The 114,107-nt window shown below is 43.8% G+C and carries 122 protein-coding genes, 3 pseudogenes and 3 riboswitches (2 of these 128 only partly in view); of the genes and pseudogenes, 35 read left to right on the top strand and 90 right to left on the bottom strand.

The window, feature by feature from the left end:
- Positions 1-195 carry the 3' portion of a hypothetical protein gene (locus tag WCV65_RS05570; protein WP_035405608.1) on the top strand. The gene continues 159 nt to the left of window position 1, outside the view, so the window shows 195 of its 354 coding nt (coding positions 160-354); the start codon falls outside the window, past its left edge; its stop codon occupies positions 193-195.
- Positions 196-1,515: 1,320 nt separating this feature from the next.
- Here WCV65_RS05570 and tenA read toward each other — a convergent pair.
- From tenA to WCV65_RS05550, 4 genes are all read right to left on the bottom strand, one after another.
- Entirely contained in the window at positions 1,516-2,202 is a 687-nt protein-coding gene (gene tenA / locus WCV65_RS05565; RefSeq protein WP_338780702.1) for a thiaminase II, read from the bottom strand.
- Between the two features lie 66 nt (positions 2,203-2,268).
- Positions 2,269-2,377, bottom strand: a riboswitch (TPP riboswitch).
- Positions 2,378-2,427: 50 nt separating this feature from the next.
- On the bottom strand, positions 2,428-3,402 hold the full coding sequence (locus WCV65_RS05560; protein WP_338780700.1) for a DUF3231 family protein: 975 nt from the start codon (positions 3,400-3,402) through the stop codon (positions 2,428-2,430).
- A gap of 262 nt (positions 3,403-3,664) precedes the next feature.
- Complete coding sequence (gene chrA, locus WCV65_RS05555; RefSeq protein WP_338780698.1) at positions 3,665-4,852, bottom strand: chromate efflux transporter; 1,188 nt, start codon at positions 4,850-4,852, stop codon at positions 3,665-3,667.
- Positions 4,853-4,940: 88 nt separating this feature from the next.
- On the bottom strand, positions 4,941-5,363 hold the full coding sequence (locus WCV65_RS05550; RefSeq protein ID WP_338780696.1) for an Lrp/AsnC family transcriptional regulator: 423 nt from the start codon (positions 5,361-5,363) through the stop codon (positions 4,941-4,943).
- Positions 5,364-5,481: 118 nt separating this feature from the next.
- Here WCV65_RS05550 and WCV65_RS05545 point away from each other — a divergent pair, with 118 nt between their 5' ends.
- Both WCV65_RS05545 and WCV65_RS05540 read left to right on the top strand, forming a co-directional pair.
- Entirely contained in the window at positions 5,482-6,240 is a 759-nt protein-coding gene (locus tag WCV65_RS05545; protein WP_338780694.1) for an MBL fold metallo-hydrolase, read from the top strand.
- A 167-nt stretch (positions 6,241-6,407) separates the two neighbouring features.
- The gene (locus tag WCV65_RS05540; protein ID WP_338780692.1) at positions 6,408-6,821 is read left to right on the top strand and encodes an NUDIX hydrolase; all 414 of its coding nucleotides are present in this window, start codon (positions 6,408-6,410) and stop codon (positions 6,819-6,821) included.
- Positions 6,822-7,289: 468 nt separating this feature from the next.
- Here WCV65_RS05540 and WCV65_RS05535 read toward each other — a convergent pair whose 3' ends face one another.
- From WCV65_RS05535 to WCV65_RS05515, 5 genes are all read right to left on the bottom strand, one after another.
- Positions 7,290-7,640, bottom strand: a complete 351-nt coding sequence (locus WCV65_RS05535; protein ID WP_338780690.1) for a CrcB family protein — start codon at positions 7,638-7,640, stop codon at positions 7,290-7,292.
- A complete protein-coding gene (locus tag WCV65_RS05530) occupies positions 7,637-8,020 on the bottom strand; it encodes a CrcB family protein (RefSeq protein ID WP_035405593.1) in 384 nt (127 codons plus the stop codon). The genes WCV65_RS05535 and WCV65_RS05530 overlap by 4 nt, the downstream gene beginning before the upstream one ends.
- 39 nt (positions 8,021-8,059) lie before the next feature.
- On the bottom strand, positions 8,060-8,986 hold the full coding sequence (locus tag WCV65_RS05525; RefSeq protein ID WP_035405591.1) for a nucleoside hydrolase: 927 nt from the start codon (positions 8,984-8,986) through the stop codon (positions 8,060-8,062).
- Between the two features lie 176 nt (positions 8,987-9,162).
- On the bottom strand, positions 9,163-9,906 hold the full coding sequence (locus WCV65_RS05520) for an anti-sigma factor (protein ID WP_338780686.1): 744 nt from the start codon (positions 9,904-9,906) through the stop codon (positions 9,163-9,165).
- Positions 9,896-10,462, bottom strand: a complete 567-nt coding sequence (locus WCV65_RS05515; RefSeq protein WP_338780685.1) for an RNA polymerase sigma factor — start codon at positions 10,460-10,462, stop codon at positions 9,896-9,898. Before WCV65_RS05515 ends, WCV65_RS05520 begins: the two co-directional genes overlap by 11 nt.
- Before the next feature lie 338 nt (positions 10,463-10,800).
- Between WCV65_RS05515 and WCV65_RS05510 the strand changes: the two genes are divergently transcribed.
- Positions 10,801-12,255 (top strand): potassium/proton antiporter, encoded by a 1,455-nt coding sequence (locus WCV65_RS05510; RefSeq protein WP_338780684.1) that lies wholly within the window; start codon positions 10,801-10,803, stop codon positions 12,253-12,255.
- Positions 12,256-13,096: 841 nt separating this feature from the next.
- Here WCV65_RS05510 and WCV65_RS05505 read toward each other — a convergent pair.
- The 9 genes from WCV65_RS05505 to WCV65_RS05465 all read right to left on the bottom strand — a co-directional run bounded on the left by WCV65_RS05505 (position 13,097) and on the right by WCV65_RS05465 (position 18,114).
- The gene (locus WCV65_RS05505) at positions 13,097-13,657 is read right to left on the bottom strand and encodes a maltose acetyltransferase domain-containing protein (RefSeq protein ID WP_338780683.1); all 561 of its coding nucleotides are present in this window, start codon (positions 13,655-13,657) and stop codon (positions 13,097-13,099) included.
- 12 nt (positions 13,658-13,669) lie between these two features.
- The gene (locus WCV65_RS05500) at positions 13,670-14,575 is read right to left on the bottom strand and encodes a cation diffusion facilitator family transporter (protein ID WP_338780682.1); all 906 of its coding nucleotides are present in this window, start codon (positions 14,573-14,575) and stop codon (positions 13,670-13,672) included.
- Positions 14,576-14,717: 142 nt separating this feature from the next.
- On the bottom strand, positions 14,718-15,065 hold the full coding sequence (locus tag WCV65_RS05495; RefSeq protein ID WP_035405579.1) for a DUF4440 domain-containing protein: 348 nt from the start codon (positions 15,063-15,065) through the stop codon (positions 14,718-14,720).
- A gap of 101 nt (positions 15,066-15,166) precedes the next feature.
- Entirely contained in the window at positions 15,167-15,433 is a 267-nt protein-coding gene (locus WCV65_RS05490; protein ID WP_035405577.1) for a YueH family protein, read from the bottom strand.
- A 151-nt stretch (positions 15,434-15,584) separates the two neighbouring features.
- Positions 15,585-15,938: a DUF6054 family protein gene (locus WCV65_RS05485; RefSeq protein WP_035405575.1), complete on the bottom strand. Its 354-nt coding sequence runs from the start codon at positions 15,936-15,938 to the stop codon at positions 15,585-15,587.
- Between the two features lie 29 nt (positions 15,939-15,967).
- Entirely contained in the window at positions 15,968-16,540 is a 573-nt protein-coding gene (locus WCV65_RS05480) for a tripartite tricarboxylate transporter substrate-binding protein (RefSeq protein ID WP_338780676.1), read from the bottom strand.
- A 46-nt stretch (positions 16,541-16,586) separates the two neighbouring features.
- On the bottom strand, positions 16,587-16,766 hold the full coding sequence (locus WCV65_RS05475; protein WP_051860573.1) for a hypothetical protein: 180 nt from the start codon (positions 16,764-16,766) through the stop codon (positions 16,587-16,589).
- A gap of 60 nt (positions 16,767-16,826) precedes the next feature.
- On the bottom strand, positions 16,827-17,393 hold the full coding sequence (locus tag WCV65_RS05470) for a Spo0B domain-containing protein (protein WP_338780674.1): 567 nt from the start codon (positions 17,391-17,393) through the stop codon (positions 16,827-16,829).
- A 22-nt stretch (positions 17,394-17,415) separates the two neighbouring features.
- Positions 17,416-18,114: a hypothetical protein gene (locus tag WCV65_RS05465; RefSeq protein ID WP_338780673.1), complete on the bottom strand. Its 699-nt coding sequence runs from the start codon at positions 18,112-18,114 to the stop codon at positions 17,416-17,418.
- Between the two features lie 201 nt (positions 18,115-18,315).
- Between WCV65_RS05465 and WCV65_RS05460 the strand changes: the two genes are divergently transcribed.
- The 3 genes from WCV65_RS05460 (at position 18,316) to WCV65_RS05450 (ending at position 21,078) form a co-directional block, all read left to right on the top strand.
- Entirely contained in the window at positions 18,316-19,359 is a 1,044-nt protein-coding gene (locus tag WCV65_RS05460) for a hypothetical protein (protein WP_338780671.1), read from the top strand.
- Between the two features lie 621 nt (positions 19,360-19,980).
- The gene (locus WCV65_RS05455; RefSeq protein ID WP_338780669.1) at positions 19,981-20,397 is read left to right on the top strand and encodes a VOC family protein; all 417 of its coding nucleotides are present in this window, start codon (positions 19,981-19,983) and stop codon (positions 20,395-20,397) included.
- A gap of 129 nt (positions 20,398-20,526) precedes the next feature.
- Positions 20,527-21,078 carry a glutathione peroxidase gene (locus WCV65_RS05450; RefSeq protein WP_035405567.1) on the top strand — a complete coding sequence of 184 codons (552 nt, stop codon included), beginning with the start codon at positions 20,527-20,529 and terminating at the stop codon, positions 21,076-21,078.
- A 154-nt stretch (positions 21,079-21,232) separates the two neighbouring features.
- Here WCV65_RS05450 and WCV65_RS05445 read toward each other — a convergent pair whose 3' ends face one another.
- The 4 genes from WCV65_RS05445 to WCV65_RS05430 all read right to left on the bottom strand — a co-directional run bounded on the left by WCV65_RS05445 (position 21,233) and on the right by WCV65_RS05430 (position 23,739).
- Positions 21,233-21,619, bottom strand: a complete 387-nt coding sequence (locus tag WCV65_RS05445) for a nuclear transport factor 2 family protein (protein WP_035405564.1) — start codon at positions 21,617-21,619, stop codon at positions 21,233-21,235.
- 16 nt (positions 21,620-21,635) lie between these two features.
- A complete protein-coding gene (locus WCV65_RS05440) occupies positions 21,636-22,115 on the bottom strand; it encodes an Rrf2 family transcriptional regulator (protein ID WP_338782172.1) in 480 nt (159 codons plus the stop codon).
- A 244-nt stretch (positions 22,116-22,359) separates the two neighbouring features.
- A complete protein-coding gene (locus tag WCV65_RS05435; RefSeq protein WP_338780665.1) occupies positions 22,360-22,593 on the bottom strand; it encodes a hypothetical protein in 234 nt (77 codons plus the stop codon).
- Between the two features lie 174 nt (positions 22,594-22,767).
- Complete coding sequence (locus WCV65_RS05430) at positions 22,768-23,739, bottom strand: aromatic ring-hydroxylating dioxygenase subunit alpha (protein WP_338780663.1); 972 nt, start codon at positions 23,737-23,739, stop codon at positions 22,768-22,770.
- Between the two features lie 210 nt (positions 23,740-23,949).
- Between WCV65_RS05430 and WCV65_RS05425 the strand changes: the two genes are divergently transcribed.
- The 3 genes from WCV65_RS05425 (at position 23,950) to lepB (ending at position 25,819) form a co-directional block, all read left to right on the top strand.
- Positions 23,950-24,399, top strand: coding sequence for a DUF2243 domain-containing protein (locus tag WCV65_RS05425; protein ID WP_338780661.1), 450 nt, complete (start codon positions 23,950-23,952; stop codon positions 24,397-24,399).
- Complete coding sequence (locus WCV65_RS05420; RefSeq protein WP_338780659.1) at positions 24,392-25,177, top strand: cytochrome c oxidase assembly protein; 786 nt, start codon at positions 24,392-24,394, stop codon at positions 25,175-25,177. Before WCV65_RS05425 ends, WCV65_RS05420 begins: the two co-directional genes overlap by 8 nt.
- Before the next feature lie 114 nt (positions 25,178-25,291).
- A complete protein-coding gene (gene lepB / locus WCV65_RS05415; RefSeq protein WP_338780658.1) occupies positions 25,292-25,819 on the top strand; it encodes a signal peptidase I in 528 nt (175 codons plus the stop codon).
- A gap of 376 nt (positions 25,820-26,195) precedes the next feature.
- Here lepB and WCV65_RS05410 read toward each other — a convergent pair whose 3' ends face one another.
- Positions 26,196-27,146 (bottom strand): L-lactate dehydrogenase, encoded by a 951-nt coding sequence (locus tag WCV65_RS05410; protein WP_338780657.1) that lies wholly within the window; start codon positions 27,144-27,146, stop codon positions 26,196-26,198.
- A 216-nt stretch (positions 27,147-27,362) separates the two neighbouring features.
- On the opposite strand from WCV65_RS05410, the gene WCV65_RS05405 reads away from it, so the two are divergent.
- Positions 27,363-28,190: an endo alpha-1,4 polygalactosaminidase gene (locus WCV65_RS05405; protein ID WP_338780656.1), complete on the top strand. Its 828-nt coding sequence runs from the start codon at positions 27,363-27,365 to the stop codon at positions 28,188-28,190.
- Positions 28,191-28,299: 109 nt separating this feature from the next.
- Here WCV65_RS05405 and WCV65_RS05400 read toward each other — a convergent pair whose 3' ends face one another.
- The 4 genes from WCV65_RS05400 to WCV65_RS05385 all read right to left on the bottom strand — a co-directional run bounded on the left by WCV65_RS05400 (position 28,300) and on the right by WCV65_RS05385 (position 32,177).
- On the bottom strand, positions 28,300-29,028 hold the full coding sequence (locus WCV65_RS05400; RefSeq protein WP_338780653.1) for a lactate utilization protein C: 729 nt from the start codon (positions 29,026-29,028) through the stop codon (positions 28,300-28,302).
- Complete coding sequence (locus WCV65_RS05395) at positions 29,021-30,448, bottom strand: LutB/LldF family L-lactate oxidation iron-sulfur protein (protein ID WP_338780651.1); 1,428 nt, start codon at positions 30,446-30,448, stop codon at positions 29,021-29,023. The genes WCV65_RS05400 and WCV65_RS05395 overlap by 8 nt, the downstream gene beginning before the upstream one ends.
- A gap of 15 nt (positions 30,449-30,463) precedes the next feature.
- Positions 30,464-31,180, bottom strand: coding sequence for a (Fe-S)-binding protein (locus tag WCV65_RS05390; RefSeq protein WP_338780649.1), 717 nt, complete (start codon positions 31,178-31,180; stop codon positions 30,464-30,466).
- 283 nt (positions 31,181-31,463) lie between these two features.
- A complete protein-coding gene (locus tag WCV65_RS05385) occupies positions 31,464-32,177 on the bottom strand; it encodes a FadR/GntR family transcriptional regulator (protein WP_338780647.1) in 714 nt (237 codons plus the stop codon).
- A 339-nt stretch (positions 32,178-32,516) separates the two neighbouring features.
- Here WCV65_RS05385 and WCV65_RS05380 point away from each other — a divergent pair, with 339 nt between their 5' ends.
- The 6 genes from WCV65_RS05380 (at position 32,517) to WCV65_RS05355 (ending at position 41,599) form a co-directional block, all read left to right on the top strand.
- Positions 32,517-34,208, top strand: coding sequence for an L-lactate permease (locus tag WCV65_RS05380; RefSeq protein ID WP_338780645.1), 1,692 nt, complete (start codon positions 32,517-32,519; stop codon positions 34,206-34,208).
- A 51-nt stretch (positions 34,209-34,259) separates the two neighbouring features.
- The gene (locus WCV65_RS05375) at positions 34,260-35,363 is read left to right on the top strand and encodes a sugar diacid recognition domain-containing protein (RefSeq protein WP_338780643.1); all 1,104 of its coding nucleotides are present in this window, start codon (positions 34,260-34,262) and stop codon (positions 35,361-35,363) included.
- Positions 35,364-35,465: 102 nt separating this feature from the next.
- The gene (glcD, locus tag WCV65_RS05370; RefSeq protein WP_338780641.1) at positions 35,466-36,878 is read left to right on the top strand and encodes a glycolate oxidase subunit GlcD; all 1,413 of its coding nucleotides are present in this window, start codon (positions 35,466-35,468) and stop codon (positions 36,876-36,878) included.
- A complete protein-coding gene (locus tag WCV65_RS05365) occupies positions 36,875-38,218 on the top strand; it encodes a (Fe-S)-binding protein (RefSeq protein WP_338780639.1) in 1,344 nt (447 codons plus the stop codon). Before glcD ends, WCV65_RS05365 begins: the two co-directional genes overlap by 4 nt.
- A 154-nt stretch (positions 38,219-38,372) precedes the next feature.
- Complete coding sequence (locus WCV65_RS05360; RefSeq protein WP_338780638.1) at positions 38,373-39,818, top strand: MDR family MFS transporter; 1,446 nt, start codon at positions 38,373-38,375, stop codon at positions 39,816-39,818.
- A gap of 317 nt (positions 39,819-40,135) precedes the next feature.
- Positions 40,136-41,599 carry a SulP family inorganic anion transporter gene (locus tag WCV65_RS05355; protein WP_338780637.1) on the top strand — a complete coding sequence of 488 codons (1,464 nt, stop codon included), beginning with the start codon at positions 40,136-40,138 and terminating at the stop codon, positions 41,597-41,599.
- A gap of 158 nt (positions 41,600-41,757) precedes the next feature.
- On the opposite strand, the gene WCV65_RS05350 is transcribed toward WCV65_RS05355, so the two are convergent.
- Positions 41,758-42,606 carry a dimethylarginine dimethylaminohydrolase family protein gene (locus WCV65_RS05350; protein ID WP_338780635.1) on the bottom strand — a complete coding sequence of 283 codons (849 nt, stop codon included), beginning with the start codon at positions 42,604-42,606 and terminating at the stop codon, positions 41,758-41,760.
- 142 nt (positions 42,607-42,748) lie between these two features.
- Here WCV65_RS05350 and WCV65_RS05345 point away from each other — a divergent pair, with 142 nt between their 5' ends.
- Entirely contained in the window at positions 42,749-43,045 is a 297-nt protein-coding gene (locus tag WCV65_RS05345) for a hypothetical protein (RefSeq protein ID WP_338780634.1), read from the top strand.
- A gap of 34 nt (positions 43,046-43,079) precedes the next feature.
- Here the strand turns inward: WCV65_RS05345 and WCV65_RS05340 are convergent, their stop codons facing one another.
- The 3 genes and pseudogenes from WCV65_RS05340 to WCV65_RS05330 form a co-directional block, all read right to left on the bottom strand.
- The gene (locus WCV65_RS05340; RefSeq protein WP_338780633.1) at positions 43,080-43,316 is read right to left on the bottom strand and encodes a hypothetical protein; all 237 of its coding nucleotides are present in this window, start codon (positions 43,314-43,316) and stop codon (positions 43,080-43,082) included.
- A 26-nt stretch (positions 43,317-43,342) separates the two neighbouring features.
- Positions 43,343-43,809 (bottom strand): annotated as a pseudogene (locus tag WCV65_RS05335) (MgtC/SapB family protein).
- A gap of 25 nt (positions 43,810-43,834) precedes the next feature.
- Entirely contained in the window at positions 43,835-44,251 is a 417-nt protein-coding gene (locus WCV65_RS05330) for a CBS domain-containing protein (RefSeq protein ID WP_338780632.1), read from the bottom strand.
- 154 nt (positions 44,252-44,405) lie between these two features.
- Positions 44,406-44,548: riboswitch (cyclic di-AMP (ydaO/yuaA leader) on the bottom strand.
- A gap of 415 nt (positions 44,549-44,963) precedes the next feature.
- Between WCV65_RS05330 and WCV65_RS05325 the strand changes: the two genes are divergently transcribed.
- On the top strand, positions 44,964-46,142 hold the full coding sequence (locus WCV65_RS05325; protein ID WP_035405521.1) for a nucleoside transporter C-terminal domain-containing protein: 1,179 nt from the start codon (positions 44,964-44,966) through the stop codon (positions 46,140-46,142).
- Between the two features lie 295 nt (positions 46,143-46,437).
- On the opposite strand, the gene WCV65_RS05320 is transcribed toward WCV65_RS05325, so the two are convergent.
- Positions 46,438-47,202: a MerR family transcriptional regulator gene (locus WCV65_RS05320; RefSeq protein ID WP_338780630.1), complete on the bottom strand. Its 765-nt coding sequence runs from the start codon at positions 47,200-47,202 to the stop codon at positions 46,438-46,440.
- Positions 47,203-47,341: 139 nt separating this feature from the next.
- Here WCV65_RS05320 and WCV65_RS05315 point away from each other — a divergent pair, with 139 nt between their 5' ends.
- The 3 genes from WCV65_RS05315 to WCV65_RS05305 all read left to right on the top strand — a co-directional run bounded on the left by WCV65_RS05315 (position 47,342) and on the right by WCV65_RS05305 (position 49,400).
- On the top strand, positions 47,342-48,277 hold the full coding sequence (locus WCV65_RS05315; protein ID WP_338780628.1) for an AraC family transcriptional regulator: 936 nt from the start codon (positions 47,342-47,344) through the stop codon (positions 48,275-48,277).
- Positions 48,278-48,292: 15 nt separating this feature from the next.
- Positions 48,293-48,682, top strand: coding sequence for a DUF1761 domain-containing protein (locus WCV65_RS05310; protein ID WP_338780626.1), 390 nt, complete (start codon positions 48,293-48,295; stop codon positions 48,680-48,682).
- A 373-nt stretch (positions 48,683-49,055) separates the two neighbouring features.
- A complete protein-coding gene (locus WCV65_RS05305; RefSeq protein ID WP_338780624.1) occupies positions 49,056-49,400 on the top strand; it encodes a hypothetical protein in 345 nt (114 codons plus the stop codon).
- 288 nt (positions 49,401-49,688) lie between these two features.
- On the opposite strand, the gene WCV65_RS05300 is transcribed toward WCV65_RS05305, so the two are convergent.
- Together WCV65_RS05300 and WCV65_RS05295 are read right to left on the bottom strand one after the other, a co-directional pair.
- Positions 49,689-50,330: a hypothetical protein gene (locus WCV65_RS05300; RefSeq protein ID WP_338780622.1), complete on the bottom strand. Its 642-nt coding sequence runs from the start codon at positions 50,328-50,330 to the stop codon at positions 49,689-49,691.
- Between the two features lie 27 nt (positions 50,331-50,357).
- Positions 50,358-50,564, bottom strand: coding sequence for a DUF5316 family protein (locus WCV65_RS05295; protein WP_338780620.1), 207 nt, complete (start codon positions 50,562-50,564; stop codon positions 50,358-50,360).
- A gap of 230 nt (positions 50,565-50,794) precedes the next feature.
- On the opposite strand from WCV65_RS05295, the gene WCV65_RS05290 reads away from it, so the two are divergent.
- Entirely contained in the window at positions 50,795-51,238 is a 444-nt protein-coding gene (locus tag WCV65_RS05290) for a hypothetical protein (RefSeq protein WP_338780618.1), read from the top strand.
- Position 51,239: 1 nt separating this feature from the next.
- On the opposite strand, the gene WCV65_RS05285 is transcribed toward WCV65_RS05290, so the two are convergent.
- Genes WCV65_RS05285 through WCV65_RS05275 form a run of 3 tightly spaced genes read right to left on the bottom strand, consistent with a single transcriptional unit; the run spans position 51,240 to position 52,318 of the window.
- Positions 51,240-51,722, bottom strand: coding sequence for a PH domain-containing protein (locus tag WCV65_RS05285; RefSeq protein WP_338780616.1), 483 nt, complete (start codon positions 51,720-51,722; stop codon positions 51,240-51,242).
- Between the two features lie 19 nt (positions 51,723-51,741).
- On the bottom strand, positions 51,742-51,987 hold the full coding sequence (locus tag WCV65_RS05280) for a hypothetical protein (RefSeq protein WP_338780614.1): 246 nt from the start codon (positions 51,985-51,987) through the stop codon (positions 51,742-51,744).
- A gap of 1 nt (position 51,988) precedes the next feature.
- Positions 51,989-52,318, bottom strand: a complete 330-nt coding sequence (locus tag WCV65_RS05275) for a helix-turn-helix domain-containing protein (protein ID WP_338780613.1) — start codon at positions 52,316-52,318, stop codon at positions 51,989-51,991.
- A 252-nt stretch (positions 52,319-52,570) separates the two neighbouring features.
- On the opposite strand from WCV65_RS05275, the gene WCV65_RS05270 reads away from it, so the two are divergent.
- Together WCV65_RS05270 and WCV65_RS05265 are read left to right on the top strand one after the other, a co-directional pair.
- Positions 52,571-53,527 carry a hypothetical protein gene (locus WCV65_RS05270; protein ID WP_338782170.1) on the top strand — a complete coding sequence of 319 codons (957 nt, stop codon included), beginning with the start codon at positions 52,571-52,573 and terminating at the stop codon, positions 53,525-53,527.
- A 161-nt stretch (positions 53,528-53,688) separates the two neighbouring features.
- A complete protein-coding gene (locus WCV65_RS05265; protein WP_338780611.1) occupies positions 53,689-54,669 on the top strand; it encodes a hypothetical protein in 981 nt (326 codons plus the stop codon).
- Between the two features lie 91 nt (positions 54,670-54,760).
- Here the strand turns inward: WCV65_RS05265 and WCV65_RS05260 are convergent, their stop codons facing one another.
- From WCV65_RS05260 to WCV65_RS05185, 16 genes and pseudogenes are all read right to left on the bottom strand, one after another.
- Positions 54,761-54,997, bottom strand: a complete 237-nt coding sequence (locus WCV65_RS05260; protein ID WP_338780609.1) for a hypothetical protein — start codon at positions 54,995-54,997, stop codon at positions 54,761-54,763.
- Positions 54,998-55,020: 23 nt separating this feature from the next.
- On the bottom strand, positions 55,021-55,494 hold the full coding sequence (locus tag WCV65_RS05255; protein WP_338780607.1) for a hypothetical protein: 474 nt from the start codon (positions 55,492-55,494) through the stop codon (positions 55,021-55,023).
- Between the two features lie 811 nt (positions 55,495-56,305).
- The gene (arsC, locus tag WCV65_RS05250) at positions 56,306-56,725 is read right to left on the bottom strand and encodes an arsenate reductase (thioredoxin) (RefSeq protein WP_338780605.1); all 420 of its coding nucleotides are present in this window, start codon (positions 56,723-56,725) and stop codon (positions 56,306-56,308) included.
- A 30-nt stretch (positions 56,726-56,755) separates the two neighbouring features.
- Positions 56,756-58,051, bottom strand: coding sequence for an arsenic transporter (locus WCV65_RS05245; protein WP_338780603.1), 1,296 nt, complete (start codon positions 58,049-58,051; stop codon positions 56,756-56,758).
- 13 nt (positions 58,052-58,064) lie between these two features.
- Entirely contained in the window at positions 58,065-58,415 is a 351-nt protein-coding gene (locus WCV65_RS05240) for a metalloregulator ArsR/SmtB family transcription factor (RefSeq protein WP_338780601.1), read from the bottom strand.
- A 75-nt stretch (positions 58,416-58,490) separates the two neighbouring features.
- The gene (locus WCV65_RS05235; RefSeq protein WP_338780599.1) at positions 58,491-58,655 is read right to left on the bottom strand and encodes a hypothetical protein; all 165 of its coding nucleotides are present in this window, start codon (positions 58,653-58,655) and stop codon (positions 58,491-58,493) included.
- Between the two features lie 11 nt (positions 58,656-58,666).
- Positions 58,667-59,533, bottom strand: a complete 867-nt coding sequence (locus WCV65_RS05230; protein ID WP_338780597.1) for a permease — start codon at positions 59,531-59,533, stop codon at positions 58,667-58,669.
- 66 nt (positions 59,534-59,599) lie between these two features.
- Positions 59,600-60,046 carry a MarR family transcriptional regulator gene (locus WCV65_RS05225; RefSeq protein ID WP_338780595.1) on the bottom strand — a complete coding sequence of 149 codons (447 nt, stop codon included), beginning with the start codon at positions 60,044-60,046 and terminating at the stop codon, positions 59,600-59,602.
- The gene (locus WCV65_RS05220; RefSeq protein WP_338780593.1) at positions 60,047-60,265 is read right to left on the bottom strand and encodes a hypothetical protein; all 219 of its coding nucleotides are present in this window, start codon (positions 60,263-60,265) and stop codon (positions 60,047-60,049) included.
- Positions 60,266-60,443: 178 nt separating this feature from the next.
- Positions 60,444-61,004, bottom strand: coding sequence for a YdhK family protein (locus tag WCV65_RS05215; protein WP_338780591.1), 561 nt, complete (start codon positions 61,002-61,004; stop codon positions 60,444-60,446).
- Positions 61,005-61,403: 399 nt separating this feature from the next.
- Positions 61,404-62,006, bottom strand: a complete 603-nt coding sequence (locus tag WCV65_RS05210) for an alpha/beta hydrolase (protein WP_338780589.1) — start codon at positions 62,004-62,006, stop codon at positions 61,404-61,406.
- Positions 62,003-62,950 (bottom strand): ring-cleaving dioxygenase, encoded by a 948-nt coding sequence (locus WCV65_RS05205; protein WP_338780587.1) that lies wholly within the window; start codon positions 62,948-62,950, stop codon positions 62,003-62,005. Before WCV65_RS05205 ends, WCV65_RS05210 begins: the two co-directional genes overlap by 4 nt.
- A gap of 13 nt (positions 62,951-62,963) precedes the next feature.
- Complete coding sequence (locus WCV65_RS05200) at positions 62,964-63,899, bottom strand: ring-cleaving dioxygenase (RefSeq protein ID WP_338780585.1); 936 nt, start codon at positions 63,897-63,899, stop codon at positions 62,964-62,966.
- Between the two features lie 87 nt (positions 63,900-63,986).
- Positions 63,987-64,415, bottom strand: a complete 429-nt coding sequence (locus WCV65_RS05195) for a MarR family transcriptional regulator (protein ID WP_035405472.1) — start codon at positions 64,413-64,415, stop codon at positions 63,987-63,989.
- A 236-nt stretch (positions 64,416-64,651) separates the two neighbouring features.
- Positions 64,652-65,875, bottom strand: a complete 1,224-nt coding sequence (locus WCV65_RS05190) for a DUF418 domain-containing protein (protein ID WP_338780583.1) — start codon at positions 65,873-65,875, stop codon at positions 64,652-64,654.
- 273 nt (positions 65,876-66,148) lie between these two features.
- A pseudogene (locus WCV65_RS05185) lies at positions 66,149-66,358 on the bottom strand (DinB family protein); the annotation flags it as partial.
- A 295-nt stretch (positions 66,359-66,653) separates the two neighbouring features.
- Here WCV65_RS05185 and WCV65_RS05180 point away from each other — a divergent pair.
- The gene (locus WCV65_RS05180; RefSeq protein WP_338780580.1) at positions 66,654-67,187 is read left to right on the top strand and encodes a hypothetical protein; all 534 of its coding nucleotides are present in this window, start codon (positions 66,654-66,656) and stop codon (positions 67,185-67,187) included.
- Between the two features lie 271 nt (positions 67,188-67,458).
- Here the strand turns inward: WCV65_RS05180 and WCV65_RS05175 are convergent, their stop codons facing one another.
- Positions 67,459-68,640, bottom strand: coding sequence for an MFS transporter (locus WCV65_RS05175; protein ID WP_035405463.1), 1,182 nt, complete (start codon positions 68,638-68,640; stop codon positions 67,459-67,461).
- A gap of 116 nt (positions 68,641-68,756) precedes the next feature.
- On the opposite strand from WCV65_RS05175, the gene WCV65_RS05170 reads away from it, so the two are divergent.
- Both WCV65_RS05170 and WCV65_RS05165 read left to right on the top strand, forming a co-directional pair.
- The gene (locus tag WCV65_RS05170) at positions 68,757-69,302 is read left to right on the top strand and encodes a CGNR zinc finger domain-containing protein (RefSeq protein ID WP_338780576.1); all 546 of its coding nucleotides are present in this window, start codon (positions 68,757-68,759) and stop codon (positions 69,300-69,302) included.
- A gap of 17 nt (positions 69,303-69,319) precedes the next feature.
- Positions 69,320-69,835, top strand: a complete 516-nt coding sequence (locus WCV65_RS05165; RefSeq protein WP_338780574.1) for a hypothetical protein — start codon at positions 69,320-69,322, stop codon at positions 69,833-69,835.
- A gap of 518 nt (positions 69,836-70,353) precedes the next feature.
- Here WCV65_RS05165 and WCV65_RS05160 read toward each other — a convergent pair.
- The 4 genes from WCV65_RS05160 to WCV65_RS05145 all read right to left on the bottom strand — a co-directional run bounded on the left by WCV65_RS05160 (position 70,354) and on the right by WCV65_RS05145 (position 73,238).
- On the bottom strand, positions 70,354-70,563 hold the full coding sequence (locus WCV65_RS05160) for a helix-turn-helix transcriptional regulator (protein WP_035405454.1): 210 nt from the start codon (positions 70,561-70,563) through the stop codon (positions 70,354-70,356).
- Between the two features lie 9 nt (positions 70,564-70,572).
- The gene (locus WCV65_RS05155) at positions 70,573-71,067 is read right to left on the bottom strand and encodes a DUF2975 domain-containing protein (protein ID WP_338780569.1); all 495 of its coding nucleotides are present in this window, start codon (positions 71,065-71,067) and stop codon (positions 70,573-70,575) included.
- Between the two features lie 626 nt (positions 71,068-71,693).
- Positions 71,694-72,845: an MFS transporter gene (locus WCV65_RS05150; RefSeq protein ID WP_338780568.1), complete on the bottom strand. Its 1,152-nt coding sequence runs from the start codon at positions 72,843-72,845 to the stop codon at positions 71,694-71,696.
- 27 nt (positions 72,846-72,872) lie between these two features.
- Positions 72,873-73,238, bottom strand: coding sequence for a cyclophilin-like fold protein (locus WCV65_RS05145; protein ID WP_338780567.1), 366 nt, complete (start codon positions 73,236-73,238; stop codon positions 72,873-72,875).
- A gap of 363 nt (positions 73,239-73,601) precedes the next feature.
- On the opposite strand from WCV65_RS05145, the gene WCV65_RS05140 reads away from it, so the two are divergent.
- Positions 73,602-74,147: a TetR/AcrR family transcriptional regulator gene (locus tag WCV65_RS05140; protein ID WP_338780565.1), complete on the top strand. Its 546-nt coding sequence runs from the start codon at positions 73,602-73,604 to the stop codon at positions 74,145-74,147.
- Positions 74,148-74,190: 43 nt separating this feature from the next.
- Here WCV65_RS05140 and WCV65_RS05135 read toward each other — a convergent pair.
- The 9 genes and pseudogenes from WCV65_RS05135 to WCV65_RS05095 form a co-directional block, all read right to left on the bottom strand.
- Positions 74,191-74,448, bottom strand: a pseudogene (locus WCV65_RS05135) (cupin domain-containing protein); the annotation flags it as partial.
- A 66-nt stretch (positions 74,449-74,514) separates the two neighbouring features.
- On the bottom strand, positions 74,515-74,868 hold the full coding sequence (locus WCV65_RS05130; protein WP_338780564.1) for a DUF3147 family protein: 354 nt from the start codon (positions 74,866-74,868) through the stop codon (positions 74,515-74,517).
- The gene (locus WCV65_RS05125) at positions 74,853-75,272 is read right to left on the bottom strand and encodes a MarR family winged helix-turn-helix transcriptional regulator (protein WP_338780562.1); all 420 of its coding nucleotides are present in this window, start codon (positions 75,270-75,272) and stop codon (positions 74,853-74,855) included. The genes WCV65_RS05130 and WCV65_RS05125 overlap by 16 nt, the downstream gene beginning before the upstream one ends.
- A 207-nt stretch (positions 75,273-75,479) precedes the next feature.
- Complete coding sequence (locus tag WCV65_RS05120) at positions 75,480-78,044, bottom strand: heavy metal translocating P-type ATPase (RefSeq protein WP_338780560.1); 2,565 nt, start codon at positions 78,042-78,044, stop codon at positions 75,480-75,482.
- Positions 78,045-78,075: 31 nt separating this feature from the next.
- Positions 78,076-78,444: a metalloregulator ArsR/SmtB family transcription factor gene (locus tag WCV65_RS05115; protein WP_338780559.1), complete on the bottom strand. Its 369-nt coding sequence runs from the start codon at positions 78,442-78,444 to the stop codon at positions 78,076-78,078.
- A gap of 370 nt (positions 78,445-78,814) precedes the next feature.
- Positions 78,815-79,000 (bottom strand): hypothetical protein, encoded by a 186-nt coding sequence (locus tag WCV65_RS05110; RefSeq protein WP_338780558.1) that lies wholly within the window; start codon positions 78,998-79,000, stop codon positions 78,815-78,817.
- A gap of 131 nt (positions 79,001-79,131) precedes the next feature.
- On the bottom strand, positions 79,132-79,704 hold the full coding sequence (locus WCV65_RS05105; protein WP_338780557.1) for a cupin domain-containing protein: 573 nt from the start codon (positions 79,702-79,704) through the stop codon (positions 79,132-79,134).
- 148 nt (positions 79,705-79,852) lie between these two features.
- Positions 79,853-80,344, bottom strand: coding sequence for a PCYCGC motif-containing (lipo)protein (locus WCV65_RS05100; RefSeq protein WP_338780556.1), 492 nt, complete (start codon positions 80,342-80,344; stop codon positions 79,853-79,855).
- Between the two features lie 173 nt (positions 80,345-80,517).
- Positions 80,518-81,930, bottom strand: a complete 1,413-nt coding sequence (locus tag WCV65_RS05095) for a SpoVR family protein (RefSeq protein ID WP_035405440.1) — start codon at positions 81,928-81,930, stop codon at positions 80,518-80,520.
- A gap of 222 nt (positions 81,931-82,152) precedes the next feature.
- Here WCV65_RS05095 and WCV65_RS05090 point away from each other — a divergent pair, with 222 nt between their 5' ends.
- Positions 82,153-82,590, top strand: coding sequence for an Rrf2 family transcriptional regulator (locus WCV65_RS05090; protein ID WP_035405437.1), 438 nt, complete (start codon positions 82,153-82,155; stop codon positions 82,588-82,590).
- A 159-nt stretch (positions 82,591-82,749) separates the two neighbouring features.
- Here the strand turns inward: WCV65_RS05090 and WCV65_RS05085 are convergent, their stop codons facing one another.
- On the bottom strand, positions 82,750-83,175 hold the full coding sequence (locus WCV65_RS05085) for a DUF4362 domain-containing protein (protein ID WP_338780553.1): 426 nt from the start codon (positions 83,173-83,175) through the stop codon (positions 82,750-82,752).
- A 158-nt stretch (positions 83,176-83,333) separates the two neighbouring features.
- Between WCV65_RS05085 and WCV65_RS05080 the strand changes: the two genes are divergently transcribed.
- Positions 83,334-84,812 carry a catalase gene (locus WCV65_RS05080; RefSeq protein ID WP_338780551.1) on the top strand — a complete coding sequence of 493 codons (1,479 nt, stop codon included), beginning with the start codon at positions 83,334-83,336 and terminating at the stop codon, positions 84,810-84,812.
- Between the two features lie 46 nt (positions 84,813-84,858).
- Here the strand turns inward: WCV65_RS05080 and WCV65_RS05075 are convergent, their stop codons facing one another.
- Both WCV65_RS05075 and WCV65_RS05070 read right to left on the bottom strand, forming a co-directional pair.
- Complete coding sequence (locus WCV65_RS05075; protein WP_338780550.1) at positions 84,859-85,770, bottom strand: alpha/beta hydrolase fold domain-containing protein; 912 nt, start codon at positions 85,768-85,770, stop codon at positions 84,859-84,861.
- A gap of 63 nt (positions 85,771-85,833) precedes the next feature.
- Positions 85,834-86,157, bottom strand: coding sequence for a DUF3889 domain-containing protein (locus WCV65_RS05070; RefSeq protein ID WP_035405428.1), 324 nt, complete (start codon positions 86,155-86,157; stop codon positions 85,834-85,836).
- A gap of 174 nt (positions 86,158-86,331) precedes the next feature.
- Here WCV65_RS05070 and WCV65_RS05065 point away from each other — a divergent pair, with 174 nt between their 5' ends.
- Positions 86,332-86,574: a YhdB family protein gene (locus tag WCV65_RS05065; RefSeq protein ID WP_035405685.1), complete on the top strand. Its 243-nt coding sequence runs from the start codon at positions 86,332-86,334 to the stop codon at positions 86,572-86,574.
- Positions 86,575-86,627: 53 nt separating this feature from the next.
- Here the strand turns inward: WCV65_RS05065 and WCV65_RS05060 are convergent, their stop codons facing one another.
- The 8 genes from WCV65_RS05060 to kdpA form a co-directional block, all read right to left on the bottom strand.
- Positions 86,628-87,158 carry an NAD(P)H-dependent oxidoreductase gene (locus WCV65_RS05060; RefSeq protein ID WP_035405425.1) on the bottom strand — a complete coding sequence of 177 codons (531 nt, stop codon included), beginning with the start codon at positions 87,156-87,158 and terminating at the stop codon, positions 86,628-86,630.
- Between the two features lie 11 nt (positions 87,159-87,169).
- Entirely contained in the window at positions 87,170-87,802 is a 633-nt protein-coding gene (locus WCV65_RS05055) for a response regulator transcription factor (protein ID WP_035405423.1), read from the bottom strand.
- Positions 87,799-88,941 carry a GAF domain-containing sensor histidine kinase gene (locus WCV65_RS05050; protein ID WP_338780546.1) on the bottom strand — a complete coding sequence of 381 codons (1,143 nt, stop codon included), beginning with the start codon at positions 88,939-88,941 and terminating at the stop codon, positions 87,799-87,801. The genes WCV65_RS05055 and WCV65_RS05050 overlap by 4 nt, the downstream gene beginning before the upstream one ends.
- Positions 88,942-89,515: 574 nt before the next feature.
- Positions 89,516-90,961 (bottom strand): amino acid permease, encoded by a 1,446-nt coding sequence (locus tag WCV65_RS05045; protein WP_338782168.1) that lies wholly within the window; start codon positions 90,959-90,961, stop codon positions 89,516-89,518.
- Between the two features lie 124 nt (positions 90,962-91,085).
- Positions 91,086-93,413 (bottom strand): universal stress protein, encoded by a 2,328-nt coding sequence (locus WCV65_RS05040; RefSeq protein WP_338780544.1) that lies wholly within the window; start codon positions 93,411-93,413, stop codon positions 91,086-91,088.
- A gap of 20 nt (positions 93,414-93,433) precedes the next feature.
- The gene (gene kdpC / locus WCV65_RS05035) at positions 93,434-93,988 is read right to left on the bottom strand and encodes a potassium-transporting ATPase subunit KdpC (RefSeq protein WP_338780543.1); all 555 of its coding nucleotides are present in this window, start codon (positions 93,986-93,988) and stop codon (positions 93,434-93,436) included.
- Positions 93,989-94,011: 23 nt separating this feature from the next.
- Entirely contained in the window at positions 94,012-96,036 is a 2,025-nt protein-coding gene (gene kdpB, locus WCV65_RS05030) for a potassium-transporting ATPase subunit KdpB (RefSeq protein WP_035405417.1), read from the bottom strand.
- A gap of 27 nt (positions 96,037-96,063) precedes the next feature.
- Complete coding sequence (gene kdpA, locus WCV65_RS05025) at positions 96,064-97,737, bottom strand: potassium-transporting ATPase subunit KdpA (protein WP_338780541.1); 1,674 nt, start codon at positions 97,735-97,737, stop codon at positions 96,064-96,066.
- A gap of 597 nt (positions 97,738-98,334) precedes the next feature.
- Positions 98,335-98,476, bottom strand: a riboswitch (cyclic di-AMP (ydaO/yuaA leader).
- 219 nt (positions 98,477-98,695) lie between these two features.
- Here kdpA and WCV65_RS05020 point away from each other — a divergent pair.
- A complete protein-coding gene (locus WCV65_RS05020; protein ID WP_156505913.1) occupies positions 98,696-99,088 on the top strand; it encodes a DUF2294 domain-containing protein in 393 nt (130 codons plus the stop codon).
- A gap of 256 nt (positions 99,089-99,344) precedes the next feature.
- Here WCV65_RS05020 and WCV65_RS05015 read toward each other — a convergent pair whose 3' ends face one another.
- The 10 genes from WCV65_RS05015 to WCV65_RS04970 all read right to left on the bottom strand — a co-directional run bounded on the left by WCV65_RS05015 (position 99,345) and on the right by WCV65_RS04970 (position 112,392).
- On the bottom strand, positions 99,345-101,093 hold the full coding sequence (locus tag WCV65_RS05015) for a phospho-sugar mutase (protein ID WP_338780536.1): 1,749 nt from the start codon (positions 101,091-101,093) through the stop codon (positions 99,345-99,347).
- 448 nt (positions 101,094-101,541) lie between these two features.
- Positions 101,542-103,203, bottom strand: coding sequence for an FAD-dependent oxidoreductase (locus tag WCV65_RS05010; protein ID WP_338780534.1), 1,662 nt, complete (start codon positions 103,201-103,203; stop codon positions 101,542-101,544).
- Positions 103,204-103,357: 154 nt separating this feature from the next.
- A complete protein-coding gene (gene glpK, locus WCV65_RS05005) occupies positions 103,358-104,848 on the bottom strand; it encodes a glycerol kinase GlpK (RefSeq protein WP_338780532.1) in 1,491 nt (496 codons plus the stop codon).
- A gap of 24 nt (positions 104,849-104,872) precedes the next feature.
- Complete coding sequence (locus tag WCV65_RS05000) at positions 104,873-105,688, bottom strand: MIP/aquaporin family protein (RefSeq protein WP_035404921.1); 816 nt, start codon at positions 105,686-105,688, stop codon at positions 104,873-104,875.
- Between the two features lie 414 nt (positions 105,689-106,102).
- Positions 106,103-106,669 (bottom strand): glycerol-3-phosphate responsive antiterminator, encoded by a 567-nt coding sequence (locus WCV65_RS04995; RefSeq protein WP_035404923.1) that lies wholly within the window; start codon positions 106,667-106,669, stop codon positions 106,103-106,105.
- 120 nt (positions 106,670-106,789) lie between these two features.
- Complete coding sequence (locus WCV65_RS04990; RefSeq protein WP_035404925.1) at positions 106,790-108,334, bottom strand: bifunctional GNAT family N-acetyltransferase/carbon-nitrogen hydrolase family protein; 1,545 nt, start codon at positions 108,332-108,334, stop codon at positions 106,790-106,792.
- 50 nt (positions 108,335-108,384) lie between these two features.
- The gene (locus WCV65_RS04985; RefSeq protein WP_338780528.1) at positions 108,385-109,053 is read right to left on the bottom strand and encodes an HAD family hydrolase; all 669 of its coding nucleotides are present in this window, start codon (positions 109,051-109,053) and stop codon (positions 108,385-108,387) included.
- A gap of 88 nt (positions 109,054-109,141) precedes the next feature.
- Positions 109,142-109,570 (bottom strand): CBS domain-containing protein, encoded by a 429-nt coding sequence (locus WCV65_RS04980; RefSeq protein ID WP_035404928.1) that lies wholly within the window; start codon positions 109,568-109,570, stop codon positions 109,142-109,144.
- 125 nt (positions 109,571-109,695) lie between these two features.
- On the bottom strand, positions 109,696-111,378 hold the full coding sequence (locus WCV65_RS04975; protein ID WP_338780526.1) for an alpha-glucosidase: 1,683 nt from the start codon (positions 111,376-111,378) through the stop codon (positions 109,696-109,698).
- A gap of 12 nt (positions 111,379-111,390) precedes the next feature.
- On the bottom strand, positions 111,391-112,392 hold the full coding sequence (locus WCV65_RS04970; protein ID WP_338780524.1) for a LacI family DNA-binding transcriptional regulator: 1,002 nt from the start codon (positions 112,390-112,392) through the stop codon (positions 111,391-111,393).
- 160 nt (positions 112,393-112,552) lie between these two features.
- On the opposite strand from WCV65_RS04970, the gene WCV65_RS04965 reads away from it, so the two are divergent.
- Together WCV65_RS04965 and WCV65_RS04960 are read left to right on the top strand one after the other, a co-directional pair.
- Positions 112,553-112,984 carry a disulfide oxidoreductase gene (locus tag WCV65_RS04965; RefSeq protein WP_035404934.1) on the top strand — a complete coding sequence of 144 codons (432 nt, stop codon included), beginning with the start codon at positions 112,553-112,555 and terminating at the stop codon, positions 112,982-112,984.
- A gap of 1 nt (position 112,985) precedes the next feature.
- Positions 112,986-113,456, top strand: a complete 471-nt coding sequence (locus WCV65_RS04960) for a thioredoxin family protein (protein WP_338780522.1) — start codon at positions 112,986-112,988, stop codon at positions 113,454-113,456.
- A gap of 220 nt (positions 113,457-113,676) precedes the next feature.
- Here the strand turns inward: WCV65_RS04960 and WCV65_RS04955 are convergent, their stop codons facing one another.
- The gene (locus tag WCV65_RS04955; RefSeq protein ID WP_338780519.1) at positions 113,677-113,802 is read right to left on the bottom strand and encodes a hypothetical protein; all 126 of its coding nucleotides are present in this window, start codon (positions 113,800-113,802) and stop codon (positions 113,677-113,679) included.
- A 75-nt stretch (positions 113,803-113,877) separates the two neighbouring features.
- Positions 113,878-114,107, bottom strand: partial view of a DUF5365 family protein gene (locus tag WCV65_RS04950; protein WP_035404940.1) — the 3' portion only. The gene runs 172 nt beyond the window's last position; 230 of the gene's 402 nt are visible here — the last part of the coding sequence; its start codon lies beyond the right edge, outside the window; its stop codon occupies positions 113,878-113,880.

Genomic DNA, 114,107 nt, shown 5'->3' with positions numbered 1-114,107 from the left:
TCAAACATCCAGATTCAGGGAGCTTCCTATAAGGAGCTGCTGCAGGAATACTTGGAATTTGAAACAAAATCCGCTGAGTTTTGGAAAGCTATTTATAAAAGACTGGATGTTCCATGGGAATGGATCCTCCGAATTGATCTGGCCCACGGCTATATTTACGTTATTAACCCATTTGATGATGAAGTGATTGATTAATTGATTGAGAAAAGGCCGGCCTCCTGTTGGAAGCCGGCTTTTTTTGCGGAGAGACTTTTAGCTCTTTGGTGGCAGGACACTCGCGAGGGGTTATCGGCCGCTCCCGTACGGATATCGGACACTCCGCTCTTTTTATCGGACGTTGGTGGCTCGATATCGGTCACTCCGCTTTTTATCGGACACTCGTGACAAGATATCGGTCGCTCGCGCACGAATATCGGACACTCCACTCTTCTTATCGGACGTTCATGGTTCGATATCGGTCACTCCGCTTTTTATCGGACACTCGTGACAAGATATCGGTCGCTCGCGCACGGATATCGGACACTCCGCTCTTTTTATCGGACGTTCATGGTTCGATATCGGTCACTCCGCTTTTTATCGGACACTCGTGACAAGATATCGGTCGCTCGCGCACGAATATCGGACACTCCACTCTTCTTATCGGACGTTCATGGTTCGATATCGGTCACTCCGCTTTTTATCGGACACTCGTGACAAGATATCGGTCGCTCGCGCACGAATATCGGACACTCCACTCTTCTTATCGGACGTTCATGGTTCGATATCGGTCACTCCGCTTTTTATCGGACACTCGTGACAAGATATCGGTCGCTCGCGCACGAATATCGGACACTCCACTCTTCTTATCGGACGTTCATGGTTCGATATCGGTCACTCCGCTTTTTATCGGACACTCGTGACAAGATATCGGTCGCTCGCGCACGAATATCGGACACTCCACTCTTCTTATCGGACGTTCATGGTTCGATATCGGTCACTCCGCTTTTTATCGGACACTCGTGACAAGATATCGGTCGCTCGCGCACGAATATCGGACACTCCACTCTTCTTATCGGACGTTCATGGTTCGATATCGGTCACTCCGCTTTTTATCGGACACTCGCGAGGAGATATCGGTCGCTCGCGCACGGATATCGGACACTCCGCTCTTCTTATCGGACGTTCATGGTTCGATATCGGTCACTCCGCTTTTTATCGGACACTCGTGACAAGATATCGGTCGCTCGCGCACGAATATCGGACACTCCGCTCTTTTTATCGGACGGTCATGGCTCGATTTCGGTCACTTCGCTTTTTATCGGACACTCGCGAGGAGATATCGGTCGCTCGCGCACGGATATCCAACACTCCACTCTTCTTATCGGACGTTCATGGTTCGATATCGGTCACTCTGCTTTTTATCGGACACTCGCGAGGGGGATATCGGTCGCTCGCGCACGGATATCGGACACTCCGCTCTTTCTATCGGACGTTCATGGTTCGATATCGGACACTCCCATGCAGTCAATTCCCCTCTTACTGTACTTCAACTGCTTCCGTATCCGGCCATTGTTCCATCGTATAGGCCATTTCCCAAAATGACAGTTCGTATTTGCAGCTGATTGTGAAATGGCGGATCATTTTCTGTCGTTCTTTTTCAGATGCCTCCAGGGCAAGCTGGTCCAGTCGCTCTAGCTGTTCAAATACAAGTTCTTTAAACCATTCTCCTCCATAAGCCGCGATCCATTCCTGATAAATCGGTTCTTCAGGCTTACACTCTTTCAATCTCTCACCGATTTCATAGTAAATCCAATAGCACGGCAGGATGCAGGCAATGATTTCCCCAAGGCTTCCGTTGATTGCGGAACGGTACATGTGGGATGTGTAGGCATATGCGGTTGGTGATGGTTCAAAGGCCCGTTTTTCTTCTTCTGTAATTCCGAGCAGAGTTGAGAATTTCTCATGAAGCGATAGCTCCGCTTCGTAGGTTCCTTGCGCATGGAAGGCCATTCGCGCTGTTACATGAAGGTCGTCAGCCTTTCCGCCAGCGAGTGCCTGAACTTTGGCAAAATGGGATAAGTAATAGGCATCCTGCATGACATAGTAACGGAAGTTTTCAAGCGGGAGCGTACCATCGCCGATTCCCCTTACAAAAGGATGGTTGAAGTTTGCCTCCCAAATTGAATCGGTTACTTTTCTTAACTTTTCTGTAAAAGATGTCATGTTTGAATTCCCCCTGCTTCTTATGTAAAAATAAAAAACCGCTCTTAACGGATAAGAGCGGGAAAGATTAAGAATCTCCCACTTCCCTCCGCTGGTTCAAACCAGATCAGGTTCCAAGGGTCCCGGAGCATACTCCGGTCTCAGCCCCACGTTATGGGCTCCCCTAGTGGCAATGCGGTATTTTATTTTCCAGGTTCATCATAACATGCAGTAAAAAAACGTCAACTATCTCTTTATCACAGCTTCCGGAATTTCTTCCATCCACTGATGCTTTACCATGATTTTCCCGCCTTCTTTTGCAAATGAATAAATATCACGTGCAGCAATTGCCATTTTCAGAGGAAGATCCGGGCGCAAACTGTAGGTTGTTCCAAGTGCGTTGCTTGTCAACCCCAAACTGCTTAACAAGTTGATTAAATACATAATCAGTTTATCTGAATATGGAGCGGTCTTTGTTTCAGAAATGACTGCTCCAGGCAAGGCTGAGACAGGGATTCCACTATGTTCCATCAGCTTCCCATAGGATTGATACAAATCAATAGCAAGCTGTTCGCCTTTCTTTAAATACATTTTCACTTCCGGTTCTTTCGCTACTTTCCTTAACCCTTTCATCAGCTGGGCACCGAAGTTGTTGTTTTCCACAATGTGATAGATGATGGAAAGTTCGGTAGCATTCAATCTTCTTTTGCCAAAATGAAATCCGGATAAATACCTTTCATTTACAACATATTTAGGATGATCCGGCATCCCGATTACCGGTGGAATGGCGCCGTTCCCTACCTGCAGGAGGCAATTTGTACACATACCGAACACTTTGTTGGAATGGGCAGACGTTCTCGAAAAGAAGTCGTGAATATCATTTCGATACACCATTGACAGGTGCACAGCATTCAGCCCGATTCCAAGCTTCATCAGCATCCGCAGAAAGCGGATATAGAAGTACTGATCGAACAGCCTTTCCGCCTTTCGGTTCACATCCGTTTCATCAAACCCCTCAGGAATTGCAGCGCCTTCCTTTTGAAAAAGCTGAGCGATTTCTTTTACAAATTTCACTTCTTCCTGATAGGCATATTGAAGGATCGACGTAATGTCCTTTTGGGTTGTTACATCCAATGCGTGTTCCATGATGCGGAGAAGCATCGTCTTTTTCTGATAAGTGGACCATAAATTTGCTAATTCGGACGAAGACATTGGTTTCATACTGATTTCCTCTTTTCAAAATAAATAGATACTGTTATTTTTCCAAAAAGAGGTGATATTATGAGGACAAAAAAAGATGACCGGGAAGGCCATCTGCACATTTATTTTTTTCGGTTTTTTAAGGTTTTTGTAACCATGCTGATTGCTTTTTTTGTCTGCTCAGGATTCTTTTTTGCATAATCCACAACTTTTTTCAGGATGGACTGTTTACTATTCATGTAAAATCACCTTCCTTTGCCGGTTAGTATATCATAATATTTTTCTAAAGCACTCCAATTTGCTCCATCAGTGTGCCGGCAATTATGGTAAGTCCCACGACAAGCCAAGGCGGCAGCTTCCAATAAACAAGAAGGGCAAAAGAGACCAAGGCGAGTGCAAATGCAGACGCTGAATGAATAGCACTTGTAAAAACAGGATCATACAGGGCGGCAAGCAGAATACCAACGACCGCCGCATTTACACCCATGAGGGCTGCCTGCACTCCCTTTTTTCCGCGGATGCTGCTCCAAAAAGGAAGAACTCCGATGACGAGCAAAAATGAAGGCAGAAACATAGCCGCAGTTGCGATCAAAGCCCCTGGAACTCCAGAGATGATTGCGCCCACATAACCAGCGAATGTAAAAAGAGGACCTGGAACTGCCTGTGCAGCCCCGTATCCCGCAAGAAACACATCCTGTGTCATCCAGCCTGCAGGAACCACCTCTTTTTCAAGCATCGGCAGGACGACATGACCGCCGCCGAATACGAGGGAACCAACCCGGTAAAATACGTCAAATAGAGCGATATAGGTCCCGGAGAATGTTTGCCGGATGATGGGCAGGAGAACAAGCAGCAAACCAAATAATAAAAGTGAAGCTGAAGCTGTTTTTTTGCCGATTGTAAGAATAAGCTTAGGGACCTCAGGCACTTCTTCTCTTTTATAAAGCAAATAACCTGCAACAGCAGATCCTGCAATAATTGCAAGCTGACCCCAAGCGGATGGAACGAAAAGGGCACCGACTGCAGCGAGAACCGCAATTGTGATCCGCGGCCTGTCCGGTGCAAGTGACTTTCCCATCCCCATTACAGCCTGCGCCACTACGGCTACCGCTGTAATTTTCAGCCCCATAAGCCAGCCCGCCTCATGAACATCCGTCCCCTTAAACAAATAAGCGAATACAATCAGGATAAGGATCGAGGGCATGGTAAAGCCGAACCATGACAGAAAACTGCCTACAAGGCCACCCCGGAGCAGCCCGATGGAAAGTCCGACCTGACTGCTCGCCGGCCCCGGAAGAAACTGGCACAGAGCTACAATATCCGCATAAGACTGGTCATCCAGCCATTTTTTCTTTTTGACATACTCCTCCCGAAAATACCCTAAATGGGCAACCGGACCGCCAAAGGACGTCAATCCGAGCTTAGAGGATACAAGTAAAATTTCAAGCCAAATTTTAAGACGCGATTTCATCTGAAAGTCCTCCGTTATAATAATCCACCTTTATAGTAGCATGGACATTTGAGGAGAGGATAATTGCCTATTAAATGTAACGCAAAATTTACACAATTTGTGTCGCATTTATGACGATGGACAGCTTGTAATTTACGTGCCTGGTTAACCCCGTTAAGAAGGCATCCAGTTCATCATTTCCCTTAAACCGGCACTCAAGCAAATAACAGCCATCTCCGCTGATCTTAAAATTTTTCAGCACATACTCCTTCTGACTAGAAAGGTAATTTAAATAAGGCTGGTGATTGAAGCTGTTTGTATATATGTTTAGGAAAGCGTGAATGGAGTATCCTGCTTTCTTTTCATTAAGGTTGATTGTGTAGCCTTCAATGACCCCCTCCTCTTCAAGCTTAATTACCCTTGAAGAAACAGCTTGCCCCGTTAAATGAACTTTTTCTCCTAATTCTTTCATGGTAATACGCCCATTCTTCGTAAGCTCGTATACAATCCTTTGATCGGTTTGATCAAGCAATTCTCCCACCTCTTTCACAATTCAAGTATATCGGTGCAAACTCTTGATTTTATCTATGTATGTCATATCCCTTCTTATATTATCCTATAGGAGAATCATACAAAAGGAGGAACTTGAAATGGAGATTCGTCTAATCCGCAATGCTACATTAGTTGTAAAATATGCAGGGAAAACCTTTCTAATCGACCCTTTTCTAGCTGATAAAGGAGCCATGCCTCCGTTTCCCAACACCCCCAACCAGGATAAACGCAATCCAATGGTCGGCCTGCCCGTATCAATTGAAGAAATCATTGAAGCAGATGCAGTGATTGTTACTCATCTGCATCCAGATCATTATGATGACGCAGCTAAAAAAGCCTTACCGAAGGAAATCAGCATTTACGCTCAAAACGAAAATGATGCCGCATCCATTCGCCAAGATGGTTTTGTTCATGCGCAATCTCTTGGGCAGTCCATTACCATTGGAGACATCACGATTACAAAAACGAGCGGCCAGCATGGCAGAGGTGAAATCACCAAGATGACGGGCCAGGTTTCAGGAGTCGTTTTCAGCCATCCAGATGAAAAATCATTGTATATCGCGGGAGATACTGTCTGGTGCGAAGACGTGAAGGAAGCCATTCAAAAGCATCATCCTAAAGTGATTGCAGTAAATGGAGGGGCAGCACAGTTCCTTGAGGGCGGTACGATTACGATGGATAAAGACGATATTGAGCAGATCCATCATGCTGCTCCGGAATCCATTATTGTTGTCTCCCACATGGAAACATTGAATCACTGCCTGCTAACAAGAGCGGATTTGAAGGAGTTTCTTTCTGCTAAAGAATGGTCTGATAAGGCTTTGATTCCGGAAGATGGAGAAACATTAAAGTTTTAATCCGAAGTGCGGGGCATCCCCGCACTTTTTTGCATGAAAGCAGGAATTCCTCCCGTTCAAAACGAAGTGAAATGAAACGCTATTCGAAGGGTATTCCTGGCATCAGCAGATTAGGAAGAAACGGGGAATGTACAGCCTGATGCGTTTGATAATGAGGAGGATTTCATATGGAACGGGTAGATGTAGTCTATTCTTTAATCTGTGATGAGGAAAAAGAGAAGATATTAATGGTGAAAAACAGCAAACGGGATGATTGGTCAATGCCTGGCGGCGCGGTGGAAAAAGGAGAAACACTCACTCTTGCAGCGCAGCGGGAAGCCTTTGAGGAAACAGGGCTTACTGTTCAAATAGGCGACCTGCTCTCCGTGAACGAGTCTACCCTCGAAAATATGGAAGTTCACGCTCTCTTCTTTACGTTTAAAGCAGAAATCAGGAGCGGGCAAATCGCAATTCAAGATACTGACACCATTGATGAAACCGCCTGGATGGACTGGGAAACAGCCGACCGCTTGATGCCTTATCATCCTAGAGGAATAAAAGGGCTGCTGAAATCATCCATTCCTTATGTATTGGAACAGTAAGAGGAGTTGGGCCATGCTTGCGGGCCCTCTTCTTTTGACTATTCAGCCATTATTTTTGCAAGTCAGCAATTATCTTCAATTTGTCAGCAATTAACCTAAACAATCACTTCCACCGCCGTTTCGCAGCAGGATTCCTATACAAATAGCACCGGAATACTGATCCGGTTCCATCATTCTGTAATTAGCGGTCCTTTACCTTAAGCAGCCTTAATCCATTCAGTGTAACCAGAAGTGCCGCGCCCATATCTGCAAAAATAGCAATCCATAACGTAAGCCACTCTGGAACGACCATGACAAGTGCAGCCAGTTTAATTCCAAGTGTGAAGGTGATGGGAGGCTGTAGACCTTCATCTCTTCCTATCGGAATCCCCTCATTCTAATATCCATTTGAATATCACCATAATTTCAGCTGGTGGACTGACTCATATTTTTACTTGGAGCAAAAAAAAAGACAGCCTCCACTGTCCTCTACATACTATTTCCAATCCAAAATCCAGCAAATGCAAGCAGCAGACCGCCTATGTATGTCATGCCAGCATAAATTAAAAACACTTTATACTTTCTCTCCATCACTTGCTTTGCCAATTCAAGATTTAAGGTTGATAACGTAGTAAACGCTCCAAGAAATCCTGTTGCAGCAAAGAGAAAATAATGTCCGGTAAGCCCGCTTCCTGCTATCAGGCCGAGAATAAAGGCACCTGATAAATTAACGATCAGGGTGCCATAAGGAAGTAAGGTCCTATTCCATTTCCGGCTCACAGCGTAACGTGAAATCGCTCCAAGGAATCCGCCTCCAGCTATGGATAAAAAATCGATCATTCCCGCACCACCCTTTCTAAGAAGGCACTGCCTGCAATCATACCCGTGATGGAAAAAAGGAGACCTAAGATTGCACTCCCTCCGATATAGAGCAATGCCATTTGCACATCCCCCTTGTCCAATAGCTTTACAGCCTCAACGCTGAAAGTGGAAAAAGTAGTATAAGAACCAATCAAACCTGTTCCAATAGGTGCAGCCATCTTTTTAGGGAAGTTGTCCATTTTAAACACAGCCGCGGTTAAAAAGCTTAATAGAAAGCATCCGGTCATATTGGCAATGAACGTTCCCGCGGGAAAACCTGCTGCACTTCCCGCAAGACCTGTAGCGTATCTAAGAAGCGCGCCTGCAGCGCCTGCAAGTCCGATGGCAAAATAGTTCATGATTCCTCCAGCAATTTGTATTTCGTTTATTATAGCCCATCATACCGTCATTGTTTTAATAAAATCTGAAATGAAGTGCCGGTAATCAAACTGCAAACCTATATGTCTCCGGCTGCCATCGTTTTTGCTTGAATTCCTTAAATCCGCAACACTCGTTCCTCTTCCATCCTCACAGGTCAAAACGGTGACCTTGCGCTCTTTTGTAATGACAAAAGAAGGATTCAATAGATGATAGAACGGCATTACATCATGAACAGGAGCGCCTCTCATACCCGGGTTCATTTTACGGTAATAGGCAGCATAATATTCCGTAATTGGCGGAATCAGCTCTTTAAAGACGGAATGAGCCGCAGAATAAATATAAGAAGCCACTTCTCTTGTCACAATGGCCTGGTTGGTGATGTTCAGGGGTGATATAATCACTTCTTTTGCATATTTAAGAACAACGTTCGCGGCAATCGGGTCTCCATGAAAATTGGCTTCTGCAAGCGGAGTCACATTTCCCGGAGTAAGAAACGCTCCGCCCATCAAATAGACCCTGCTAACCTTCTCCATGAGATTCCGGTTCAAATTAAAGGCAGCGGCGAGAGAGGTGCTTCGTCCGACATCGATAATCACCATTTCATTCAAGTGATCTTCAATCACTTTGTACAGATACATGAATCCCTGATAATTCCCTTGAATGGTTGATGGCGGACGGATGGGGCCAAGTCCATCTGGCCCATGAATTTCAGGATAATAGATTATATTTTCCCCTGAAAGAGGAAATTCTGCACCGGAGATAATCGGAATATCAGAACGCCCGGCAAGCCCGGCCAAATAAGCCGCATTTAATGTGGCCTGTTTTTTCGATACATTTCCGTAGCTTGTCACAATTCCAAGAAGCTCAATTTGCGGGTGCTGCAGGGCATAGATGATTGCCAGGGAATCATCTATGCCAGGATCGCAAAACAGAAGTACCTTCATCCAATCACCTCTTTGAATTACATATGGAGGCATCTGGTGAAATAGACCATTAAAATGAATAAACGAACATTATGAACCATTTTTGTGTTTAGGTCATTAGAATGATGGGTAGTTAATAATCGTGACTATTTTCTCATAAAAAAACAGAAGGTGTACACACCTCCTGTCTTTAACGGTTACATGTTTCCTGCTAAAACAACTTTCCCTTTAGGAGCAGACAAATTCGGCTCATTTTCCACTGTAATCGCCACAGTATCCCAATCCAAATCTTCGTCTGTCACTTTGTAAACGAGTGCTCCATTACCTTTCTCATCCGGAGTAAAATATCCTGCGGGAACAGGTTTTTCCCCTTTTATCAGCCATACCTGATATAATTCTCCATCCTTAATTTCCGGAAGTCCGTCTGCCTGCAGAACCATGAATTGATCGCCCTTTTCCTTTAAGAAAGAGGCATTCGCATTCAAGGTCTTATTTCCCTCCACAGAAGCAAGAGCCACTTTTCTTTCTAAAACCTCACTTTGTACAAGCTGTTCTTCTTTATCATCAGACATCTGAATGATATTCGCACCCAATGAAAGAACAAGCCCTGCTGCCAGACCTCCTATGATTAAAGACTGGCTGCGCTTTGATTTCTTTATCTGTGGTTCAGCTGATGCTTTATAGGCTTGAAATTCAGATGGTTCTTCCTTAATCGGCTGACCTTCGCTATATGCGGCTTCCAAAATCCGATTCTTAAGTCCTGGCGATGGCTCTACTGGATCTGAGAGGTAAGGAAGGTCCTCGGTCAAAATACGAAGTTCTGCAAGCTCCTCGCGGCATTCGCTGCATTCCTGCAGATGCCTTTCAAATTCAGCTGATTCTTCGCTCGTCATCGTTCCGTTAAAATAATCAATTAAATGATGGCACTGTTCAGGCTTCATAATCAGACCTCCCTCCTTTCTCCAATGTCTCTCTAAGATGCTTTAGTGCGAGTCTTATTCTTCCTTTTACAGTTCCAAGAGGAACTCCGCATTTTTCGGAAATCTTTTGCTGGCTGAAACCTTTGAAATAAAAAAGGTCAATCACCTTTTGCTGTTCCACATTGAGCTCGGAAACAGCACTTCGGATCAATTCTCTGTCTTCTTTCCATTCAATGATCTTATCGACGGGTTTTTCTTCGCTGATTAAGGCGTCTTTATCCATTAATTCAACATGCTCGTGCTTTGCGTACTTTCTTATCATGTCTATCGCCTTATTCCGTGTAATAGTAAGCAGCCATGAAGAAAACTTTCCTTTAGAAGATTCGAAGGCATGTGTTCCATTCCATAGCTTAACAAACACATCCTGCATGACCTCTTCTGCTAAGCCACGATCTTTCGTAATTTTAAAAGCAAAAGAAAATAACAGTTTTTCATAGCGGTCATACAGCGTTTCAAAAGCTTGCTTGTCTTTTGCAGCAAGCCGTTCATAAAGTACGGCATCATTGTTTTCGACCATAGTTATCTCCTTTATTTTAGGGGGCTAAGAAAAAAATATCATATTTTGTACCTAAAGTGGAAATGTAATGGTCTATAGAGGTAACGGAAGAAATCAGGATATAGATCATTTTTCATAGAAAATTCTTTCGGATGTTTTCCATTTTGAGCAGATAAAGGGAGTTCCATTCAAAGTATGTGTATAATTATTCTTGTACTTTTCTTCAGGATAACCTTCAAATAACTGTCCACATTGTAATAATAATGTTTCATAAACACCAAATGCTTTATTTTCAGGTTCTGTTAAACCTGCCCAAATATAAACAACTTAGATAAATGAGAGAAAGGTGATCGATTGGTTTGGATTTTTCAATAGACAGCATCATATTCGTTCTAGCCTTATTACTCATTATCGGTGTTCTCACCGCAAAATTTTCGAATCGCCTTGGACTGCCTGCACTTGTTTTTTTCGTTGCTGTCGGAATGGGTCTCGGAAGCTATGTATACTTTGATAACGCAAAGATAACACAACTATTTGGTATTTTAGCATTAATTATCATTATCTTTGAAGGCGGTATTCAGACCCGCTGGAAGGATTTAAGAAATGTTCTGGTTCCTGCCGGAGTACTGGCTACTATAGGGGTGCTTGTGACTACAGTTGCAGCCGGTTTTTTCGCGAAATTCATTCTTGATTTATCATGGCTTGAAGGTCTTCTATTCGGTGCCATTGTTGGATCTACGGACGCTGCGGCAGTGTTCTCTGTGCTGGGCAGTAAAAATATACGAAAAAAACTTACTTCAACTTTAGAAGCAGAATCAGGCTCCAATGATCCTATGGCCCTGTTCCTGACGGTTACACTTGTTGAACTCATTCAGCACCCGGATGCAAATTTTTTCATGCTCGTTCTGACATTTTTCTGGGAAATGGGTTTCGGATTAATTATGGGACTTTTAATTGGAAAAGGCGCTGTCTGGCTCATTAACAAAATTGATTTTGACTCATCCGGGCTCTATCCTGTTTTAACGCTTGGCCTAGCAATCTTCTCATATGGAATGACGACGATGCTCCATGCCAGCGGATTGCTTGCTGTTTATGTGACGGCTGTTATTATCGGCAACTCCCCTCTTACCTATAGGCATACCATCATCCGCTTCAATGAAGGGTTCGCCTGGATGATGCAAATCCTCATGTTTATCATGCTTGGATTGCTTGTATTCCCGGAACAGCTCGTTTCTATTACATGGCAAGGCCTTCTGCTCGCCTTCCTTCTTATGCTTGTTGCCCGGCCGCTCGGGGTGTTCATTAGTATGATGTTCAGCAAGTATTCTTTTAAAGAGAAGATGTTCATTTCATGGGCCGGCTTAAGAGGAGCCGTTCCAATCGTGCTTGCGACTTATCCGCTCATGGCCAACCTGGAAAATGATACGCTCATTTTTAACGTCGTTTTCTTTGTTGTCCTGCTGTCTGCCTTGCTGCAGGGAGCAACAATTTCCCCTCTCGCCAACAAGCTGAAGCTTGAGGAAGGAGAAACAAAAGTAAAAAGCCATACTCTTGAGCTTGTTTCGATCGGCAAAACGAACAATGAACTCATAGAATTAGAAATTCCTGCGGAGACTCCGTATGCCGGAATTGAGCTGAAAAACATCGACCTTCCGACGGATACTCTGATAACCGGGGTCATTCGTGGGGAAAGGCTGATTACTCCACGGGGTGATACCATTCTGCAGGGAAAAGATACGCTGTACATTCTTGTATCCAAGAAAAACCGTGATACAATCCAGCAGCTATTTGAGGAAAAGGAACCTGCTACTTGATATTAATTACAAAACCGCAGGGATGATGGACATCTCTGCGGTTTTTACTTACCTGCCATATAAAGAGCATGAACGGATAAATTAAGGGGTGGAACGGACAAATAGCAGGCGCCATCGGACAAATAAAGGGCAACGGACAAATCATCGCCTCAACCGGACAAATAAGGGGCATGAACGGCTAGATTAAAGGGACGAACGGACAAATAGCAGGCGCCATCGGACAGATTTAGTGCAACGGACAATTTAATGCCGCAACCGGACAAATAAGGGGCATGAACGGCTAAATTAAAAAGCGGAACGGACAAATTACGGGCGCCATTGGACAGATTAAGTGCAACGGACAAACTGTTACCGCAACCAGACAAATAAGGGCCATGAACGGCTAAATTAAGGGACCGAACGGACAAATAACGGGCGCCATCGGACAGATAAAGGGCAACGGACAAATTGTAGCCGCAACGAGACAAATAAGGGCCATGAACGGCTAAATTAAAAAGCGGAACGGACAAATAACGGGCGCCATCGGACAGATTAAGGGCAACGGACAAATTGTGGCCTCAACCGGACAAATAAGGGGCATGAACGGCTAATTTAAGGGGCGGAACGGACAATTAACAGGCGCCATTGGACAGATTAAGGGCAACGGACAAATTGCGGCCTCAATCGGACAAATAAGGGGCATGAACGGCTAAATTAAGAAGCGGAACGGACAAATAACAGGCGCCATTGGACAGATTAAGGGCAACGGACAAATTGTGGCCTCAATCGGACAAATTTTAGCTGAGATATTAGAAAAGAGCCCAAAATAACAAAAAAACAAGAACCGGCAGAGGTTCTTGTCTTAGATTTCTATTTCCTTCAATACTCTCGCAGGGTTCCCCCCGACGACACAGTTAGCAGGTACATCTTTTACAACAACTGCACCTCCGGCAATGACGGCATTATCCCCGATTGTTACGCCTGGGTTGATGACCGCAGCACCACCAATCCAAACGTTATTCCCGATTGTGATTGGTTTGCCAAATTCCTTTCCGCTGTTTCGTTCGGCAGGATGAAGCGGGTGGGTTGCGGTATAAATATGTACACCAGGTCCAAGCATGCAGTTGTCGCCAAAACGGATTTCACATACATCAAGGAACACACAATCAAAGTTAGCAAAAAATGATTCACCTGTATGGATGTTAGATCCATAGTCACATCGGAACGATGGTTCCAGCCATATTTCTTTGCCGGTTGAGCCGAAGAGCTCCTTAATTAGGCGGACTCTTTCTTCACCTTCCTGCTCTGTCGTTTCGTTCAGGAGCCTCGTGAGTCTCCTTGCGTTCACCCGTTCTTCCAGCAGCTGGGCGTCATTCGGTATGTACATTTCTCCTGCCATCATCTTTTCTTTTTCTGTTTTCATTTATTCTTCCTCCTAATTGCAATGCTCGTGTTCTGAGTGGTCTTCTCCATCCTCATCAATCTGAATGGTCGTATGGTGCAGGCCGAACTCATCGTGAAGAATCTGATTGGCAGCCTTGATTACGGTTCGTCCATCGCAGTCTTTTTGAATGGCGATGTGGCAGCTTAATGCGGGAAAATCAGACGTTATTGCCCAAACATGAAGATCATGTACACTGCATACGCCTTCAATCTGCTCCAGCTTCTGTTTAACCTTTTCGACCGGAATATTCGCAGGAACTCCCTCCATTAATACATGAAATGAATCCTTAGTAACCCTAAATCCGCTAACAGCAATTAAAACAGCTACAAGAATACTCGCAATCGGATCCGCAATTCCCCAATTAAAGAACATGATGAGGAGCGCCGCAATAATAGCTCCAACAGATCCAAGCAAATCCCCAAGTACGTGAAGGAACGCGCTCCTCACGTTCAGATTCTCTTCCTTATCCCCCATCATTAATATAAAGGCCGCTCCGATATTTACAAGAAGGCCAATGGTGGAAATCAAAAGCATTCCAGTCCCTGCGATCTCAGGAGGGGAAGAAAATCTCTTCACAGCCTCCCAGATAATCAATATGGCGATAACCATTAAGGCAAGTCCATTTATAAAAGCAGCTAGTATTTCAAAACGCTTGTAGCCATAAGTTTTAGATTGATCAGCTTTTTTCTGGCCAAATTGAACGGCTAACAAAGCTAACCCCAGTGCTGCCGCATCGCTCAGCATATGGCCGGCGTCGGAAAGAAGAGCTAAACTGTTCGTCACTATGCCTCCGATTACTTCCACAAACATGAAAAGGGCGATAAGCAAAAAAGCCCACAGCAATGCTTTTTTATTATTTGATCCATGATGATGGTGATGATCGTGGTTATGTCCCATTTCGCTTCCCTGCCTCACATTCCGTTTCTTGTCATTATTTTCTCTTTCAGCTGTGAAAAATGCAAGCTGGACAGCATGAATTGAGCAAGACTAGGAAGTTAAGGATATGGAAAACTCCAGTCAGCGGGTATAAAGCACTTTGTTATTCCGCTACAGTCCCCTGATGAAAAATCATCTGCCATCTCAAACCGTCAAACCGCCAAATGGAGCTCCGAAGGGTTTTCCTCTCAAAAATTTGAATGGTATATATGGTTTGCACAATTCCTTCACCCAAGATCCGGATTGAGAAGTGTGAAAGCTTCATTTCCGGAATGTCCAGCCCATCCATACAATCCCGTTTATCTTTCCTCTTTCCTGTACTTGTTATTTCCAGGAAATCATCCGCCAAAAGCTGGTCAAGCTCTTCGGCAGATTTGCGTATTTCAGGCTGAAGCAAGCACTCTTCCAATTTTTTAAAGGTATTTTGCAATACTGCAAAATCAGTGTCCATCCTTTTCATCCCCCGAGCTTTCGATTGTCTATATTTTACAATTTAGAAAGAAGGCTTGGATGAAATTTACTCCAAAATAAAAAACCGGAAGGAATTCCCGGTTAAATAACATCTTGCTTATGATTGAACTTTTTTACCATAGCTATGATCGACTCTGCCAGTTCATCTGTATTTCCTTCAAACATATGAAAGTTTAACGAAGACTGAAGATGTACAAACTGATCGTGAAGTTCATCTATTTGGTTAAACTTTGCTGACCAGTGTATGTCTGGTACTGCTGCAATAAATTGTCCGTTGGCTGTTTTGTGCAGGAATACTTCTGCCACCCTATTTCCTGATAGGTTCATTTTTTCAAATGCGGTGCTCATTAACATCATTCCTATCTGTTCGAGGTTTTCCGAACGTTCGTTTCTATTGTATCATACTTAACGAATCGTTATAACCACTTTACCTTTCCAGTAAACCCTTTTTCACAAATTCATTCTTTCTTCCTATAAAAAAGAGCACAGCCGCACCCTTCTATTTTTCCAAATAGGAATTTTCTTCGATATAAGAACTCAAGGCCTCTTCTACCCATCTTCTAAAGTTCCGGCTGGCTCCCAAATCAAAGTTAAAGAGACTGTCCCCGCTGCCCGCCGTAATGCAGCGAACCTTGTTTGAGCCGGTCATATTCTCAAGTATGACGGTCATTGACCCGCGGCCGCTTGTCCTCAAGAAATATCTCTCAAAAATTAGAATGATGACAACCTTTCCATCCCCAGCATCATGATATTCTTCATGGATCAGTCTGCTTTCAGACTCTTCATATTTTCGCAGAATAGAAGAAGCATCTGCCGGAGAGAGTGTTGTTTTAAACTCTGTAATTCGCTGCATACGCGCCACCCTTTCTTCTTGTAATCTATTTATTTCATAATGGTTTCATAAAACTTTTGCTGATTCGTCAGAAACTCTTTGGTTTGCTGACTATCCTTATAAAATTCACTCATGTGGTTCTTTCTCAGAATGGCTTTCCATTCCTTCGTTTCTGTCATAGCCTTCAGTTCCCGATTCCACCATGTCATTTCTTCCTTCGTCATTCCCTTTGGACCCATCACTCCCCGCCAGTGCGGAAAGACAATCCGTATGCCCTCCTCCTTCCATGTGGGAATGCCCTCGAAGTTTTCAAGCCGGCGATGGGAAGATACAGCGAGAATTCTTAATTTCCCCTGCTGGTGAAGAAAGGCAGCTTCAGAGAAAGAAAGCGAAGCCACAGCAATGGAACCGCTGTCAAAATAATGAATGAGATCATCGAGCGAATCATGAAGCTTGAACGGAATTTTCGCAGGATTGATCCCCGCTTGCAGTATAGCTTGAACGAAGGCGATTTGGTCATCGTTGCCGAAGCCCTGCTCAAGGCCGATACTCATATTCCCCGGGTTCTTCTTCAGGTCTTCAATGACCTCATTTGCATGACGGTAAGGCGAATTTTTCGGCACGGCGATGGCCTCCCAATCTAAGACCAGAATGGCAAGCGGCGTAAAATCATGATAAGTGATTTCGCTTTTCCCAAGAATCTGGTTTGTCATAATTAAGGAAGAGTTTAAAGTAATCGCTCCAGCTGGATGTGCCTTTACGTACTTCCATCCATTTTCCCCGTTTCCAAAATTGTTCGTGGATTTGGGCTACTCTGAAATCATCTTCTGCAATTTCGACTTTATACATCAGTCTTTCTCCCCTTTTGATATGGATACGGTAAAAATAGCTCCATCGATACCGCTCGTTTCAATGCATCCTCCAAGCTCCTCTACCGCTGCTTTTACATTTGAAAGCCCATAGCCTCTTTGATCTCCCTTTGTTGAAAGAACTTTCACGGTCAATCGTAAATGAAATTTTCTTCTCTGAAGCCTTGCCGATCTTTCCAAGCAAAATCGCCTGCAGCTTCGAATCTTTAATTTGTTCGAACAGCACTTGATTTTGATTCTGGCTTTTTACCGATTCATCATTGATTAAATCAAGCGCTGCATCAGTCCTCCCAAGCTCCAGTAAACCGGAAATGACATAAAGCTTATTCGTATACTCATGGGTTTGAGCCCTCAAATCCTCCGAATACTTTTTCACTTCGGAAAGAGTATCAATCATCTTTACAAATTCTGTCTTATCCTTAAAGGTCCAAACCATTCCGGCTGCCTTGCCTTTTTCTAAAATGATGTCATGATTGACGATCAGTACTCGATCTCGATAGCTCATTTCCGCATTCCTCGCCCCCCCGCTTTGCCGGAGATGCTCCAGTTTAGGAAACCAATGATCCCTGTTTTCTGAACCAAGCATCTCTTCTGCGGCTGGATTCATCAATGTCACATTTTCATTGTAATCAAGAGCTAAAATCCCCTCGCCTAGAGAAGAAAGAATGGCTCCTCTCCCGGTAAAGAGCTGCAATTTGAGAAGGTTCCAGGCCTAGTGTATCTTTCCTAATGTTTCGAGCCAGTAAAGCGCTTCCTATTAACCCCGCTGCAAGCACCGGCAAGGTATAAAGAGCCAGGTTGGTGATTTTCCCCGCAATCTTCTTTTGAATATCTTTTTCAAGAAATTCAACTGTAACAACTCCTGAGACTTTTTGATAGTTTCCCTCGTCTAAAAGAATAGGAGCTTTTCCTTTCAAGGAAGGTCCGAAGCTTCCTTGCCCTTCTGCGGCATACTTTCCTGCAAAAACAAGAGCTTTCTCGCTATCCGGATCACGAAAGATTAGACCAATTTTTGAGGCATCCGGATGAGTATAAATTCGGCTGTGCCTGTCTGTCACAATCACCGAAACAGCATCCACTTGATCACGAATGAGTTCAGCAAGCCCCTGTATTTCTTCCTGATTCCCTGTGGTCAGTGAATTTCTTACTTCCGGCATATATGCAACATTTGCAGCCGTTTGAATAGCAAGCTTTGCCGTCTCCTCTCTCGTATCGGACGATTCGAGATAGGCAAAGACTGAAACAAGAAGGGTTATAATGACAGAAACAATGATCATAACAAGACCCATAATCTTTGTCTGAAGGGAAAAATTGTACCGTTTTTTCATAGAAATCCTCTCTTCACTATTCAGGCAGGAATTTTATCATGCTATTTTCCTATCTTTCTATAAATTTACAAATTACCCTTTTCTTTGTTTGTTCTTTGTGTTAAATTACAATAGTGTTATTTTTGTTACATTTATGTTACAAACGGACCAGTTCAAAACACCCGCACACCTATAATAGTACATAATTTAGGAGGAAAAAAAGTGAAAAACAAAATGATGTTTGGGTTCATGGCAACAATCGCGCTTTCTGCATCTATTTCATTCCAAGCAGAAGCAGCAGCATCTCCCCTGTCAACAGCTACAGCAACCGGAGAGAAATTAAAAAAAGAGACAGCCTCGTTTGTTACTACCACGAATTCTGGCGATATATATGCAATCGATGAAAATTATGATGCTTTTACTAAAAGACTTAAAACAACAGAACAAGCAATCGGCAAGGTACCCGGTGCGGCAGTACGCAAAACCCTAAATGATAAGTATGTAACTCCTGCTAAAAAAGCAAAAGAAAGAGTCATATATGAAGTTTCCCAGGCTAGGCTGATGGGTTCCATTTCAAAATCGATTATTTTCAATTTCGAAGAGAATGCATTACTGGATTTGCAAAAACTTGACCGATTGAAAGACAGAGCGGCCGAAATTAAAAAAGATGGCGGATATGCAGCAGTTCCTGCAACCGTTGTAAAGGAATTAACATGGCTTGAGAGCTATTTAAAAGATGCAGCAGTGAATCCTTTTTACAAAAATAATAAGGAAGTCGTTCTGCTGCTGGATAACGATGCAAGTTCCAAACAGGCAACACTTGGCGGAATCAAAATTGGAGATCCTAAACATAAAATTGAGCTTCTTCTTGGTAAACCGTATGTGGAATCCGGAAACCGTTCATGGGAATATGACTACAGCGAAACCGTATACGGCGGTGAAAAGCTTAGCATAGAATTTAGAAACACCATGAATGTATCCGGTATTTATTACACAACCGAAACAGATAAAAGCGAATCCTTTTCAAAAGAATTTATCGCAGAATACCCTGGGGATTTATACCAATCAACGGATGCCTATAACAAAGAATTGGAGGTCAATTCCCTCACTGTATTAAGTGGAACTGGAAAAGACTTTGTATACCTTCAAAACAGCAGTAATGATAAAACGGAAAAGCAGATCAATGATTATGTCATTCAGGATAAAAACAGCGTAACCTTTATAAATGTAAATTCAACTGAGGATTTTACCCGGATTGCAAAATAAGGTACAGTAAATCAGTTCACAGACTGGACCCAAAACATGTATACTGGGAGTAACTTAGAATAACCTAAACAAGACCGCCTGGTGATTGCACACCAGACGGCCCCTCAATAGAAAGGTTCCCTGCAAGGGGATCGGTCAAAACGAAGATAATCCACCCGCCGAGCCGTCAACTCAAGGGTGGATTATTTTTTATGGTTAAACGCCAAAATGGCAATCACAAGATTCGCAAACGAAATAGCAAACATCAGCGCTTGAAAAACCGTTATAGGCACCACCCCCTTTCACCGGGAGTGTACCGTCCACCCTTGAGTCCCCTATTCTATTGTTTTTTCATTATAGCATAGGGGATGGAAGAATCAGCTGATGCGTTATACCTGGATTCCAGCAGAAGAACAAACAGTTGATTTCGGTGTCGGATATTTGGAATTTCCGATAACCGCTGGAGGGTCCGCTTTTTCAAAGAAAGTGTCCAATCCATCTTGCTGAAGAACAACACTCGATGACCTGCACCCATCCTCTACAAATTATTGCATCTCTCTTTTACAAGCAGGATATGGGGGTTGTAAGCCGAATATTAAAAATGGACTTATAGCAAATAAACCAATTCGGGAGGGATTTTGGATGAGTGCTAACATCAGCAAGGTATTTATTAATCTGCCTGTTAAAGACTTGGATCGAACCGTTGATTTCTTTACGAAGCTTGGATTCGAATTTAATCCTCATTTTACCGACAAAAATGCCACTTGCATGATTATCAATGAGCATACGTACGCGATGCTGCTCGTAGAAGATTTTTTTAAGACCTTTACCAAAAAAGAAATCTCCGATTCTGCAAAAAGTACCGAGGTCATTGTCGCCCTTGCTGCGGAAAGCCGTGCGCATGTTGACGAAATTGTAAATAAAGCCCTTGACGCCGGTGGAAAGGCCTCGAATGAACCGATTGATCATGGATTTATGTACGGGTGGAGTTTCCAGGACGTGAACGATCATCTATGGGAAGTATTTTATATGGATGAAAAGGCTGTGCCTGAGCAATAGCAATTAATGAAGACTGCATGGAACCGCCGTGCAGTCTTTTTTTTATAATCGTTGTTCCCATTTCTCTCCTATTGAAAATAGTTCTTTTATACCGATATATAATAAGAATATTGACATAGGAGGACCATGATGAGCATTTATTCGTTTTCGGCTAAAGCAATGAATGGAAAAGAAATATCGCTTGAAGACTACAAAGGAAAAGTGGTCCTGGTTGTCAATACAGCCAGTCAATGCGGTTTTACTTTCCAGTACGAGGATCTTCAGCGTCTTTATGACCGCTACAAATCTAAGGATTTTGTCATTTTAGGCTTCCCTTCCAATCAGTTTGCTGACCAGGAACCGGATGATAATGACCGGATTCAAACATTCTGCACCCTTCGCTACGGTGTATCATTTCCGATGTTTCAAAAAATGAAAGTCCGGGATGATGGGGCTCATCCACTGTTCGATTATTTAATATCCAAATTACCCTTTGAAGGCTTTAATCATTTTCACCCTGTAGCTAAAGTTTTAATTCCTTTAATTAATGAGCGGCACCCGGAATACTTATACGGTGACTCCATCAAGTGGAATTTCACAAAGTTTCTAATTGATCAGAATGGCCATCCTGTCAAACGGTTTGAAGCAACAACGGACCCTTTGGATATGGAACAGGATATTGAGAGATTACTGAACGTATAAAGAAACATCCGCTCTGAGATGAGCGGATATTTTTATATTTCTGTATTAATCCGTTTAATAGAATCCGTATCCACTGCTTTACCGCCTCCTGCTAAAATTTTAAGCTTCAGCAGGAAATGATGAATGTTAATCCTTCTCTTTTAATCCAATCCCTTTATAGCGTTGTATAGCTCTTAAACATTTCCTTGCTGTCCGGCACATTTTCTAAATACACAATCTTCCCGTGCTCATTAAGTTTTGCTATATCCTTGCCCGTTTGAGTAAACACCCGACCTGATGAATGCTTTCCGCATACGGCCCATTGGGTTTCGTAATGATCCGCACCCTCTGATTTTTTCCAGCCTTCATACATATGTTTGATATCGCTGTTTTCGGTAAACACCATTTTTATGAACAGCTTCCAGTTTTCAATCCCGGACTTCTTGTCCCCATTTAAAACGAAAACCATGTCATCTGAAAAAAGAGCATTCAATTCTTCAAAAGCTTTTTCACTTGTTCTGGACTGATCAAATAAGTCAAAATATTTATCTAAGTTTTCCATGTTTCATCCTCCTATTTTAGACCACCATTTTTTCATGAATGGCCGCACGCAAAATTTCGATGCTTTCCTTTGGGCATTTTTTGTGAATCTCTTCGTTTAGAGAACCGATTGTTTCACGGTTTAAAATGGATTTCCACGACGATTCAGCCTCCCCCATTAGATTGGACAGCAAGTCGATTTCTTTTTCCTTTATGTTCAGCATGTCATGAAAGATTCCGGTTGATGAATAAAGGGACTGCTTTCCTTCAATCGCCAAGTACACATCGTAGATTGGGATATCCTCCGGCTTTCTATTTAAACGGAAGCCGCCCTTCTTCCCGGGAACAGAGGCAATCAAGTCTGCACTGACCAGCTTTCTGAGCAGTTTTTGAAAATAGGTCGGCGAGCCGCCTAGCTGGCTGCTGATTACCTCTCCAGGCAATACCGCCTTTCCAGGTAAAAATGTCAGTATTAAAATTGCGTATACGGCCTGTTCCACTCCGGTTTTCATTTGCAAAGGAATCATCTCCATCCCTACTCAATTATTTTTTATGTGGATAACCATTATCCGCATTATACACAATATTCTTTTTCCATAAAAAAATAAACAGATTGAACTCATTTTCCTTCAGGTAATTACACCCATTTCCTCAAGAATATTTGAAAGGAAAACCTCACACCCAAATCTCCTTACTGCCTCTCCAAAAGACAGCAAAATAGAAAAAGGTGCAAGCAAACAGCCTGCACCCGGTTCAGAAATATCATTTATACCATTGTCCAGAAGGGGAAGGCACAAAAACAATTGAAACTCCTTCACCAAGAGAAGCTTTCACCTTCTTGAATAGCTCCCTGCCTCTTTCGTCGTGCTTGGCTTCAAGCTCCAATCCTCCTGGCTTCAAGGTATCTGCTTCCATATCAATCCACTCACCGTAGTCTCCTATCCAATCGGCAAGCTCTGCTTTCAATTCTTCTGACAGTGGAAAGCTGTCGGTCACCAGGTTTTCTCCGCATTTGCTGCACCAAATTGGATCCGAACCGAAATCAGCCTCCATTTTATATGACGGATGAGCGCATTCTTTTCTGCTGAATAGTTTCTTAAAAATAACGAAAACTCCCTTACTGGTTATTACTAACAAGAATACTGAATTTCCCTTAATGTGCAAGAGATTTCAGTAAACCCTTATACCCTCATCGAGCCTGATTTTCCGTTCATCCTCAGAGAGAAACTCAAACCACCGTTTTCTGAAAGCGATCTGGGGACCGTCAGCATAAACGTGAGCTTCCATCTTGAGAGCTTCAGGAATCGGCCTTGGATGCTGGCTCTCTACAATCGACTTATCTTCATCCAGTACTTTGAGGCTGTACTTTGAAAAAACTCTGTCCATGAAAGGAATATTTTTAGCAAAGGTTCTTCCCGCATAACCGAAGATCATCGTTTCTTCCTCATCTACAGGAGTGAAGGTCACATAGTTAATGAAGGAACTCTTTGCTTCCTTTGCCGGCCTCAAAAGCCATTGCTGGGGAAACCGGTATTCAAGGAGTCCGCCTCCATTTTGAATCGTAATGTTATCTCGTTCATGTGTATAGGGAAGATCATGAAAGACGGTGCTTGTTTTCTTTCCTATTGTTTTTTTATGCACAAAGGAAAGATGAGCGACATCCAGCACACTTTCCACCGTCCTTGTCAGGTGGGCATTCCAATGAGCCTGGTAAGGGGACAGACGGTATCTCTTATCCTTCACATCCGGTATTACCTGAAGTTTCGGTACGTCCTTTTCTAAATGATCTGGATATACCCATATGAGTCCTGCCTCTTCAGTTACCGGGAAAGCAGCTGTATGAGCAAATTTCGGGATCACCTTGGCTGGCTGGGACGGAATTTCGGTGCATCTTCCATCCGATTCAAACTTCCACCCATGATAGGCACACATGAGCTTGCCATCCTTCACGCAGCCCAATGATAAATCGGCTCCCCTATGCGGACAGAAGGCATAAAGGGCATTTGCTTCTCCCTTATCATCACGATACAGCACGATTTCCCGGCCAGTCACTTTTTTCCGTATGGGATCCTTCTTTAATTCTGATGAAAAGGCGACCGCATACCAGGCTGAAGGGAATACGCGGTTTATGTTTTCTTCCATTTTTCCATCCTCCCATAAATAAAAATCCCTTTGCTTTCATAATACCCGGTCTATTACCCTGTGAAAAATTATAGTCGGTTTATGTATGTGCTAACCTACAAGAATTAGAACTCCCCAGAAAAGACACCTTTACCAAAAGACCCAGTTTATTGAAAGTACAGACAGGTAATACAAAACTATTAAGTTATATGAAGTAAGGGGGTTTTCTTTGTGGAAAAAAGACAGGCACTTAACGCATTGTCAGGGGTCCTTTTTGGACTTGGCTTAGTTGCATTTTTCGATGAAACCGTTTTTCATCAATTGCTGTACTGGCACCATTTTTACGATAAATCGACCACGGATATTGGACTCGTTTCAGATGGCATTTTCCACTCCTTCAGCTGGTTCGCAACCATTGCATCTCTTTTCATGTTTGCAGATCTTCGCAGGAAAAATGTGTTCTATGGTAAGAGATGGATTGGAGGAATATTGACAGGAGCAGGAGCTTTTCAGCTGTATGACGGGACGGTTCAGCATAAGCTGATGGGCCTTCACCAAATCCGGTATGGCGTCAATATCCTTCCATATGATCTTGTCTGGAACATAACAGCCGCAGCGATGCTTGCAGCGGGTATTATGTTACTGATTAAAACAAGGCATGGGGTGAAAGCTGATGCATAGCCATCATGAATCAGCTTCCGTCTTCAATTGGGCACAGCTGATCCTCGCTCTGCCCTTTTTGATGGCCTGGTTCTTGTATCTGTTAGCCGCTTTTACATCTAAAAAAAAATGGCCGCTCTATCGAATCGTGCTTTGGACATTCGGAATTTCTTTATCATTAATCTCTGTAATCGGCCCTTTGGCAGAAAGGTCTCATACAGATTTTAATGCTCACATGCTCAGCCATCTTTTTCTTGGAATGCTGGCTCCTTTGCTGCTCTCACTTTCCGCTCCGTTAACACTTGCCTTTCGGTCACTGAGCGTTCAGATAGGCCGCAAGCTTTCAAAGCTTCTAAAAAGCAAGCCGCTCAAGATTGCTGTTCATCCTTTAGCAGCATCTATATTAAACATTGGCGGATTATGGGTCCTTTATACGACAGGCTTATACGGTTTAATGCATGAGCATAAGTGGATTTATGTTCTTGTGCATGTACATATCTTTCTTGCAGGCTATCTATTTACCATCGCCTTCCTATACATAGACCCTGTCTCAAAACGGTACAGCTTTAAATTCAGAGCCGCCGTTTTAATCCTTGCATTCGCAGGGCATGGAATCCTGTCCAAGTTCATCTATGCAAATCCGCCGGCGGGTGTACCGGTTAAACAAGCCGAAACAGCGGGAATGCTGATGTATTATGGAGGGGACGTAATTGATATTCTTATCATTGTTGTTTTTTGCTATCAATGGTATCATGCCTCTCGTCAAGGAACCTCCTTATCCCAAGCCAATCCTTCATAAAGTTGTAAAAAGGTGGAATAGATAATATCTTTCCCGGAAAAAAACGTGTAAAATAAGCTAAACAGCCAAGAAGAATTTTTGCCTTTTACCGAAGCAAGTAAAGGAGGCGCTTGTATGAAAGAACGCAGTAAAAAAGAGATCTGGTCCTGGTTAGGAAGCATACTGGCGGCAGTCGTCGTTGCCCTTATCTGCCGGCACTTTATTTTCACCCCGGTCATGGTAGAGGGAAAATCGATGATGCCGACCTTTGAAAGCAATAATCAGATCATCGTATCCAAAATCAGCAAAATTGAACGTTTTGATATGATTGTCTTTCACTCGCCAATTTCAAAAGACAATTACATCAAAAGAGTCATTGGACTTCCCGGTGACAGAATCCAAATTAAAAATGATGTTCTCACTATTAACGGTAAAATATATAATGAACCCTACCTTAAGGAAAATAAAAGCGTTCTTGTCCCCCGCGAAAATCTGACTGAAAACCTAAGCATCCAGGTGCCGGCCGGCTCTCTTTATGTCATGGGAGACAACCGCCGCGACAGCATGGACAGCCGGGTATTCGGCAGTATTTCTCAAAAAGCGGTTGTCGGAGAAGCAAAGTTCCGGTTCTCTCCATTTGAGAAGATGGGTGTTCCGAAATAAGGTGATGAACCGAAGTTATAAGTATTTTATGAAAGACGCTAATCAGTTCTTTTTCGGAGTAAAAAAAATAATAAGCCACCTAATTCACATTTAAATTAGGTGGCTTATTTTTGTCACCCCGAGGGAGTGTTTTTTATTAAGTAATTTGAACAATTATGGGTTAGTCTGATTGGAGCGGAAGGTGCGCGACTCCTGCGGGAGCAGCGGGACAAAGTGAGACCCCACAGGCGCTTGCGCCGCGGAGGCTCACCGCCCGCCTCGCTGCAGCTTGAGCATCCTGCAGCGGAAATCAGCCAAAACCAATCCAATTTAAAAATGGAAAAGGTGTTTTGAAAACTGGCTTTCAAAACATTTACTCTTTCGAATGCTATGAAGCTTAATCAAAATAATCCTTTAAAGTATTCCTTAGCACCTCTGCACTGTGCCTGAATTTCTGTTTTTCCTCCTCATTCAAATCAAGTTCAATCACTTCTCTGATACCGCCGCGGTTAATCACGGCAGGAACACCTATATAAATTTGATCTTCCCCGTATACCCCTTCGAGAAGGGCAGAAACGGTCAAGACACTGTTTTCATTATGAAGAATCGCCTTCGTTATCCGCACCAGACCCATTGCGATGCCATAGTAAGTAGACCCTTTTCTCTTAATAATTTCGTATGCGGCGTCTCTTACACGTACAAAAATTTCATCTAAATCTTCCTTTTTATAAGCCGCATCCCGCTCAATTCTCTTTAGCACCGGCACTCCGCCAGCGTCTGCTGTGCTGTATACCGGGAGTTCGCTGTCTCCATGCTCTCCGATGATATAGGCGTGAACATTATGTGGAGCGATTTCGAAGTACTCTCCAAGCTCAAAGCGAAACCGGGCAGTATCCAAAATCGTTCCGGAACCAATTACCCGCTCCTTCGGCAGACCGCTGAATTTCCACGTTGCATACGTTAAGATATCCACGGGATTCGTTGCCACTAGAAAAATTCCGTCAAAACCGGATGCCATAGCTTCATCTGTGATACTTCTAAACACCTTTAAATTTTTCTCTACCAAATCAAGGCGTGTTTCTCCCGGCTTCTGATTCGCCCCTGCACAAATGACAACCAGATCTGCGTCTCTGCAATCCGCATAGCTGCCAAGTTTCACTTGTGTCGGATACGGTGCAAATACCTTTCCATGATTTAGATCCATGACATCGCCCATTGCTTTTTCTTCATTCATATCAATCATAATCAGTTCATCTGCAATCCCTTGATTCATAAGTGCAAAAGCATAGCTTGATCCTACAGATCCCGTTCCAATCAATACAACCCGGTTTGCTGTTTCGCCTGCCATATCGCCTCACCCTTTCAGAGAACAGAATTTTTTGTGAAGTGTTTCACATTTTTATTTTATATCGATTGTGAGAATTTGCCAATAGGGTAATGTAAAGGTTTATTGTCTGTTTTGTTACTGATTCAGCTGACATGATTCTCTGAGCATACTTATTTGCAAAGTCCATACAATTGTATGATAAGTTGAATGAAGGAAATGAGAAAAGGATGATCATCCATGAGAAAAAACGCCAAATTGCTGTTGATTTGCTGCATCATCATTTTCTTCCTTTTAGTTGGTTATTTTCTCACCCTGCAGAAAAATCCACTCGACGGAGTTCATCAATACAAAATCTATTACGGTGAACCAGCGAAGGAGACAGTGAAGAAATTATCCCGCTACCCTCTCGTAATTATTGAACCAACGTATTATTCCAGGAAACAAATTGAACAAATCCAGCAAACCGGGACTCTTGTTTACGGATATATTAATTCCATGGAAGCGGATCGATGGAACAAAAAACTATTCAAGCAATTTGAGAAACAGGATTTCTATCAAAGAGATGGAGAGCGGGTTTACCTTGAAAAATGGGATGCCTACTTAATGAATATGACATCCCCCCATTACCGTGAAACACTTCTAAAAGAAATTCATCAGCAAATCGAGAATAAGCAACTGGACGGAGTCTTTTTAGATACAGTAGGAGACATTGACGATTTCTTCTCAAACGAACCAAAAGAAATGAAGCAGCAGCAGGAGAGTCTCATCCTTCTGCTTAAAGTACTGGAAAGAAGGCAGCTGTCTGTCATTCAAAATTGGGGGATGGAAACCGCGCAAAAAACGGCCCCATTTATTGACGGGTTTATGTGGGAGGATTTTCAGCACTCTTATATAATGAATGATGACTGGTCGAAAGAATGGCTGAAAAAGACCAGCCGCTTATCTGATGAGTATGGGATTAAGATCTTCACCGTTTCTGAAAAAGAAAAGGAAAAAAGTGAACAGCTTGCTGAAAAGCAGGGATTTATTCATTATTTTGCTCCTAAGGATTATGAGGAGTGGTAAAGGGGATGCGCGGCATCTCCCTATTTTTTATTCATCAAGGCCGAATTGCGGCGTCCCGGCACGTTTAGCCGGAATTACGCTATACCATAGAAGCCGCTCCCCAGAACAGTCACCAGTCCTTGACCACAATATATGTCGCCTTGATCGGGCCATGCACTCCAACAACCAGGTTCATTTCTATATCCGCTGAGTTGCTGGGTCCCGAGATGAAGTTCACACAGGAAGCGACCTCTTCGCCTGCCTCTATTTGCTTGTGAATATCCTGGGCTGCCTGAGTAATCCGCGGTACAAGCGTACTCTTCGGAATGATGGCAATATAAGTGGCCGGCAGCAAAGATACAGACCTCCCTTTCCCGCTTCCGCTGAAAAGGACGACGGTCCCTGATTCGGCGAGGGTTTGGTCGCTGAAGGTGATACCGACGTTTGCCGCTTCCGCTTTCCTGATGTTTTCATCCCCGAGTTTTGGATCCCAGATATGAGTATGCACACCTTCATTTGGCCAGTCTTCATTAATAAGCGCCGACAGGCCAAATTCCTTAAATCTGGGGTCCTCCCACGTAATAACTGGTCCCCCTCCATATTCCAGGACAGTATCTTTGAGGGTTTCATAAAGGCCAAGGGAGTTAGTTTCCCTGTAAGTTGTATGAATTCTAATGCACTGCTCCTTAAAAACCTCAAGCAATTCATCCTGATTCAATCCTTTAAGGATGCCATCCTGCGGGCGGTGATTCCACTCAGGCCGAAGCACCCCTTGGGACCGCCTTGGCCGGCCCAGATTTTGGGCTATGTTATTTAAAAAGGATTCTTTATTTTTAATGGTACCTGCCATCTTAGTCATCCTCCTTTTTCAGGCGGCTTTTCATCCAGTCGCGCAGACGTTCTTTTTTAGGTGCAGGGAATTCCCTGATTTCTGTCCATGCTTTCAGAGGACCGGGTCCTTTAGAAATTTTCCCTCCTGCTGTGAAAGGAGCCATTGCAGACGGGGCAGCTTTTCCTCCCAATCCGTAAAGTGCCGAGGAGGCAGCACCGAGTCCAAATGCCTTCATCGCCATTTTCTCAGAAATCGGCGCTTTTCCTTCCCTTTCTACAATGACCTGCCGATGCTTATGCAAAAGCTCATGCAGCGGAATTTTCACCGGGCATGCATCGGTGCAGGCGGCACACAATGTAGATGCATAAGGCAATTCTTTGTATTCGTCATAGCCCCCAAGCAATGGAGTGAGAACTGCACCAATCGGACCTGAATAAATCGATCCGTATGAATGTCCGCCGACATGACGGTACACAGGGCACACATTGATGCACGCTGCACAGCGGATACACTGAAGAACCGATTGAAACTCAGTTCCCAGAATTTTGGACCGTCCGTTATCCACAATGACGAGATGAAACTCCTCCGGTCCATCTGCATCCCCTTCCTGTTTAGGTCCAGTCAGCGCAGTGACGTAGCTGGTCAGCTTTTGACCGACCGCGCTCCTTGTCAGCAGGCTGACCAGCACTTCAAACTCCTCAAAGGTCGGGACAATCCGCTCCATCCCCATGACCGTTATTTGCGTTTTCGGAAGAGTTGCAGCGAGCCTTGCATTCCCCTCATTCGTCACGAGGCTGACTGATCCGGATTCGGCAATGGCAAAGTTGCAGCCGGTAATACCAAGGTCTGCCGCTAAAAATTCCTTCCTTAGCATTTCGCGTGCATGAAGGGTAAGCTCCTCCGGTTTTTCTGTTTTCGTGTAGCCGAGCTTTTCTCTGAAAACGTCACGAATTTGCTCCTTATTTTTATGTAAAGCCGGCGCTACAATGTGAGAAGGAGGGTCATGGTCATCCACCTGCAGAATATACTCGCCAAGATCCGTTTCAATCACCTCACAGCCAATCCCTTCAAGGTATGCGTTCATATTGATTTCTTCGGTGACCATGGATTTTGACTTCACAATCTTCTTCGCCTTCTTTTCTTTCGCAACCGAAGCAATGTACTCATTGGCTTCCTCCGCTGTTTCAGCAAAAAAAACATGACCGCCGCGTTTCACTACATTTTCACTCAGCATCTCCAAATAAAAATCCAGGTTTTCAAGCGTATGCTGACGGATCTCTTCTCCGTGCGAACGCCATTCCTCCCAGCTGCCCAGCTCTTCCGCTGCTTCATTTTTCCGTCCCTGCAGTCTTTCCTGAGCACCCGATACAGCAAGCCGCATAAAAGAATCCTCAATCCCTTTGTTCACGCGCTCCTGAAAGCTCTCTGTTCCAATCCTCATTGGCATGGCCGTTCTCTCCCTTCATCGATGATTTAAAACTTCCGCAATATGCAGAACCTTCACTGGTCTTCCTTTCCGGTCAATTCTCCCCCCGATATTCATCAGGCACCCGCAGTCAGCGCCAATCAAATAGCCGGCTTCCGTGCTTTCAATGCACTCTACCTTCTCATCCACCATTTGTTCGGAAATTGCCCCCATTTTAACGGAAAATGTCCCGCCGAATCCGCAGCAGTTATGTGCATTCGGGAGAGGCACAAGCTCAAGCCCCCGCACGTTTTTTAATAGTTTAAAAGGGGCATCTGTTACATTGAGCAGCCTCATCATATGACAGGATGTATGGTAGGCAGCCTTCCCGTCAAATCGTGCCCCCACATCTTCCACCTTTAATACGTTCACGATAAAATCGGTCAGCTCAAAAGTCTTTTTTACAAGCGCTTTCGATTTTTCCGACCATTTTGGATCTTTTTCGAAAAGGTTAGGATATTCCTTAAACATCGCGACACAGGAACCGGATGGGGACACCACATATTCTGATCCTTCGAAAGCACGGATCATATTCTTCATCGCTTCCTTCGCCTCTTTTACATACCCGCTGTTATAAGCGGGCTGTCCGCAGCATACCTGTTTCTCTGGAAAATCAACGTCACACCCGAGCCGTTCGAGCAGTTCAACCGCTGCCTTCCCAGCTTCAGTTTGAAATAAATCTGCCAGGCAGGTAGCAAACAATGAAACTCTCATGTTTCAATACCCCTTCCGAAAATGAGTCAGCAGGTCATCTGATGACTTCACGTAATTTCCCCTATTATAGATCAAGTCTTGCGGTTCCTCAAGGGGGAAATCAGACAACTATTGGTAACTGATTTTGCAGATAAGGCTGCAAAGGAGCCTTATCTTTAACTGCAAATTCCGGGAAGACTTATAATTTGCTGCTAAACTCGTCTGCTCCTTGCGGTTAAAGGAAATTGTTTTTACCCATCCATCCTGCCCCCAAAAAAAAGAAAGCAGACTGTCGTCTGCTTCCCTACTTTTTCAAATATTTCATCAAAACCTCTTCCACCTTCACTAAATGGTTCATCATTAACTCCTGTGCCAGGCCTTCATCTTTATTCGAAATGGCTTCAAAAATTTTCACATGCTCCTGGTACAACCGCTTTGATGTCGTCTGTTTCGAGTAAAGCCAAATTCTTCGCGTTTCCCGCATTGTATTGAGCATCATTTCAGAAACATTGTTCATCAGACCCATCAGCATCGGATTGTGCGAGGCTCCGGCAATTCCCATATGAAAATTAAAATCGGACTTTTCGCCAAGCTCTTCGTTTCCGATCGTGTCTTTCATCTCAAGAAGAATTTCTTTTAGCTTGCTCAAATCTTCATCAGTACGGTTTCTTGCGGCCGATGCAGCAATCCCGGCTTCCAGTATTTTTCGAACTTCAAGGAGATGGGCTATCGCCTCCCGATCCATCAGAACGGCAGAAAGGAGGGAGCCTCCAATGGAGTTCGGATCGAACTTCTTAACATATGTACCCTCACCCTGCCTCATTTCGATCATTCCCATTGCTCTAAGTGCGCTTAGTGCTTCGCGGATCGCCGACCTTCCTACATTGAAATCTTCAGAGAGCTGCTGAACGGAATTCAGCTTTTCTCCTGGCTTGATAGCCCCTTCTTTTATCGATTCAAGAATCGCTTCAGCGACCTCTTCGTATATTTTTTTTGGTTTGATCTGTTTGTAATTCACTTTGCCCTTCACCTCTGCTGGCTTTCATCTGTATCAAGTATACTCTGCATACAGCATTTGATAAAGCACCGAAAGAAAATTCAGAAAACAGTTGATTAAACGATTGTTGACCATTTATACTCTTAGCAGAGAACCAGTCATCAGATGACCTTATCACCTTCATGTACTTAACTGGTTAAATCTACAAAAAAAGGCAAGGAAAAACTCTTATTTTTTATAGGTACACACATAGAATGGCATCTGGGCATTCATTATACTTTACTTTTAATAAGAGTTTTTCTGATGCAACGGAATGTAATCGTTTACAAAAAAAGACCCGTGAACTAAGGAGGAAAAACCATGAATTGGACGCAAGACTTTACCCCTATGGGAGATAATCTCGCACTCTCAGCCATTATTGCGCTGATCCCGGCATTATACTTTTTCTGGGCGCTTGCCATTAGAAGAATGAAAGGGCATTGGGCTGGAATTACCACGCTGCTTGTGGCATTTGCGGTTGCCATATTCGCATATAAAATGCCGGTTCAAACAGTCGCAATGTCGGCCACCCAGGGCGCCGTATACGGGATCCTCCCCATTGGCTGGATCATCATCACATCGGTTTTCCTGTATAAACTGACTGTTAAAACAGGACAGTTTGATATTATCCGAAACTCGGTGCTTTCCATTACTGAGGATCGGAGATTGCAAGCGTTATTGATTGCTTTCTCATTCGGTGCATTCCTTGAAGGAGCTGCAGGATTTGGAGCACCGGTTGCAATATCCGCTGCCCTTTTAGCCGGACTGGGCTTCAATCCCCTTTATGCAGCCGGAATCTGCTTGATAGCGAATACAGCCCCTGTGGCTTTCGGAGCCATCGGGATTCCAATTATAGCGGTAGCAGGGCCAACTGGCGAATCAGCTATGGAAATCTCCAAAATGGTTGGACGGCAGCTTCCGTTTATTTCGGTGTTTATTCCTCTTTACCTTGTAATCGTGATGGCAGGATTTAAACGGGCCGCTGAAATTATGCCGGCCATCCTCGTCTCCGGGATTTCATTTGCACTAACTCAATATGTAAGCTCAAATTTCATCGGACCTGAGCTGCCTGATATTCTATCTGCTCTCGTTTCTCTTGTTGCGCTAACCGTGTTCCTGAAATTCTGGAAACCGAAAACGATTTATAAGTTCAAATCAGAAGGAGAAACTGCGGCCGCTTCGGAAGCATTGAAAATCGATGATCCGCCTGCAGGCTATACAAGGGGACAAGTATTAAAAGCATGGTCGCCGTTTTTGATCCTGACTCTTTTCATTTCACTATGGGGAATCCCTGCTGTGAAGCTCGCGCTGACAGGTCACTACGAAGGAGAAAACGCATTTTTGAAAGCGATTAATTCAATCGGCCACCTCCTGACCTTCAGTCCCGAGGTCCCGCTTCTTCACAACAAAATCATTGGGGGTTCGGGCGATCCGATTCCCGCCTTTTATAAGCTTGAAGTACTGGGTGCTGCAGGAACTGCGATTTTACTGGCAGCCATTGTGACGAAATTCGTTGTGAACATTTCCTGGAAAAGCTGGGTCAAAACATTTGGCGAGACCTTTGGCGAGCTGAAGATGCCGATTTTAACCATTGGATCGGTTGTTGGATTTGCCTACATCACCAATGCATCGGGTATGAGCACAACCCTTGGCATGACTCTTGCCCACACAGGAGATTTGTTCCCATTCTTCTCCCCTTTCCTGGGCTGGCTTGGTGTCTTTATCACCGGTTCGGATACATCTGCCAATTTACTGTTTGGCAATCTTCAGAAGGTAACGGCCACTTCCATTGGAATGGATCCGATTCTTGCAATTGCTGCCAACTCTTCCGGGGGTGTGACCGGTAAAATGATCTCCCCTCAATCCATTGCAGTCGCCTGTGCAGCAGTTGGGCTGGCTGGGAAAGAGTCTCATCTGTTCCGATTCACCATTAAGCACAGCCTCTTTCTGCTCTTGGTTGTCGGACTGATTACTTTCCTTCAGCACAACTTCCTGCAGTGGATGATTCCGTAATCACTGTGTTTGCTATAATGGGCGAAGAACAGAATCGAAGGAGTGTATACGATGCTGCTGCCTGCACTTGCCGCTAAAATTGTGGATGAAGTAAAAAAGGTCATTAAGGAAGATGTGATCGTTGTAACTCCTGAAGGAACGATTATCGCAAGCACTGATGACACCCGGGTGGGAAAATTTCATGAAGGGGCGAAAATCGCTTCAGGCGAAAAGCGCAAGGTCATCATTTCCAAAAAGGATGAACAGACTCTAGCCGGTGTAAAAGCCGGGATTAATCTCCCTGTATTTTTTCAGGGAGAGGTAGCCGGCGTAATCGGCATTACCGGGATACCGGATGAAATATCCCCCTTCGGAGAAGTTATCCGGAAAATGACCGAGCTTCTTGTCAACGAAAGCTACTATACAGAACAGTTAAACTGGGAAGCCCGGACTCGGGAAGCCTTTGTATTCGACTGGATTCAGCTGAAGGAATGGACTTCTGCTTTCACGAACCGGGCCCGGCTTCTGAATATCAACTTAACCATGCAGCGATTGGCAGCCATAGCGGTTATTCCCGATGAAGGTCTTCATTACAAAGGCATATCCTCCGTCATTCAAACCTGGCAAAACAGCCATCCCGAAGATCTTTTTGTGCAATGGGGAAACAACCGGATCGTGATGATTTTTCATTCAGGGGACATCTCCTATACTAAAGGAAGAATACAATCCTTTCACCAATTTCTAGAAGAAGAATTCAGGGCCCATGTTTTAATCGGAGCCGGAAAGTCCGTACCCCCTTCCAGACTCTCAGACTCTTATCTGCAAGCAGAACGGGCCCTCCAATCGCATAACACCCATGATGCGCGGATTGTTTTTGATGAAGATTTAACCATTGAAATGCTGTTAAATGAAATCAGTCTGAAAACGAAAGCGGAATACATTGAGCGCACCATTTCCCCTCTATTAACGGAGGGTGATTTATTTACAACATTGTCCGTTCTTTTTGAGAAAAATCATTCTTTGAAAAAAACAGCAGAAGCTTTACCTGTCCATATCAATACGCTCCATTACCGGATGAAAAAAATAGAAGATCTGACCGGGCTGAATCCTTCCAGACTCAATGATGCGCTCATTCTTTATCTTGCCGTCATGCTTTTAGATAAACAACCAAAATAAACGCGGGTTTCCCGCCCTATTTATATAGGAATCTACATAGCGGGCTGAGCCCGCTTTCTTTTATACTAAGAGAAAACGCTTACCTTTACAGGGGGGATATAGATGCTGAACCTAGAATTCAAAGAAAAACTGATCGCTGCTGTCAGCAAAAGCAACGTGGAGGACTCCAAGGCAAGCCGGCTTGTGTATTCCTATGACGCTACCCCGAACTTCCAGGCGCTTCCTGATGCTGTCGTCTCACCAAGGTGTGCTGAAGAAGTATCACAAGTAGTAAAGCTTTGCGGGCACTATAAGGTCCCGATTGTGCCCAGAGGATCCGGAACAAACCTATGCGCAGGAACCTGCCCAACAGAAGGCGGGATTGTCCTATTATTTAAGCATATGAACAAAATCCTTGAAATCGATGAGGAAAACCTGACTGTTACCGTTCAGCCAGGCGCAGTTACACTGGATATTATTAATGAAGTCGAGGCGCGAGGATTATTTTATCCTCCCGATCCAAGCTCCATGAAAATATCTACAATCGGCGGTAATATTAACGAAAACTCAGGCGGGCTCCGCGGACTAAAATACGGTGTTACCCGGGATTATGTAATGGCACTGGAGATCGTTCTTGCAAACGGAGACATCATCCGGACAGGCGGAAAGCTTGCGAAGGATGTGGCAGGCTATGATTTTACCAGATTATTTGTCGGCTCTGAAGGAACCCTCGGGATTTTGACGGAAGCAACACTTAAGCTGATTCCGATGCCGGAAACGAAAAGCACGATGCTCGCTCTTTATCAGGATTTGGAGGCGGCAGCAAGATCGGTTTCAAAGATTATCGCCAATAAAATCATTCCGGCTACATTGGAGTTTTTAGATCAGCCAACACTCAAAGTGGTCGAAGACTTTGCCAGGATTGGACTGCCGACCGATGTAAAAGCCGTCTTGCTCATTGAACAGGACGGTCCAGCTGATCTCGTTTCAGGAGACATGCTGAAAATGGCGAATATCTGCAAGCAGGAGCAGGCCGTTTCTGTTCAGCTGGCGAAGACAAATGAAGAAGCTGAAGCATTAAGAACAGCGAGGCGCTCTGCATTATCCGCGCTTGCCAGGCTGAAGCCCACGACCATTCTAGAAGACGCTACGGTTCCAAGATCTGAAATTGCCAGGATGGTGACGGCAATTAACGAAATCGGCGAAAGATTCAATGTCCAAATTTGTACATTCGGCCATGCCGGAGACGGCAACCTGCATCCAACCGTTGCGACTGATGCCCGGGACCATGACGAAATGGAACGGGTTGAAAAAGCATTTGCCGCTATTTTCGAAAAGGCCATTGAACTCGGCGGAACGATTACCGGGGAGCATGGCGTAGGGGAAATGAAGGCACCGTATCTAGAATTAAAATTAGGTGCAGCTGGCATTTCGGCCATGAAAGCTGTCAAGGACGCTCTGGATCCTGCTAACATCATGAATCCGGGAAAAGTATTCGCGAAGGACACTAGAAAAAGGGTGGTTGTGTCATCATGACAACGGTACAGGAACGCGAAAAAATCCAGGATCAGTTCAAGCAGCGCATGAATGAAGATGATCTGCTGAACTGCATGAGATGCGGCTTCTGCCTTCCCTCCTGCCCTACTTATATTGAATCCGGCTTTGATGAGGCCCACTCGCCAAGAGGACGGATCGCCTTAATGAAAGGTGTAGTGGACGGATTAATCGAACCGGATGAAGATGTGGAGCGGTCACTAAATCTTTGCCTGGGCTGCCGGGCATGCGAGCCGGTTTGTCCATCCGGAGTGAATTACGGCCATTTACTCGAGGAAGCGCGCGATATTATCAATCAGAATAAAAAGCATCCGCTTCCGGTCCAAGTGATCCGAAAGGCTGCGTTTCATCATTTGTTCCCCCATCAGAACCGGATGAGAAATGTAACAGGTTTGCTTGGCTTTTACCAGCGTTCCGGTTTGCAGAAGCTTGCGCGGAATACAGGCGTGATGAAGCTTTTTCCTGAAACGCTCGCGACGATGGAAAAAGTGCTCCCTGCCGTCCCAAAAATGAAAGAGATGAAAAACCGTCCGGAGTTCTTGCCTTCCCGCGGAACGGTCTCTAAACGTGTCGCTTTTTTCAGCGGCTGTTTGATGGATACAATGTTTATGGAAACAAATAATGCGACCGCCAAGCTCCTCCAGGCGGCCGGCTGTGAAATCGTCATTCCGAAGAACCAGGCATGCTGCGGAGCACTTCACGGACACAGCGGTGAAAAAGCGGAAGGAAAAGAACTGGCGAAGCGGAACATCCAGGCCTTTGAGGATCTGAACGTTGACTATATCATCACCAATGCAGGCGGCTGCGGTGCTTTTCTGTTTGAGTACGGCCACCTTCTCCATGACGAACCAGAATGGCACGAACGGGCAATTACGTTTTCCACAAAGCTGAAGGATTTTACAGAGGTGCTGATTGAGTGCGATTTTCATAAAAACGTCCCGCTCTCCCTCCCCCCTGGCATCGTCACCTATCAGGATTCCTGCCATCTCAGAAACGTCATGCACACCTCCTCTGCTCCCAGGAGACTCCTTCATGCGATTGAAGGCACTGAATTCCGGGAGATGAAGGATGCGGACCGCTGCTGCGGATCTGCTGGAATTTATAACATTGTAGAATCTGAGATGAGCATGCAGATCTTAGATCATAAAATGGAGCAGGCGAAAGCATCAAGGGCAGCCATCATTGTCACCGCAAATCCCGGCTGTCTTCTTCAAATGAAGCTCGGGATTGAGCGTGAAGGTCTTTCGGATAAAATGAAAGCCGTTCATCTCGCCGATCTTCTTTATGAAGCTATGCCTCTCGACCCGGACAAACCTCATTGACTATCATGAGGTTTTTCTTTTTGCTGACGAAGGTTTAATAGAAGGAATGCGGCTTCTTTCACTTATTTCCGTATTCGAAGGTTTTCACTACTTCTATATTTAAAGTAGTGGTAAAATTTCTTTTATCGTCATGAAGAATAAGGGAGTTTTTAACATGCGAAAAAAAATAATGGGCGCTTTGCTGCTCGTAACCGTTCTTGCCGCAATGGAAGGAACGATTGTCAGCACCGCAATCCCCCGGATAACAAGTGATTTATCCGGAATTGAACTGGTGAGCTGGGTGTATGCAGTTTATATGCTGGCAACAGCTGTTTCCGCTCCTATATACGGGAAGCTTGCCGATTTATTTGGACGAAAAAAAATTATGGTCTTTGGAATTATCCTGTTTTTAATTGGAGCCGCTCTTTGCGGAATTGCGTTAACGATGGAACAATTAATCATATACCGCGCTATTCAAGGTCTTGGCGCTGGTGTTGTCATGCCGGTAACGATGACAATTATCGGAGATTTATACACGGAAACAAAGGGCCGTGCCAAAGCACAGGGCTGGATTAGTGCTGTCTGGGGAGTGGCCGGTGTTCTTGGCCCGCTGCTTGGGGGTTTTATCGTTGATACCCTTTCATGGCGGTACATTTTCTTCCTGAACCTGCCATTCGGACTTGTCGCTTTACTGATGCTCGTAAAATATTATAAAGAGGATGTTTCGAAGGAAAAGCAGCGCATAGATTATTTGGGAGCTGCAGCGTTCTCTATCGGAACGATCTCCCTCTTATATGCCCTGCTTTCTGGCAGCCAGTCACAGGACTGGACCAATCCGCTCATCATCGGAATGTTCGCAGCAGCTTTTGCCGTCTATGGCTGTTTTGTATGGATTGAAAAAAGAGCAGCAGAACCGATTATTCCTTTGAATCTTTTTTCCAACAAACGTGTGCTGCTTGTGAATCTGCTCACGCTGCTCACCGGTTCAGTCATTATCAGCATTACCATTTACCTGCCGATTTGGAGTCAGGGAGTACTGGGGAAAAGCGCTACAGCGGCTGGATTTATCCTCATGCCTATGCCTGTATGCTGGACATTTGGATCAATCCTTGCAGGAAACCTCGTCGGCCGGCTGAAAGCCCAGTCAATTATTACGATGGGAACGGCCATTCTTAGCTTAGGAGCGCTCCTTTTATTTTCGTTATCCGCTCAGTCACCTGAATTTCTAATCTATGTAGCGATTGGATTGCTTGGCTTGGGCATGGGGCTCATGACTCCGATTTTTATGCTGATTATTCAAGGGTCCGTTGCTTCTAACAAAAGAGGATCTGCCGTTGCGCTGAACACATTTATCAGCACCTTCAGCCAGACACTGGGCTCAGCTGTATTCGGAACGATTTTTAATATAGTGACACTTTCCCAGGCAGGAAAAGGAAATTTTAACTTGAACGCTTCCTTTGATCACGGAAACGTGCCCGCCGGTGAACTTGCCGGCCTGCAGGAAATTCTTGCTACAGGGGTTCATATCATATATGGAGGGACGTTGCTTCTTGCCTTGCTTAGTTTTGGACTTTCCTGGTTTTTAGTAAAGGAAAACGGCAATTTGCACGAACATAAATAGCAGGCTGACCCGGAAGTGGAATGACTTTTGGGTCAGCCTTTTCTGATGAATTTCATGCTTAATCAATCACCTGCTGCTTCAGGAAACGTATATTTGCTTACGATGCTGCTCGTCTTCTGCAACGGCCAAGCGGATCTTGTGAAGATACCTTTCTTAACAAGGTGTATGAATTCAATAATCTAAGAAAAATAAATGTTTATCCGCTTATTTGGAATTTTTCATTCCTCAAAAAAATGGTATAATGTCTTTCGTTCACAACGGCCCGACTTTTATGAGAGTTGAAAGTCACAAAATATGAAAAGAGAGGTGTTTTATTTTTGGATCAGACAATTAAACAGCAGTGGTTTGGAAATATTCGCGGGGACATCCTATCCGGAATTGTTGTCGCACTGGCCCTTATTCCGGAAGCTATTGCTTTTTCCATTATCGCGGGAGTTGATCCGATGGTCGGGCTTTATGCCTCATTCTGTATCGCTGTCGTGATTGCATTCGTTGGCGGCAGACCCGGCATGATTTCTGCTGCAACCGGCGCCATGGCACTAGTTATGGGCTCGCTCGTTGCCGACCATGGGCTGCAATATCTCCTGGCTGCGACCATTCTCACAGGAATCATTCAAATTGTGCTCGGCATTCTTAAGTTTGGCCGCCTGATGAAATTTATTCCACGTCCGGTTATGATTGGTTTCGTCAATGCCCTTGCCATCTTAATTTTCTCGGCCCAGCTGCCCCATTTCAAAGGGGAATCCTGGCCTATGTATGCAATGGCTGCTGGGGCATTAGCTATCATCTATTTATTTCCTCGTGTGACTAAAGCTGTGCCGTCACCATTAATTGCAATTATTGTCATCACCCTGATCGCAATCTTTACAGGCTCTGATGTACGTACGGTAGGAGATATGGGGGAGCTGTCCCAGGCTTTGCCGGTTTTCCTTCTTCCTGATATCCCGCTAACGTTTGAAACACTGCAAATCATTTTTCCTTATTCCTTAGCGCTCGCCTTCGTCGGTTTATTGGAATCTCTTCTAACTGCTCAAATAGTCGATGATATGACAGATACGGGCAGCGATAAGAACAGAGAAGCAAAAGGACAGGGTCTTGCCAATATCGTTGCTGGCTTTTTCGGGGGTATGGCCGGATGCGCCATGATTGGCCAGTCTGTAATCAATGTTAAATCCGGAGGACGGGGAAGACTGTCTACATTTGTGGCTGGAGCCTTCCTTCTCATATTGATTGTCGCTCTCAATGGGGTTCTCGTTAAAATACCCATGGCGGCTCTTGTCGGTGTTATGATTATGGTTTCCATCGGTACGTTTGACTGGTCTTCGCTCACTCGTCTTCATAAGGTACCGGTCACTGATACAGCGATCATGGTTGTGACAGTCGTTACCGTTGTGTTCACCCATGATTTATCAAAAGGAGTACTGGCAGGCGTGATCCTAAGTGCGATTTTCTTTGCCGGCCAGATTTCAAAAGTAGCAGTAACCGTTACAGAAGAGCCTTCATCAAAAAATTATAAGGTTACAGGGCAGCTGTTTTTCGCTTCTGTTTCCAGTTTAATCGATCAAATCGATTTTGCCGATCAAAACCGGAACATCGTGCTCGACCTGGCTAACGCGCACATTTGGGATGATTCAGCAGTCGGTGCTGTGGACAAGGTCGTTTTGAAATTAAGGCAAAACCAAAATCAAGTGGAAGTTACAGGACTTAACGCAAAAAGCTCCGAATTAATTGAAAAAATGGCAGTTTATCATCGCCCTGATACCAGAGCTGCCAATCATTAATGTGAGAAAAGGAGAACCGGCCTAATGCCGGTTCTTTTTTCATTCATTGCTTGAACAGTTTTCATAATGAATTGGTAAATCCCCAACCATGTCATCCTATATTCCGCTCCAGTTATCATTAAGTGCAGACCTTTAATGGATTGGGCTGTGTGACGGCTTTACCCCTCCCGCAGAAGCGGCAATGTACAGCATCGGAACGCTCCGCCGGACTTAATGATTTCAGAAAGATCCACTTCTATCACTTTATAGCCAAGCTTTCTTAACTGGTCATTTGTATGATTATTGTGAGGCAGGGCGATGATTTTTTTATTTCCCAGTGAAAATACATTCACACCCAGCCTGAACTGATCTTCTTCCTTTACTTCTATAATAGAAAAACGGGATGACAGCAAATCAATTTCTTCCTGTTTCAAAGCTTCCGGAAAAAGCAGCGCTTCATTTTCTGAAATCATGTTAAAAATACAGTCTAAATGGAGGTATTCTTTTTTAATAGGAACTGGAATAATTTCGTAATCAGGCAAATGGTTCTCAAGCATGGTGATACTGTCTTCAGATGTTCGCTCACTGATTCCTACATAGACGGTATTCCCGTTAATTAAAACATCCCCGCCCTCAATGCCGGAGCCTTTTAAGTCGACATATTGAATTCCCTCTTTATCCAGCCATTCTTTCAGGATCCGTTCCTCTCCCTGCCGGATGTCCATCTCCATATTGGCTATAAAAAGTGTATTTCCAAGTGTAAATCCAATATCCCTTGTAAACACCTGTTCAGGAAATTGCTCAACCGGCTCAAGAAGATGTGTTTCAATTCCATTTTCCCGAAGTACACGAAGAAATTCACTATGCTGCTTTACAGCTTTTACAGCATCAAGCTCTTCATCCTGGAATTCCTTTTGTGTTTCATTGATAATGTCTTCAATTTTCATATACTGGGGTGGACATAATAGAACGCTTTTAAGAGGCGCATATTCGCTGGAACAGCCTATCTTTATTTTGGAATGAGACATTTTGAACCCTCCTCATGCTTCACTTCATGAGAAGTAGTGTTTCCAAAATTGTCTTATTCAATCGCGCACACTAGCTCTTTCATGAATGATTGCCCGCCAATCGGCAAATCATAAGAAAAATGGAAAAGGGACCGGTGATCGCATGTATAATCGAATAGAAAATCTAAGGGACAGGCTTCCTGAGAACCACAAAAACATTGCAGTCCTGACAAGCCACATTTTTGAGGCATTTGATTCATTAATTGAAGAGCACCGGAGATATGCCGGGGTACGTGCTACGGCTAAAATACAGCCAAACCCTTATGAGGAAAAAACCTTTTTCGAAACGATTAATCAAGTGAAACAGATTATTTTGTCTGAGCTTGAAAAAACCGCAGAAGACATTGACCATAGAGGAGATAAATACTGGGAAAAAAATTATCCTGATGGAGTGGAATGACGGGGGACTGTATCCCCTCGTCATGAACACGTGATTATTTCATTGTAACTTTATAGAGTGAAGAACCTTCCCCCGTAATCTTCTCAGTTGTGACATGAATATCCGGATCAGAAGCCAAATTGAATGCAAGCACATAAGCCACTTTATGATCCGGTGTAACGTATGTCTCATAAAGCTTTCCAACCATTTCATTGGCGATAGAATCAGCCCACATTTCGGCTTCCCAGAGTGTTTCAAAAATGCGATTCTCATGCTTCCATTTTTTCTCCATAAAGGCCTCCCCGAGTGAAAAATTCCTTATATAGACATTTTATCTTTAGATAGGACCTTTTGAGAAGAAATAATTTTGCCGTGCTTTTGATTATACCGGTCAATCCAGTTGGCCATTGGCCTGAGAATGCTGTTGACGGCTACAACAATGATTGTACCTGCAGTGGCTAACATCAAAAACCCGGCACCTGCAAGCGTACCGATAGCGGCTGAGCACCATAGAGTTGCAGCCGTATCCAGTCCTCTAACGGTTAACCCTCGCGAAAAATAACCCCTGCCCCCAAAAAACCAATACCACTGACGATTTGAGCAGCAATCCTCATACTTGAATGATCGCCTGAGACATAATCGAGCATGACAAATAGACAGGCGCCAACGGCTACCAGAACATTCGTCCGAAGACCTGCAATGCACTTATGCCATTGTCGTTCAATTCCAATAACAATCCCCAGAAAAACAGCCGTCAGTAATCTCACTAAAATTTCGTATTCCATGATTCTACTTCCCCTTCATCCAATATCATCTCTCTATTTGGTTAAAAAGCTGATTTGCGCAGTATTCTATAATTTCTCTGCGCCTAATCATCCCTATAAAAATCCCCTGATCATCTACTACAGGGACAAAGTTCTGTTCCATTGCCCTGGAAATAATTTGTTCCATTTTGGCGTGAATTGGGACCGGTTCATTTTTCCGGTGCATCTCCACTTCCGTTAACCGGATTTTATTTGTGCTGTCAAAGCTTAGATTCGGCGTATTTTTGAGCTTCCATAATAAATCACCCTCTGTAAGCGTAGCTATATACTTCCCCTCATCATCCAGCAGCGGAAGGGCAGAATAACGATGATATTCCATTTTCTCCAAAGCCTGTCTCATTGTAGCGTGAATCGGCAAATGGATGACCTCTTTTTTTGGTATTAAGAAAAACGCTATATTCATTCAATCGATAGCTCCTTTATTTAATCTATAATCTCTTTTAGCATTTTCTCACGCATGGACTTTTTCAATCCATAAGAAAAAGACCACTGGCACTTCGCTGGCTATTGCTGAAAAAATGACAGCAAAAAAAGCCCCCAAAATAAGGCGGTCTTGTGACCTCCTTCGCTTTAGCCGACGAAGTTAGCTGACGGGCAGGATGGCGAAAGAGTCCTTTCATCCCTTCTGCTAAAGCAGAATTAGCCCCAAAAAAATTGGTTCCTCCGTTCCCGTGTTTACGGGATTAAGCCAGTAAAATTTTCATGTATATCGTACTCCCTGGATAGAACTTTGTAAATGTGAGTTTTTGACTATATAGTCGTATTTTTTCCTTGTTATGGCACTCTATCTTCATATTGCTTGTGGTTGCTTTACGATGCGTGAAATTGCTTGTGAAAAGATTAGTAAGGAATGGGGCATGACTAATAAAAAGTACGATGAATACCAATCGTTTTTCACTAAAAAGAAAACGAATTCATTTTTATTTAAATAACCCCTTCCCTATTGCCTGTAAAACAGTATAATAGGAAAGGGCAAAAAAGCAGCAAGGATAAAAATGTGTTTTTGCTGTAAATTTGTACACTCTAGGGAATGTTTGGGTAAAGATAAAGGGAACCCTTTCTCCCCCAGCCTGTCCCTCGTCATCATTCGCTTACTACATAAGGAGGTTGCTGCTATGAGTATCATCATTTCACTTGTCGGTATCGTCGTGGTTCTGCTGCTGGCCTATTTGGTCAGTAACAATAAAAAGCAGATTAAGATCAAACCCATTATCATCATGCTTGTTCTTCAAGTCGTCTTAACATTTATTTTCCTTAATACCGGAATTGGCCTATTTATTATCGAGGGAATTTCAGCATTATTTACGAAGCTCCTTGAATATGCTGCTAGCGGAATTAATTTCGTATTCGGCGGAATTGCCAACCCTAAGGAAATGCCATTTTTCCTTAACGTTCTCCTTCCGATCGTCTTCATTTCTGCTCTGATTGGAATTGCCCAGCACATCAGGCTTTTGCCTATCATCATTAAGTATCTTGGACTGGTTTTAAGTAAAATAAATGGCTTAGGAAAACTTGAATCCTACAACGCGGTTGCATCTGCTATTTTTGGGCAGTCTGAAGTATTCATTTCCGTAAAAAAACAATTAGGCCATTTGCCTGACCACCGTTTATATACACTTTGTACATCAGCTATGTCCACTGTTTCTGCCTCTATTCTTGGCGCGTACATGACAATGATTGATCCAAAATACGTCATTGTAGCCCTTGTGCTGAATTTGCTGGGCGGATTCATCATCGTGAACATCATCAACCCATATGATGTTGCGGACAGTGAAGACTTCATTGAAGTTCAAGAAGGGGAAAAACAGACCTTCTTCGAAATGCTGGGCGAGTACATCATGGACGGCTTTAAAGTAGCAATCATCGTCGGAGCGATGCTAATTGGTTTCGTTGCTTTAATTGCAGCCATCAATGATCTATTCAGCATCATTTTCGGCATCTCTTTTCAAACGATGCTTGGGTATGTGTTTGCACCATTCGCTTTCATCATCGGTGTACCGGCTGCAGAAATTGTACAAGCCGGAACGATTATGGCAACAAAGCTCGTTTCAAACGAATTCGTCGCCATGCTTGATCTTTCAAAAATGACCGAGCTGTCTGACCGGACAACCGCAATTATTTCCGTATTCCTCGTATCCTTTGCCAACTTCTCCTCCATCGGGATCATTACCGGAGCGGTAAAGGGATTGCATGAACAAAAAGGAAACGTGGTAGCCCGCTTTGGACTGAAGCTCCTCTACGGGGCAACATTGGTAAGCTTCTTATCTGCAGCAATTGTTGGATTGCTGATTTAATAAAAACGATGCGGCATAATCAGCCGCATCGTTTTTATTTGTTTTCTCCCACACTTGATGAGGAGAAAGCGGCCAGATTTCACCTTTGCTTACGATTAAAGGATAATGGCTGGCCTTTGAAGAGTAATTGCTGACTTTTGAAAAGTAATTGCTGACTTTTGAAGGATACGTAATTGCTGACTTCCTCAGATTAATTGCTGACTTTTAAAGGGTAATTGCTGACTTTCCATAATTCATGGCAGACTTGTATCTTCATAAGAGGTCTGACGAAGCTCAAAGCTCCGTGCACTCCCTTTTACTTCTTATAACCCGTATAAACATAAATTGCATCCCGCAGAAATTCCGCAAGTCCCGGTTCCTTTTCATCGTAATAGGCTTTAAACCGGTCATCCTCAGCATACATATCCGCAAGACCCGCATGTGCTTCACTGCTGTAATCAGCCCAGTAGTACATGAGCCACTGCTTATGCAGCTCTGCCGTTTTTTGAGCAGCAGCACTTGAAGGATCACCCTTTTTAAAGGCTTCAGCCAATGCGGTTTTAACCTCCTGCTCAAGCTTCGCTACTTCCTCGTATTGCTCCTTCGTCATATTTTCGAATTTTTCATTCGAGCGTTTAACTGTCTCTTCTCCATATTTTTGGCGGATTTCTTTCCCGTATTTTGCTTCGTTCTCATCAATCATACTTTGCTTAAAGCCTTCAAATTTTTCCTGATCAGACATCGTTATTCTCCCTTCACCAGCTGAGATCGACTTCTCCACATTGGAAATGAGCAAATCCAGCTGCTTTCGTTTTTCCAGGAGCTTTTTACGATGTTCAATAAGGGCTTTCGCTCCGTTAAAATGAGGGTCAGACAGGATTTCCTGAATCTGCTCCAGACTGACGTCGAGCTCACGGTAAAAGAGGATTTGCTGCAGACGATCCACCTCTGCCAGACCATAAATTCGATACCCCGATGAGTTCATTCTTGCCGGCTTAAGAATGCCAATCTCATCATAATATCTGAGCGTCCTTGCCGTGATTCCTGCCATTTCCGCAAGCTTTTGCACCGTATATTCCATCGGTGTTCACCTCCTGATAGATTCAGCTTACACCTTTACGCAGCGTGAAGGTCAATTGATATTTTGAAAAAAAACGGTAGAGATTGAGCCCGAAATTCTCCATAATAAGAGAGAACTCATTTGATAAGGGGTATCCAAGATGAATTATGGAAAAGAACAAGAAAGACAAATACAAAAAGTGATGGATTATATAGAAGAAAATCTCCATGAATCTCTTCCACTCGAAAGACTTGCAAAAGTTTCTACTTATTCTCCTTTTCATTTTCAGCGGATTTTCAAGGGGATAGCCGGTGAATCGCCTGCTGCCTATATCAAAAGACTCCGACTGGAAAATGCCGCCCACTTCCTGATTTATGAACAGCATTTACCTATAACCCAGATCGCCTATTTATGCGGATTTTCGTCCCTTTCATACTTCACCTACTCATTTAACGAAACCTTTAAAACCAGCCCGAAAAAATGGCGGGAAGGTGCGTACCTGGAGCGTTTTCCAAGGGAATACGAAGATAGCAAGAAATCTAAACTTTTCAGCAAGAATCTGCAAGCAACGAACGATAAGCAGCCCTATAATGAATTTAGATGGCTGGATTTGGATAAGGTGAAAACAATTGAACTCCCAGCTTTCCGTGTGGTCAAAAAACTTCACATCGGATCTTATACAGATCGCATTCCAAATGCTTGGGAAGACCTTTATCACTGGTCAAATGCCAGAGGACTTATCCAAAAAGACACCTGGATGATTGGGATTCCAAGAAATAACCCTTACATTACCCTGCCTGAGAGAAGCCGTTACGACTGCCTGATGCAAATCACCTCACATGACAGTATTGAGGAACCACTGTATACGTTTAATGGAGGAAAACATGTGGTGGTTGAGTTCGACGAGCCTGTCCCTTACAGTGACCGCGGCATGCTGATTGAGTGCTATTCTGAACTCTACAGCTTTTGGCTGCCGAGAAGCGGCTATAAATATTTGGGGAATCCAATTGAATTTGTACAAATTGATCCGAATGGAGGAACACTTGACCTCACATGCCGAATCAAGGCCATCGCCTTAGCCGTTGAACCGAAATAGAAAAGGAGAAACCATATGCTGATTAACATGTCTGATCTAAATTTTTTAGCCATCCTCGCTGGAGGCATCCTGTATATGATATACGGAGGCATTTATTATTCTATTTTACTCAAGGATAAAGGCAATTTTACGCAAAATGAAAGCAAAGGCCCTCTTAAATATGTCTTTTCTGTCATCGTCGCTTTCATTAGCTCGTTTCTGACAGCTATTCTGATTCAATCCACCGGTGCTGAAAACTGGCTTACCGGAGCTGGAATCGGCTTCATTGTCGGTGTTCTCATCTCCATTGTGTATGTGAAAAATTCACTATTCGGGTTATTGAGCAGAAGAGCTTTGCTGATTGCAATTGGAGATCATCTGGTTATTTTCATCTTACTAGGCATTTTACATGGTTCGCTGAATTGAGAGAAGAAGCTATCTAAGATGTCGTGAAAATAGGAATTTAACGAAATTGAAACCCCTGGGACGCTTGCATCCCGGGGGTTTGATTTTAACATAGGTACTTTGAACAAATTTAGGTTAGGCTGATTGGAGCGGAAGGTGCGATACTCCTGCGGGAGCAGCGGGACAGGTGAGACCCCGCAGGCGCTTGCGCCGAGGAGGCTCACCGCCCGCCCCGCGGAAAGGGAGAAACCTGCAGCGGAAATCAGCCAAAACCAATCCAATTAAAAATGTCAAAGAAAAATAAAAAAAGACTTTCCGATACGGACTTTTTCTATTTTTATCCAATTTATTATGTATAATGAAATTGTTACCATTATTTTAAAGGAGTGAAACTATGAAACACTTAGTCATAACCGCAGTAGCTGCAGGTCTTATCTTCATTCTGCAAGGCTGCTCCAGCAATGCTCATGCAGAAAACTTTAAACAGTCATCCATTGAAAGCACCTTCCCCATTCCAGCAGATGCAAAAGAGATAAAGAAAAAAGAGGACTCTGCAGTATATAGCCTGAAAGGAATGAAAGAAGAAGAAGGCCTGCCGAAAGCCTACCTTGCAAAATTAGAAGAGGATGGCTGGAAAGAATCAAAGTCCGAACAATTGGGTGCTATGCAAACTTTCAAGAAAGACGGAAAAACCATAAAAGTCACTTCTCTAACCGATAAACTCACACTAGAAAAATAAGTCTTTTGGATGAAGGGGTCAAATAAAAAAAATGCCCGGGAAAACCCAAACGTATGATTCATATTTTCCTGCTGACTTAGCTCCGTATTCCTCTAATATCTCCTCATGCCCTTCATCGAAATCATTTTAGCATCCTTCAAATCAGTAACGGCATACCAGCATCTTTTTTCCCCTCTGCTTAGAGAATCTTTGCAGAAACCCCGCCTGCTTTTACTTCCTTTATTGAGGAATAATCCGCCATCAGTTTAGCTTTTATTAATTTCCTCCATTTGAGCTGCAGCTGTCTATTCATGAACTTTTAATTTCTCCTACCGCCAAATAATCTTTCCTCGTTTTCCCATGTATCCCATGCTGACCAAGCAAATCCGTTATTCGTTTTAGATGCTCCTGATCTTCTACCACAACATAATGATGCGAGCCAAACAGGTTTTTCTGTATAATCGATAGTTTATACGCGTTGTTGATTCGGGCGTGCAGCCCATAAAGTGGATGAGAGAGGGTTATTTTTTCAACCTCATACCGCTTGATTTGTTTGAAAGAACGGTAGCTCCCGTTAAGAACAAGGCCCTCAGGTAAGATCAGGAGACTGCCTTGATGTTTTACGAAATTCATAATGACTAAAACCATGTAGATCACATTCAAATAGGCATACTCCAGCCAATCGGTGAAAAAAACCATCCATATTAACCACCCCATTAATATCATGGCAGCGGCCGTTCCCCATTTCACGATTTGATAGGCTCTCGTATTTTTAGAAATAGCCTCCATCTCTTTCCATTCATTAGGAATGAGCAGGCTGCTGTATTCATCCTTTGTTTTAGGGTACAGTGCAGTTTGAGAAAGTATGACGGCGTTTTTTACGTTAAACCAGTGCTTGAGCAGAAAATACATACCGGCTAGAAAAATAAGTAAGTAGATTAAATCCAGCATCCTATCTGCTCCCTTTTGTTTTTGACATTATAAATACCAAATCAGTCCTGCGATCCCCAGAAAAATCACTCCGGCTAATCCGGAAAACATGGTAATTTTAGTCCGTGAAATCCGGTGCTCTTTCGTCTCTGAAAAGAAATTTGCTCTCTGCTGCTCACCATTTGTCCAAGCACCAATTGAGATGCCTGAAATGATAATGCTGATAATGCCCGCTATTAAACAGAACTGCATCATGAATACCACTCCTTTCTTCCTTATGATTCATACGCATTAACATGGATAAAGTTCCCAATTATTGTTGTTGAAAAATTTATATATTATTTGCTGGACATAGCGAGAAATCGCTAAGACAATTCTGCGCGATTTTTTTCTGAGTCTAATACATCTATTTTGATACATAACGTGCAACAATAATGTTTTTAATTAGGGAATCCTAAAGGAAATTCAAATGAAAGAGGTGCTATATGAAGCTTTTCCTAATCATTCTTCTTTTTACTGCCCTTATCCATCCGTCGGGTGCCAAAGCTGTCGAGATGCCATGCAGTATGATTTTGGCCCCGGTCAATCAAAACTTATTCAATGCAAAAGGAGCCGCGCTGATTTATAAAGTGAAGCTTACACCAAGTTTTCAAAGAATTAGCATCAGTCTTCACGCTCTTCACTTACCTGCTCCTAGAGACCTTGGGAACTTCGATACCTATGAGGGATTTGCATTTATTCCCGGCCAAATTAGCTGGCGCTTTAAACTATATCCTGACTCTTCGGCAAATGATCCTATTTGGGCAGGTAAAATTGATTCCATCACAGCAGATCTCGAAAAAAGCAAGGTGCAGGTTCGTCTTTCAAGTACAAGATCAGGGCAGCTTGGTCCAAGCATCCTTTCCGGCAGCATCCCATCATGCCACTAGATTACGCCTGGCGTTCCTCTCTTCCCAGAAGCTTCAATATTTTGTCTGATTCAATTAAGGCATCTGGGCAATGCTTTCTTAATTGCTCAAGAAACAGGCTTGGATTTTGGGGAGAAATTTTCACACTTCCAAGCATCGCTGATTTGTAATAGAGGTCGATGGCATAACGGGCAGACAGGAGCCGATAGCCTGTGTAAATATCACGTGTCGGAATTGCACGCGTGATGTCTTCATAAGGGATCCGGCTTCTTATCGGCCCTCCCTTCACTATCAGGAATTTTTCTTGAAAAGTATAGCGAATGGATGCGATGGTCCAAAACATAAAAACGGCAATGAATAGAAAAATTGCGATCTCCACGATATAAACGGTACCATTTGCTGGTTTATCAAAATAAAGAGGCAAAAAAAGAACCACACCAACAAATAGGATTGTACACACCATTATTCTTATAAAAAACGAGTCAATTTTTGAAAGAAAAACCAAACGTTTATCCTCCCCATCTCTAATCTACTTGCTTTAAAAGATTCTCGATGCTGGTCATGCGCTCATTTAAGTCTTGAATCATTCTCATTTGCTGCTCCTGATAGGCAGAGTTTTCTTTTTCTAAATGAAGACGTTCCTGCGCGCGTATTTCAAACCGGCGGAAGGCACGAATGATGAATATCAAGACACAAACCGTCATGATTAAAGGCAGAAACGTAACCAGTAAAGCAAAACCTGAAAACAGAAGATCTCCAGAATTAATCATTTCAATCCCCCTTCTCCTTATTTTTTAGTGTGACTGTTCCTGCTGCGTCTGCAATCATCCTGTCATTTAGTTCAAATCTAAATGGAATGACCTCGAAATATTTCATGATCTTCCCATCTTGGCCCCGTTCTTCAGCGCCTTTAATTAATTCAGCCTCCTCCAGCTTTTTTAAATGCAAGTAAAGCAGCGGCCTGCTAATCCCTAAAACTCTCGCAAGCTGACTCACATACTGTCGCTCACCACTGAGAGCCTCAATAATTTTGAGCCGATACGGATTAGAGAGTGCTTCCAGTAACTGAAGTAGCTCATTTCCATTTTTTTCATTTTTCATATGTCATAATTTTATTACAGGTAGTTGGAAATGTATACCTATTTTGTAAATTTACATAATTTAAAACTGGAATCTAATAAAAGAAACCCTTGTAAACCAGGGACAAATCCAATATTTGCCTAACATTCTATATTAAACAACTTCTTCTAAATCATGATAAAAAATAGGCCATTTAACACATGATGAAAGTTTTGAACAACCCTATAATTATCTCGATTGAAAGAATTTTAGGGGGAAAAGAACTTGAAAAAAATGTTGTTAACAGGTATTACCGCAGCTATGCTGATCACACCACTTGCAGCTGTTTCAACACCAGCACCATCCGCTTATGCTGCAGTAACCACATCTGCACAAAGCAAGGAAGCAGTAAAACAAGGTGATCTTTTGCTGAAAAGACTAAATGTTTACAAAAACACTGTTTCCATGGGGAATATTGACGAAATTAATGAATTGTATGATGGTCTGACGAAGCAGCTTTCCATCGTTGAGAAGGCAATTGGAAAGGTATCAGGCTTATCAAACCGCAATATGCTTTTAAGCAAGTATGCAGTTCCAGCTAAAAAGGAAATTGAACGCACCATTTATGAAGTATCACAGCTTCGTCTGCTATCCACCATACTTATTGGATTAGATGAGGATGATTACTATGCGTATGATACAGATATGGCGAAATTAGAACGTATGAAAAAACGAGCGTCTGCGATTAAAGAAGCCGGCGGATACAAAGCGCTTCCTGCCTCCATCAACCTCGATCTTCGTAAAGCAGAGTCCTTTGCAGCCGGATACAATCTATCTTATTATGATTATTGGGTTGATGAGTCCACAGGCGCTGAACCTGATATTGACGAAGCCGATCTTTATTATGATGATTTAACTCGCTACGTGAAACAAACGGAAATGAAAATCGGCCAAGTGGCTGATAAAGCATATAGAACATCTCTGCTGCAAGAATTCGTTGCGCCTGCGAAAGTAACTGTAGAGCGTACAAAATACGAAATCTCCCAGCTTCGTCTGATGAACCGCGTCTCGGAACTCATTGATGCCGGCAATATCGAAGAAGCAAAAACACAATTCAGCAAGCTGGAAGGCTTAAAAACTCGCGCTGCTGCTATTAAAGAAGCTGGCGGCTATGAGCCTTTAGCAAAAGCCATCCGAGATGAATTGCTTGCTTATGAAACGGATTTGAAAGCCGTTCTTGAGGGAAAATAAGATGAAATTGAAACACCGTCCAACATTTGAGGACGGTGTTTTTCATTATTATTTGGAGTTATCATTCTAAACTTTTCCATTAATAAGGTGTTTTTTCACAGGACAAAAGAATCATTTCACCTTATAATTAACTCACTTGAACACATTCAGGAGGGCTAGTTATGAGTAAAAAAATGCTATTGATTGGGATAACAGCAGCAATATTTATATCTCCACTTGCAAATGCCGGGTTACCTGCACCATCTGCAGCTGCTGTTTCAACTCAAAGTAAAGAAGCGGTCAGGCAAGGTGAAAGTCTCTTAAAGAAATTGGCATTGTTTAAAGAAGCCATTTCATCGGGTTCCATAGAGAAGATAGAAAGCTTATATGATGGTTTGGCAAAGCAGCGATATATTGCTGAAAAGAGTATTGCAAGGGTATCTGGTGCATCAAATCGCTCAATATTACTATCTTCATATATCCGACCTGTTGAAATAGAAATGGAACGAACTGGCTACGAAGTATCCGAATACCGGCTGTTAGCAAGCATTATTTATCAAATTTCTTCTGAAGTGAACTACAAACAATACGATATAGACATGGCAAAAGCAGAGCGATTGAAAAAGCGCAAAGAAGTCATGAAAAGTGCTAGGAATTATGAACCTCTTCCAGGAAAGATTAATGAAGAACTTCGTTATATGGAAGCATACGCTTCTGGAATTAACTTAGCATTAAACAATTATACATTGAGTATTTATGTGGATACCTTTCCAGATATGGAACCTCTCACAGAACTTCACCAAGCAAACCTCACCTATGACAAAGTCATTCAGTACTTGAGGCAAACAGAAGGAAAAATTGGCCTGGTCCCTAATAAAAAATATAGAATGGCTCTTTTAGAAGGGTCTGTAACACCTGTGAAAATTATGATTGAACGTACAAAATATGAAATCTCCCAATATCGCCTGATGAACCGCGTCTCAGAGCTCATCGATGCCGGCGAAATCGAAGAAGCAAAAACACAATTCAGGAAGCTTGAAGGCTTAAAAACCCGAGCGGCTGCTATTAAAGAAGCTGGCGGCTACGAGCCTTTGGCAAAAGCCATCCGTGATGAATTGCTAGCTTATGAAACAGATTTGAAAGCGGTTCTTGAGGGGAAATAAGTTTGGAAGTGAAACACCGTCGAGTAAATTTGATGGTGTTTTTATATTGGTTTTCAAATGCCTTAAAATAGTCCACACCCTATATCCAAGCCTAGTCTGTAAAACTCAACACTATTCCAAGCAAAATCAAACCTCCAAACACTCCAAACAAGACATACCCCAAATATTTTATACCCTTTGGAAATCTGCTTACGTTTTCCAAGCCTTCAATATTTAAAGGCCCTCCTCCAGAAATGTGCTCAAGCTCTTCAGTAGGTGAAAAAACTCTTCCTTCTCGTATATCCGGTTCGTACCTCTTGGATATTAAAGTTTCATGAGGATCTTTCATTAAGGACCACTCCCTATTTTTTGTCATTCGATCTTCATGACTATTTCAAGGCCGGTAGTTTCACCCTTCCAAAGGTCATCATACTCTTCAAAGACGAAAGAAAACCCTGTCACATCATCCGGCAAGGCAGGGGAAACAATAAATCGGTGTGTAACACGCCCCGTTCCCCCTCCCGCTCCATCAGACTGACAATTATACTTATCACCCGCTCTCAGCTTAAATTTGAAACGATTCACACGTGTATGAATTGTTTCCAGTTCAACCGTTTCATTCCAATCAACATGCAGATGGATCACACTTGCATTCTCAAATTGGCGGATAAAGGTCAGGGTATACAAGCGCCCCTCCACCTCAATTGATTTCAAGACAGGTACATGCTTCAGAAAGTTTTTGGGCTCGACCTTCGTCTCATATAATTCTTCCATGGAAAGGGCTTGAAAAACCGTCAGCAAAAGGTCTTTAGGGATTCCATATTTTTCTCCCCAGCCAGCGATCACTTCCTCAGTAGCGGTATCTGGGTGACCGCCGCATAGCTCCTTACGGCGGGCGAACCACTCACAAATTTGCTCGTCTAAAGCTTGTATTCTTGCATTATAGAAAGCGCCTGGGTTTTTGATGTTTCATCCCTCCTATCACTATTAATGGGACCAATGATATAATTCCATCTTATGGTAATTTTTTAAAAACTGCAATCACTATATTCCTGCTTCAATATGGAAAAAAAGCCGCTCTGACAGCGACTTTCCCACTACCTTTGTTATAGAGATGATTACGTCATCTTCTTTGCTATGTATACAGGACGATGGCTGCGCCTTACATTCTCTCTTGAAATTTTGTGTACAGCAGCCAGACTAAAACAAGGATGGCCAGTAGAAGCAGAATCCATTTTAATATTCTCATTCCGTTCTCCCTTTGTGTTAAGAAATGTCTACTAAAATTAAATCGCTTTTTCAGTAATTAGTGATGAATCTGATTACTGATATAGTTTCAACAAATCCTATCCAACTCCTACTTTAAAAGAAACCATTCTACCTTCCTTTTCGTCTGACACCCTAGGATATTGTTTTCTTTTTTTGTATTAGAAAAACAAGATCCAATAGTCCGAAAACCCTTTCCAAAGAAGTAAAGTAAAAGATTGTGTGGGATTAACATCCCCGCAAGATCGGACAATATTGAATGGAAGAATACAGCACACATTGAAAAGGTACAGATAAGATTGACGGGGAAAGTGGAGAAATAATAAAAGGGGAAGGGTTGATTGGCTGCTAAAAAAAAAAGCCGGGAGCATGTGAACTCCCGGCCTTCCTCTTACTTCCCTGTCTCCGCAAAACGTTTAATCCGTTCCCCGATTTCATCACGAACCCGCTGGAAAACAGACCATTTCTCTTCGTCCGTTCCGGTAGCTTTCGCAGGATCCTCAAAGCCCCAGTGTTCACGGCGGACATGAGGAGGCGTCATCGGGCATTTGTCTGCTGCATCTCCGCAAAGGGTTACCACAAAATCCGCATTATTCAGGATTTCGCTGTCAATGATGTCAGAGGTTTGATCCGTAATATCAATCCCAACCTCTTTCATCGTTTTCACGGCATTTGGATTGAGGCCATGTGCTTCGATTCCGGCACTGAGTACGTTCCACTCATCCCCAAGGTATTTTTTCCCCCATGCTTCTGCCATCTGGCTGCGGCACGAGTTTCCTGTGCAAAGAAAGTAAAGTGTTTTTTTAGACATGTTGTAAGTCTCCTTTTAAATGGATTGGATTTAGAAAACCAACAGCCATAGATACAGGCCGATTAGTGTGATAAGAAGGGTCGGGACTGTTAAGATGATTCCCGTTTTAAAATAGGTTCCCCATGAAATTTTTACACCCTTCAGCGACAGGACATGAAGCCAAAGAAGGGTCGCAAGAGAACCGATCGGTGTGATTTTCGGTCCCAAATCCGAACCGATCACATTGGCGTATATGAGTGCTTCCCGGGTGATGCCCGACGTATCGGTATCAGCGATCGCTAGCGCATCAATCATGACCGTCGGCATGTTGTTCATGACCGATGAAAGAATCGCCGCGATAAACCCCATACCAATCGTTGCGGCAAACAAACCTTGATCGGCCACGACCTGTATGACATCTGCAAGAACGCTTGTCAGTCCAGCATTTCGAAGACCATAGACCACAACGTACATCCCGATAGAGAAGAAGACAATCGCCCATGGGGCACCCTTCAATACCTTTTTCGTCGGGACCGCTGGGCTCCTCTTCGCAATGATCAGGAAGAAAATCGCGATGACGCCGGCAATAATGGAGACAGGAATTCCAACAAACTCGCTAATGAAGTACCCTGCCAATAATAAACCTAGAACCACCCATGAAAGCTTGAACATTTTCATATCCCTGATCGCTTTTTTCGGCTGCTTCAGGATTGTAACATCATAGTTTGTCGGGATACTCTTTCTAAAAAACAAATACAAGACCAAAATGCTGGCTGCCAGAGAGAAAAAATTTGGAACAATCATCCGGCTTGCATACTCGATAAATCCGATGTTAAAAAAGTCAGCCGACACGATGTTTACAAGGTTACTGACGACAAGCGGAAGCGACGTCGTGTCCGCGATAAAGCCGCTGGCCATGATAAAAGGAAACACCAGCTTTTCTTCAAATTTCAAGTTACGAACCATCGCCAGAACAATCGGTGTCAAAATAAGAGCTGCCCCGTCGTTTGCAAAGAAGGCAGCGACGACAGCTCCGAGGATGCTCACATAAATGAACATGCGGACTCCGCTGCCTTTTGCTGCTCTCGCCATATGTAAGGCGGACCATTCAAAAAATCCAATTTCATCTAATATTAAAGAAATAATAATAACCGCTATAAATGTTAATGTGGCATTCCAAACGATGCCTGTTACATCCCATACATCCTGAAAATCGACAACCCCTGCGATGAGCGCGAGAACCGCCCCGCCGCATGCAGACCAGCCGATGGATAAATTTTTCGGCTGCCAGATCACAAGTATCAGGGTCAGAAGAAAAATCAAAGATGCTAAAATCACTGATGTCAAAATGGTCCCTCCATTATTCGCAAGTTATTCGCAATCCCTGTTTCTCCAGATCCTTCAGCTTTTGATCTTGGTCCGGAATAAACGCAAGCAGATTTTGAACAAATTCATACATTTCACTTTCCCGGTTCAGCGAATAGAAGATCCACTGGCCGTTTCGCTTTTCTTTTACAAGCCCCGCATCCTTCAATTTCCGCAAATGCTGGCTGATTGCAGGCTGGCTTGCCTGAAAAATCGCAGTAAATTCGCATACGCAGCACTCATTTTTCTGGAGCATTTTCATCATGGTAAGCCGGGTTTTATCACCAAGGAGCTTCATAATGGATGTAGCCTGCTCTAATTCTATCGTTTTATGCTGGAACGTCATGAATCGGTTCACCTCCGTGCATTATCATATAACAATACGCTTATATAATCAATAACTTATATAAAAATTAGATCATTAACCTCGTGCTTCATAACCGTTTCTCTGCCCGCTGTTTTCTGCAGCCTTTGTTAATTCCTCCATTTGCTTGGAGCAGCACGAATCATCCTTCACTTCCTCGATGATCACATTACAGCAGTCTTTCTGTTCTTTTGGCCCTAACCACTTTTTTAAAAAATTCATATTGTCACCTCCTATACGATATAAAATAAGAATCCGGAAATCGTGGACATGGTTATGACGGAAACAACAAAAGCAACGACGAGCTTTTTCGTAAATATGCTGTTCAAAAGCGTCAGTTCAGGGAGGCTCGCCCCAGCTGAACTGATCATCAGTGCCATAACAGGTCCTAGCGCCATTCCTTTCGCAATCATGATCTGCGTAATGGGAATCATCGAGGAAAGACGGATATATAAAGGGACCCCAACGACAGCTGCAATCGGTACAAGCCACCAGTTTTCGCCGCCGAAATACTGAGTGATAAACTCGGTTGGAACAGCTCCATGAATAAGAGCTCCAATCGCTGCGCCGATGAGCAGAAACGGGTAAACGGTCTTCATGAGCTGAATGGTTTCCGCGATGGCTCCTTTCATACTAAACCCGTCCTTAACAGGATTATAATTTTTAACCAGAACATTTTTAACTTCCTTTTCATACCCTAGCTTCTCTAATAAAAAGCCAATACTAAATGATAATATAGACGTAATTAATGTGTAATAGAGAGCGACCTTCCATCCTAAAACAGCCGTCATCAGCGTTAAGATTGTTGGATCGAGAACTGGAGAGGCAAATAAAAACACCATCACAACGCCAAATCGAATCCGGTTATTCAACAGATTCACTACAACTGGAATCGTCGAGCAGGAACAAAAAGGAGTCGCAAAAGCAAAAACCAAAGCCATTCCGCCGCTTACTATCGGATGACTGTCTTTCATCCATTTTTCCATTTTGGAATACGGGATAAAAACCTGAAGCAGATTGATTAAAAACGAAATAGCAATAAAAAGTACGGTTAGTTCAAATGCAATTTCAACAAAGCTCCTGCCAACTTCCAGCCACATACTGCCACTCCTTTTATTTGCAAAATGCAAGTATCTATGTAAAAAGACCGTATTCGATCTTTCTTTTTATTTCACAGGCCGGCAGCACATCTCACTTTTTGCCATTGCTAGGTTCAGTAATTTTATAGATTCGATAACCTGGTTTCTCTCTGCCGGCTGCATATAAGAAAATACTTCTTTTAAGTACTCATTCATTTGGGTATCGATGGATGAAGCAATTTCTTTTCCTTCACTCGTTAAGAAAAGCTGATAGATCCGCTTATCTTCAACAGACTGTTTCTTTTCTATAAGACCCATCTTTACAAGACCTTGAACCTGCCGGCTGAACGTCGTGATATCCGTCCCAAGTGTATCGGCAATTTCCTGTATGGAAGGAGACTCCCTTCGTTCTACCTCATACAGAATATGACTTTGAACCATGCTCAATTCCACTGATCCAACTGAACAGCAATTCTTATCCAAAAGCCCGAACCGGCGAACCATCACCTGAAACAACTCGCGAACATTTTCCATTTAATCGCGTCCTCCGCTTTCTATAAATTGGCTGCATGCCTTCAAAAAATGTTGATAGGAAGCTTCTCCCCGTGAACCACAGTCTTTTCCAAACATTCGCTTCTCAGTAAACTCGATAATTTGAGATGATGATCCATTCATAGATTTTGATACAAGATAAAGGTACGACAGAAAATACTGAACCGACAAATTCCCTGACTTATTGATTGTTATCTCCATTGTACCGCCTCCTTAATTTGATCATAATCTATATATTTGCAGTTTGCAAATAATAAATTTGCACAATGCAAGTATTTAGACACCTTCTGTTCATACGATAGAAAAGCCCGGTTTTCCCGCTGACCAGATAGCAATGCCAGCGAAATGGAAAAGAGCATCCCCCATAAGATGCTCTTCCTCATTCGCTTTTTATCAAGGCTGAAAGCTCGCTTTCCGTCACCCATTTATGATTCTTCACTTCTTCTCCGCCATTCGCCGGAGAATAATCAATCATATAAACGGTTGTCTTCTCAGCAGAATCAATGGTTGCCTTTGCTCCCATCATTCCTTTCATATGGTCTGCCATCAAGGTGACTTCTTCACCTTTCTTAAAAGAAACCTCTCCCGCGTTCTCGATTTCCTCGTGAATTACCCACTTGTGATTGACTACTTTTTCTCCGCCGCCTTTGGGTGTATAGGTAACCGCATAGACCGTTGTATCGTAGGCACCCGCAATGGTCCCTTCCGCTCCATTCATGCCTTCCATATGATCCGTTTTCACCTTCGTCTTGCTCCCGAGCGGATATGCAGGGTTTTTTGCTTCTTTTAATCCTTCAGGCACTTCACCTGAGCTTGAATGTTCCATTTTGGAATGGTCCATTCCTCCATGCTTTTCTTCCATTCCTCCGTTGGAACAGGCGGCCAAACCAAATGCGGCAAGCAGAGAAACAGTGAACATCATCATTTTTTTGCGGTTCATTGAATCACCCTCCAGTAAGTATGCTTTTAGTATAACCGCACATCATTCAATTGCAAAAAATGTGCACAGCATACGGATAAAATAAGAGTTGAATGATGCGCTTGCACTGACCCTCTCGCCTTCACCGCACCGGGGGAAGAAGGAAGAAGCTTGCAATCCCATACCGCTCTAGGTTTCATGTGTCAGGGGGACGGAGCTTTAGTTCTTTATCACAGCGGGGGTCAGTGCATTGCTCTGACCTTCTATCCTGCACCGCACTTGGGGAATGAGCATAGCCGGTGCAATCCCTGACCGCTCTAAGCGTCACGTGAAACGGGGACGGAGCTTTTACACTTTAGCAGAGCGGGGGTCAGTGCAAAGTGCAAAAAAAAAGAAAACTGCACAAGCAGTTTTCTTCCTTCACAATCCCTTATACCACTTCGCCGCAGCTTCAACCTCACTCCGCGTTAGCTGGTGGCCTTGATTTTCCCAGTGCAATTCTGCCTTGGCATTGGCTCTTTGCAGCAAGGCGTGCAGTTCAGTCGATTCTTCTGCCGGACAAATTGGATCGTTAGTTCCGGCTGCGATGAATATGGATTTCCCCGTTAGATCCGGGAGCTCAATCCCTCTTCTCGGAACCATCGGATGGTGAAGAATTGCGCCTTTTAATGCATCCCCATAGTGGAAAAGCAGACTTGCTGCGATATTGGCTCCATTGGAATAGCCGATGGCGATGATTTGGCTGCGGTCAAACCCATACTTATCAGCTGCTTCATCCAGAAATTGATTGAGTTCCTGTGTGCGGAACGCGAGATCTTCTTCATCAAACACACCTTCAGCGAGTCTGCGGAAGAACCGGGGCATGCCATTTTCCAGTACATTTCCGCGGACGCTCAATACGGATGCCTCTTCATCAATCATTCCTGCGAGCGGAAGCAGGTCAAGTTCATTTCCGCCTGTGCCGTGAAGCAGAAGCAGGGTTGGTTTTTCCGGATTGGTTCCTTTATTAAAAATATGTTTCATTCCATTTCCTCCTCCAAAACGTGTACCTCTATATGAGGCAGGCTTCTTTCCAGTTCTTCCCGCTGCGGCTCAAGCCAGGATGGCAGCATGAGCTTTGTTCCAAGCTCGTCAGCCGGTTCATCTGCTGTAAAGCCGGGCGGATCGGTCGCAATTTCAAATAAAATGCCGCCTTCTTCATGAAAATAGAGGGCATTAAAGTAGTTGCGGTCCAATATGTCCGTTGGATAGAACCCTTTTTCCTGAAGAAGAGCTCTCCATTTAAGATGGTCCTCTTCATTTTTCGCTCTCCAGGCAATATGGTGCACCGTGCCGGCCCCCATTAATCCTCTTACAGAAGGGGACAGCTTTACATCAATCGTATTGCCGAGCTCTCCCCCGGATTTAAATCTCAGAAAGCTTTCTTCCTGTCCTACGCATTCGAGTCCAAGTACTTGTTCAAGCAAATCGGCTGTTTTATTCGGCTGGGCTGAAATTAACGTCGCGCCGCTGAATCCTTTAACAGCCTGGTCCGTTGGGATTCCGCTGAAGCTCCATGTATTGAGAGGCCCTTCCTCCCGTTCCACCAATTCAAGCTCAAGGCCATCCGGATCCTGAAAGGCGATATACGTTTCCCCAAACCGTTCGGTCTTGTAAAACTTTACCCCGAATTTTTTCAAGCGGCTCTCCCAGAATGAACGGGAACCGGGCGGAATCACATAGCTTGTTACTCCGACCTGTCCGGTCCCGATCCGTCCCTTCAATTGGTCCGCCCATGGGAAAAAGGTGATAATTGTTCCGGGCTGGCCGGATTCATTTCCAAAATAAAGATGGTACACTTCCGGCCGGTCGAAGTTAATGGTTTTTTTGACGAGCCGCAGGCCCAAGACGCCGGCATAAAAGTCGATATTCCGCTGCGGATCGTTCACCATGGCTGTGATATGATGGATTCCAGCTGTCTTTTGCACGGTATTTCTCCCCCTAAAATTCTCTTACTTCAATCGGAATCAGCGCCCGCTCAATCCGGTCTCTTGCCTCTTCATACTGAGCTGGAAGCATTAATTTCTGTCCCATTGTCTCATGAGATTCATCATGGGCAAAGCCTGGAGGATCCGTCGCGATTTCAAATAATATCTCGCCATGCTCTCTGAAATAAACGGCATTAAAGTAGTTCCGGTCTTTTACTGGTGTGACGCCGTATCCATGCTCTCCCACATATTTCTGCCACTCTAATTGATCCTCATCATCCGCTGCGCGCCATGCGATATGATGCACGGTTCCCACTCCCATTTGTCCGCGGCCGGTTGGCGTCGTTTTTAAATCAATCACATTCCCAAGATCGGCTTCAGAACGGAACCGGATGTAATCTCCCTCTTTTCCAACGCGTTCAAGCCCCATGACGTTCTCCAGCAATTGTGCTGTCTGGTCCGGCTGAGCCGATAGAAGAATCGCTCCTCCAAATCCTTTGATTGCCGTCTCAGGAGTGACCCCATTAAAAGACCATGTATTCGCCTCGCCTTCCTCCCGCTCTACGATTTCCAAGTGAAGGCCATGAGGATCATCAAACTCCAAATACTGTTCACCGAAGCGTTCCGATTTCGTAAATTCAACTTTGAATGCTTCCAGCCGCTGCTCCCAAAACTCCATCGAACCCGTTGGCACCGAATAAGTGGTGACACCTACCTGACCATCGCCAATCGAACCTTGGCGTGCTCCGGCCCATGGGAAAAAGGTGATAATGCTGCCCGGTTTTCCGCCTTCATTTCCAAAGTAAAGATGATACGTACCAGGGTCATCAAAATTTACCGTCTGCTTCACTAAACGCAATCCCAATACGCCTGCGTAAAAATCAACATTTTCCTGTGGATGCCCGACAATCGCTGTAATATGGTGAATACCCATTGTTTTTTTTGTCATTTTCTTTCACTCCTTATCATTTCTCTATTCTATATGAATGATTGATTATCCTTTTATCTCGAAATCGAGATATACAGGTATAAAAAATTAGTTTTCTGCTCTGTTCTTAACTCTGTTCAACATTTCAACTAGTCTCTCGGCCTCATCATTTTTCAAGGATCCAAGCACGTAACTCGTTAGCGCCTGATGCTTCGGCATGATCTTCTCCATTTGCTTTTTGCCAAGCTCCGTTAAATCCAAGTGAATGGCACGGCGGTCATCCGGACAGGCGCTACGGTAAATCAGTCCTCTGTTTTCAAGTTTATCGATCGTATAGGTCATGGAACCGCTTGATACGAGGATGCTTTCACCCACTTGGTGAATCGTCTGTTTCCCGTTAAGAAACAGGACTTCCAATATGGAGAACTCGGTAGGATTCAGATTTTCTGAAGCCGCTGCCCTTCGCATACGTTCATGAACCGCTTTCGCTGTTTGCATCAAAGCAAGGTAAGGAGTTTTTTTGCACGCTTCATCCAAATCGGTCACCTCCTGGTTTATGTTTTTAAATGAAGTATTTTTAATTTAAATATCTTGAAGTTGAGATAATTATAACCCCGCATTTGTATTGGAGTCAATGGAATTTCATAAAAAATCCACATAATAATAGTGAAAGTTTGTTCATAATCGCCGCAGCAATCGAGGGAAACAAATCGCTATACTTGCTCTTCACCTAAAAAAGCCGCTTTGTCAGCGGCTTTTTTAGTATCTATACATTATCGAATGGACTGGATTTTCTTATAGGTAATGCAGCGCCAAACCCACTCAAGCGGGCCGAATTTAAAGGTTTTAAGCCAAAATCTGCTTCCAATCATTAAAACTATATATATTCCGAATGCCATTAGTATCGTACCCGACAGGGAGACTTGCCCCTTTAGCCCGAATCCGTAATCGTTGAAAATAAATGAGCATAGTACCGACTGAAGAATATAGTTTGTCAGCGCCATGCGGCCGGGATAGCTAAGCCATCGAAACAGAAAGTCCCAGTTCTTTTTTCTGGATAGTAAAATAAAGATGGCTGCATAGCTGATCGATAGAATGGGCCCAGTAAGTGTCTGGTTAAGCAGGAGGACGACAATAGCGGTCACCGGCTTTAGTGTATTGAACAGGATCACAACGGCAAGGTTTAACAGCAGACCAATCGCTATTCCCCTTCTGCTCATGCCTTTTAATAAGGGAAGATTTTCTTCAAGCTTCTCAAACATGCGTTTTTTCCCTGCATATAACCCAAGGAGAAACATTGCCAGGACCGTTGGGAACCGTGAGATTAATAAAGGAAGAACTTCGATGTACGCGTTTATTCTTTCGGTGATGGAATCCGTATAGGACAGCGGTTTTTCATTCCCGCCCTCCAGCATCCTGAAAGCACGGAGCAGCTCTTGATCGGCTTCCTTTAGTTGCCCCCCGTATTCAGAAGTATGCCGCAGCACTTCAATTCCTGCTACAGATCCAATCACAATTAAAATGGGAAGGATCAATAGCCCCGCTATCCAGATAAGCAGTGTCTTCTCGCTGCATTTTTTAAAAAGAAGCAAGGCAAAGCCCACTACTGCATAAATGACAAGAATATCCCCTTCCCAAAACAGCGCGATGTGAAGGACACCGAATAGAAAAAGGGCAGCAAGCCTTCTTGAGAACCTTGGTACAATATTGATTCCCTGTTCATTTGCCCTCAAAAGCTGAATTGAAAATCCTACGCCAAACAAAAACGAAAAGAGCGTGAAAAATTTAGATTCAACAAATAATAAAAGAAATTGATTCACCATTTCATCGATGAAATTCGGTTTACTATCTAATGAAGGCGGGCCTCCGGCTGCTGCAATGGCCGTAATGTTAATAAGAAAGATTCCCAGCAAGGCAAAGCCTCTCAAACTATCTAAAACCATAATGCGCTTCTTTTGAGGAAGCGGATTGTCCGCTTCCATCCATTTTTCATTCATGGAGAATCCCCTTTTTCCCTGATCGATTGATTAACTCAAATTATGCTTGATCTTTATTATCCTCTGCATATACACCGAATTTTCTTCTTAATATGCTATGTAAAAATAGGCGGCTGAATAATTTACACCTCAGTGAAAATCAACTGACGAGTTTACCATAGCTATCAAAATAAGATTCATAGTATCAACTGAAAGAAAAACGTGTGTAACATACTATCTCATTTCTTAAAGGTATCTACTTCAACTGCTTTGTGATTCAATTTTCATTGGCAGCTCCTCTAAAGGTTGACTCTTAACTTCTAATTGCATCATGCTTTCACCAGAAATGATCTCGAACCAGGCTAAACTGTGAGGTATATATGGGACATTACTTTTGCCGCTGAAGGAAAACCGCTCTTAACCCTCTTATGTATAATGTCTTGCGGCAGATCTTTTATTTTTCGATAAATGGTAGTTATCCGTTCTTAATACAGACTGAGCCATTCTAATTTTTCCTTTCAACATTACATTAATGGTTAGAAGATTGCATTTTCTAGATTATCACATTTATAGTATTCAGTTTTTAACTTAAAAAACCTTTCCTCACTCCATAAAAACAACATTCCATGTTAGATCATCATAAAAAGATGCTATAAAAGGTCTTTTCGCAAATGGAACTCTTTAAATACAAAACCCACAAATTAACAACTTTCCTAAAAATAATGATGAAATCTTCAACACTTACAGGTAAAATATGTAAAGGTAAATATAAATATATTTTGAATTTGGAGAGGAATACATGAAGAATAAATCCATATTGATCTTATTGATTGTTTTATCTATTTTATCAGCGTGCAACAGTAATAAAAACGAAATCAAGGATAGCCCTTTATATAAAGGTAAAGAATTGACGATCGGGATCATTGGGAAACCTCCAGCAATTCGTGAGGAAAACATTGTTTTTAGAAAGATGGAATTAAAGGGGTTAAGTGAAAAAAATCTCGCTTCAAAGTTTAATTCAGTATTTATTATGAAGGAGCATTTATCTGAAGCTGCAAAAGCTTCTTATGCAAGCATCTACCGAAATTCTGGTATTCCATTCTTCTTTATTGAATCAAAAAAATCCTATATTCCTTTTGTTTTGGAAGATGCAGATTATGAAGATTTTTCTGATTCAAAGTCCGGCTATTATGCCAGTGGATATTACCAATCTGGTGAGGAAGGAAGGCATTGGGAATTTGGACTTTATAATGACAAGGTGAACAAGGTGAATATCTTGGATGCTTACTCAAGGATTTTTAAGACTATTGAAACGGTTGATAATGGAAAGTAATTTCCACAGAAAAGTGCTAGGGTGTTCCAGCACTTTTTTATTATCTATTCAATACTGAACTCCTTACTTATAACAGATTATTTTTGAGGAAGTAACCTCTGCTCAGTTGGGTTCAAACCCCTAAATTCTACTTTTAAGATTTAATCCTAATGCACCTGATTCGCTAAATCCACTAATTCTTCGATCGTCAGTTTTTGATTGCCGAGGTCCGTTTTATTTTCGTTGATGTAATAAATAAAGTCCAATTCATAATAAAATCATGTAACCCCTTCTAAGAATGAATAGAAGGACCATCGAGTTTTTTCATCCCGTCCTCTCCCCTTATTAATACAAATGTAAGCATACTCCCCATTACCCCAGCAGCCGAAACAACGAGCCAGGGAATACCGTCCCATCCCTGCAAGCCCATCAGCACTGGACCGGCAAAGCTTCCCGCAGACGCACCGATCCCAAATGAGATCTTGGATAGCCCAAAATAAGCTCCTGTAAGTCCATTATTGGCATACTCCGCCACTTTGATATCGGAAGCAGGAAGAACGAGCGTTTCCCCGATGGTAAAGATCATGACGCATAATAAAATCCACCACTTATCCCCCACTGCCCAGCATAGAAAAAGCCCTGAAGCCATGATGAGCATCCCCCGCTGAATGAGCACAATCGGGGCATGTTTTTCAAAAAGACTTCGGATGAGGAACATCAGCAGCAGGCCGCAGATGGCATTGACAGTCACGACGTACGATACGTCTGCCTTGGACTGCGTTACGTCAAACATGATGAGCGGAAACAGGATCGTAAGCTGGCTGTACATGAACCAGAAAAAAAGCATGGTACCGTTGAAGGCAAGAAAGGGACGGTCTTTAAAGACTTTTAAAAATCCTTTGGCCACAGCAGAATCGGTTTGGACCTTAAATGAATGACGATTGAGAAACAACATAAGCCCGATTAAAAAGTAGAGAGACCCTCCAAATAGAAACGGCCAGTCCGGATTCCCCTGCATAAGCGAGCCTCCCGCAAGCGGTCCGAGTATAGCGCCTGCGTTTAAAGCCTGGTTATAGTAGGTGAATCCTTTTTTTCGGATTGATTCCTCCTGCCGGCTGAAAACCGCCCCCACCGCAGGTTCATAAAGGGCTGTTCCGAGTCCCGTCAAGGCGGCGGCAATCAAGGTTCCAACGAAGGAATCTGCAATGGCAAAATAGAAAAAACCGCCCGTTCGAATCCACATTCCCATGACCATTGAGACCGCATACCCGATCCGATCGGAAAGAAAGCCGCAAAACAGCGGCAGCACTCGGGAGGTGATCATGAGGACACTCAGCACTGTTCCGACCTGGATAGCCGGGAAAGATAGTTGGTCCGACAAGTAGATTGCCAGAAATGTAAATACCGCAAATGTTCCGAGATTCATGAAAAAAGTCGCAGCCAGGAGCGTCTGAACAGGCCCATTCAGCTTCATGTGGTTCCTCCTCTTTTGTAACCAGTCATATCTTTTACTGGTATACACTTCATTACCAACCATCTTATGGTAAAATAAAGGAAGATGCAACCAATAAATTAGATAGGTGGTTACTCATGACCCATAAACCTGCTCCTGGATCCTTAGAAGTTCTTCGGGAATATCTGAACACCTGGTCCATCCCAAACGATACGAGAAAGCCTGCCGAAGCCATCCGCACCCAGCAGGATCTCACAGATTTTTTGGACCAACAGCCTTTGCTAAAAGATCTGCAAGGGAACGTAGAAGAGTTTAAAGCATTTCGTGAGGATGTTCGCAAAAGCATCGAGACGCAGGAAATTGATGTGCTCTCCCCCTGGATGCAATACCATCCCTTATATACGGTTTTCGTGAAGGAAGAAAGGGCAGCAAAAATTATGTTCAAGCCAGAAGATGAAGACAAGTTCGTAGGTATATTTCTTGCGATCATCGCGGAAGTGGTATCCAAAGGACAGTGGAACCGATTGAAATCCTGCCCTGACTGCCGATACGTCTTCTATGATCATTCGAAAAACGGCAGCAAAAAATGGTGCAGCATGTATGCGGGGGGCTCAAATGGCCGCGCTTGCGGGACGATTGATAAAGTGAAGAGGTATCGAAGCCGAAATCAAATATCAACTTAATAGCAAGAGGTGCATAGATGAAAAACGAAATTGAATTAGAATTAAACCCACTCTTAGAACTTGAATTACAGGAAGCAGGCAGGGCGTCAAATTTGTTTTGGCTCGGAATCGGCCCCTTATCCACAGTCCAAACAAAAAAAGGATCTGATATTGGAGCTGAGTATTCCTTACATATACAATGTTCTTGGCGCTTATCCGAAGGAAAGAAAATCATTGCAGGGTCCAGAGATTTTTATTCTCCCTCCTCACTATGGAACGGGGAAATGGCTGACTTTGATTGGGATGAAATAGGAAGCAATCGATTTGATGAGCGGATTCAGTTATTCAATCGCCGGAAGGAAAAACTGCTTGTGGAAAAGATCGAGGCTGATGAATTTGGAGGATTCACCCTTTCCTTTTCATACGGGTTCACTTTAGAAGTGTTTCCGGATTCCTCAGAAGAAGATTCCGACGCTGAATACTGGAGATTTTTTAACTGGAAAGAAAAAAGCCCTCATTTTGTGGTGACTGGAATGGGGATTGATGATGAGTAAGTTTGTGCAATTAACTTGGATTTTGTGCAATTATTTTAGATTTTGTGCAATTATTGTGATTCTCAAATAAATCTGGTTCAGTTTAAGAGCGGGGTTCGGTCAAAGAAGGGTATTGCTGCAGGTAATAATCAACTCCCCCATGCCCCTAATAAAAGAAGATAAAAAAACAGGTGTTTGCTGGTAACAAGTTAAATCACAATAACTTTTAAGTATAATTCTCAGTAATATTCGCATAAAAAGAGGAGGGACATAACTAAAATTGTTGTCCCTAAGCCGAATATTTCTTTTTAAAAAAGCATGTTGCTGATTTTATAAACCCTGTTGATTGAAGCGGAAGGCGTGAGACTCCTGCGGGAGCAGCGGGACAGGTAAGACCCCGCAGTCGCAAAGCGGCGAGGAGGCTTACCGCCCGCCCCGCGGAAAGCGAGCGCCTGCAGCGGAAATCCACAGCCAAGTTTAACAGTGCTTTTTTATTAGCCGGAAACCTTTTGTACCAGCCTCTTTTCCTTTATAAATGTTCAATCTTCACTTTTATACTCAAGAATATCACCAGGTTGACAATCCAATGCCTTGCATATTGCTTCTAAAGTTGAAAACCTAATGGCTTTCGCCTTTCCGTTTTTCAATATAGAAAGGTTAGACATTGTGATACCAACTCTCTCCGTTAGTTCTGATACACTCATTTTTCTTTTTGCAAGCATTACATCAATATTAATTATGATCGCCATTTCAACACCTCAAACCGTTAATTCATTTTCCGATTTCAATTGAATTGCATTTCTTAAAAGTTCTTGGAGAATAGCAGAAAAAACGGCAATAACAAGTGAAGCAAAAATGATTACGATACCCAAAAGGGCAATTCCAGGGTGTAAAGCATTAAGAACTGTCAACATAATCATCCCTATTACATATAAAACTATAATGGCCATTGCACAATTCCTTACATATCCTAAAGAAATTACAGATAAATCGGTAAAGGCATCCTTTCGTTTTATATAATTTAAAATTTTTAGGGCTTGGTATAAAGCTAGAAAAAATGGTATGGCTGTTAAATATAATCCCATAAGAACTGGTATTTTCAAATAAGCATTCTCAGGGTCCATCACCGCTGCATCTCTCGCCAAGTTAGGTAATAAAAATATACATAATGAAAGTATAGTAAGCCCGATGATGAAGATCGTGATTTTTAAAAAAGTAATTTTATATTGTTTCACAAGCAAATCCTCCTCCATTTTCTGTTAATTATAATTTATAATTTATTGTTTATCAATAAATATTTATTATTTAATATTGAATTCTTGTTGTTAAGCCAGATTCCTTTTAAAAAATAAGATCAAAAACTTCTACCGCACCATCTGATGGCATTTCCAGTTTAGCCAATATTAGCATCCTCCTCCGTACTAAAGATTTGAGCTAAAATCCGCTTATTATAACGTTTTCCGCTCGCTTGTTTTTAGGCTCAATAAACTTCATGCCCATAGGGGTTTTCACCTCCCTAATCAATTCACAATTTAATCCACAGCATAAAATACAGCCAACTCACATACCCCACAATAATTATTTCCAAATGGGTGATTTCAACTGTGAATTGGGGAGATAATTTTCAAAAAACTCTTATAAACATTGATAAATAACCAAAAAACACATTAGAATTCATCTGTGAATTCTAATGTGTTTTTGCTTGTGTTTTCTTATTTGCACTTTTAAGTAAACCCGTTAGTTTGCTGGCACCTATTTTTTGCAGCTTCTGCCTTTGAGTCATTTTCAGCCTGTGCGGTTGCCTCATTTGTTACATGGAATCATGTTAGCTGAACTGGCGGCTATATGGTGAATACCCTTAGTTACAGATTAAATGGAATCAGAAATGCTCTGAATTGATTCTCCATAAAATAAATGCCAGACAGAGGACCAGTGATAAGAACCCTGTCAGCACCACATACTGTGTCCCGAGTCCACTAATAAACCATCCTCCGGCTGCCGTTCCAATTGTTGTTCCGACATTTACAGAGGAAAGGAATAAACCATTTGCGAAATCAGGCGCTTCCGGAGCGGCAGATGTAATCCAGGACTGATTAATTGCAGCACCTATACCGGCCAATATTCCCCAGAATAAAGTGAGGACAGCGGCGGGTATAAGGAACGGCCCCAAAAAGAACAACCCGGCGTACACAATCCCCAGTGCAATCGGAAACGACACGATCGATTTTCGGGCATCTTTTGAGAGCAGCCTTCCTGCCAGAACGTTTCCGATCATATTAGCCGCCCCAAAAAGCACCAAAATGAGGCCGATGATTTTTGCAGGAGTGTTAGTGACGGTTTTAAGGTATTCCGCAAAATAACTATAAACCCCAAATATAGCTGAATTCAAAAATAGGACGGCGGCGATGGACAGCCAGACGATCGGTTTTCTCAAAACTGAAACCTGTTCTCCATAGGTTAGCCGTTCTTTAACAGGCAGTGAAGGGAAAAATATTAAGGTCGCAATCAAAACGATCACATTGACCAAAGCGAAAAATAACATCGCGATATGGTAGGAGGCGTTACTGGCCAAAAAGCTTGCGATTGGCACTCCAAGTACCATCCCTCCGGATACCCCGATAAAAACCTTCGAAACCGCTCTATGGGATTCTTCCTTTTTTACAGAATCAGCAGCAATTGTAAAAGCTGCTGAAAAGTAAATAGGATGAAAGATGGCTGGGATAATGCGGGCCGCTATAGCAACAGCAAAGTTAGATGTATAGGCAGCAATAATGTTGGCCAGAACGAAAAGGCCAAGCACAGCCAGCATAGCCGTTTTTCGATTGATTCCAGAAAACAGCAATGGCATGACCGGTCCTGATATGGCAACTGTTAGCGCAAAAACACTAACGAGCAGCCCCGCCTTGGATACACTGATGCCAAAGTGATCAGCGGCGAAAGGCAAAAGTCCGATTACGCCCATTTCTGTATTGATGATGCCAAATGCTCCGAGCATTAAAATTGATAAAAGCCATTTATCCCGGTTTAACAAAAAAAAGCCACTCCCATCTAAAGCAGGTTAATCCATTTTCTCAATTCTTACAATTGTTTCCTCTTTCATGTCTTGAATATGTGCTGCTCCCTCTTCGATTTTCCCCAACAGAATCAATCCCGGTGAAAAATCATAATCTCCGTAAAATAGAGCAAGATTGCCCCATGGAGAAAAATACGCCAAATCCCCTGCGGATGGTTTACTGCCTGACGGAGCATCCTTTACGGTTAAGGGCTCCTCAAGCACACTGATTTTCTCGTTATTCGCATAATCTTTAAAGGGCAGGCTTAATGGAAGACGCTCTATAAAATCCCTGCTGGCTGGATGATCGTACATCTTCACAATGACCGTATGGCTGTTAAACTCCAACTTGATTCTGGTGTCCTGCATCATTCTTTCAGCCCCCCTGTTCTTTTCTGCTTTCTGTTCAGCTGCGGAATTTACTGAATCCGTGCTGCGGATGGGCTGTCCGCTGTTTTCCGTGCCGCATGCTGTCAGCAGGATAGATAAAGTTAATAGAAAAAGGATCTTTTTTATTTTACAGCGCCTCCTTGTTTTCCTCAGGCTGTGGCTGCTGGGCAATCTCTCTTTCAGCGAGAAAATCACCATGTATTCAATAATGAACATTTGTCTATCATTATATCTGGATTTATAATGGCAGCAATGGATAATTCATTTAAGATTGTTGATTACTGAACAAATCCTGTCTATTTGTTGAATTTATCAATCAGAAATAAAAAGTTAGGGGGAAACAGCATGCAAAAAGCAGATCGAAGAGTCATAAAAAGCCAGGAATCGATAAAAAAAGCTCTCATTGAATTAATGTCTGAAAAAAATTTTGATGCCATCACGATTCAGGATATAGCTGACAGGGCCAATGTGAACAGGGGCACGGTGTACCTTCATTACATGGATAAATTTGATCTTCTGGATAAAGTAATGGAAGAGCATATATCCAACATGACTGACTTTTGTGAGTCAGCTAGCGAGATGGATTATATCGAATCCACCGTCCACTGTATGGAATACCTTCAAAGCAACTATCTATTCTTTTCAACGATGCTCGCGAGTGAAGGTGCTCCTTCCTTCCGCCATCAGTTCCTGAAATTTAATATTGTCGAATTTAAGAAAGATGTTGATCTCACGAGCGGAAAAAACCTTGGGCAAAACGAAGAAATCGTCGCTCAATTTGTGGCGAATGCCTACGTAGGAGTAGTGGAATGGTGGCTGAAAAATGAAATGCCTTTTCCCCCTCAGGTCATGGCAGAAAAAGTGGGGGAATTGATTGAACGGATTGTATAATTCACTGAAAACGCATCGAATCAACCGACTCGATGCGTCATTTTCAGCATAAGTTATACGTCTCATCGTCCACGGCTTCCAGCCATTCTATTTCGCCCGGGGTTAGCGCTAAGTGTACAATCCAGCTGTCTTTTGATGCTCCGTGCCAGTGCTTCACATTGGGTGGAATATTCACCACGTCTCCAGTTTTGAGAGATTGAGCTGGTTTTCCCTCTTCCTGATACCAGCCTTCCCCTCCGGTCACTAACACAACCTGCCCAGTTTGATTTGTGTGCCAATGATTACGGACACCGGGAGCGAAGTGTTATCTCTATTTGTAAGAAGCATTCAAAAGCGTATCTGCCATGCTTATATCTGCTGCATCTCTTTAGTTGAAAAATAATTCTTTAAAATAATTCCAAGCACTTTCTTGTAGAACCAAAAACACAAACCAGCTTCCCGCTCCCAATCCAATTGAGACAAAAAGATGCAGGGAATGCTTCAGAGCTATGTAAACCACAAATAATAAAACGGCTGTTGCAGGAAATCCCCATATGACTCCTAGTGCAAATTTACTTAATGTTTCGGTTTGCTCGCCTTGTACATATAGCCAGACGATACTCAGTAAACTGACTAACGGCAGGGCAGCTACCACTCCTCCATAGGTTGGAAATCTCCTTGCAATTTCAGTGACACCAGCAATGATGATGGCAGACACAATTATTTTTAAGATGACGTACATTTTTTTGCACGCTCACTTAATAGTTTCAGGGCCAATTCGACGGTTCCTTTTTCTTCAGGGTTTAGCTCGCTTAGAATGCCGTTCAATTTCTCTTCATCGAGACCTGTGTTTCGATGAAGTACTTCTTTTCCTAAGTCAGTTAAACAAAGGATAACCTTTCTTTCATCAAGAGTGTCTCTTTTTTTAAAGAGATACCCCCTCTCGATGATTCGTTTTACATGCTCTGAGGCCGTATTATGAGAGACCTTTAAAGATGAGCCCACCTCATTTATTCCTGCATTTGTTTTTTTATCAACAAGCTGGAGGATCCGGATCATCTGATGAGTCACTTTTTCCTTATGATGGTAATGAAGGTGAAAATAAATGTCCGTCCAATATTTGTTTATTAATGCTGCTTTGTCCATGACGTCCTCCTTTTATTTCTTATAATGAGATTATATCGTATTAAACGATAATATTAAACAGGATTAATGGGAGTATAAAAAGAGCGAAAATTGACTTCCTCCCTAGCAAATACTTCCGTTGCACATACTTCATCCATCTGTTCGCAAAAAGTCCAATACGAACGAAAAAGAACCAATGAATATGAATTCAATGGTTCTTTCTCACAGTTATTCCTTAACTCTTAACAGCCTCAAAGCATTCAAAATGACAATCAATGCTGCGCCTGTATCACTTAAAACAGCCATCCAAAGAGTGAGCCAGCCGGGGAAAATAAGGGCCAGTGCAATCACTTTAATTATGATGGAAAACCAAATGTTCTGCTTGATGATGGCTAGCGCTTTTCTGCTAAGCTTGATGGTGTGAGGCAGTTTATCCAGATTATCAGCCATTAATACGATGTCTGCTGTTTCCATGACTGTATCCGTGCCTGCTCCTCCCATCGCAATTCCCAAGTCAGAGGCGGCTAATGCTGGGGCATCATTGATTCCGTCTCCTACCATGGCCACTTTATAACCTTCATTTTGGAGTTTTTTTATGGCGTTTACTTTATCTTCAGGCAATAATTCTGCAAAGTATCGGGTGATGTTCGCTTCAGAGGCAATCATTTTGGCGGTTCCCGTATTATCTCCCGTCAGCATCACCGTTTCGCGGATTCCATTTTCCGTTAATGTTTTCATTGCAGAAGTGGTGGATTCCCGAATCGTATCCGAAACGGCAATCAATCCCATTAATTTTTGATCCGTACCAATCAGTACAATGGTCTTTCCTTCGTTCTGCAAATCCATTACGCGTTTGCTGACCTGCTCCAGCGATGGGTTCATGTCTTTAAAAAGTGCGAGATTACCTGCGTAATACGTAATCCCTTCTACAGTCGCTTGCACCCCTTTTCCTACAATGTTGCTGTATGAGTCTCCCTCTTGAGAAGGTATTCCTTTTGACTTCACATAATCAGCAATCGCTTTGGCAATCGGATGTGTAGAATAGGTTTCAAGCGTGAGGGCAATGGACAGCAATTCTTCCTCAGTACCTTCCAGCACTTCAACTTTTGATACTTTCGGTTTCCCCTCCGTCAACGTTCCTGTTTTATCAAACGCAATCGCCGTGATCGCACCAGCTTTTTCTAAAAATGTACCGCCTTTAATCAGGATCCCGTTCTTTGCCGCATTTCCAATGGCTGATACAATGGCCACCGGGGTTGAGATGACAAGTGCACATGGACAGGCGATAACAAGCAGCTCTAATCCTTTATAAAACCAATCGCCCCACGTTCCAAATCCCGCTAACGGAGGCAGAATCATTAGCAGCAGTGCTATGACAAAAACGACAGGAGTATAGATACTTGCGAACTTATCAATAAATGCTTCCGTCGGGGCTTTCTGCTCCTGCGCTTCTTCGACCAAATGAATAATCTTTGCGATCGTTGTATCCTCAGTGAGCTTCGTTACCCGGATTTCAAGTGTTCCATGCTCATTTATCGTCCCGGCAAAAACGGTATCTCCCGCTTCTTTATCAACCGGAATGGATTCTCCAGTGATCGGTGCCTGGTTAACACTGGATTCTCCTTTAACGACTTCTCCGTCCAATGGAATCTTGTCACCTGGCTTAACAAAAATGACTTCCCCGATCGAAATTTCTTCAACCGGTTTTTTCACAAGATCTGCTCCATTTTTAATCCAGGCTTCCGGTGGAGCCAAATCCATAAGATTGCGAATGGAATTCCTTGTCTGTTCAATCGATTTATTTTGCAGCAAATTTCCAAGAGCAAATAACCAAACGACCGTAGCACCTTCCAGCCATTCTCCTATTAAGGCAGCTCCGATTGCAGCTGCGGACATGAGGACATTCATGTCAAGCGAGCGGCTTTTGATGGAATAAAACGCACTTTTCACCGGTTTGTACCCACTGATGATCATGGCAAAAGCATACAAAAATGAAGACAGGAGCGGATGAATCCCCAAAAACGAACCTGCAAAGCCCATCGCAATCAATACTCCGGAAAAAATAAACCAGCCATTCTCATTGCTTTTTACAGAGGGAGAAGGCTGATTGGATGAGCGGCTTGAATCTAAAGCTGCTTTGAAGCCAACCTTCGACACTTCTTTAATGATTTCATCTGAAGAATTCGTATGTTCAATTTTCATTTTTCCCGTAGAAAAATTCACATTTACGCTTTGGACAGAAGTGTTTAGCCTCATGTGATTTTCAATCGTTTTTGCACAGCTTCCACAGTCCATTCCTTCAACCGTGTACGTTTTGAGATTTCTTTTCTCATTCATTTGTTCAGCCGTATAGCCAAGCTTTTTCAACTCGTTCTGAACCGGCTCAAAAGCTGCAGCGCTTTCCGCGGTTACCTGCATCCTGGCTGTGCCGTAATTCACTTGAACATCGCGGATTCCTTGCAGTGAACCAATGCCTTTCTCGATTGTCTTCGCGCAGGCAGGACAATCCATTCCGTATACACGGAAGTTCATGCTTTCGGCTGCAGAACCTTCATTCGTTTGGGAATCAGAACTGCAGCAGCTCTTTGTTTGATTCATTAAGGGTGTCGCGGCTTCTTCACTTGAAGCGCAGCATGAATCAGCCGGTTCTGAAATATTTGTCTCTGAGCTTGAGCAGCAGCCCGTTTCTTTCGCCACTGCTTCATTTGTAACGGATGCGGAACTGCCTGAGGAACAGCAGCTCTCTTCCTTTATGTTTTTCTTATTATGAGAACCACAGCATTGCTCCGACATGTCAAAACACTCCTTACCTCTGACCCCATCCTCACCCCCGGTTTTCTACCTCCATTTGGTGAGTAAAGGCGATCTTAATTAATTGGCTCACATGTTCATCATCCAGCGAATAATAAACTAACTTCCCGACTTTACGGTATTTAGCCAATCCCAGGTTATGCAAAAGCCGCAAATGGTGGGAGGCTGTTGCATTGGAAGCTTCTACAATATTGGAAATGTCGCAGACGCAAAGCTCTTCCTCCAGCGTAAGGGAGTAGGCTATTTTAAGCCGCGTTGGATCGGAAAGAGCCTTGAAAATTTTTGCCACACTCATTGGATCTTGATTCTTCAGCTGTTCGTTGACCCTTACCACTTTCTCTTCGTCTACGCACGTTACCTCACAGGTATCGATTTCCCTCATATTATTCACCTCGTTATTCAAACGTTCATTTGATTATTAGTTTAATAATAAAACAGAATAATTAATTAGTCAAAAGGTTATTTGAATGTTTGAAAGAAGCTGGATTCAGTGCGCCAATATAAAAAGGGAGCAGGAAGGAATGAACCTTTGCTGCTCCCTGAACTTCCTTTAAAATTATAATAAAAAGGGGGTTTTCAAGTATATTGTCGCTTTTTTGGCCATCCTTCTGAGGTTCAATTCGCTTCAACAAAACAACCAAATATCAGTAAAAGAACAGAACAATCATATACTGTTAAATTGCTGCTGATATTTAAATCATATCCTGTTGAGATTTTTGCGTGAGGTAATTTTAGAGTTTGAATCCCTTGATTTATAATAACTTGTTCTTTTTGTCTGATGTATTTTTCGCTGATCCTGTAAAAGGATTGATTTCATAAGTTAAGTCTTTACCAGCTTCTTTTTCTTCTTGATAAACGCTTTTCCCTAATGATGAATAGTACCATACCCACAAACCCAAAACCAAAATACCTCCAATTGCAGAAATCCAAAATGCCATATTAAACCCCCTTACTTGAATTAAAAAAATTCTTATATCCTATAAATGCAATACCACAAAAAGTAAATTCAACCTTTTTTATTTAAGGTAATAATTGTAAAAAAAGAACCAAAAAAGAGACTCCTGCTAATCTAATCATTTTCCTCCGCCAAAGCCTGAGCTTTAGTTATATGCACGGTGCCAAATGGATGTTGGGGTGGAGCATATATAGAGTAGAGTTTTAACGGGATATTCCCTGTATTGGTTACATTGTGCCATGTTCCGGCAGGGATGAAGATGGCAAAATCATCTTGAACGTTACGTACAAAGTTTAAATGATCTTTTTGCTTGCCCATTTGAACAATTCCCTGACCTTGTTCAATGCGTAAAAACTGGTCAATCTCCGGGTGAATTTCCAACCCGATATCTTCTCCGGGTTTAAGACTCATCAAGGTCACCTGAAAATGTTTTCCTGTCCATAAGGCCGTTCGATAGGTATCGTTTTGCTTCGCAGCTTCATTGATATTCACTGTAAATGGCTTTGCTCCATAATCTTTTGCTTCAAGTTTTATTTTTCCTTTTGGTGATTGACAAGCACATGTTCTGTTCCAGTGATTAGGAATCGTCCAGGGTGCAGGATGTCTTACATCCGTATACAACGGTACATTCGCATATTGGTGATATGGCTGAAACTGGTATGGAAAGATGTAATAAGGATTGTTCATTCTTTTCACTCCCTTCGAGGATAGATCTCATTATCCTATGAACCATTTTCAGGGAATGAAGCTTACTTATGTAATTGAGCAATGGATACGATTGAAGAAAAAACGATGAAAAAAAGCCCTGTCACTTTTAAAAAGGGCTTTGGTGATTTTATACTTTTGGTGTAGGAGTGGGGTTTGCATACCCATCTATGTATGCTTCATCTATTTTACTGCGAATTTCTTTGATGCTCTTCCCATTTTGATAATCAACAACTGATTTGGCTGCAATCTCCAAACAAATTCCGCACTTCGTTCCATGATTATCCCATACAAGGCTTCCGTTATCTTTGTTTTCAAAAACAAAACAGTCATAGTTGTTTCGATGCCCAGCTGAATCTCCACAGCCGCAATAGCAAGGGATGGACTCAAGCAATTCCCGATGTTTGGCAGCAGCCGTATAGATGCCTTTCATTTCCTCAGGCTTGTCTTCCATAAAGGAAGGAAGCAAATTCATGTTTTTTGTCTCTTCCCGGATATCTTCGCCGGCATGTTCCTGATGACTGGCGTGGTCTTCTCCCTTCTTTCCAGTGCCGGGTTCAGATGAACATGCAGCCAAGGCTAATGCGGAAAGGATACTCATGACGAACAGATTGAATTTCAAATTTGCACTCTCCCAGTAAGCAGTATGTACATTTAATCTTATCGATCCCTCTAGAACAATCAAGCGTTTTCACAACATATACATATTTAACTGACATCCCTTTATCTTAGGACGGATAATAAGTGGCGAGCTATAATCACAAAAAAAGCCGCTCCCCAAAGCGGCTTCCTCGATCACAAATACTTCCGATGCACACTCTTCCCATCATACGTAAACATTACCTTTTTTCCTTCCAGCATACTCTCCATATGAACCGGACGGCCCCAGAGCTGGTGAACGTATGGAAGCACTTTCTCCAAATACTTGAGATCGAGTTCGATGTCTTCGTACCAGTGCTTAAGGTACAGCTCGTTGTTTTTCATATAGTCTCCGTCATTGACGGTGATGTATGGAAAACCGCCGTTGACGCGCATGCTGACGAGCTGGTCGCGGACGCCTTTCCAGTCCTTGTCGACGACTTTGTAGTCGCGGCCTTGCTTTTGGAATAGGTACATATCTTCTCGCAGTACGAGATCTTTTGTGAGATAGTTTCGGATGAAGGAAATGTCGGATTCGATTTCCCGCACCTCGAACATTTTTTCACGGCCCGAGTTTGGCTTGACGCCGAGGCGTTTCATTTCTTCAGTCGGATTGTCATAGCGTTCTTCGATGTCCTCGAAGATTTTCAGTCCGAGGTAATACGGATTAATGCTTGTTTTGGATGGGACGACGACTCCTGCATTTAGCTTGGCGTATTCGATGGCTTCGCTTGAGGTGAGATCCAGCTCGCGCATGATGCGCTGGTGCCAGTAGGAAGCCCAGCCTTCGTTCATGATCTTCGTTTCGAGCTGCGGCCAAAAGTAGAGCATTTCTTCCCGCATCATGGTCAGGATATCGCGTTGCCAGTCCTCGAGCTCGCGGCTGTGTTCTTCAATAAACAACAGCAGGTCTTTTTCGGGTGATGGAGGAAAGTTTTTCTTCCCTTTTTTCTTTTTCTCTTTTTTCTCATCCCGGCTGTCGAGCTTCCAGAGGTCATCATATGGACTGTTTTTCGGTGGGGCATCCTCTTCTTCTTCATCATCCAAACTCCAGGAAAGCTTTGGTCTCATGATGGATGGATCAATATGTTCCTGAATAGCAAGGACGGCATCGAGAAAATCCTCGACCTCTTTTCTTCCGTGCAGGATTTCGTAGTGCTTCACTCTTTCAGCTGTTGCAGCCATGCTTTCGACCATGTCCCTCTTCGTGTTCCCGAACCGGCAGTTATTTTTGAAAAAATCACAGTGAGCCAGCACGTGGGCAACGATAAGCTTGTTTTGAACGAGAGAATTTGTATCCAGCAAAAATGCGTAGCACGGGTCCGAGTTGATTACGAGCTCATAGATTTTGCTCAATCCCAAATCATAATGAAGTTTCATTTTATGAAATTGTTTGCCGTGGCTCCAATGGGAAAACCTTGTCGGCATGCCGTACGCGCCAAACGTATAAATAATGTCCGCGGGACAGATTTCATAGCGCATTGGATAGTAATCCAGTCCAAACCCATCAGCAATTTCTGTAATTTGCTCAATTGCATACTGAAGGGATTCATGTCGTGATCCGCTCAAACGTCCTTCCCCCTTATCACTTTCTTACCTAAATGTATGACCTGGCATGTAAAAAAATGAAAGGCAGTCGGTCATTCCTATTTAATCCAAAAAATTTCGGATCACTTTCAAGGAAAGAATTCACAAAAAATTCATAATTCCACTTGATTTGGAGAGTTCTTTCTCGATTTAACGCAACAGTATGATACTATTAAAGTAAGATTCTTAAGCGGAGTTGTAGCTATGAGACTGACAAATTATACCGACTATTCGCTGCGAGTCCTCATTTATCTGGCAGCAAAAGATCAGGAGAAGTTATCGAACATCAAAGAGATTGCAGACGTTTACGGCATATCAAAGAATCACTTAATGAAAGTTACGTATGAACTTGGAAAGATGGGTCTTCTTAATACAACCCGCGGACGTAACGGAGGCATCAGGCTTGCTTTAGATCCTTCAGATATTAACATCGGTGCGGTTGTAAGAAAAACGGAAGATGATTTTAACCTTGTTGAATGCTTTGACCCAGTAACGAATAGCTGTGTCATTTCCCCTGTTTGCGGATTGAAACATGTACTGAATAAAGCGCTTCAATCGTATTTGCAGATACTGGACGGGTATACGCTGGCTGATCTTGTGAAAAATCAGAACAGGCTCCAGGATCTTCTCGGAACCAGTTAAAAAGACCGCCCGCATTGTCCTTCGCAAGGACGCAGCAGGCGGTCTTTCTTTCCAAAGACTTTAAAACTAAGTAAACCAATTCAGTTGATCTTACTTATGTTCATTCACAATTTCACCTGAAAATCGCTAATCCCGCATCCCCTTTTTTTAAACCGCTCATCATCTCTTTTGTTCCCGAATCGTTAACACTGTACTTTCCCCATTGTCCTTGCCGCACTGTTTCAATATATATTCCGTACTTTCCTGCTGCTCTGATTTTTCAATCATTTTACACGAGGCGTAGGTTACTTCTTCTTTGCCAAATTGATCACGGGTTCCATCAAACCTGGATTTAATCACTTTGCCGTCAAACTCCAGATCCTGAATCATCGGATCACCTTCAGTTGTGTAGCTCACGATCCGAATTTTGTCCTTTATACCTTTTTCTGCATTTTCTTTAAAGTCCATGAAAAGCTCAAGATTTTTAATCTCTCCATGTTTGTTGATTACGTCACGATCAGAAGGGGAATAACCATTTACAAGTGACATTCCGCTGCATCCACTTAATACAAGCATTGTCAGCATGAAAACAATCCGCTTTTTCATCCTCCACCGCCTTTTCTCCATTGTACCACATAAATAACCATTAATTCCCATCAATATTATTCGCACATCTAAATTAAAATAATTACTATTAAATATTGACTATCAAACTAAAAACTATATAATAATAATTATTGATAGAATGATAGGGAGGCAATAACATGACTGAAAACAATCGTCCAAACTTAACAACAAATCAAGGGGTCCCGGTTGGAGACAATCAGAATTCCAGAACAGCAGGCCAGCGCGGCCCGACACTTCTTGAAGACTATCATTTGCTTGAAAAAATCGCTCATTTTGACCGCGAACGGATTCCTGAGCGCGTCGTCCATGCCCGCGGAGCTGGAGCTTACGGGGTATTCAAAACGGAAACCAGCATGTATCCATTTACACGCGCTGATTTTTTAAGCGAAGAAGGAAGGGAAACACCTGTATTTGTAAGATTTTCGACGGTTATTCATTCTAAAGGATCACCAGAAACCCTCCGCGATCCCCGTGGATTTGCCGTGAAATTTTATACAAATGAAGGGAACTATGATCTTGTAGGAAACCATTTGCCGGTCTTCTTTATCCGGGATGCGATGAAATTCCCTGATATGGTTCATTCATTAAAGCCATCTCCTGAAACGAACATTCAGGATCCAGACAGATATTGGGATTTTATGTCCCTTACACCGGAATCCACAAATATGATGACGTACCTGTTCTCTGATCACGGAACACCTGCGAACTACCGTCAAATGGAAGGCTTCGGCGTACATACCTTTAAGTGGGTGAATGCACAAGGAAATGTCGTGTATGTGAAATACCACTGGAAGCCCCTTCAGGGAATTAAGAACCTGACGGCTGAAGAAGCAGCTGAAATCCAAAAAACAGATTTCAACCATGCAACGCGCGATCTTTTCGATTCGATTGAAAAGGGCGATTATCCAGAATGGGAGCTGTATGTGCAAATCATGCCGCTGGATGAGTACGACAGCCTTGATTTCGATCCGTGCGATCCAACAAAAATATGGCCTGAGGATGAGTATCCTCTTCAAAAAGCAGGAACTATGACTTTGAACCGCAATCCTGAAAACTTCTTTGCAGATGTTGAGCAGTCTGCTTTCTCTCCAAGCGCATTGGTGCCTGGAATTGAAGCATCGGAAGATAAACTGCTGCAAGGCCGTTTGTTCTCATACCCGGATACACAGCGCCACAGACTCGGACCAAACTATATGCAGATCCCGGTTAACTGTCCATATGCACCGGTGCGCAACAACCAGCGCGACGGCTTCATGCAAACGAAACAGCAAACGTCACCAACAAACTACGAGCCAACCCGTCATGCTGAAGCTCCTCAAGAGGCACCAGCTTTCCGGGATAGCGTTCAACCGCTTCCGTCAGGCTATATCACTAGGGAAAAAATCGAAAAACCGAACGACTTCAAGCAAGCGGGCGAAAAATACCGCAGCTATACGAAAGAAGAGCAGGACAATCTGATCAAAAATATGACAGATGATTTACAAAGCGTTCATGAACGTACAAAGCTGCTTGCCATCTGCAACTTCTACCGTGCAGATGCAGAATACGGTCAGCGTCTCGCTGATTCACTCGGTATCGATATTAGCGCCTATACAGCACAGCTCAGCAAAATGTAAACAGTATTCTCAACTATTTTCTTTAAATGAGAAAAAAAGTCGCCCATCAACGGGTGACTTTTTTTGATTGAAAAGATGCTTGAAATAGCTCAGTAAAATCTTCAGGATATGTATGAGACATCCCTTCATATTCGATCCATTCGCATTTAACTTTTTGCTTTTCCAGATGCTGTTTCAATTTCTTCGTTTCTGCATAAAAAGGGTCCTCTGTGCCTGTAACGATCCAGCCTCTTGCACCACTTTTTCCACCCATTTGCAGGTCTTCCTCGCGAATAGCCGGAACGACAGCATAGAATTCATTCGTCCTTTCAAGCTCTTCGCTAAGGACAAGTTTGATTGCCGTTTTTCCTCCTTGTGAAAAGCCAGCAAGAATAATCCTTTCTACATCGGGATAATCTTTGATGATTTTATTCACAATTCCTTGTACTTCACGTATAGTCTTGTCCGCATCATCCCAGCCGTATGCTTCATAACCCGCTGCCTGCGAGGATTGCAGGAATGCGAATAGGCAGTCGCGCACTGACATCTCGTTCATCCAGTAGGGAATGGTATCTTCCATATTTCCGCCTCGTCCATGCAGAACGACAACTGCAGCTGAAGGATCCTGATTACCATGAAATTCGACGAGCGGTCTTGCTTCTTCCATCGCTTGTTTTTTTCGCTTTTCACATTCATCAATAAGCCCCTGGAATGCTTTTTTTTCATGAAGCGGAGTTAAATCCTGGTCACCCTTAAGCAAGTCCGGATTCCACCAAAAGCCTTTGTCAAATGCGTTCTGCAGAGTGGCCAACGCTTCATCCGGCTCATTTTTTATGCACAGCAGGCAGGCTTTCCAGAAGCTGAATTTGTGAAGCTTACCCGGATGATTCGGCTCGTCCTGTAAAATCAGTGCATAGGCTTCATCCCATTCCTTTTGCACAAATAATGAGATCAGCTTTTTCTCGGTATCATGAAACATAACGGTGTCCGCCCCTTTCCTTACTTGCCTAAACTATACCACTGGAAGGGACAGCAGAAACGTTTAAAGTTTTTTTACATGTGCTCTTGTGGGTTCACTTGTTTCAGGATTAACCGTCACTTCAACGAGCAGCACAAGAGGATGGCGGTTTTTCACCGCTGCTTCCACCCGGTAAAAATCCTTCGCCTCGTGACCGGACGTTTTTCGGCCTGTATAGGAAAATGTACGAATAGCCGCATCAGGAAAACTCCCCTGAACAGCTTGAAGGGCATATTCGCCTTCTTCCTTCAGCAATTCTTCTTTATGGAAATAAACTCCGGCAGAGTCTATACAAAATACAGCAAATAAGATAAAAGCCAATGCTTTCAGCCAAAATCGGGATTTCAACAAAATCTCCTCCGTAAAAGGATTTTATCTTATTTTGTCCCGAACGAAACAAATTAATCTTATCCTGTGCAGTAACTCCCAATCCCGTTTTTAGCGGAAGCCAAGTTTTCCCCAGAGGAATTCTCACGAGTGTGCGCACATTAAGAAGGACTCCTAATGAAGGAGGAAAATCATTTGAATACCGTTGATTATGATAAAGCTTTATATTACACGCACCGTTCCCAGTGGGACAATTTGCTGATCTTAATGGTGCGGACCCACGATGATTTTCTTTCTAAAAAAATTGAACATTTTTTGCATGCTTATAATTTTGAGCATGACTACACCATGATCGAACAGAACCTTTACACATTGCTTCGATATATCGATCATGCCGCACATCCGGAAATCCAGGAACATGCTGTTCCTTTAACATAGATAAGTACAAAAAAGGAAGGCAGTCCGCTTGGACTTTGCCTTCCTTTCTGTTTTTACAGCTTTCTGATTTGCTTTGAAATTTCCAAATAAAGAGCCAGTTCATCCATTAGCTCATTTACCAGCCCAGCAGGTTCTGCATGTAAAGCCTTCGCTTCCATATCAAAGCAATGCGGATCCAAAACGAGCTGCTTGGCAATCGTATTGGCGTAGAGCGCCCGCATGATGGTTCTCATTTGATTCAGTGTATTAATTCCGCCTTTTCCTCCTCCGGCTACAGATACTAAAGCAACCGGCTTCTGGGCAAAATAACCGCTGTTCAGAAAATCGAGAGCATTCTTTAGAGCACCTGAGATTCCCCCGTGGTATTCAGGCGACAGCAGCACAAATCCATCTGCTTTTTCAGCTGCCTCTTTCAGCTTTTTTACTTGAGAATCGGCTGGCTGACTTTCTTCTCCAGTAAAAAGCGGCAGAGCAAACTGGGACAGATCAATTAGATCCGTTTTGTGGTTTTCTGCAATGCATTTTGCCGCAATAGCTGAACGGCCGTGTTTTCTCGGTCCGCCGCTTAGTACTAATACATTCATCTGTCATCCTCCTAGGCCAATCCTTCTCTTACTGCAAGCAGCGCCGCCTGTGTGCGATCCGAAACCTGCAGCTTCGGAAGGAGATTGGAAACATGTGATTTAACTGTTTTTTCGGTGATAAACAGGGATGCAGCAATCTCTTTGTTGCTTTTTCCCTTTGCAATTTCTTTTAACACGTCAAGCTCTCTTGCAGTCAATTCAGTCAGAGGATTTTTCTCTTTTTTTCCATTCGAAAGATGGGCGAGTACATGATTCGTTACTTTTGGATGCAGCTTATTCTCCCCGTTTAGAATTGCACGGATGCTTTGAGCAAGCTCTCCTGGCTCCACATCCTTGAGCTGATACCCTGATGCACCCGCCTCAATTGCAGGTATGACATGATCCTGATCCGCATAGCTCGTCAAAATCAAAATTTTCATCTTCGGAAAATCAGCCTTAATGGCTTTTGTCGCCTGGACTCCATCCATCTCCGGCATACTGAGATCCATCAGAATAATATCCGGCTTCAGCTCTCCGGCCAGATGCAGAGCCTCTGCCCCATTCGAGGCCTCTCCGGCAATTTCCATATCCTTTTGCATGCTCAGAAAAAAGCCAAGCCCCCTCCGCACAACCGGATGGTCGTCTGCAAGAAGAATTCGAATCATGGCATTTCAGCTCCCTTTAATGGAATCGTTACTTGTATAGTGGTCCCTGCCCCTGGCTTGCTACGGATGAAAAATGTTCCGTTCAGCTGCTCGGCTCTTCGTTTCATTCCCTGCAAACCGAGGGAAGGAAGATCAGAGGATGACTTCGGGCAATGAAATCCGCGCCCTTTATCTTTAATCACAAGCTGTACCTTATCTTTGGATCTGGAAAAAGTTAATGACCCGCTATCAACCCCTGCATGTTTTCTGATATTGTTCAGCGCTTCCTGGCCGATTCTCCAGAGCACCACCTCTATTTTAGGCGAAAGATTATGGACGCCTTCTACCGCACAATGAACTGTAAGTCCAAGCATATCAGCATATTGCTTAAGCGCACAGGTTAATCCCCGCTCCAATCCTGAAGGTCTTAGCTGCCAGATAAGCGATTTCATTTCAGACAAGGCTTCCTGAGACAAATCCTGCACATAGGTAAGCATTTCTTTAAGCTTCGGCTCCCCAGTCATCTCCTTCATTCCGCCCGCTGTAAGAGAAATCGAAAAGAGCAGCTGATTGACCGAGTCATGAAGATCCTGGGCAAGTCGATTTCGCTCCGCAATGAGGGCAAGCTTCTGTTCATTCTCAGCAAGCTGGATCCGCTTAATCGCCGACCCAATCTGGAGTGCAACCGATTCTAACAAAGCAAGCTCCTCATCAGAAAAATGCTTCTTCCCCGGTGCTGCAATATTAAGCAGGCCAAACCTCTCTCCCCCTACACTTAACGGGACAGTTGCATGGTGAGTCACGCCCTCGGTATCACCATAATTATATTCAATCGCTTCTTCAATTCTCTGACAGCTTAAAATATTCGCAGCCTGCGTCAAACGGCCGTTTCGAAAACGATCCATACACCAGCAGCTCGCACCGCACATTGGTTTCTTTTCCTCGAACATAAGAGCTTTTGGCAATGAATAATCAGCAGCAAGCGAATGATTTCCTTGATCATCAACAAGGAAAATCCAGCCCGTCTTCATATCAGCCAATAAAACGAGCTCCTTTAATACATCAGGAAGAAGAATGGCAAGTTCATTGCCCTCATTCAGCTTCTCCGCAATTGTTTTTAGTGTTTTTAATTCATTTATCCGTCTTTCATCCTGGTTCATGCCGTTTCGCTCCTTCTTATTCGTTAGTATATCAGGAATAAGCCGAATATTCTTACATGGAAAGGAGGAATTTTGTCTCGGACTTTAGTTGTAGGGTAGGGGATGGGGGACACTGGTCAAGTGATTTGGAGTGTTTGCCTGGCATTCTTTCCTGGCTTTCCTGGTTTCGGAGCGTTTGCCTGGCATTCTTCTCTGGCATCGCTGGATTCATAGCGTTTGCCTGTCATTCTTTCCTGGCTTTCCTGGATTCACTGTGTTTGCCTGGCATTCTTCCCTGGCATTCCCGGATTTCGGACGTTTGCCTGGCATTCTTCCCTGGCATTCCTGGATTTCAGACGTTTGCCTGGCATTCTTCCCTGGCATCGCTGGTTGTGAACCAAATTACTGGTATTACTGTTTTTAGGAATATCTATCAACGACCACATCACACAACAACAAAAACCCCGCCATCCCAGTTAGCGGGGTTCTAACGTGAAATCACTTCGCCTGATGGCTGCAAATCCATTCAGTCTGAGCGTTTTCACTTGCAGCCATGTACCGAAGTGATTTCCTGATGCAATAAGGACTCCATAGGCTACGGTTTTAAATCCATTTTTTCAGGTGTGACCCATTTGGTTTTGCAGATGACTTTATGTCCGATCCATGCTCCGATAAAAATAGGGAGGCCGATATAGGTGACGAGTATTCCATGCCAGTCGATTGGTCCGCTTGTAAAGGCTTGATAGTTTTGGCCCAGGATAATGAATAGGCAAAGCAGGCTAGCCAGAATGGGTCCAAGGGGATACCATTTTGCTCTATAAGGAAGATCCTCAAGAAGGTTCCCTTGAGCGAGATACCCTTTTCTGAACCGGTAATGGCTGATTGCTATTCCCATCCAGGCGATAAAACCTGTGAGTCCGGAGGCGTTCAGCAGCCAGAGGAAGACGGTTCCTTCGCTGTAGATGGAGCTTAGGAAGGCGAGCATTCCTACGAATGCCGTTAGCAGCAGAGCGAAAATCGGTACGCCGTTTTTGTTTACTTTTTTCAATATCGATGGGGCTTTATTTTCCTTTGCCATTACGTACAGCATCCGGGTTGCTGCGTATAGACCGGAGTTTCCGGCTGACAGGACAGATGTCAGGATGACTGCATTCATTACAGCCGCGGCAAATGCGATGCCGGCTTTTTCGAAAACGAGTGTGAACGGGCTCATGGCGACGTTGCTTAGATCTCCTACCATCAGGCGCTCGTCCGTGAAGGGAATGATCATCGCAATGACAAAGATCGCGAGCATATAAAAGAGAAGGATTCTCCAGAAAATTTGTTTGATTGCGATTGGGATGTTCTTTTTCGGATTATCACTTTCTCCTGCAACGATGCCAACGATTTCGGTTCCCTGAAAGGAGAATCCGGCAATCATCAGGATTCCCAGGATGGCAAGCGGTCCGCCGTGAAAGGGCGCATCCCCCGCGGTGAAGCCGCTCAGTCCTGAGGTTTGTCCAGAAAGAATGCCGGTAATCATCAGCAGTCCCGTTATGATAAACACGATGATGGCTGCCACTTTAATCATGGAAAACCAGTATTCGGCTTCCCCGTATTTTTTCACCGGCATCAGATTCAATCCTACAATCAAAAGCAGAAACAGGGCGTTCCACAGGAGCGAGGAAGAATCCGGCAGCCAGTACCTCATCAAGATGGCTGCGGCCGATGTTTCAACGGCAAGTGTGATGGCCCAACTGAACCAATAGTTCCAGCCCAATGCAAATCCCAGGGCTGGATCTGCAAATTTTGAAGCATACGTACTGAAAGAGCCCGTTACCGGCATATAGGCAGCCATTTCGCCAAGACTTGTCATAAGCAGGTACACCATGATTCCGATAATGGAGTAGGCAAGTAGGGCACCGCCTGGCCCGGCGGAATAAATGGAGGTACCGCTCGCTAGAAAAAGTCCTGTTCCAATACTTCCGCCAATTGAGATCATCGTTAAATGCCTTGCTTGAAGTCCTCGCTGCAAATCATGGACTGCCTGTTTTTTTGGCATCGGCAGCACGGCCGGCCTGTTTTTCACCACTGCTTGTTTCATCCATGTTCATCCCTTTCCGTTTTAATAACGAATGATGAAACACATGGAAACTAGCTCGTGTCCCCTGACATGGTACACTCTCCTATCCTTTAGCTGCGTCGGTTGGATTCGCAACAACGAGGACATCATAATTTCTCGTTTCTTTCAGCAGATTTTGGACGACCCGCCCTTTCCATAGCTCTTCCACCCTTGATCTGGATGTGTGTCCGACTATGAGCTGGGTCGCTTTTTTATCAATCAGCTGGATGACGATATTCTGGACAATTTTCCCTGATTCTTTTGTTTCCCGCAGCAAAAAGACTCCACCAAGACGCTCGGTCAGCATCCTGGCCTTTTTCAAAAGGGCTTCCTCTTCCATTGAAAGAGGTGCCGGACCTTTTACAAACATCACATACCATTTCGCTTTAAGCCGGTAGGAAATGCGGAAGCCTCTGCGAATCAGCCTTTCGCTTTCGGGATGGAGATTGATGCAGACGAAAATCGTTTCCTGCTTTCTCCACGGCCCCCGCATCGTTTGGCTTCGCACTAATGATTCAAGCCTTTCATCTACGTCATCTGCTACCTCCCTTAGCGCAAGTTCTCTCAGCGCAATCAGGTTGCCGGTATTGAAAAAGTTCTGAAGCGATTGCTCGACTTTTTCCCGGGCGTATATGTTTCCTTCCCTCATCCGCTGCCTGAGGGCTTTTGGAGAGATATCAATCAGTTCAATTTCATCCGCAGCGGTTAAGACCCGATCCGGAATCGTTTCACGTACTCTTACCCCTGTTATTTGCTCAACACTGTCATTCAGAGATTCCAGGTGCTGAATGTTCACGGTGGAAATAACCGAAATTCCCGCTTCAAGAATTTCTTCAACATCCTCGTACCGTTTTAAATACTTGCTGAACGGGACATTTGTATGGGCGAGTTCATCGACAAGGACAACTTCAGGATTCCGCTTAATAATCGCAGCTGTATCCATTTCCTCTAAGACGACATTTTTGTAGGGAATCTGTTTTCTCGGTATAAGCTCAAGGTCCCCTACCTGCTCCTCGGTTTCCTTGCGTCCATGGGTTTCAAGAAGACCGATGGCAATGTCGATTCCTTCTTTTTTCAGCTCATTCGCTTCTCTCAGCATCGTGTATGTTTTACCGACACCCGGTGCGGCACCGATATAAATTTTCAGTGTTCCCCGCCGGATTCTACTGATTTCATCGGCCATTTCATCTGCCGAGAGCCGCTTAAAAGGATTAACAGGAAGCTCGGACTGTTTAGCGGGCAGGAGCCGCTCTCCCTCAGCTTCGGTCCTGTCCGGGACAAGGAAAATATCGATATTCCGAGTATGGCGAAGAATCTTATTCACAACCGATCCCTGAATTCGCTCCTCCCATACACTCTTTTTTGAATGGCCCATTACAATCCGGGTGATGTTTTTCCTCGTTGCATAGGAAACGATGGCGGAAGGCGCATCTTCATTTAAAAGCGGCAGCTCCTCGAATTTCCCTTCCAATTTCTCTGTCAGTTTTTTCATCGATCGTTTAAATGCCGCCTGCTCGGAGGTGATCGACCGGTTGTGGGGGATAAAGCAAACGACGTTCAGGGTTCCCCCGAGCCGCTTGGCTATCTGGTGCCCTCTTCTGATTAAGATTGAGCCGTTCCAGTGATATTGCGCTGTGACGAGGATTCGCTCCGAGGCACCGGAGGCTCCGATCAGCCCTTGTTTTTCCCGGTATTCCTCAAGATCCTCTCCCACTTCTCCTGCCAAAAAACGAAGAGCAAGCTCACGCAAAGCGGTCAGGCTCCCCTGACTGAACAGTTCCCCGTACAGACCTTCCGGACATCCTTCCTGAAGCCTTTTCAAAATGGCTTCAGGCGGAACATCGAGAAGCTTGACTTCGTCTGCCCTGGTTAAAGTGTCCTCTGGAAGGCATTCCTCAATTTTCACTTTAATTCCCGTAAGCTTTTCGGCTACCTGCCTGGCACCGCTCAGTTCATAAATATTTAAGGTGGTGATGACACTGATTCCGTGCTCAAGGAGCTTGAGTACATCGTCCAGCCTGCTTGGATTTTCTGCTCCGGGGCGGTTTCTTTTTGCCAGATTATCGACGAGTACAACCTCAGGGTTCCGTTCAATCAAACGCTCCAGATCCAAGTCATAGCGAATGCTGTCTCCACGGCGCCATTGGATGGGAAGAACCGTTTCAAGCGTTCCGATTTTTTCTTCTGTTTTCGGGCGGTTTTCCCCTCTGCCGATGACACCGATCACGACGTCCAGCCCTTTTTTCTTTAAAGAATGGCCTTCAAGCAGCATATGATACGTTTTTCCCGCACCGCTTACCGCTCCTAATATGATTTTCAGACGGCCGCGATGGAGTTTGGAAATGGAGTCCAGAAGCTCCTCAGGTGATTTTCGTCTAAATTGATCGGCCATCGCTTCCGCCCCCTAACTCGTTACTTTTTCTGACCAAGCTCCATGTTCAGTTCCAGCACATTGACTCTCGGCTCGCCGAACAGCCCAAACTGGCGGCCTTCTGTATGTTTTTTAATCAAGTCTTTCAGCTCGTTTTCATCCAAATTGCGAAGCTTGGAGATTCTCGGAATCTGAATTTCTGCTGCCATCGGTGAAATGTGCGGGTCCAGTCCGGAGCCTGAGTTGGTCAGCAGGTCTGCCGGAATATCGCTTTTCTTTACATCCGGATTCGCCTTTAGAAAGGCTGCGATATCTTTTTTCGTACGCTCAATCATATCGGCATTTGATGGTGCATAGTTCCCTGATCCGGAACCTGCTGCATTGTTTTCTATAGAAGAAACACGTCCTGTAAAGTAGGAAGGATCTTTAAACGTCTGTCCGATCAGCTCAGAGCCAATCACCTTTCCATCTTTCTCAATCAGACTTCCATCCGCTTTCGCCGGCATGACGGCTTGTGCAATTCCTGTCATCAGCAGCGGATAGCCAATGCCGCAGATGACAAGAAGGACTAGGGCAATTCGTAAGTTTTTAAACATGATTTTCACCTTTTTCTCTCGATTTAAAATACAGATAGAATCATATCAATGATTTTAATTCCAACGAACGGAGCGACGACACCGCCGAATCCATAAATAAACAGGTTGCGGTTTAATAGCTTCGTAGCGCTCATCGGAATGTATTTGACGCCTTTCATTGCAAGCGGTATGAGCAGCGGAATAATGATCGCATTAAAGATTAGAGCAGAAAGAATCGCGCTTTGCGGTGAATCAAGCTGCATGATGTTCAGCGCCTGCATTTGTGGAATCGCAAGCATAAACATGGCAGGGATAATGGCAAAGTATTTTGCAATGTCATTGGCGATACTGAAAGTTGTCAGCGCTCCGCGGGTCATGAGCAATTGTTTGCCGATGGCCACAACTTCAATGATTTTCGTTGGATCCGAATCAAGGTCCACCATATTGGCTGCTTCTTTTGCGGCGATGGTTCCGCTGTTCATGGCAAGACCCACGTCTGCTTGAGCAAGTGCAGGGGCGTCATTCGTTCCATCCCCGGTCATTGCGACCAATTTTCCTTCCGCTTGTTCTTTTTTAATGACGGCAATTTTATCTTCAGGCTTTGCTTCTGCAATGAAGTCATCTACTCCTGCTTCGCGCGCAATTGTAGCGGCTGTAAGCGGGTTATCCCCTGTACACATGACGGTTTTGATTCCCATTTTGCGTAGCTCATCAAACCGTTCTCTCATCCCTGGTTTCACGGTATCTTTTAAGTAAATTAAGCCCAAAATGCGATTTCCGTCTGCGACTGCAAGCGGAGTTCCGCCCTCTGTTGCGATCATCGTGGTTTGGTCATCAAGATCGGATGGAATTGTTCCGCCTTGATCTTTCACATATTCCTTTATGGCATCAACGGCCCCTTTTCTTACCTTTCTTCCTGTAGCGAAATCCGTTCCGCTCATCCGGGTCTCCGCTTTAAACTCGACTCCTTCAGAGCCATCCCGTTTTTCTTCCGCCGCTCCCTGCTTTCTCGCAAGCTCGATCACAGAGCGGCCTTCCGGTGTTTCATCGAAAAGAGAGGTTTCCATCGCTACTCTGTTCAGTTCTGTTTTGCTTGTTCCTCCAACGGCCACAAAGTCAGCAGCCATCCGGTTTCCATGTGTAATCGTTCCGGTTTTATCGAGGATAATGGTGTTGATGTCCCCAGCAGCTTCTACTGCTTTCCCAGACATCGCAATGACATTAAACTGCGTTACCCGGTCCATTCCAGCAATCCCAATCGCTGAAAGCAAGCCGCCGATGGTCGTTGGAATGAGGCAGACGAGCAAGGCAATCAAGGTCGCAATCGGAACGGCTGCATCCACATAAGATGAGATTGGAAGCAGTGTGGCACAAACAATCAGGAAAATCAGGGTCAAGCTGACAAGCAATGTATTCAATGCAATTTCATTCGGTGTTTTTTGGCGTTTTGCCCCTTCGACAAGCCCGATCATCCGGTCAAGGAATGATTCACCCGGATCTGTAGTAATTTTTATCTTAATAGCGTCACTGATGACTTTTGTTCCGCCCGTTACAGAGCTGAAATCGCCGCCTGACTCTTTAATAACAGGAGCAGATTCTCCGGTAATGGCTGATTCATCAATTGCCGATACCCCTTCAATAATTTCTCCGTCACTTGGAATCAGCTCGTTCGCTTCAACTAGGACAATGTCGCCTTTCCGCAAATCTGTGGAGCTGACCGACTTGTAAGAGCCATCCTTTTGAAGAAGCTTTGCTTTCGTGTCCTGTTTCGTTTTTTTCAGCGAATCGGCTTGAGCCTTTCCCCGTCCTTCCGCTAACGCTTCAGCAAAATTAGCGAAAAGAATGGTAATGAACAGGATGATGCTGACAATACCGTTATAGCCGGCGCCTTCCCCAGGACCGAACAGGCTGGGAGCCAGTGTCAGGATGAGCGTGACGATAAAACCGATTTCCACCACGAACATAACAGGATTTTTCGCCATCGTCATTGGATTTAATTTTTTAAAGGCATCGATTGAAGCCTGTTTGACAATATCATTTGTCATCGTCGCTTTCCGCTTCGTATTCATGATCTTGCTCCTTCTCTTCTCTTTGTATTAGTTCGCAATCGTCAGCCATTCTGCAATCGGTCCTAGTGCAAGCACCGGGAAGAATGTAAGGGCTCCAACAACAATCACGGTGAATATAAGAATCGTCATAAACGTCATATTGTCGGTTTTAAATGTTCCAAGCGTTTCCGGCACCGGCTTCTTGCTGAGTAGGGATCCGGCGGCAGCAAGCATGGCAATAATGGACAAGTAACGTCCAAGCAGCATCACAACACCCGTGGAAATATTCCAGAATGGCGTGTTATCGCCCAGTCCTTCAAATCCAGATCCATTGTTCGCAGCAGATGAAGTAAATTCATACACGACCTGTGAAATTCCGTGGAATCCCGGATTGGAAATCGCTGATGAGCCCATTTCGGTAGCGAGAGCGATCGCTGATGGAACAAGAATGATCAGCGGATGAACAAGAATCGTAATCGCAATCAGTTTCATTTCCTTAGCTTCAATTTTTCTGCCGAGGAATTCAGGCGTTCGTCCAACCATCAGTCCAGCCAGGAAAACACCAAGAATTGCATACATCAGAATATTGATCGTACCGACACCGTCACCGCCGAAGATGTTGTTCAGCATCATCAATCCGAGCGGAACCATTCCGCCAAGCGGAGTCAGCGTATCATGCATATTGTTAACTGTTCCTGTAGTAGCTGCCGTTGTTACCGTGGTAAACAGGGCACTTTGGGCAATTCCAAATCGGACCTCTTTCCCCTCCATGCTTCCGTTTCCCTGGGAAATCCCGATGTTTGCAAGCGCTGGGTTTCCGTTACTTTCAGCAAAATAGGCGGCAGCTAGGAAGGCTAGGAAAATGATGCCCATTGAGCTGAACAGGATCCACCCCTGCTTGCGGCTTTTCGCCATATGTCCAAAGGCAAATGGCAAAGAAGCCGGAATCAGGAACATCGAAAGAATTTCTAAAACGTTTGTAAATGGATTCGGGTTTTCAAATGGATGGGCAGAGTTGACTCCAAAAAATCCTCCGCCGTTTGTTCCTAAATGCTTAATCGATTCTAGTGCCGCAACAGGACCGCGGGCAATTTGCTGCTGGGCGCCTTCAAGTGTTTCGGCATTTACTGTACCGCTTAGCGTTTGCGGAACACCCTGGCTGACTAAAACAAGACCGACAACGATTGACAGCGGAATCAGGATACGGGTATGAGCACGAACCAAGTCTACATAAAAGTTCCCCATGCTCTTTTGCCCTGTCAGGCCTCTAAAGAATGCGATACAGATGGCAAGCCCTGTAGCAGGCGTCGTAAACATTAAATACATAATAACCATCATCTGTGACAGGTAGGATAATCCTGACTCGCCGCTGTAGTGCTGAAGGTTCGTATTTGTTAAAAAGCTTGAAATCGTATTAAAGGATAAAAACGGGTCCATCGCTGCAATTCCGCTCGGGTTTCCCGGCAGAACGTGCTGCAGTCTAACAACAAGATAGGTGATGGCAAACATCACAATGTTGAAAAGCAAAGCGGCAATCGCATATTGCTTCCAAGTCATAGATGAAAGCTTTATTCCGGATAACTTATATATGATTTTCTCAAAGCCGAACACCCGGTCCAGCTTCGTCTCTTCCAGCGAAAAGGCGCGTGCAATATATTTCCCCATCGGAATAGCCAGCAGCACAACAAGCAGCAGGACAATTCCCATTTGAACAAAATCCATGTTTTTCTCCTCCGGCATTCGAATTAATATTTTTCAGGATGAATAAGGGCATCAATTAAATATGCTGACAAACCAAGTACGAGGATTAATAAAAAGATCATATCCGCCACTCCTATTCTTTTATTACTTTTTCACAGAATACGATAAATCCGTAAAACAGACCGAAGCAGATAACGGCGATCCCTATCGCTGCAATGTCCATACGCGACCTCCCAAATTGAGTTCGGTGAATGAAAAGCAGGAAGGCGGCTGCCTCCGCTGTTAGCCCTCCTGACCGATCCCTCCCAAGGATGGAGCAATCCTGAAAACAAAAAATAGACCAATGCTTACTCCTTCCCCGGACAAATCTTAAGTAAGCTCAGGCACCTGTTTTACAGGGCAAGCCAAGATTTGTTTATTCGGAGAAAAAGTACTCATTGGTCTACGTTACGTCCAGCAAGCCAGAAGCTTCCTTTACGTCCAGTCCCCCAGACTTTTTCACTTATCCATTCACATGTTCAGTTTGTAAGCAAAATAAAAAGACCAGCGGAATGAAGAGGTTTTTTGCAGAGTTTATTAAAAAACTCCATAAAAAAACACCCTTTTAAGGCGGTCATGGACCTCCTTCGCTTTAGCCGACGAAGTTAGCTGACGGGTAGGATGGCGAAAGAGTTTCTCATCCTTTCTGCTGCTGCAGAATTAACCCCAAAAAATTGGTTCCTCCGTTCCCTGTGTACCAGGGACTAAGCCGTCTTTAATTGTTTCTTACGAGATTTATTTTAATCCTGCCGCTCTATAAAGTAAATACCCTTTTAATATCTAAATTTAAGCATATTTACTCATATTCACTCTTAATCTGCCATTTTATTATTCTGAGTTCACTTTTTCACATTATTTCTCCTCTTTTCTCCTGTTGACAAACTTTTTCCCCATGATTAAGATTAGCTGGAAATAAATCGGGTTAATGGAGGACATCGGTTTGCCTTATACAACGAAAAAGAAGCTGGAAGCAGACGTAAGCGAAGCATTAATTAAATTTCAGCGCGAGCTGATCGGCCGAGGACCTCAGGAAGCCAAAACGTATATTATGAGAGACATGGTCATTACCAGATTCAAAGGCGTCCTGACAGTTGAGGAAAAGCACCTTGTGGAACGGGACGACGGCCGAAAGCTCGTAAAGCATATGAGACAGCTGCTCAGAGAAATGTACAGTGCAAAATACGAAGAAATCATCGAAGGCCTGACAGGCTGCAAAGTACTGTCCAGCCATAGCGATATCAGCACGAAAACCGGTGAACGCATTGAGATGTTCATTATGGACCAGGATTTGGAGAGACTGATGGAAGCTGCGTGTCCTTCGCAGGGGGAGTAATGGATTGCAGATTGGGCGACGGTGGGCTGGCGTTGGGATGACCGCGTGATATGGTGCCTTTCCCCATAAATTTTACCGTACAAAATCTCCGGCACCGATCCTGGAAACCGTTGGGGCATAAGGGCTCATCGGACATGGTCTCTTTCCCCCGATGCGGTGAAGAATGACGGGACTGGCACCTAGCCGCCGCCACTGCAACCAGATAAACCCCACACAAAAAACGCTTGGATTCAATCCAAGCGTTTTTTGTGCTTTATTACTTGCCTGCTTTATTCGTAATAATCTCTTCTACCGCTTCCATTACGGACTTTTCAACATGCGCAAGGCGCTGCTCGGCATCCTCAAGGGATGTGCCTTTGACAGCGAAGTAGAATTTGATTTTCGGCTCCGTACCGGATGGACGCAGGCAGAACCATGTGCCATCTTCAAGGAAATATTTCAAGACGTTGGATTTTGGAAGATCGATTTCTTCTTTTTCTCCGGAGACGTTCAGCTGTCTTTCACTGGTTTTGTAATCCTCAACAATGGTTACCTTTTTGCCGGCGATTTCAGCAGGAGGGTTTGAACGGAAGGCAGCAAGGATGTCCTGAATCTGCTCAGCACCTTCTTTTCCTTTCAGCGTTAAGGATTTCAAGCCTTCTTTAAAGTATCCGTATTGTGCGAAAATCTCAAGCAGACCCTGATACAGCGTCATACCTTTCTTTTTATAGAAAGCACATACTTCAACAGCTAGCAATGCAGCTTGAATCGCATCTTTATCTCGTGCAAAATCACCGATTAAATAGCCATAGCTTTCCTCATAGCCAAACTGGAACGTATACTGGCCGGACTCTTCGTATTCACGGATTTTTTCCCCGATAAATTTGAACCCGGTAAGAGTATCGACCGTTTCAAGATTGAAGGAAGATGCAACTTCCCGGCCAATTTCTGACGTAACGATTGTTTTCAGCACAATGCCGTTGTCCGGAAGGATGCCTTTTGCTTTTTTCTCGGACAGCAAGTAGTGAAGCAGAATCGCACCCGTTTGATTTCCTGTCAAAACGACGTATTCATCCGCTTCGTTTTTAACAGCAATCCCAAGGCGGTCTGCATCCGGATCAGTTGCAATCAGGATGTCAGCTCCCGCTGCTTCTCCATCGCGGATCGCCAATTCAAATGCCGCATGCTCTTCCGGGTTAGGAGACTTAACCGTTGAAAAGTTCGGATCAGGAAGCTCCTGCTCCTTCACGACTATTACATTTTCATATCCAAGTGCAGCGAGTCCGCGGCGCACCGGCTTGTTCGCCGTTCCGTGAAGGGGTGTGAAAACGACCTTCACGTCTACCTCTTTGGAAAGCTCAGGATTCACAGAAATAGATGTCAGCTTTTGCGTATATTTCTCATCGATTTCATCACCGATGATTTTGATTAACCCGGCTTCCTTCAGACTTGCTTCATCCTTTACCTCAATGGATAGCTCGTCCTCAAGCTCATTTACCTTTGAAATGACTTCATCTGCCGCAGCAGGAGGAAGCTGACCGCCATCTTCGCCGTATACTTTGTAGCCATTGTATTCAGGAGGGTTGTGGCTTGCCGTTAAAACGATTCCTGAAAAAGCATTCAATTCGCGAACCGCGAAGCTCAGCTCAGGAGTAGGACGAAGTTCATCGAATACGTATGTTTGAATACCATGTGTCGCAAGCGTTTTCGCTGCTTCCATCGCAAACTCAGGAGATTTGTGACGGGAATCATACGCGATCGCCACGCCTCTCTTTTTCGCTTCCTCACCGAAAGATTCTATGTATTTTGCCAAGCCTTCGGAAGCTTTTCGAACTGTATAAATGTTCATCCGGTTTGTGCCCGGTCCGATTTCTCCGCGCATACCGCCTGTACCAAACTCAAGATCCTTGTAGAAGCAATCCTCCAGCTGTTTTTCATCATCTTTGAAACTGACTAGCAGATCCAATAATTCAGGGTCAAGATTGGTTTGGTTTTTCCAGCGCTCATAGCTTTGTGTCCAGTTCATCATTTACCTCCTGAAGTGCTAAGTTTTATCCCTCTATACGGTTTCTCCATCCATGCTGTTCTCTCCTGCAATTTGTCATGAAAAAGAACCGCATGTTCTCTGTTATTTTATCACAAAACACTGGATGGGGGCGGGTTTTGACTAGGGTGGGGCCATGGTCTGAATCCGGTCAGTCGAACATTGTCTGGCAATGTCGAATTGCCCGTTATCTACACGTTTGTGCCCGTTATCGACACGCTTGTGCCCGTTATCGACAAAATTTCGCCCGTAAAATCCATGCCACCTGGCATGCGATCCACCTCTTTGTGCCCGTAAACCCTGTTCAACCCTGATCTGCTTTTAACATCCATTAAACCCGGTACAATCAATCTTTTTAACATCTATTCCATTCCCCAATTCACAGAAAAAAAAACCGCCCCAGTCTCCCAGGGCAGTCACATGTCGAACATTATTCTGCGAGCGGAACGACCGCATAATCAATCTGCTCGTTCAATTGCTCTGTATACGTCCGTTTTTGCTCATCTGTCCAGTTCAGACGGCTGGCCATGTAGCTGATTACCGGTTCTTTATAGCTTCTAACCCAATCAATATTGAAATAAACGGCTCCGGTACGGCGAACGAAGAAGTCAGCCGGTGTTGCTGCAAGTTCTTCCGTGATTGCGTATTCCGCAGCAGCAAGAACGTAAGCCGGAATGTTTAGGCGTGCTGCCTCGTCCTTCACACTGTCCAGGATTTCAAGCACCTGGTCCACGTTTGAACCGTAGCGCTGGGCAAGCCGCTCTGCTTGCTGTTCAGTTAATCCATGCTTTTGTCCTGCTTCTGTTTTGACTTTCTTAAATTGCTGGAAGCTGGATGCACCGCCTACGTGGCCTCCGGATACGGGCATGTTTTTCGTTTTGCATTTGCCGAAATCTTTTCCGGTTTCGTTATTCAAGCGTTCTGCTACAAGGTTCACAATATGCTCTGCCATTTTGCGGTAGCCAGTCAGCTTCCCGCCTGCAATGGTAATCAGACCGGAATTGGAAGTCCAAACCTCGTCTTTTCTGGAGATTTCGGATGGATCTTTTCCTTCTTCATGAATAAGCGGGCGTAATCCTGCCCAGCTGGATTCAACATCTTCCACTTTAATTTCCAGACTCGGGAACATGTAGTTGATGGCGTCCACCACGTATTTGCGGTCTGCCTCTGTCATTCTCGGCTTCGCAATGTCGCTTTTATAGACGGTGTCCGTCGTTCCTACGTAAGTTTTGCCTTCGCGCGGAATCGCAAACACCATCCGTTTATCCGGTGTGTCAAAATAGACAGCCTGCTTCAATGGGAAGCGGGATTGATCGAATACCAGGTGAATTCCTTTAGTCAGCTGAAGGTGCTTGCCCTCTTTGGAATGATCTTTTTCTCTCAGACCGTCTACCCAAGGACCAGTTGCATTGACGATTTTTTTGGCGTGGACGTCATACGTTTTGCCTGTTAGCACGTCCAAAATCTTCACGCCGATCACTTTGCCTTTTTCATATAGGAGGCCATCGACCTTCGCATAGTTAACCGGCTCTGCTCCGAATCGAACAGCTTCTTTCATGACTTCAATCGTTAAGCGGGCGTCATCTGTTTTGTATTCTACATAGCGGCCTCCGCCAAGCAGATCCTGCTTTTTGACAAGCGGTTCTCTTTCCAGTACTTCATCCGCTGTCAGCATTGTGCGCCATTCGCTTTTCTTAACGCCTGCCAGGAAATCGTACACACGAAGTCCAATGCCGGTTGAAAATTTTCCGAAGGTACCGCCTTTATGCATTGGAAGGAGCATCCATTCAGGTGTTGTTACGTGCGGTCCGTTTTCATAAACAATCGCGCGCTCTTTCCCGACCTCCGCCACCATTTTCACTTCAAATTGCTTTAAGTATCTTAAACCGCCGTGCACAAGCTTAGTCGAACGGCTTGATGTACCTGCAGCGAAATCCTGCATTTCCGCGAGACCAATCTTCATTCCTCTGGATGCCGCATCAAGTGCAATGCCGGCACCGGTAATGCCTCCGCCGATCACGAACAGGTCGTATTGCTCCGTTGTCATTTTTTCAAGCTGCTTTTCTCTATCTAAACTAGAAAAACTCATCATGTTAGCCTCCCTGTATTTTTTGGCAGAAGATGAAGGCGCAAAAAAAGAGACCGCAACGAACCAAAACAATGTCTCCACTGTTTTAGCGCTGCGGTCTCTCCTTATCTCCAACCGTACTGTCATTAACTTGAGTTTATTATAGCACAGGTTTGAATTATTTGAAAGCCCTGGCAGCGTTTACTGCTTTTTTCCAGCCCTCGTATAATTCTTCCCTATCTTTCTCTTCCATATCCGGCTCAAATGTGTGATCAATTGCCCATTTATCGGAAATCTCGGATTGATCCTTCCAGAAGCCTACAGCAAGTCCCGCCAGATAGGCAGATCCAAGCGCCGTCGTTTCATTGATTTCCGGACGTTCCACCGGCACGCCGAGTATGTTGCTCTGGAATTCCATAAGGAAGTTGTTTTTAACAGCTCCCCCATCGACCCTTAACGTTTTAAGAGTGATCCCGGAATCCGCTTCCATCGCATCCAGAACATCACGCGACTGGTAGGCAAGGGATTCGAGGGTTGCGCGCACGAAATGTTCTTTTGACGTTCCGCGTGTCAGCCCGAAAACCGCTCCTCTCACATCGCTGTCCCAGTATGGCGTTCCGAGTCCTACGAAAGCTGGTACAACATAAACACCATCTGTCGATTCAACTCGTGATGCATAGGATTCGCTGTCTCTCGCATCTTTGAACATGCGCAATCCGTCCCGCAGCCATTGGATAGCAGATCCCGCAACAAAGATACTTCCTTCGAGAGCGTATTCTACTTTTCCATTTACCCCCCATGCAAGGGTTGTAAGCAGGCCATGTTCAGATTTTATCGCTTCCTCGCCAGTATTCATCAGCATAAAGCAGCCAGTACCATAGGTATTTTTGGCCATCCCTTTTTCAAAGCATGCCTGTCCGAACAAGGCGGCCTGCTGATCTCCTGCTGCGCCGGCGATCGGAATTTTATTTCCGAAGAAGTGATAATCAATTGTTTCACCATAAACTTCAGAGGATGGGCGTACTTCAGGGAGCATGGATTTTGGCACACCGAGAATCTCCAGCAGCTCATCGTCCCATTTCAAATCGTAAATGTTGTACATAAGGGTTCTTGATGCATTGGAATAATCGGTTACATGCGCCTGTCCGCCGGAAAGCTTCCAAATCAGCCATGTATCAATGGTTCCGAAAAGCAGATCGCCTTTTTCCGCTTTTTCGCGGGCACCCTCTACATTGTCCAATATCCACTTCACTTTTGTTCCGGAAAAATACGCGTCAATCAGGAGTCCGGTTTTGTCACGGAATTTATCATTCAAATCCTGAGCCTTTAATTCTTCGCATATCGGCACCGTCTGGCGGGATTGCCATACAATGGCGTTGTAAACAGGCTGTCCTGTATTTTTATCCCATACTACAGTTGTTTCCCGCTGATTCGTTATTCCGATTCCGGCAATCTGTTCTGCCGTAATGTTTGATTCGGATAAAGCAGATGCGATAACCGCAAGAACTGTGCCCCAAATTTCATTGGCATTATGCTCCACCCAGCCCGGCTTCGGAAAGTGCTGGGTAAATTCCTTTTGTGCTGTGTGGACAATCTCTGCATCCTTGTTAAAAAGAATAGCCCTCGAGCTCGTAGTCCCCTGATCAAGAGATAAAATGTATTTTTCCATCTTCGTTTCCTCCCTTTGGCATTTTTAAGCGGTTTGTCTTACCGTACTTTTCCCCCGTTTTGTCATGGCATAAGTTATTGCAAGAAGTCCAGCCAGGATAACGGTTACAATCCAGAATGATGAATTCATAATTCCCTTAAATGCGAAGTTGTAAAACACGGCCCCAAAAGCTCCTCCTGCAAGAGGTCCTATAACCGGCACCCATGCATAACGCCAATTGGAATCGCCTTTCCCAGGAATCGGCAGGACAAAATGCGCAATTCGCGGGCCAAGATCCCGTGCGGGGTTGATCGCGTATCCAGTGGTCCCCCCCAATGATAAACCAATTGCAACAATGAGAAAACCGACAACCAGAGGATTTAATCCGTCTGTAAACTTATTCGCTCCGATTGAAAGGATTCCAAGAACCAATATGAAGGTTCCAAGTGCCTCACTAATGAAATTAGCAAAAACATTCGGGATGGCCGGTCCTGTTGAAAATACGCCAAGCTTTGTTCCCGGGTCTTTCGTTTCTTGCCAATGCGGCAGGTAATGAAAATAAATAAGAGAAGCCCCAATAAATGCCCCAATCATTTGTGCCAGGATGTAAGAAGGTACAAGATTCCAGGCAAAGTCCCCTGTTAAAGCAAGACCGATGGTGAGCGCAGGATTTAAATGAGCCCCGCTGATTCCGCCGACTGCGTAAGCTGCCATCGCGACTCCCAACCCCCAGCCCATCGTGATAACGATCCAGCCTGAGTTTTCAGCGAATGACCCTTTTAAATTGACTCCTGCACACACACCTGCGCCGAACACGATTAATATCATTGTTCCTATTAGTTCACCCAAAAAAGCAGACATCTAAATCCCCCCATGGTGTAAGTCTTAGTCAATTGGTGAGGAGAGCGTTTACAGAAAAACGATTAAATTTAAGCAAAAAAATCCACAACTCTCCCCTTACAAAAGTAAAGAACAGTTGTGGATCTCCTCGTCTCCGTCACATAAATTAACTTGTCCATAATATTAAAACTTATTGTAAGCGTTGTCAAGCAATTGGAGTAATTTTTTGTCGAACTATTGGACCAACTTTTGATAAATTGAAATCTATCACATAACGCGCACCGAGACTTGCATTTATTCCGGGTGGATATGCTCGATACCATGTAACTGCAGTAATTGGCGCCGTTAGATTATTTCACCTTCAAATAGTTGTTGTTGCATTTCGAAGGTGAAATATGGTGTCTTTGTCTGCACCTTTACGATCAGGTCCAGGTTTCAACCTAAGTTTTTCTCCATTTCTTTCCACAGTGCCGTCTCTGAACTTGTTACAGCTGCAGCACCTGCTTTAAGAGCAGCTTGCACCTCTTGCTCGGTCTTGACAAAGCCTCCTGCAAGAATTGGTATATCGGTTTCTTTCCGGATTTCTTCTATCAAATTCGGGACAACACCCGGCAGTACCTCAATAAAATCCGGCCTCATCCGTTGAATGAGCTCCAAGCTTTTCGCAAGTGCGCTCGTATCCAGCAGGAACAGGCGCTGAATCGCAATCAGGCCGCGCTGCTTCGCTTTTGAAATAACGTTCGATCTTGTCGAAATCAATCCTGCCGGCTTAATTTCCTGGGAGATAAATTCTGCTGCATACTCGTCATGCTTCAGGCCCTGAATCAAATCAACATGAATCAAAAGCTTCTTCTCTGCTTGATCAGAAGCCTTCACAATCCCTTTCAGCTGACCCAGATGAGTATCAAGCAGAACCCCGTATTGATACTTGCTTCCTAAAAACTGATCAAATTGCTTCATATTCCGTATCGCAGGCAATAACGTCTGCCCTTCAAATCCCATTTCCCGCACACTCCTGCCAGCTTATCTTTTTCTAAGTATCCTCTAGTATGTATTTTTTTATTTTAGCATATGCCGGTGGAATACAGGAAAAAAGTCCGCTGCAGCAGCGGACTTTTTGCATTATCTATTTTTATACTGCAATGAATACAAATCACGTCTTCGATCCTTAAGCTGGCGCACTGTTCCGGATTGGCGCTGCCTTCTTAAAATTTCTAAATCAACATCCCCGATTACGACCATTTCAATATTCGGATTGCACTCTCCGACAATCCCATCTCTGGCATATTCAAAGTCAGATGGGGCAAAAATCGCAGATTGAGCATATTGAATGTCCATGTTTTCAGTTTGCGGAAGGTTTCCTACCGTTCCTGAAATGACAGTGTATACCTGATTTTCAACTGCACGTGCCTGTGCACAGTAGCGCACTCTCAGATAGCCTTGGCGGTCCTCTGTACAGAACGGAGTAAAAATAATTTTAGCCCCCATATCTGTTGCGATTCTTGCGAGCTCAGGGAACTCAATATCATAACAAATTTGAATGGCTATTTTTCCGCAGTCTGTATCAAATACTTTCACCTGATCTCCGGCACTAATTCCCCACCACTTGCGTTCATTCGGCGTGATGTGAATCTTGTACTGCTTTTCAATCGTTCCATCGCGCCTGAACAGGTACGCGATATTATAAATATCACCATCATCCTCTTCAACCACGTGGGAGCCCCCGATAATATTAATGTTGTACTTCACCGCAAGGTCTGTAAAAAGTGAAATGTAATCCTCCGTGAACTCTGTCAGCCTTCTGATTGCCTGGCTTGGCGTTTTATCATGGCCAAACGACATAAGCTGTGTTGTGAAAAGCTCAGGGAAGACGGCAAAATCAGCATCCGCATCTGAGGCCACATCCACGTAATACTCGGACTGTTTCGCAAACTCATCAAAGGACTCAATTTGCTTCATCATGTATTGCACAACACAGATCCGGACAGGGAATGACGTTTTATAATACCGTTTAGTGTTCGGCTGATAATCTACATTGTTCCATTCCATCAATGTTGCATATTGGTTCGATGCTTGATCATCCGGCAAGTAGCTAGGATTGATCCTCATTAGAGTGAACCCATTCATTAGCTGGAATGAAAGCACCGGGTCATAGATGCGGTGGTGAATAACCTCTTCCACATATTCCCGCGGCGTCAGCTCGCCTGCATGTTTATGAAAATTGGGGATACGGCCCCCAATAATGATGCTTTTTAAATTTTGAAGACGGGCAAATTCCTTGCGGGCTTCATAAAGCCTGTAGCCGATACTCATCCTTCTGAATTCCGGATCAACCATGACTTCAATTCCATATAAGTTATAGCCATCAGGATTATGATTGGTGATGTACCCATTGTCTGTAATGTCATCCCAAGTATGGCGGTCATCGTATTCATCAAAGTTTACAAGCAGACTGGAGCACGAACCAATAATCTGTCCTTCAAATTCTGCACAAAACTGGCCTTCCGGGAAATGTTCTAGATGGCTTTCAAGATGCTCCCGTTTCCACGGGTCCATCCCTGGAAAGCATTTTCGCTGCATGCTAATGATTTCATCAATGTCTTTATGCTGTATATTGCGGATAATCATTTTCTTTTCGAATTTAGATAAGTCCAATTTTTCGGTCATGACGACATCTCCTTTACCATTAGAATCATTTACCCGCTATCAGCGCCTTTTTAAACGTTCTTTATGCTTTCCAGGTTTTCAACAAGCAGCTTGAACTCCAGTTCTGCCATCGATTCAAGACGGTGATCCATTTCTCCAAACTCAAGTCCGCCTGTAATTTTATTCGGAACAATCACACAGGCCATTCCCGCCCGTTTTGCAGCAGCCGACCCATGGACAGAATCCTCAAAAGCAATGCACTCCTCCGGTTTGACGCCGAGGCATTCAGCTGCTTTTAAATACAGATCTGGATTAGGCTTTACTTCTTCAACATCATCACTCGTCCTGATGCACTCAAAATACTCGAATAAGCCGATATTTTTCAAATGAGTGCTGACCCATTTGTAATTGGAACTGGATGCCAGTCCGATTTTATAGCCTAGTTCCTTCGCTGCTGCCAGGTATTCCTCCACACCCGGTCTTGCGAGCTCTTTACTGATTCGTTCATTGAAGCGGTTCTCTCTGTCTTGCTGGAGTGCGCTGTGGTCAACGCTTTTTTTCAGCTGTTCTTCCAAATATGTAAATGGCCTAAATCCGGATTGAGTGCCGACCCCTTGTACCCAAAGTTCAAGCGGAAGACTGGATCCCTGCTCCTTAAACATCTCTTGGAGCACCTCGTAGTGAAGGGTTTCCGTATCCAAAATTAAACCGTCAAAATCAAACACAATCGCTTTATACAAAAAAATCAGCTCCTTTCCCTATATTATGAACCGTTTCACAAAAAAAAGAAAAGGATAACCGGGAGACCCGGCTACCCAATTCCTTTTGTTACTTATGCTGATTATCCTGGTTTGAGATGTTTGAAAGGGCGCTTCCTGCTGACTCATTTGAAAGCTGATTGACGGAAAGATCACCTAGGGCAACCATACCGACAAGATTGTTATTTTCAACAATCGGCAAACGGCGGATTTGATTCTGAGCCATTAGCTGGGATGCTTCCTCATAGCTCATGTCAGAACGGCCGGAAACTACTTGAGATGTCATTACATCTGACACCTTCGTATTGGAGTCTCTGCCTTCAGCTGTTGTTCGAAGCGTAATATCACGATCTGTAATAATCCCCTTCATTTGGCCATTCTCCACAACCGGAATAGATCCCACATTGTGCTGGCTCATCAATTGAGCTGCCTCTTGAATGGACTGGCTGGATGTTACGCTTGCTACGTTTTTTGACATAATGCTGCTAACTTTATTCATGATTACCCTCCCCTTTCGCTAATTAGTATGAGCATTTTCAACGCCAAGATTGTGTAGTAAAAAATCTCAATTAGCTAAGGGATTTTATAAAAAAACGGCGAACGCATTATACGTCCGCCGTTCTTTTAGAATTTATATACCCTTGCTTCCCAAGGTCTCATTGTAAAACCTTCGTAAGTTCCTTCATGCTGTCCTTCATAATTCGCAACAAGCAGCTCCGGTTCTTTAAGTTCAAAACCTTCAGGAAGTCGAAACTCTGGATTATTTCCCGAGAAATTTGCTGCAACAAGCAGTTTTTCCCCATTGTATTCTCGAATAAAGGCGAAAATCTCCGGGTCCTCCTCCAAAATCAGCTCATAGGAACCGTAAACAATAATTTCATGGTTCTTCCTTAAGTTGATCAGGTTTTTATAGTAGTGGAAAATGGACGCGGAATCCTCCAATGCTGCCTTGGCATTGATTTCCTTATAATTTGGATTAACCTCTATCCACGGTGTTCCTTCTGTAAATCCTCCATTTTTAGAATCATCCCATTGTATAGGCGTTCGAGCGTTATCACGGCCTTTTATATAAATGGAATTCATGACTTCTGCGGGATCCTCTTTATTCTCAATGACACGTTCTTTATACATATTATGTGTTTCAATGTCTTTATACTGCTGGATAGAATCAAAACGAACATTGGTCATACCGAATTCTTCACCCTGATAAATATAAGGAGTTCCTTGCATCATGTGCAAACAGGTAGCAAGCATTTTCGCGGACTCCACCCGGTAGCTGCGGTCGTCTCCAAAACGGGAAACAATTCTCGGCTGATCGTGATTGTTCCAGTATAAACTGTTCCAGCCCTTGCCCTGCATCCCTTTCTGCCAGCGCGATAATGAATGCTTTAAATCCCTTAGATCCAGAGGCTTCACATGCCATTTGCTTTTTCCTGGCTCCGTATCAAGATCCATATGTTCAAACTGGAATACCATGTTTAATTCGTTCTCCTCAGCATCTGTATAAAGAATGCCTTCGTCAGGGGAAACACCAGGCATTTCTCCGACCGTCATTACATCATAGTGAGAGAGAACTTCCTTGTTCATTTCCTTTAGAAATTCATGAATACGCGGACCATTCATAAAATGCTGCCCGCCCGGTGCGAATGGCTTCCCTTCCGGATTGTCCGCATCAGGCAGACCCTCTTCCTTCGAAATAAAATTGATGACATCCATCCGGAATCCATCAATCCCTTTATCAAGCCAAAACTTCATCATCTCATAAATTTCATTGCGGAGATTCGGGTTCTCCCAATTCAAGTCCGGCTGCTTTTTTGAAAACAGATGAAGAAAATATTCATCTGTCGCTTCATCATACTTCCATGCTGAGCCGCTAAATACCGATTCCCAATTGTTCGGTTCCTTGCCGTCTTTTCCGGGACGCCATATGTAGTAGTCCCGATATGGATTGTCTTTCGATTGACGGGATTCCGCAAACCAGGCATGCTCATCCGAAGAGTGGTTAACAACCAGATCCATTACAAGCTTTATCCCTCGATCATGCATTTCCTTCAGCATCTCATCCCAGTCATCCATCGTACCGAATTCGTCCATGATCTTGCGGTAATCACTGATATCATAGCCATTATCATCATTCGGCGACTGATAAACTGGAGAAAGCCATACTACATCCACACCCAGTTCCTTCAAATAATCAAGCTTGGAAATGATGCCTTTGATATCGCCGATTCCATCTCCATTGCTATCCATAAAACTGCGCGGATAAATTTGATAAACAACGGCTTCTTTCCACCAATTTTTCTCCATAACTCCCAACTCCTAAGTCAGATTTTTAACTGAATTTCTCTTTGTAATCCTGTAAGCCATAAACCTGCTCTCCGGCTGATTTCCATCTATCATCTTCATAAGCATACGAACCGCATCCGTACCCATCTCCTGAATAGGCTGGTGTACTGTCGTCAGGGGAGGAATGGACATCGTCGCTATGTCCGTATCATCGTAGCCGATAACCGATAAATCATCCGGCACTTTCATTCCCTTTTCATAGCAGAAAGATAAAATGCCCAGCGCCATTTCATCACTAGCTGCAAATACAGCGGTTAGCTCCGGATTACTCCGATAAAGCCGTTCCATTGCTTCATACCCGCTTCTAAAACCAAAATCACCATATTCAATGAGCTCTTCTTCAAAAGGAATACCATTCTCACTAAACGCTTTTTTCAAGCCCTTAATCCTTGGGATCCCGGAAATCGGGTCATGCTTCGTTCCGCTGATCATCCCAATCCTTTGGTGGCCATTTTCTATTAAGAATTGGACAGCTGAATAGGATGCCGCTTCGTCATCTACTTTTATAAAAGGGATAGAAGGCACATGGGATGTTGTAGCGATAACAGCCGCGGGAATACCAAATCCCTGCAGCGTTTCGGCATATTCATCCGTTAATAATTCACTGGCGAATAAAATGCCTTCCACTTGTTTCTCCCTTAAGAGCTCCAAGTAATCCTGCGTTCTTTTTCCGTTCGAATCTGTATTGCAGACTACTACGCTATAGCGCCGATTATGGGCCTCATCCTCAATCCCCTGAAGCAGCTTGGCTGCAAAATGGCTAGACAGCTGCGGCAGCAAAACGCCGATTGTACTCGTCTTTCTGCTAACTAAATTCCTTGCCACTGCGTTTGGCTTATAGCCGAGATCTTCTATAACCTTCATCACCTTTTTCCTTGTTTCAGGTGAATAGCCGGGTAACCCATTCACAATTCTGGAAACAGTTGCAACAGATACCCCTGAATCCCTGGCTACATCTTTGATCGTTGGTCTCAAATTAAAGCACTTCCTTTTTGGCACGTAAACGTTTACGTCATATTTTCATTGTAGTTCACTTGTGAAAACGTTGTCAACATTCAGGAAGAATCTGTGTTTACAATCTTCTTATCCCTGTACTATAATTTTCTTGTCTAATACTGTTGGTGAGGAGACCTCTATGCCTGAAAATAAATCATTAGAAAATTGGCTTTTATTTGCTTGGATCGCTTCATTCGTATCCACTCTTGGCAGTCTGTACTTCTCTGAAATCGTCGGTTTTGTTCCATGCGATCTATGCTGGTATCAGAGAATTCTCATGTATCCCCAAGTCATTATACTTGGAATCGCTATAGCGAAGAAAGACTATAGCGTCGCTCTATATAGCCTGATTCTCTCAAGCATCGGCGCACTTATTTCCATCTACCATTACAGCCTGCAGAAAATACCCTTTTTGGCAAATCACGCAGGATCCTGCGGAAGAATTCCCTGCACAGGCGAATACATTAACTGGCTCGGTTTCATCACCATTCCATTCCTTGCCTTAATCGGTTTTACAATGATTATCATCTCAAGCATTATGATTCTGAAAATCAGAAAGGCAGGTCGCTAACTTGAAAAAAGTCCTAATTTTCGCCGCTATTTTTATTGTTCTATTCGGGGCATTAGCCTTTTTCACAAACTATCAAAAACAGGAAACTGCTAAAAACAATCCATACGGAAAGACCACATTGGATCCATCCACCGAAGCCCTGCTGGATGACCCCAACTATCAAAACAACATCCTGCCAGACGAACTCGATAAAAAAATTAAAAGCGTCGACGACTTCATTGTCTACTTCTACGCTTCCGACTGTCCGCACTGCAAGCGTACAACCCCAGTTCTTATGCCGCTTGCTAAAGACATGAACATTAACATTGATCAGTTTAACCTGAAAGAATTCCCAGACTACTGGGACACATACGGCATCACCGGAACGCCAACACTCGTCCACTATAAAGACGGTAAAGAAGCAGCTGCTTCCGAAGGCGAAAAAACAAAAGAAGAGCTGGAAGCGCTATTGAAAGAATGGTCAGCTAAATGAAACAGCCCGTGCTGAGCGGGCTGTTTTTTGATTTGATTGGAGGAGGTTAGATTGAGGGGGGAACTTTGGTTTTCGGGGTGTACTTGGGTTTTGGGCCGAACTTGGTTTTCGGGCCGATTTACTTAGTTTTCAAGCCGTTCCTCCCTTGATACCAGCCGGGTTCCCCCACTTTCCGGCCGTTCCACCGCTCTTTCCAGCCAAACTTATTTTTCCAGCCGACTCACTCCATTTTCAAGCCGTTCCTCCCTTGATACCAGCCGGGTTCCCCCACTTTCCGGCCGTTCCACCGCTCTTTCCAGCCAAACTTATTTTTCCAGCCGATTCCTCCATCCTTCCTTCCAGCCAAACTCTTCCTCTCCCACTTTCCTCACCAAAGTCCCAATAAAAAAAGCCCCTTCCCCAACCGGAAGAGAGCTTTTCATCATATTAGATAATTATTGGCGGATCTTGTGTAGCAGCTGAAAAGATCCCGCTCGATGCCGGCGGTTAGAAAATCGCTCATGTTCAGTGGGAGATTGTAGCCATAACTCCTGAGTATTTCACGGTTTCGGTCGTACAGTCCCGCATATTTTTGTTTTTCTTCCTCGTCTGCTTGTTTAAGAACGGCGATTAAGGTTTGCAGGCTTGACATAATTTCAAATGCTTCTTTTA

Origin of the sequence: Metabacillus sp. FJAT-52054, from assembly GCF_037201815.1 — a bacterium.
GTDB lineage: Bacteria > Bacillota > Bacilli > Bacillales > Bacillaceae > Metabacillus_B > Metabacillus_B sediminis.
This window is presented reverse-complemented; position numbering and strand designations above follow the sequence as displayed.

What these genes read in the sequence shown, in the direction of transcription:
- tenA (WP_338780702.1), bottom strand. Translation starts at nt 2,202, where the DNA reads ATGACATCTTTTACAGAAAAGTTAAGAAAAGTAACCGATTCAATTTGG.
- WCV65_RS05560 (WP_338780700.1), bottom strand. Translation starts at nt 3,402, where the DNA reads ATGAAACCAATGTCTTCGTCCGAATTAGCAAATTTATGGTCCACTTAT.
- chrA (WP_338780698.1), bottom strand. Translation starts at nt 4,852, where the DNA reads ATGAAATCGCGTCTTAAAATTTGGCTTGAAATTTTACTTGTATCCTCT.
- WCV65_RS05545 (WP_338780694.1), top strand. Translation starts at nt 5,482, where the DNA reads ATGGAGATTCGTCTAATCCGCAATGCTACATTAGTTGTAAAATATGCA.
- WCV65_RS05540 (WP_338780692.1), top strand. Translation starts at nt 6,408, where the DNA reads ATGGAACGGGTAGATGTAGTCTATTCTTTAATCTGTGATGAGGAAAAA.
- WCV65_RS05535 (WP_338780690.1), bottom strand. Translation starts at nt 7,640, where the DNA reads ATGATCGATTTTTTATCCATAGCTGGAGGCGGATTCCTTGGAGCGATT.
- WCV65_RS05530 (WP_035405593.1), bottom strand. Translation starts at nt 8,020, where the DNA reads ATGAACTATTTTGCCATCGGACTTGCAGGCGCTGCAGGCGCGCTTCTT.
- WCV65_RS05525 (WP_035405591.1), bottom strand. Translation starts at nt 8,986, where the DNA reads ATGAAGGTACTTCTGTTTTGCGATCCTGGCATAGATGATTCCCTGGCA.
- WCV65_RS05520 (WP_338780686.1), bottom strand. Translation starts at nt 9,906, where the DNA reads ATGAAGCCTGAACAGTGCCATCATTTAATTGATTATTTTAACGGAACG.
- WCV65_RS05515 (WP_338780685.1), bottom strand. Translation starts at nt 10,462, where the DNA reads ATGGTCGAAAACAATGATGCCGTACTTTATGAACGGCTTGCTGCAAAA.
- WCV65_RS05505 (WP_338780683.1), bottom strand. Translation starts at nt 13,657, where the DNA reads ATGAAAACAGAAAAAGAAAAGATGATGGCAGGAGAAATGTACATACCG.
- WCV65_RS05500 (WP_338780682.1), bottom strand. Translation starts at nt 14,575, where the DNA reads ATGGGACATAACCACGATCATCACCATCATCATGGATCAAATAATAAA.
- WCV65_RS05495 (WP_035405579.1), bottom strand. Translation starts at nt 15,065, where the DNA reads ATGGACACTGATTTTGCAGTATTGCAAAATACCTTTAAAAAATTGGAA.
- WCV65_RS05490 (WP_035405577.1), bottom strand. Translation starts at nt 15,433, where the DNA reads ATGAGCACCGCATTTGAAAAAATGAACCTATCAGGAAATAGGGTGGCA.
- WCV65_RS05485 (WP_035405575.1), bottom strand. Translation starts at nt 15,938, where the DNA reads ATGCAGCGAATTACAGAGTTTAAAACAACACTCTCTCCGGCAGATGCT.
- WCV65_RS05475 (WP_051860573.1), bottom strand. Translation starts at nt 16,766, where the DNA reads ATGTATAAAGTCGAAATTGCAGAAGATGATTTCAGAGTAGCCCAAATC.
- WCV65_RS05470 (WP_338780674.1), bottom strand. Translation starts at nt 17,393, where the DNA reads ATGAATCCAGCCGCAGAAGAGATGCTTGGTTCAGAAAACAGGGATCAT.
- WCV65_RS05465 (WP_338780673.1), bottom strand. Translation starts at nt 18,114, where the DNA reads ATGAAAAAACGGTACAATTTTTCCCTTCAGACAAAGATTATGGGTCTT.
- WCV65_RS05455 (WP_338780669.1), top strand. Translation starts at nt 19,981, where the DNA reads ATGAGTGCTAACATCAGCAAGGTATTTATTAATCTGCCTGTTAAAGAC.
- WCV65_RS05450 (WP_035405567.1), top strand. Translation starts at nt 20,527, where the DNA reads ATGAGCATTTATTCGTTTTCGGCTAAAGCAATGAATGGAAAAGAAATA.
- WCV65_RS05445 (WP_035405564.1), bottom strand. Translation starts at nt 21,619, where the DNA reads ATGGAAAACTTAGATAAATATTTTGACTTATTTGATCAGTCCAGAACA.
- WCV65_RS05430 (WP_338780663.1), bottom strand. Translation starts at nt 23,739, where the DNA reads ATGGAAGAAAACATAAACCGCGTATTCCCTTCAGCCTGGTATGCGGTC.
- WCV65_RS05420 (WP_338780659.1), top strand. Translation starts at nt 24,392, where the DNA reads ATGCATAGCCATCATGAATCAGCTTCCGTCTTCAATTGGGCACAGCTG.
- lepB (WP_338780658.1), top strand. Translation starts at nt 25,292, where the DNA reads ATGAAAGAACGCAGTAAAAAAGAGATCTGGTCCTGGTTAGGAAGCATA.
- WCV65_RS05410 (WP_338780657.1), bottom strand. Translation starts at nt 27,146, where the DNA reads ATGGCAGGCGAAACAGCAAACCGGGTTGTATTGATTGGAACGGGATCT.
- WCV65_RS05405 (WP_338780656.1), top strand. Translation starts at nt 27,363, where the DNA reads ATGAGAAAAAACGCCAAATTGCTGTTGATTTGCTGCATCATCATTTTC.
- WCV65_RS05400 (WP_338780653.1), bottom strand. Translation starts at nt 29,028, where the DNA reads ATGACTAAGATGGCAGGTACCATTAAAAATAAAGAATCCTTTTTAAAT.
- WCV65_RS05395 (WP_338780651.1), bottom strand. Translation starts at nt 30,448, where the DNA reads ATGCCAATGAGGATTGGAACAGAGAGCTTTCAGGAGCGCGTGAACAAA.
- WCV65_RS05390 (WP_338780649.1), bottom strand. Translation starts at nt 31,180, where the DNA reads ATGAGAGTTTCATTGTTTGCTACCTGCCTGGCAGATTTATTTCAAACT.
- WCV65_RS05380 (WP_338780645.1), top strand. Translation starts at nt 32,517, where the DNA reads ATGAATTGGACGCAAGACTTTACCCCTATGGGAGATAATCTCGCACTC.
- WCV65_RS05375 (WP_338780643.1), top strand. Translation starts at nt 34,260, where the DNA reads ATGCTGCTGCCTGCACTTGCCGCTAAAATTGTGGATGAAGTAAAAAAG.
- glcD (WP_338780641.1), top strand. Translation starts at nt 35,466, where the DNA reads ATGCTGAACCTAGAATTCAAAGAAAAACTGATCGCTGCTGTCAGCAAA.
- WCV65_RS05365 (WP_338780639.1), top strand. Translation starts at nt 36,875, where the DNA reads ATGACAACGGTACAGGAACGCGAAAAAATCCAGGATCAGTTCAAGCAG.
- WCV65_RS05360 (WP_338780638.1), top strand. Translation starts at nt 38,373, where the DNA reads ATGCGAAAAAAAATAATGGGCGCTTTGCTGCTCGTAACCGTTCTTGCC.
- WCV65_RS05350 (WP_338780635.1), bottom strand. Translation starts at nt 42,606, where the DNA reads ATGTCTCATTCCAAAATAAAGATAGGCTGTTCCAGCGAATATGCGCCT.
- WCV65_RS05345 (WP_338780634.1), top strand. Translation starts at nt 42,749, where the DNA reads ATGTATAATCGAATAGAAAATCTAAGGGACAGGCTTCCTGAGAACCAC.
- WCV65_RS05340 (WP_338780633.1), bottom strand. Translation starts at nt 43,316, where the DNA reads ATGGAGAAAAAATGGAAGCATGAGAATCGCATTTTTGAAACACTCTGG.
- WCV65_RS05330 (WP_338780632.1), bottom strand. Translation starts at nt 44,251, where the DNA reads ATGAATATAGCGTTTTTCTTAATACCAAAAAAAGAGGTCATCCATTTG.
- WCV65_RS05325 (WP_035405521.1), top strand. Translation starts at nt 44,964, where the DNA reads ATGAGTATCATCATTTCACTTGTCGGTATCGTCGTGGTTCTGCTGCTG.
- WCV65_RS05320 (WP_338780630.1), bottom strand. Translation starts at nt 47,202, where the DNA reads ATGGAATATACGGTGCAAAAGCTTGCGGAAATGGCAGGAATCACGGCA.
- WCV65_RS05315 (WP_338780628.1), top strand. Translation starts at nt 47,342, where the DNA reads ATGAATTATGGAAAAGAACAAGAAAGACAAATACAAAAAGTGATGGAT.
- WCV65_RS05310 (WP_338780626.1), top strand. Translation starts at nt 48,293, where the DNA reads ATGCTGATTAACATGTCTGATCTAAATTTTTTAGCCATCCTCGCTGGA.
- WCV65_RS05305 (WP_338780624.1), top strand. Translation starts at nt 49,056, where the DNA reads ATGAAACACTTAGTCATAACCGCAGTAGCTGCAGGTCTTATCTTCATT.
- WCV65_RS05300 (WP_338780622.1), bottom strand. Translation starts at nt 50,330, where the DNA reads ATGCTGGATTTAATCTACTTACTTATTTTTCTAGCCGGTATGTATTTT.
- WCV65_RS05295 (WP_338780620.1), bottom strand. Translation starts at nt 50,564, where the DNA reads ATGATGCAGTTCTGTTTAATAGCGGGCATTATCAGCATTATCATTTCA.
- WCV65_RS05290 (WP_338780618.1), top strand. Translation starts at nt 50,795, where the DNA reads ATGAAGCTTTTCCTAATCATTCTTCTTTTTACTGCCCTTATCCATCCG.
- WCV65_RS05280 (WP_338780614.1), bottom strand. Translation starts at nt 51,987, where the DNA reads ATGATTAATTCTGGAGATCTTCTGTTTTCAGGTTTTGCTTTACTGGTT.
- WCV65_RS05275 (WP_338780613.1), bottom strand. Translation starts at nt 52,318, where the DNA reads ATGAAAAATGAAAAAAATGGAAATGAGCTACTTCAGTTACTGGAAGCA.
- WCV65_RS05270 (WP_338782170.1), top strand. Translation starts at nt 52,571, where the DNA reads ATGTTGTTAACAGGTATTACCGCAGCTATGCTGATCACACCACTTGCA.
- WCV65_RS05265 (WP_338780611.1), top strand. Translation starts at nt 53,689, where the DNA reads ATGAGTAAAAAAATGCTATTGATTGGGATAACAGCAGCAATATTTATA.
- WCV65_RS05260 (WP_338780609.1), bottom strand. Translation starts at nt 54,997, where the DNA reads ATGAAAGATCCTCATGAAACTTTAATATCCAAGAGGTACGAACCGGAT.
- arsC (WP_338780605.1), bottom strand. Translation starts at nt 56,725, where the DNA reads ATGTCTAAAAAAACACTTTACTTTCTTTGCACAGGAAACTCGTGCCGC.
- WCV65_RS05240 (WP_338780601.1), bottom strand. Translation starts at nt 58,415, where the DNA reads ATGACGTTCCAGCATAAAACGATAGAATTAGAGCAGGCTACATCCATT.
- WCV65_RS05235 (WP_338780599.1), bottom strand. Translation starts at nt 58,655, where the DNA reads ATGAATTTTTTAAAAAAGTGGTTAGGGCCAAAAGAACAGAAAGACTGC.
- WCV65_RS05230 (WP_338780597.1), bottom strand. Translation starts at nt 59,533, where the DNA reads ATGTGGCTGGAAGTTGGCAGGAGCTTTGTTGAAATTGCATTTGAACTA.
- WCV65_RS05225 (WP_338780595.1), bottom strand. Translation starts at nt 60,046, where the DNA reads ATGGAAAATGTTCGCGAGTTGTTTCAGGTGATGGTTCGCCGGTTCGGG.
- WCV65_RS05220 (WP_338780593.1), bottom strand. Translation starts at nt 60,265, where the DNA reads ATGGAGATAACAATCAATAAGTCAGGGAATTTGTCGGTTCAGTATTTT.
- WCV65_RS05215 (WP_338780591.1), bottom strand. Translation starts at nt 61,004, where the DNA reads ATGAACCGCAAAAAAATGATGATGTTCACTGTTTCTCTGCTTGCCGCA.
- WCV65_RS05210 (WP_338780589.1), bottom strand. Translation starts at nt 62,006, where the DNA reads ATGAAACATATTTTTAATAAAGGAACCAATCCGGAAAAACCAACCCTG.
- WCV65_RS05200 (WP_338780585.1), bottom strand. Translation starts at nt 63,899, where the DNA reads ATGACAAAAAAAACAATGGGTATTCACCATATTACAGCGATTGTCGGG.
- WCV65_RS05190 (WP_338780583.1), bottom strand. Translation starts at nt 65,875, where the DNA reads ATGAATGAAAAATGGATGGAAGCGGACAATCCGCTTCCTCAAAAGAAG.
- WCV65_RS05180 (WP_338780580.1), top strand. Translation starts at nt 66,654, where the DNA reads ATGAAGAATAAATCCATATTGATCTTATTGATTGTTTTATCTATTTTA.
- WCV65_RS05175 (WP_035405463.1), bottom strand. Translation starts at nt 68,640, where the DNA reads ATGAAGCTGAATGGGCCTGTTCAGACGCTCCTGGCTGCGACTTTTTTC.
- WCV65_RS05170 (WP_338780576.1), top strand. Translation starts at nt 68,757, where the DNA reads ATGACCCATAAACCTGCTCCTGGATCCTTAGAAGTTCTTCGGGAATAT.
- WCV65_RS05165 (WP_338780574.1), top strand. Translation starts at nt 69,320, where the DNA reads ATGAAAAACGAAATTGAATTAGAATTAAACCCACTCTTAGAACTTGAA.
- WCV65_RS05160 (WP_035405454.1), bottom strand. Translation starts at nt 70,563, where the DNA reads ATGGCGATCATAATTAATATTGATGTAATGCTTGCAAAAAGAAAAATG.
- WCV65_RS05155 (WP_338780569.1), bottom strand. Translation starts at nt 71,067, where the DNA reads ATGGAGGAGGATTTGCTTGTGAAACAATATAAAATTACTTTTTTAAAA.
- WCV65_RS05145 (WP_338780567.1), bottom strand. Translation starts at nt 73,238, where the DNA reads ATGATGCAGGACACCAGAATCAAGTTGGAGTTTAACAGCCATACGGTC.
- WCV65_RS05140 (WP_338780565.1), top strand. Translation starts at nt 73,602, where the DNA reads ATGCAAAAAGCAGATCGAAGAGTCATAAAAAGCCAGGAATCGATAAAA.
- WCV65_RS05130 (WP_338780564.1), bottom strand. Translation starts at nt 74,868, where the DNA reads ATGTACGTCATCTTAAAAATAATTGTGTCTGCCATCATCATTGCTGGT.
- WCV65_RS05125 (WP_338780562.1), bottom strand. Translation starts at nt 75,272, where the DNA reads ATGGACAAAGCAGCATTAATAAACAAATATTGGACGGACATTTATTTT.
- WCV65_RS05120 (WP_338780560.1), bottom strand. Translation starts at nt 78,044, where the DNA reads ATGTCGGAGCAATGCTGTGGTTCTCATAATAAGAAAAACATAAAGGAA.
- WCV65_RS05115 (WP_338780559.1), bottom strand. Translation starts at nt 78,444, where the DNA reads ATGAGGGAAATCGATACCTGTGAGGTAACGTGCGTAGACGAAGAGAAA.
- WCV65_RS05110 (WP_338780558.1), bottom strand. Translation starts at nt 79,000, where the DNA reads ATGGCATTTTGGATTTCTGCAATTGGAGGTATTTTGGTTTTGGGTTTG.
- WCV65_RS05105 (WP_338780557.1), bottom strand. Translation starts at nt 79,704, where the DNA reads ATGAACAATCCTTATTACATCTTTCCATACCAGTTTCAGCCATATCAC.
- WCV65_RS05090 (WP_035405437.1), top strand. Translation starts at nt 82,153, where the DNA reads ATGAGACTGACAAATTATACCGACTATTCGCTGCGAGTCCTCATTTAT.
- WCV65_RS05085 (WP_338780553.1), bottom strand. Translation starts at nt 83,175, where the DNA reads ATGAAAAAGCGGATTGTTTTCATGCTGACAATGCTTGTATTAAGTGGA.
- WCV65_RS05080 (WP_338780551.1), top strand. Translation starts at nt 83,334, where the DNA reads ATGACTGAAAACAATCGTCCAAACTTAACAACAAATCAAGGGGTCCCG.
- WCV65_RS05075 (WP_338780550.1), bottom strand. Translation starts at nt 85,770, where the DNA reads ATGTTTCATGATACCGAGAAAAAGCTGATCTCATTATTTGTGCAAAAG.
- WCV65_RS05060 (WP_035405425.1), bottom strand. Translation starts at nt 87,158, where the DNA reads ATGAATGTATTAGTACTAAGCGGCGGACCGAGAAAACACGGCCGTTCA.
- WCV65_RS05055 (WP_035405423.1), bottom strand. Translation starts at nt 87,802, where the DNA reads ATGATTCGAATTCTTCTTGCAGACGACCATCCGGTTGTGCGGAGGGGG.
- WCV65_RS05050 (WP_338780546.1), bottom strand. Translation starts at nt 88,941, where the DNA reads ATGAACCAGGATGAAAGACGGATAAATGAATTAAAAACACTAAAAACA.
- WCV65_RS05045 (WP_338782168.1), bottom strand. Translation starts at nt 90,961, where the DNA reads ATGCCAAAAAAACAGGCAGTCCATGATTTGCAGCGAGGACTTCAAGCA.
- WCV65_RS05040 (WP_338780544.1), bottom strand. Translation starts at nt 93,413, where the DNA reads ATGGCCGATCAATTTAGACGAAAATCACCTGAGGAGCTTCTGGACTCC.
- kdpC (WP_338780543.1), bottom strand. Translation starts at nt 93,988, where the DNA reads ATGTTTAAAAACTTACGAATTGCCCTAGTCCTTCTTGTCATCTGCGGC.
- kdpB (WP_035405417.1), bottom strand. Translation starts at nt 96,036, where the DNA reads ATGAATACGAAGCGGAAAGCGACGATGACAAATGATATTGTCAAACAG.
- kdpA (WP_338780541.1), bottom strand. Translation starts at nt 97,737, where the DNA reads ATGGATTTTGTTCAAATGGGAATTGTCCTGCTGCTTGTTGTGCTGCTG.
- WCV65_RS05015 (WP_338780536.1), bottom strand. Translation starts at nt 101,093, where the DNA reads ATGAACTGGACACAAAGCTATGAGCGCTGGAAAAACCAAACCAATCTT.
- WCV65_RS05010 (WP_338780534.1), bottom strand. Translation starts at nt 103,203, where the DNA reads ATGATGAGTTTTTCTAGTTTAGATAGAGAAAAGCAGCTTGAAAAAATG.
- glpK (WP_338780532.1), bottom strand. Translation starts at nt 104,848, where the DNA reads ATGGAAAAATACATTTTATCTCTTGATCAGGGGACTACGAGCTCGAGG.
- WCV65_RS05000 (WP_035404921.1), bottom strand. Translation starts at nt 105,688, where the DNA reads ATGTCTGCTTTTTTGGGTGAACTAATAGGAACAATGATATTAATCGTG.
- WCV65_RS04995 (WP_035404923.1), bottom strand. Translation starts at nt 106,669, where the DNA reads ATGGGATTTGAAGGGCAGACGTTATTGCCTGCGATACGGAATATGAAG.
- WCV65_RS04990 (WP_035404925.1), bottom strand. Translation starts at nt 108,334, where the DNA reads ATGACCGAAAAATTGGACTTATCTAAATTCGAAAAGAAAATGATTATC.
- WCV65_RS04980 (WP_035404928.1), bottom strand. Translation starts at nt 109,570, where the DNA reads ATGAATAAAGTTAGCAGCATTATGTCAAAAAACGTAGCAAGCGTAACA.
- WCV65_RS04975 (WP_338780526.1), bottom strand. Translation starts at nt 111,378, where the DNA reads ATGGAGAAAAATTGGTGGAAAGAAGCCGTTGTTTATCAAATTTATCCG.
- WCV65_RS04965 (WP_035404934.1), top strand. Translation starts at nt 112,553, where the DNA reads ATGCCTGAAAATAAATCATTAGAAAATTGGCTTTTATTTGCTTGGATC.